The sequence below is a fragment of the Mesorhizobium sp. M4B.F.Ca.ET.143.01.1.1 genome (assembly GCF_004792275.1).
Classification (GTDB): Bacteria; Pseudomonadota; Alphaproteobacteria; order Rhizobiales; family Rhizobiaceae; genus Mesorhizobium; species Mesorhizobium abyssinicae.
Genome location: NZ_SRSR01000003.1, coordinates 271,898 through 385,217, shown reverse-complemented (window position 1 = coordinate 385,217; position 113,320 = coordinate 271,898). Strand labels below are relative to the sequence as shown.

The window sequence follows — 113,320 nt, the reverse complement described above, 5'->3', positions numbered from 1 at the left end:
TCCATTTCAGAACGCTTTATCGCGGCTACGCCTGGCTTGGGGTGATAGGCGCAGCCAAGTAGTCAGTGCAGCGCCTTGACCAGCGCTCCCAGCATCGCCTGCGGTCGATAGCCAAGCTTGGCCGGCGTCAGGCCAAGCCGCACCACCACCAACTGCTCCGACGGGATGATGGCGACCGTCTGTCCGTCATGCCCCTCCATCCAATAGGTGTCCTTGGGCAGGCCGGCCGCAGCGCCGGCTCCGGGGTTCTCCTCATCGCCCGGCCCTTCGATCCATACCTGGCCCTTGCCGTAGACCTTCGAGGCCGCCGCCGGCTCCCGCATCCAGTCGACGAAGCCGGCGGGCAGGAGCTGATTGCCGTTCCAGACCCCGCCCTGCAGCAGGAACTGGCCGAAGCGCGCCCAGTCATGCGCCGTCGCGTAGAGATAGGACGAGCCGACAAAGCTGCCCTGCTCGTCGGTCTCGAGCACGGCGCTGTGCATGCCGAGCGGCTCGAACAGCGCCTTCCGCGGCCAGGTTAGCGCCTTCGCCTTGTCGCCGACGGCGTCCTGCCACAGCCGCGACAGCATCACCGCCGTGCCGCTCGAATAGGAAAACACCTTGCCCACCTCGCCGGTCAGCGGCTTGGCTTCGGCGAAACCGGCCATGTCGGGTTCGAGATAGAGCATGCGCGTCACATCGGCGACGTCGCCGTAATCCTCGTTGAACTCCAGCCCGCTCGACATCGCCATCAGGTCGGCGAGGCTGATGGCGGCGCGGCCGTCCGCCTTCCACGGCGCGAACAGGCCCTTGTTGTCGATCGCCATCTTGCCGTCCTTGACCAGCGTGCCGACGATTGCGGCATTGACCGTCTTGGTCATCGACCAGCCGAGCAGCGGCGTCTTTGCCGAAAAGCCCTCGCCATAGCGCTCGGCGACGATATGGCCGTTCTTCACCACGACCACGGCGCGCATGCCGGCGCCGGCCATGGCCGCGTCGTCGACGATTTTCGCGATTTCTGGATTCTGCGGGGCGTCCACCCGCTCGCCCTCCGGCCACAGCGCATCCTGCCTGGTGGCGGCCGGCTCGGCGTAGATCGCCGTCTGCCTCGCCTTGCCGGTGTTGCCGTCCGGGACCGCGGCGCAGCCCAGTCCGTCGCGCGCGACGGCCACACTTTTGCCGAGCGCGCCGAACAGGCCTGCCGACACCATGCCGCGTTCCTTGTCGACCGACACCATCATCAGCCTGAGCAGCGGATGACCCGGCGCCTGGACGTCGACGGCGAGCACCTCGTTGGCGTCGCGCCCGGCGATGAAAACGTTCGAGCACACGATCTTGGCCGAATAGCCGGAACCGACGCGGATCAATTCGGGCGGCGCGACATAGAGCCAGGCGACCAGCGCGACTATCGCCAGAACGATCAGGCCGAGCAGCCATTTGACGATCTTGAAGACGATCCGCATCTCACCCCCTGCGTGTGGCGCCCGATTTATGCCATCGATTTGCCGCCATTGCTGCCTCAAAATCGCGGCTGTTGTCGAGCGCCGTCAACCGAATATCAACCATGATCGGCGATCAACGGAGAGGGCTGGACGATCCTGTGGGGCGATCGTCCGGCGGGCCTGACAAAGGGGGCCATCTGCAACGACCCATCAGCGGCCGGCTGAACCCGGCTCAGGAGTAGCGATGCGCCGTCTTGCGGCTCTCATCATGCTGACGCTGCTGGGCGCCTGCTCGACCGTCGACGACCTCACGCCGGTGATGTCCTCGAGCAGTCCGATGGTTGCGGTGCGCGCGCCGCGGTTCGAGGACTCCAAGCCGCACGAGTGGGACAGCGGCGCGCCGTGGAACTACGCCATCCACGGCACCGATGTTTCCAAATACCAGACATCCGTGGACTGGCCGGCGGCCAAGGCGAGCGGCATTTCCTTCGCGTTCATCAAGGCGACCGAAGGCGGCGACCGCTTCGACGAGTATTTCAACGAGCATTGGGCGCGCACCAAGGCCTCGGCGATTCCGCGCGCCGCCTATCATTTCTTCTATTTCTGCACGCCCGCCGCCACCCAGGCGCGCTGGTTCATCGCCAATGTCCCGAAAGACCGTTCGGCGATGCCGCCGGTGCTGGACATGGAATGGAACCCGAAATCGCCGACCTGCCGGCTGCGTCCCGACCCGGCCACCGTGCGCGCGGAAATGACGACTTTCCTCGAAATGGTCGAGCGGCACTACGGCAAGAAGCCGATCATCTACACCTCGATCGACTTCTTCGACGACAACGGCCTGGCGAACTTCCGCGGCTATCCCTACTGGCTGCGCTCGGTCGCCGGCCACCCGCGCCAGAAGTACGGCAGCCACCCCTTCACCTTCTGGCAATATACCGGAACCGGCATCGTTCCGGGCATGACCGGCAAATCCGATATCAACGTTTTCAACGGCTCGGAAGCCGCCTGGAACAGGTGGCTGCGGCAGAACACCCGTTGACATAAGCCGTCCTGCCTGCTTTTCGACACGACCAGCGGCGATGTATTGAGCTGCTGGCAGTCCGGAGCGGCGTACCAGGCGGGTGCCCGAGGACGCTCCTGAGCTTTGAATTCACGCATGGTCCTGGCCAGAACCGGTTCGGGTTCGGCGGGGCGTGCGCCGGTTTCGAAAGGGAAGCGATGCGATTGCGTGTTGAAATCTTGGCGGCGCTGTTTGTCGGCGCTCTTGCCTGGCCGGCCGCGGCGCAGGAGTGCGGGGACGATTTCAACACCTGGAAACAGGGCGTGGCGGCGGAAGCCAAGGCGGCCGGCGTCGGCGCCGTCGGCCTGAGCGCGCTGGAACAGGCGAGCCTCGACGACAAGGTCCTGGCGCGCGACCGCGCCCAGGGCGTCTTCACCCAGACCTTCACCGAATTCTCCAACCGCATGATCTCGACCTACCGCCTGAAGCAGGGCGCGGCCAATCTGAAGAAATACGCCGACGTCTTCGCGCGCGCCGACCAGGAATTCGGCGTCCAGGCGCCCGTCATCGCCGCCTTCTGGGCGCTCGAGACCGACTTCGGCGCCGTCCAGGGCGATTTCCACACGCTGAGCGCGCTGGTGACGCTCTCGCATGACTGCCGCCGGCCGCAGCTTTTCCGCCCCCAGCTCGTGCCTTTGCTGACGCTGATCGATCGCGGCGTGCTGCCGGCCGACGTGACCGGCGCCTGGGCCGGCGAGATCGGCCAGACGCAGATCCTGCCGACCGACTACCTTGCCCGCGGTGTCGACGGCGACGGCGACGGCATCGTCGACCTGCGTCACAGCGTGCCGGACGTGATCATGACCACGGCCAACAAGGTGCTGTCGCGCGGCTGGAAGCGCGACCAGCCCTGGATCGAGGAAGTCCGGGCGCCCGACGACATGCCGTGGGACCAGACCGGCCGCACCAACAAGCTGCCTTTATCGCAATGGACGCAATGGGGCGTCACCAACCCGGACGGCTCCCCGCTTGTCGACAACGGCCTTAAGGCCGGGCTGGCCCTGCCGATGGGCCGCAAGGGACCGGCCTTCCTCACCTACGACAATTTCGATGTCTATCTCGAATGGAACCAGTCCTTCACCTACGCGCTGACCGCGGCCAACCTCGCCGCCCGGCTGGCGGGCGCCCCGCAGCTCAATCCACGCAATCCCGAACCCGGCCTCAGCGGCGATCAGATGAAGGCGCTGCAGACGAAGCTTGAAGCCAAGGGCTATGACGTCGGCACCGTCGACGGCATCCTCGGCACCAACACCCGCGAGGCAATCCGCAAGGAACAGATGCGGCTTGGCCTGCCGGTGGACGGCTGGCCGACGCCGGAGCTTCTGGCGAGACTGTAAGATGAGGGATTAGGCAGTAGGCAATAGGCAATAGGAACTGAAGCAGAGACTGGAGAACCTCCTACTGCCTACTGCCTACTGCCTACCGCCTAACTCGCCATCGTCTCCAAACTCGCAAATCCCTGCGGCGCGTCGCCCTCGTCGAACGGTGTCGTCACCTCGACGAAAGTGTCGGGGAAGAAGCCGTTGAAGCGGGTCCTCAGCGACAGCGAGTAGGCGCCGATATGGCCGATCTCGATCCAGTCGCCGGTGTCGACCGTCTCAGGCAGCCAGAACGGCCTGGACAGAATATCGACGGAATCGCAGGTCGCGCCGCAGACCTTGAACGGCACGATGTTCTTCTCCTCGCCATTGCGCGAACGGATCGCGGGGTCCGGAATGAAACGCGCCGGCAGCGTGATCTTGCCGGTCCATGAATCCGACAGCGACGCCCAGATGCCGTCATTGATGTAGAGCCGCTTGCCCTTGCGCAAGAGCACGCGCACGATCAGCGACAGGCAGCGCGCCACGATCACCCGTCCCGGCTCCGCCACCAGCGGCATCTGGTCGAACTGGTATTCCTTGATGTCGCCCGACAGCCGCGACATGATCTGGCCGAGCGATGGCATTTCGACCTGCTTGCGGTTGGGATCATGGCCATACTCGGCCGGAAAGCCGCCACCGACATCGAGCCCGGCAATGTCGAAGGTCAGCCGGTTGCGCACCCAGTCGGCCGAGGCCAGCGCCCGCTCATAGGTGTCGGGATCCTCGATCTGGCTGCCGACATGGAAGCAGAGGCCGACCTTGTAGCCGGTGCGGTTGAGCCTCTCGGCGAGTTCCACCGCATAGGCCGGACCGGCGCCGAACTTCTTCGACAGTTCGTAGGCCGCCGACCCCTTCGTCTGGATGCGCACGAAGACGGTGATTGCGCCGGGATCGATGTCGAGCGCGCGCACCACCCTGGTCAGCTTGGTGATCTCGTCCTCATGGTCGAGCGAGATGACGCGAATGCCGTATTTCTCCAGCGCCAGCTTGATGTCCGACTGCGCCTTGATCGGATGCATGTAGAGCATCTCGGCATCGGGCGAGACGGCGCGCACGGCGGCGAACTCGCCGGGCGAAGCCACGTCGAAAGCGGTGACGCCGGCCTCGACCAGCGCCTTCAGCACGATCTGCTCGCCATTGGTCTTGACCGCATAGGCCGTCTTGCCGGGAAACATGCCCATGAACTGCAGCGCGTCGGCCTTCAACACCTGAGGGCGAAAGCAATAGACCGGATCGTCCGGACGAAGCGCCAACGCCGCCTCGCGGGCATTCTCGAATCGCTGCATGGACGAATCCTTCGAACTAGGCTGCGCACAATTAATCCAAGCTAGCGGCTAAAGAAAACAATTCTGTGTCTCGGCTTGTTACCGCTGCCGGGTTACGCCTGTTGCGGGAGGAGCTAGGCCAGCCGTCAGGTTTCGGGTGGCCCTTGCTTCGGAACCGCATATGGCTTGAAGGACATTCGACAGGACCGGCATTCCGACGGTCCGGGAGGGCAGGCATATGGCAACAGCAGCAGCAGCCACCGCCACGGCACGCGGTCCGATGACGCTCGCTGACTGGGGACAGTTGCTTTTGCTCGGCGCGATCTGGGGCGGTTCGTTCTTCTTCGCCCGCATTGCCGTCTCGGAGCTTTCGCCCCTTGTTCTGGTGCTGTTTCGCGTCGCCATCGCGGCGACAGCGCTCCAGCTCTATCTCGCCGTGCGCGGCCCTTCGTTCCGCCTCGCCTTCCCGCATGCAGGCCTGTTCTTCCTGCTGGCGCTCGCCAACAACGTCGTCCCCTTCTCGCTGATCTTCGCCGGCCAGACAGAACTTGGCGCCGGTATCGCCTCGGTGCTCAACGCCACCACGCCGTTCTGGACCCTGGTCCTCGCCAATGCGCTGACATCGGACGAGAAACTGTCCTGGAACAAGCTTGCCGGCATTGCGCTCGGCATTGCCGGCACGGCAGTGATGATCGGTCCCGGCCTGCTCGCCGGGCTTGGCGGTCCGGTCTGGGCGAAGTTCGCGCTGATCGGCGCCTCGCTTTCCTACGCCGTCGCGCTGATGATTGCCCGTCGCTTCAAGGGCGTGCCCTCGCCGGTGATCGCCACCGGACAATTGACCGCCTCAACCATCATCATGATCCCGGTCGTGCTCATCGCCCATGGCCCTGCCGGTCTGTTCTCGGCCTCGCCGCCAGTCTGGGCGGCGGTGCTGGGGCTGGCTCTGCTCTCAACCGCCTTCGCCTACATTCTCTATTTCAACCTCGTCGCCTCGGCCGGCGCCACCAACGCCTCGCTGGTCACGCTCATCGTGCCGGTCAGCGCCATGCTGCTCGGCTTCCTGTTCCTTGGCGAGCGACTCGAACTGTTCGAAATGGGCGGCATGGCATTGATCGGACTTGGCCTGATCACCATAGACGGGCGCTTGTTCGGCCAACGCTGAGGGCGCGTTGTTCGGTAGAACGAAACGGCGATCTAGATCCTTTGATTGACTCCCGCATCGCGCATTCCTACCGGACGTCGATGCTGCAAGGCCGTCCGAGTCGACCCTGGTAGCGCTGCCATGCCTAGCTTCCGCCGCAGGGCCGCCATAATTTATTCACAAGCCCTGAGCTCGCTTTTGCCGAAGAGTTTCAATGCCTAACGGCAAAAGCCAGGTCGCAAATTCCACATTCACGTCGCATTGCAGCACATTTTCCGCTTGCCTGTGGCACAAATGACCCTAGACTCCTGCCATAGCTCTTAAGAGGAGGCTATGACATGGGACTGACGAGGCCAATCAACGCATTGATGATTTGTGCAGCGTTCGCATTCATCGGCGCCCTAATCATAGGCGTTCTTCCGTAACCGCCAGAGCGGAAGAAATCAGCAGCTGACAGTCAATCCATTTCGAAAGGCCGGGTTTTCACCCGGCCTTTTGCGTTTCACGTCACGACGACAGATCAGGCCGCGGCAGAGCCCGCCGCTTCCGTTTCATGCGAGCGGATGCCGATCATGTGGCAGATGGCAAAGACCAGGTCGGCGCGGTTCATCGTGTAGAAGTGGAAGTCGCTAACGCCACGTTCGACGAGGTCGAGCACCTGCTCGGCCGCCACCGCCGAGGCCACCAGCGCATGCGTCTGCGGGTCGTTCTGAAGCCCCTCGAAACGCTCGGCCAGCCATGCCGGCACCAGCGCGCCGCAGCGCGCCGAGAAATTGGCGACCTGGGTGAAATTGTGCACCGGCAGGATGCCCGGCACGATCGGAATATAGATGCCTGCCCGCCGCGCCCGCTCGACATAGCGCTCGTAGAGATCGTTGTCGAAGAAGAACTGGGTGATGGCGCGGGTCGCGCCATTGTCGGCCTTGCGCTTCAGCATGTCGAAGTCGGTGGCGAAGTCGGGGCTTTCCGGGTGCTTTTCCGGGTAGGCGGAGACGGAGATGTCGAAATCGCCGGCGCTCTTCATCGCGCCGACCAGTTCGGCGCCATTGGCATAGCCGTCCGGATGCGGCCTGTAGGCGGTGCCGACGCCCGCCGCCGGATCGCCGCGCAGCGCGACGAAGCGGGTGACGCCCATATCGGCGAATTCGCGCACCACGGCGTCGACCTGATCGCGCGCGGCGTCGACGCAGGTCATGTGCGCCGCCGGCGTCAGCGTCGTCTCATTGAGGATGCGCTTGACGGTGCGGGCGGTGCGTTCGCGCGTCGAGCCGCCGGCGCCATAGGTCACCGAGACGAATTTCGGCTTGAGCGGCTCCAGCCGGGTGACGGTGTCCCAAAGCCTGGCTTCCATCTCGTCGGTCTTCGGCGGGAAGAACTCGAACGAAACCCGGACCTTGTCGCCAATGTCGGGGCGGCGGGAAAAGCGGAACTGGTTCATCAGGCGGTTTCCCTTGCCGGAAGAGTGTCATTGGAAGGATCGGCGATCAGCATGCGGCGGTCGCGGCCGAGCCACAGCTTGACGGTCAGCCGGGCCTCGGCCTGGCCGCGCGGCTCGAACTCCTGGCTGTCTTCGAGCGCGAGGCCCGCCTCGGCGAACCACTCGGCGATCTGCCGGTCGGAAAAGCCGAGCCGCATATGCGCGTGCTGGTCGCGCAGAAACTCCAGCGCATGCGGCGCGAAATCGACGATCACCAGCCGGCCCGCGGGGCGCAGCAGCCGCGCCGCCTCGCGGATGGCGCGGGCGGGATCGTCGAGATAGTGCAGCACCTGGTGGATGGTGACGAGATCGAAGGCGTCGCGCTCGACCGGCGGCGCGAAGATGTCGCCCTGCCGCACCTGCGCGTTGGCGATGCCCGCCTTGTCCAGATTGGCGCGCGCCACCGTCAGCATCTCGCGCGACATGTCGATGCCGACGCCGCGCCGGTAGAGCGGCGAAAAGATCTCGAGCAGCCGCCCGGTGCCGGTGCCGAGGTCGAGCATCGACTGGAACGGCCGCTTGCCGACGAGCTTGAGCAGAGCGGCCTCGACGGCGCGGTCCGGCACATGCAGCGAGCGGATGTGATCCCAGCTCGCGGCATTCTCGGAGAAATATTCGGCGGCGCGGTCCTGCCGCTTGCGCTTGACCGCCGCCAGCCGCTCCAGGTCGCGCTCCACCTGCGGGTCGGCGCCGCGGATGCCGGAAACGAGCCTGAGGACAAAATCGCGCGCGGCGTCCGTGTCGGAAAGCCGGAAGAACGCCCACGACCCCTCCTGGTAGCGCCCGATCAGCCCCGCCTCCAGCAGCAGCTTGAGGTGGCGCGACACGCGTGGCTGCGACTGGCCGAGAATTTCGGTAAGATCGGAAACGGTAAGGTCGCCGCGCGACAGGAGCGCAAGGATGCGCAGCCGGCTGGATTCGGCCGCTGCCTTCAATGTATCCACCATCGTATCGAGTGCTACGTGCATGGAGTGTTTCTCTTTGAAAAAGATATAAACATATGTTTATGTCGATTTTGACAACCATGCAAGGCCAATGTCGCTTCCTGACAAGAAAATGACGCATGCATGATCCACGGGCGGAAACCGGTTTTCGGATGAGCGAGGCCAGAGCCATGTTCGAGACACGCGAGGGCGAAAGGCAACTGGAAGCCGATCCAGCCGCCATGTCGTCGGACGGCCATGTCGTCTTCATCGGCCGCATCGCCTCGCCATGGACGAGCCGCGAGACCTGCCCGAAGAACATGCGGGCCGCGCGGGAGGCGGGACAGCCCGCCGTGCTGACGATCGGCCCGGCCTATCGCGAGGGCCTTGCCGGGCTGGATCGCGCCAGCCATGTCATCATCCTGTCCTGGTTCGATCAGGCGCCACGGAATCTGATTGTGCAGAAACCTCGCCATGCGGCTGAGCCGAAAGGCGTTTTTTCGCTGCGCTCCCCTGCCCGGCCGAATCCGATCGGGCTGCATGTGGCGAAGCTCGTCGCTCTCGACATCGAAGCCGGACGTCTCGATCTCGATGCCATCGACGTGCTCGACGGCACGCCGGTCATCGACGTCAAACCCTATTTCGCCTCGACCGATGCATTTGCCGAGGCGGTCATTGCCGGACGCGACGAGCGATGAAAGCGCCGACCAATCGCCGCCGCGCCATCGCCAAGGCGCTGACCACACTGTTGCCGCTGGCGCCCTACGCCGACATCGAGAAGATCCGCGCCGACGCCGGCTCGGCCCGTCTGCACAATCTGCCGGCGTCGATCTCCGTCTGGCTGGCGACGATCGCCCATATCCGCCACGTCCACACCGACTACGAGAAGCTCTTGGCCGAGGGCTATGACCGCGACTCCGCGCGCTTCTTCGTCATCGAACAGACCAACATCGTGCTGACCCGCTGGCGTGCCACGCGCCTGATGGAATCCGACGAGGAGGAGGACTGAGGCACGACCATCCCGAGTGGACGCGAGGCCAAACAGGCGCGGCGGGCTGGCTCTACTGCATATGGGACGGCGCGCTAGCTTGTCTTTTCACATCGATCAGGGACGATCGCGATGAGCCAGAACGCTGCTGTTACCACGCCCACCGGGCCTGTTCTCTCCGATCGTCACGTCGATCCGCATGCCTATCCCCAGGGCGTTGCCTTCCTCGACGGCCAATACCTGCCGATGTCGCAGGCCAAGATCTCGGTGCTCGACTGGGGCTTCCTGCATTCCGACGCCACTTACGACACCGTTCATGTCTGGGATGGCAGCTTCTTCCGGCTGGACCTGCATCTCGACCGCTTTTTCGGCGGACTGGAGAAGCTGCGCATGACGATCCCGTTCGACCGCGACGGTGTCACCGAGATCCTGCACAATTGCGTCGCGCTGTCCGGCCACCGCGCCGCCTATGTCGAGATGCTGTGCACGCGCGGCGCCTCGCCGACCTTCAGCCGCGACCCGCGCCAGGCGGTGAACCGCTTCATGGCTTTCGCCGTGCCGTTCGGCTCGGTCGCCAATGCCGAACAGTTGCGCCGCGGCCTGCATGTGGCGATCAGCGACAAGGTGCGCATCCCGCCGGCCTCTATCGACCCGTCGATCAAGAACTACCATTGGCTCGACCTGGTGCGTGGCCTCTACGACGCCTATGACCGCGGCGCCGAGACCGCCCTGATCCTCGATTTCAACGGCAATGTCGCCGAAGGCCCGGGCTTCAACGTGTTCCTGGTCAAGGACGGCAAATTGTCGACGCCGGCGGTCGGCGTGCTGCCCGGCATCACCCGCCGCACCGTCTTCGACCTCTGCGCCGAGGCCGCCCTTTCCGCTGCAGCGGTCGATGTCGGCGTCGCCGCCCTGAAAGGAGCTGACGAGGTTTTCATCACCTCGACCGCTGGCGGCGTCATGCCGGTGACGGTGATCGACGACGCCCCGGTCGCCGACGGCAAGGTCGGCCCGATCACCAGCCGGCTGATGGGGCTCTACTGGAAGAAGCACCAGGACCCGGCCTGGTCGAGCCCGGTGCGATATCGCTAGCTCGCCGCCCAAGGTGCGCAGCGATTCAGGTCAGGCTGGCCTCACTGAGTCTCAGCGGATGCTAGGCTCGATAGATCCACTGCTCCGGCACCCGCACCGATATCTCCTCGCCGGTCCTGATCGTGCCCGGCTTCTCGACCCAGGCGACGATGCCACGCAGCCGCTTCGCCGCTTTCGGGAACAACAGCGCGCCGGCCTCGTGGTCGGCCATGCCGGCATTCTCGGCGACCGACCGTCCGGCAATGCGGCATGGCCCGTTCTGGGCGTCGACCTTGATCGTGACGCCGCCCTTGAAGAACAGCAGCGTGCCGGACGGCAGCATGGAGAGATGCGGCAGCCCTTCGATAAGCAGATTGGCGCCGATCCATTCCGCCTTGATCTCGGCCAGGCCCATCCGCTCCGCGACGATGGCCAATTCGTCCGCCGCCACGATCGACAACTGCCGCTCGTTGCGCATCTCGGTGCCGCGCGGATACCAGGGCTCGCGGCCGCCGGAGCGGCGCGTGGCGCCGGCATGAAAGTCGCCGTCTATGCCGTCGAAGCCGAGCCGCAGCTCCTCAACCGCCCGCGTCTCGAAATGATCGAACGGCGCGACGTAAAGTGCCGAAACCTTCGCCGCGAGCTTGCGCGCAGGGACGATCTCGGCAGGGGTCTCCGCCGCGGGGAACAGATCCAGTGTGCTTGCCGTCTCTTGCATGCCCTGGCTTAGCCGATATCGCCGGACAGGGTCCAGTCGAAAGCACTGATGATCCAATCAAGCGCCTTTATGCCGATCGTGCCGATCACGATCTTCTTACCCCGATTTTCGCCTTGCGCCGCATTGCCGCCGCGCCATGAGGCTCCGATAGTGATGTCACGGAGGAGGCTACCATGCATCCCGCACCCGCAATCGCGGCGCTCTGGCTGTTCTGGGTCGTGTCATGGCTGGCGGCCGCCTTCTGGGCCGACCCGGCGGCAAAACGCGCCGGCTTTCGGGAGGAAGCGCGCTACCGCGCCCTGTGGACGATCGGCGCGATCCTGCTGTTCGTGCCGGCGCATGGTTATGTCGGCAGGCTTCGGCTCTGGATGCCGACCGTCGCCGAAGCCTGGATCTGCGTCGGCCTGGTCGCGGTCGGCCTCGCCTTCTCCTGGTGGGCGAGGCTGCATCTCGGCCGGCTGTGGTCGGGCACCGTCACCGCCAAGGCCGATCACCGCGTCGTCGATTCCGGCCCCTATGGGCTGGTCCGGCATCCGATCTACACCGGCCTGCTTGTGGCGATACTCGCCACCATGGCGGCGAAGGGCACGGTCTGGGGCGTGGCCGGCGCCGTCTTCCTCATCGTGGGCATCGTCGTGAAGGCCAGGCTTGAGGAGAGCTTCCTGCGCGGCGAGCTCGGTACGGCCTATGACGACTATGCCAGGCGCGTGCCGATGCTGGTGCCGTTTGCACCAAACTAGTCGCCAAAGTGTGTTTGAAGCCGCCGTTTGCAGGCCGGCCTCACCTCAGAGCATTTTGAGCAAGGCGCCGCCGATCGAATAGCCGGCGCCGAAAGCGCAGATCAGGCCGAAATCGCCGGCCTTCATGTCGGCATGGTTTTCCGACAGCGCGACGATGGCGCCGGCGCCGGCGGTGTTGCCGAGCCGCTCCAGCACCATCGGCGCACGGTCGTGGTCGACCTCATGGCCGAAGGCGAGCTTGAGGATCATGGCGTTCATGCGCGCATTGGCCTGATGCAGCCAGAAGCGCCGGATCGCCTGCGGCGTCAGCCCATGCTCGGCCAGGAACTCGACGATGAATTTGTGGCCGGCGACGGTGACTTCCTTGAACACCTTGTTGCCGACCTGCTTGATCAGATTGCCTTCGAGATCGATCCTGTAGGGATCGTCCTGGGCGGTGCGGGTGTGGTAGCCGAGATTGGTGCGGATGTTGTTCGACATCTGCGTCCAGGTGCGGGTGTCCAGCACCTCGAAGCGCCCCGGCCGCTTCTCGCCCTGCTCCAGTCCCTCGACGATCATGGCGACCGAGGCATCGCCGAAGATGAAATGCGTCTGCCGGTCGCGGAAGTTGAGATGGCCGGTGATGATCTCCGGCGTCGAGACCAGCACCCGCTTGTGCGCGCCCGCCCGCACGAGGTTGGCCGCTATGTGCAGCGCGGCCGCGGCGGAAGAGCAGCCGAGCCCCATGTCGAAGCCGGCGCCCTTCGTGCCCAGCGCCTGCTGCATCTCGATGGCGATCGCCGGATAGGGCCGCTGCTGGTGCGAGGCCGAGCAGATGACAAGGTCGATGTCGGATGGTTGCAGGCCGGCATGATCCAACGCCTTCCTCGCCGAGGCGATGCCGAACTCGGCCTGCAGCGACAGCGCATCGTCCGCCCGCGCCGGAATGCGCGGCGCCATGCGCGTCGGGTCGAGAATGCCTTCGCGCTCGACCACATGACGGGTCCGGACGCCCGAGGCATGGACGATGAAGTCGCTGTCCGACTTCTGCAGCAGCGCCTCGCCGGTTACCTCGCGGCGCGCATTCTCCGTGTCGACCCAGGCGTTGAAGCTGGCGACCAGATCTTCATTGGTGATGACAGGTTCAGGGATTTCAGCGCCGATGCCGCTGATGATGACGCGATGCATTTCCAATCCGTCCCCTGCGCGGGCGTTGCGGCTTGATGTGAGCGCCAGGGCTCCCGGCGCAACACTTGTCGCATTTGGCCGGTTTATGCCAGCTTAAATCGAATGCTTTGAATTACCAGGCGCAGAGCTTGGTGTTGGTCTGCGGATTGTTCCAGCAGGCGCCGTCGTCGCGGCTGCGCACGAACTGGCCAGGCAGCGATACATTGCGGCGGCCGAAATTGACATAGCCGTAGGCAAAGCCCGGGCCGTCGATTTCAAGCACATAGGTCGGATAGCCGGGCGCCGAGATGCGGAAGCTGCCGTCGCTGGCGATCGCCCTGTAATAGCAGGAGAAATAGCCGTCATCCGTGGTGAAGCAGCGCGCCCGTTTGGCCTCTGCCGACATCGAAAAGGCAAGCAGCGCGATCACGCCCACGCAACCGCCCAGAACCATCTTCCCCAGCGCCATAGTCTACCCCCTGCCACCTGGACCACCGATCACGATCCAGGCTGAAAGACTGCGCATGGCGGCGAAATCCGGTCAAGCACTCGTGATGAGCGCGGACGCAGTGTGGCTAACGCTTCTTAACCGGGACGGCGCGCGGCGATGAAGATGCGGGGAAAGCGCAGCAGCACCTTGCCGTTCGCCGTCTTCGGATAGGCTTTCGCGATCCTTGCCGTGTAGCGGTCGAGGAACAGCTTGCGCTCGTCGGCGTCGAGCGGCTCGAGAAACGGCTTCAGCCCCGTCGACTTCACCCATTCGACGATCGCCTCGGCATCGGCGAGCGGGTGGTTGTAGACAGTGTGCCAGATGTCGAGCCGGTCGGAGTAGGGCGACAGGAGATCGTAGTAGAACGACACCGGCGGCAGCGGCTCGCGCGCGGCACATTTCAGCTTTTCGGCGAACGGCATCTCGGCCGCCGTCTCGCGCATTAACCGGTGCGACGGCTCGCCGAGATTGTCGGGCATCTGCACGGCCAGCGTGCCGTGCGGGCTCAAGAACCCCATCAGCCGCTGGAACACGGCGGGATGTTCCGGCAGCCATTGGAACACCGCATTGGCGAAGATGACGTCGACCGGCTTCTCCGGCTGCCAGGCGGAAGCGTCGGCGAGCCCGAAGGTCACGTTCGGCAGCCGCGCCCTCGCCTTCTCGATCATGTCGGGCGAAGTGTCGAAGCCGCTCACCTCGGCATCCGGCCAGCGCTGGACCAGAAGCTCGGTCGAGTTGCCCGGCCCGCAGCCGATGTCGACGACGCGGCGCGGGAAGTCCACCGGCACCTGCGCGACGAGATCACGCGCGGGCCGCGTGCGCTCGTCCTCGAATTTCAGATATTGGGCGGCGGACCAGTCGGCCATTTCGGAACCTCTTCGTTCGCCGCCCTCGGCCAATATCACCGCGTCAGCCGCTTGTGCGTCATGCGGTGCGGGGTTGCCGCTTCGGCGCCGAGGCGACGCAGCTTGTCCTTCTCATATTCCTCGAAGTTGCCCTCGAACCATTCGACATGCGCATCGCCCTCGAAGGCGAGCATGTGCGTCGCCATGCGGTCGAGGAACATGCGGTCGTGGCTGATGATGACGGCGCAGCCGGCATAGGCTTCCAGCGCGTCTTCCAGCGCGGCCAGCGTTTCGGTGTCGAGGTCGTTGGTCGGTTCGTCGAGCAGAAGCACGTTGCCGCCGCCCTTCAGCATCTTGGCCAGATGCACGCGGTTGCGCTGGCCGCCCGAAAGGTTGCCGACCTTCTGCTGCTGGTCACCGCCGCGGAAGTTGAAGGACGAGCAGTAAGCGCGGCTGTTGACCTCGTGCTTGCCGAGCTTGATCACCTCGGCGCCGCCGGAGATTTCTTCCCACACCGTCTTGTTCCCATCGAGCGCATCGCGGCTCTGGTCGACATAGCCGAGCTTGACCGTCTCGCCGATGCGGACCGTACCCGCATCCGGTTTTTCCTGGCCGGTGAAGGTCTTGAACAGCGTTGTCTTGCCGGCGCCGTTCGGGCCGATGACGCCGACGATGCCGCCCGGCGGCAGCCTGAACGACAGGTTCTCGATCAAAAGCTCGTCGCCAAAGCCCTTGTTCAGCCCTTCGACCTCGATGACCACATTGCCGAGCCGCTCGCTCGACGGAATGACGATCTGGGTGTCGGTCGGCTTGCGGTTCTGCGACTGCTCGACCAGTTCCTCATAGGCCTTGATACGCGCCTTCGACTTGGTCTGGCGCGCCTTGGGCGAGGACTGGATCCACTCGCGTTCGCGCCAGATCGACTTCTGACGCGCGTCGTCTTCGCGGCCTTCCTGGATCAGGCGCTTGGCCTTGGCGTCGAGATATTTGGTGTAGTTGCCCTCGTAGGGAATGCCGCGGCCGCGATCGAGCTCCAGGATCCAGCCAGTGACGTTGTCGAGGAAGTAGCGGTCGTGGGTGATGATCAGCACCGAGCCCGGATAGTCGCGCAGATGCTTTTCCAGCCATTGCGTGGTCTCGGCGTCGAGGTGGTTGGTCGGCTCGTCGAGCAGCAGCAGGTCGGGCTGCTCCAGCAGCAGCCGGCACAGCGCCACGCGGCGGCGCTCGCCGCCCGACAGGTTGGTCACCTCGGAATCGGCCGGCGGGCACTGCAGCGCGTCCATCGCCATCTCGACCTGCTGCTCGAGGTCCCACAGGTTCAGCCTGTCCATCTCGTCCTGGAGCTTGGCGGACTCGTCCGCCGTCTCGTCGGAATAGTTCATCATCAGCTCGTTGTAGCGCTCGATGATGGCGGTCTTCCTGGCGACGCCGTCCATGACGTTTTCACGCACGGTCTTGCTGTTGTCGAGGTGCGGCTCCTGCGCGAGGTAGCCGACGGTCGCGCCTTCGGCCAGCCACGCTTCGCCCTGGAACTCCTTGTCGAGCCCGGCCATGATGCGCAGGATGGTCGACTTGCCCGAGCCGTTGGGCCCGAGAATGCCGATCTTGGCGTCCGGGTAGAAGGACAGATGAACGTTATCGAGCACCTTCTTGGTGCCATAGGCCTTCGACAGGCCGGACATGTGATAGATGAACTGGCGAGCCACGCGCGCTTTCCCTGAGAGTTGCTGGATGTCGGAATGAATGGGATTGCGCGCTATGTAGGCGATGCCGTGCCGATCGGCAATCGCTTTCGGCGCCGCGGCCCGATCAGGAAACGCTCGTCTGCCTGCAAGCATTCGGTTGCCATCGCCCTTTTTCGGCGCGCCAAGCGTCGATGCGCAAGCACCGATTAATCATTTCCCGGCAAAACGGAGGTGGATGACAATCGCCGGTTGCTGGCGATTTCAGCGAAAAGGACGGATCGACGGCGTGTTGAACGGTTTCCTGCTCCTTGCCGAAGCGGTTCTCTATTTCGGCGTCATGGTCACGCTGTTCCGCTTCAGGGCGCGCATCGGGCTCGGCGTCTTCGTCTGCGCGCTCGGCGTCATGCATTTCCTGGAAACCTATCTTGCCAGCGTCTTCTATGTCGCCCTGCCCTTCGGCATGGTCTCGCCGGGCTCGGCGGTGCTGTTCTCGGGCAAGCTGGTGATGCTGCTCCTGCTTTACATCAAGGAAGACGCGGCGACGGTGCGCCAGCCGATCTATGGCCTGCTGCTCGGCAATGCCCTGATGATCGGTCTGGTGCTGATCCTGCGCTTGCATTCGATCTCACCGCTTCCCGACGGCAAGCTTCCCGACATCGGTTTCATCGACCAGATGGGCTGGCTAATGGTGTGGGGGACGTCGCTGCTGTTCATCGACGCCATTCTGATCATCCTGCTCTACGAAAAGCTCGGCCGCTATCTTCGCGCTCGACCCTTCGCCCGCATCCTGGTGTCTGTCGCCTGCGTCCTGACCTTCGATCAGGCCGGCTTCTTTACCGCACTCCATTTCGTCGCCGGCGCGCCGATCGAGGTCTTCTTCGGCGGCTGGTTCGCCAAGATGGCGGCGGCGCTGGCCTATAGCGGCATGCTCGTCGCCTATCTCAGATGGGTCGAGGACCACGACATTGCGCTGCCGCGCGGCCTCTCGGACATTTTCGACACGCTGACCTATCGTGAGCGTTACGAAGCGCTGGTCAAGCATGTGGGACGCGACGGCCTGACCGGCCTGCTGCATCGCGGCAGCTTCGAGACCGACGGCCAAACCGCGGTCGCCCGCAGCCGGAGCACCTTAAGGCCGCTCAGCTTGCTGATCGTCGACGTCGACCATTTCAAATCGATCAACGATCGCTTCGGCCATGCCGAGGGCGACAAGGTGCTTAAGTCGATCGCCACCGTGCTGACCGAGGTCGCCGGCGCCGAGCAAAAGGTATTCCGGATAGGCGGCGAGGAATTCGCCATCCTGACCGAGCAGCCGCACGCCGTCGCAAGGCTGCTCGGTGAAAGCATCAGGCACGCGGTCAAGGCATCCGCCAGCACCAGCAGGTTCGAGCTGACCGTCAGCGTCGGCGTTTGCACCCTTGGCGATGCCAGTAACTCCCTGGCCGATATCTTCGCGCTGGCCGACGAACGTCTCTACAAGGCCAAATCGGCGGGGCGCGACCGCGTCATCGGCGAACTGGGCGACGACGAGGCCGAAAATCCCGGCATCTGGACGAGATCGGCGTAAGGCGCCGGTGGCGGAGCGAAGCGTCCCCGCCAGGCTTACTGGAAACCGGTCGGGTCGACTGTGCCCTTCGGGCAGCCCGCCTTGGAGGTCGGCGCGGCAGCCAGCATCAGGCTGCCCAGCGTGCTGTCGGGGCCGATAGTGCCCGACAGCCCGAGCGTCAGCTCGCCGATCATGCGCCTCCCGCTCGAGGGGTCGACCAGGCAGGAGACGCGGACCCGGTTGCCGGCGCCGGCGCCGAAGGCGCTGTCGAAAGCATTGCGGATCTGATCCGACGTCAGCTGCTTGCCGATATGCTTGGTGAAGAGATCGCGCACCGGCGACGCGTTCACCGCCCGCATCAGGTTCAACGCATCCGAAAAGTACTCTTGCTGGCTCTTGCCGTAGCAGGTGCCGTGCTTGATCCATTCATGGCGCTCCAACTTGGAGGCGGTGCCCGGCATCACCTGATCGAGCTCGGCGCGGGTGCTCGCATCGAGCTCGACCTTCGGCAGGTCCTGCCAATGAGCGGGATTGTCGTTGGCCTTGTCGCTTGCCGACACCTGGCAATAGAAGTTGCCGTTCGGCTGCGGCCACAGCCCATGCAAGGCGAAATGCGTGGCGTCGAAACCGGCCTTCGACTGCGCCTGGCATTCGGGCTTGCTGGACTTGGTCTCGCAGAAGGCCGGTTGCCAGCTCAGCGCGAAGACATATTCCGGCTTGCCGGAGCCAGGCTGCGCCGGCTTGTTCTGCTCGACGGGCGCCGGCGTCGCCGCAGCACTGGCGCCGGTGACATGGCCGCAGCCGATCTTCACCCAGCGGCGATCCGGATCGGCGCCCGGCACGAGGATGAGGTAATGCGTCGGCTCGTCCTTGTTGCCCGCTAGCAGCTGGTAGCTTTGCCCGGCCGCGGTCGATACGTTCCCGGGGTTCTTGCCGCTCTTGATCGCCTGCGTCGCCGGACAGGCGGCATCGGCCACGAAGCTACCGCTCATCTTCACATCGGCCCGCGCTGCTCCGGCGAGCGCCGTGACGGCGGCAGCCAACAAAAAAGCAAAACCTGTCCGCATTCCCCGCACCTCGGCTCAAAATGTCGCGGCACACACTGCCGCTGTCTCCGTGTCAGAATTGCGATGGCCCGCGCCGCAGGAGAAGAAGCCCACAGCGCAAAATCAGCCGGGCCGCATTGACCTAAAACCGGCGCCAGCGCAAACAAAACTCTCGTGAGCACGAGAAGGGCGTCGGGGGGACGAAGCGAAATGCCATTCAGCCAGCAGCGCATGGTCAAGTCGCCGACCGGCGCCGACCTCAACCTCTATGTGAAGCAGGCGAGCGGCCACCCGCGCGCCGTCGTCCAGATCAACCACGGACTGGCCGAGCACGCGGCGCGCTATGCCCGCTTCGCCGATTTCCTCGCCGAGCGCGGCTTTCATGTCTACGTGCATGACCACCGTGGCCATGGCGCGACCAGAGCGCCCGACGCACCGCTCGGCAAGTTCGCCGATGCGGATGGCGGCGCCAAGGTCATCGCCGATGTCACCGCCATTCATGACCTGATCGCCGGCGAGCAGCCGGGCCTGCCGGTCATCCTCTTCGGCCATTCGATGGGCGCGTCGGTGGCATTGAACTTCCTTCTGCGTCATTCGGCGCGCGTCCATGCCGCCGCGATCTGGAACGGCAATTTCTCGCAGGGCCTGCTTGGGCAGCTGGCGCTCGCCATCCTCGGCTGGGAAAGGATGCGGCTGGGCTCCGACGTGCCGTCAAGGCTGCTGCCGAGGCTGACCTTCCAGGCCTGGGGCAAGGCCGTGCCCAACCACAAGACGATGTTCGACTGGCTGTCGCGCGACGAGGACGAGGTCGCGAAATACGTCGCCGATCTGCTCTGCGGCTGGGATGCCTCGGTGTCGATGTGGCGGGACGTCGTCAAGATGGCGATCTACGGCGGCAGCGACGGCAATTTTTCCGGCGTGCGCCGCACCCTTCCCATCAATCTGCTCGGCGGCGAGAAAGATCCCGCCTCGGATTACGGCAAGGCGGTCAACCACCTCGCCGGGCGCATGCGGGGGATGGGCTTTTCGAATCTGGTTTCAAAGGTTTACCCGGAGACCCGCCACGAAAGCCTGAACGAGGTGAACCGGGACATCGTCATGGCCGATTTTGCCGCATGGGCGGACAAAGTTCTCAATGCGTGAGGCGGTTGGCCCATCGCAAGGGCCGTGACAGCAGCGGCGGGGATTGATAGAGGCTGCGCTTTCGACCCAACACGGTGATCCATGGCCGAGCCTCCGCTGAAAGGCATACGCGTTATCGAACTCGCCCGCATCCTCGCCGGGCCCTGGGCGGGGCAGTTGCTCGCCGATCTGGGCGCCGATGTCATCAAGGTCGAGAGCCCGGACGGCGGCGATGACACCCGCAAATGGGGCCCTCCCTTCGTCATGAGCCATGACGGCGAGAACCTGTCGGCCGCCTATTATCACTCCTGCAATCGCGGCAAACGCTCCATCGCCATCGACTTCTCCAAGCCCGAGGGCGCCGATACGCTGCGCCGATTGGTCGCCAATGCCGACGTGCTGATCGAGAACTTCAAGCTCGGCGGGCTGAAGAAATACGGGCTCGACTACGAGAGCCTGAAGAAGATCAACCCGCGTCTCGTCTATTGCTCGATCACTGGTTTCGGCCAGGACGGACCATACGCGCCACGCGCAGGCTATGATTTCATCATCCAGGCCATGGCCGGCATGATGTCGATCACCGGCGAGGCCGGCCGCGAGCCGCAAAAGGCCGGGGTCGCCATTTCCGACCTGTTCACCGGCCTCTATTCGGTGATCGCCATCCAGGCCGCACTTCGCCATGCCGAGAAGACCGGCGAGGGCCAGCACATCGACATGGCGCTGTTCGACAGCCAGATCTCGGCGCTCGGCAACCAGAACCTCAACTATCTGGCCTCCGGCAAGTCTCCGGTGCAGATGGGCAACGCGCATATGAACATCGCGCCCTACGAGGTGCTGCCGGTGAAAGACGGTCACATCATCCTGGCCGTCGGCAATGACGGCCAGTTCGGCAAGTTCTGCGCAGCGGTCGGCCTCGACGATCTGCCGTCGAACCCGGATTTCGCCACCAATCCTGCCCGCGTCGCCAACCGCGCGAGCCTGCGCGAGCGCATCATCGAGGCGCTCAAGATCTTTGATCGCGATCCGCTGCTGGCGAAGCTCGAAGCGGCAAGCGTGCCGGCGAGCCCGATCAATACGATCGGCCAGATGTTCGACGATCCGCAGACCATCGCGCGCGGCATGCGGCTCGACCTCGACGATGGCCATGGCAATCGCCTGCCCTCGGTGCGCGCGCCGATGGTGATGTCCGGCACGCCGCTGGTCTACGAGCGCCCCTCGCCGCGTCTTGGCGAACACACCGAGGAAATCCTGGCCGAACTGGAGAGATCAGCGAAATGAAAACCGGCGGACAACTGATCGTCGAGGCGCTTGAAGCCAACGGCACCGACCGCATCTTCTGCGTGCCCGGCGAATCCTATCTCGCGGTGCTCGACGCGCTGCATGACTCGCCGATCCGCACCATCGTCTGCCGCCAGGAAGGCGGCGCCGCGATGATGGCCGACTGCCAGGGCCGGCTGACCGGCAAACCCGGCATCTGCTTCGTCACCCGCGGCCCCGGCGCCACCAACGCCTCGGCCGGCATCCACATCGCCATGCAGGATTCGGTCCCGGTGATCCTGTTCATCGGCCAGGTCGCCAGCCACGCCAAGGAGCGCGAGGCCTTCCAGGAGGTCGATTACAAGCGCTTCTTCGGCGACATCGCCAAATGGGTGGTCGAGATCGACGATGCCTCGCGCATTCCCGAATTCGTCACCCGCGCCTTTGCCGTCGCGACCTCCGGCCGCCCCGGCCCGGTCGTCATCTCGCTGCCCGAGGACATGCTGACCAGCGTCGTCGAGGCGCCTGAAGCACTGCCGCACACGCCGGTCGAGACACGCCCCGGCGAGGCTGAGCTCGACGCGCTGGAAAAGCTTCTCGCCGGCGCCAAGCGCCCGTTCGTCATCCTCGGCGGCACGCGCTGGGACGAGCAAGCGGTGGCGCGGATGCACGCCATCGCCGAGGCATGGTCATTGCCCGTAGGATGCTCCTTCCGCCGCCAGATGCTGTTCGATCATTTGCATCCGAACTACGCCGGCGATGTCGGGATCGGCATCAACCCGAAGCTGGCGGCGCAGATCAAGGCAGCCGATGTCGTGCTCATGCTTGGCGGCCGCCTGGGTGAGATGCCGTCTTCCGACTACACGTTGCTGAAAAGCCCCTACCCCGACCAGGCGCTGGTGCACGTCCACGCCGATGCCGGCGAGCTCGGCCGCGTCTACCGGCCGACTATAGCCATCAACGCTTCGCCCGCCGCCTTCGTCGAGGCTTTCGCCAGGCGCAAGCCTTCGGCCAAGCCCTCCTGGGCGGCCGAGACGGAAAAGGCGCATGCCGCCTATCTCGAATGGTCGACGCCGCCGCAGACCGGCCCGGGCTCAGTTCAGATGGGGCCGATCATCGAGCATCTCGGAAAGGTCTTGCCGGAAGACGCCATCCTCACCAACGGCGCCGGCAACTACGCCACCTGGGTGCATCGCTTCTACCGCTCCCGCCGCTTCGGCACGCAGGCGGCGCCCACCTCAGGTTCGATGGGCTACGGCACGCCGGCGGCGGTCGCCGCCAAGGCGCTGCACCCGGAGCGCGAAGTCATCGCCTTCGCCGGCGACGGCTGCTTCCTGATGAACGGGCAGGAGTTCGCCACCGCAGTCCAGTACGATCTGCCGATCATCGTCATCGTCGTCAACAACGGCATTTACGGCACGATCCGCATGCATCAGGAGCGCGAATATCCGAGCCGCGTCGTCGCCACCAGTCTGAAAAACCCGGACTTCGCCGCCCTTGCCCGTTCCTATGGCGGCCATGGCGAGACCGTCGAGAAGACCGCCGACTTCGCGCCGGCCTTCGAGCGCGCGCGCGCCAGCGGCAAGCCGGCGATCGTCGAGATCAGGCTCGATCCCGAGGCAATCACGCCGACCCGCACGCTGGCGCAGATCCGCGACAAGAGCTAAGGCGAAAGGCAGCCCCCTGCCTTTCTGCCCGCTGCACTGCGAAAGGGCGGCAAACCGCCCTTTCCGTCGGCTGGCGACAAAGGGGCGATGAACCGCCCCTTTGCGTCTTACATCGCCTTCTCGATCTGGCCGCGGATCTCGCCGTCCTTGTTGGCGGCGGTGTGGACGTTGACATAGTATTTGCCGGCCTCCAGATCGGCCGCCTGCGCATCGGTCAGCGTCGCCGATCCCTTGATCGGGCTCTTGAGCTTCTTGAACGGGATGACGGGTCCGGCATTCGCGCCCATCGCAGCCGGGCCGTGGATGTGGGCCGCAATCGCCGGTCCGCTGAGGCCGGAATATTTGACGTTCCAGCTCAGCTTCTTCTTGGCGGTGTCGAAGGTGAATGTGGCGGTTCCCTTGCCCTTGGTGGTGACAGGCGGGCTCTGCTGGCTGCCATCGAGCGTCGCCGTGTATTTCACCGTTTCGGCCAAGGCAGGAAAGGCAAGCAAGACCGACGCGGAAATGGCCAGCGCCGAGAACATCGGCGCGAGGGGTTGAATGCGCATGGAAACCTCCGTTGTGACATCCCGAAATGGATGCACCGCCACAACGGCTTGAGGAGCCGATGTTTCCGCCCGGTAACGCCGATTTGACATCGCGGCAAAAAGGGGCGGTTGCCCGCCCCTTTTTGGAGTCCACGAAGGCGGTGATCAGACGGCTGCCAACGCCTGCGTCAGATCGGCGATCAGGTCGTCCGGATGCTCGACGCCGATCGACAGCCTCACCGTGGTTTCGAGCACGCCGATGCGCTGGCGCACTTCGAAGGGGATACCCGAATGGGTCATGGCCGCCGGGTGGCTGGCGAGCGATTCCGTTCCGCCGAGGCTTACCGCCAGCTTGAAGATCTGCAGGGCGTTGAGAAAGGCGAACGCCGCCTTCTGCCCGCCGCGAATGTCGAAGGAGAAGGTCGAGCCGGCGCCACTGCACTGCGCGCGATAGGTGCGGCCCGAAGGCGTGTCCTCGCCCAGGAACGGCAGATAATGCACCTTCTCGACCTTGGCATGGTCGCGCAGGAATTCGGCGACCAGGCGCGCATTGTCGTTTGCGCGTTCCATGCGGATCGACAGCGTCTCCAGCGAGCGGCCGAGCATCCAGCAGGAATGCGGGTCGAGCTGCGTGCCGATCGCGCCGCGCAGCGCCTTGATCGGCTTGGTGACCGCCTTGCTGCCCATCGCGGCGCCGGCGATCAGATCGGAATGGCCGCCGACATATTTGGTCAGCGAATAGACGGAGACATCGGCGCCGTGTTCGATCGGCCGCTGGAACACCGGACCCAGCAGCGTGTTGTCGCAGACGATGATCGGCTTCGTCCCTTGCCTGGCGCCGATTTCGTCGGCGATCCTGCGCATCAGCGCGATGTCGACAAGGCTGTTGGTCGGATTTGACGGCGTCTCGATCAGGATGACCGACACCCGGCCCTTGGCCGTGGCTGTATCGGCAGCCGCGCGAACCGCCGCCTCGTCGACGCCGTCCGCGAAGCCGACAGCCTCTATGCCGAAGCCGGCGAGCGTGCGCGTCAGGAGCGTCTCGGTGCCGCCATAGAGCGGCTGCGAATGCAGGATGACGTCACCCGGGCGGGCATAGGCGAGAAGTGTAGTCGCGATCGCCGACATGCCGGACGAGAACAGGATGCAGGCGTCCGTGCCCTCGTAGACCGCCAGCCGGTCCTCGACGATCTCGCTGTTGGGATGGTTGAAGCGCGAATAGACCAGACCCGAAGCCGTGCCGCTCGGAGGTTCCTTGCGACCGGAGGTGTAGTCGAAGAAGTCGCGCCCCTCTTCCGCCGACTTGAACACGAAGGTCGAGGTGAGGAACACCGGCGGCTTGACGGCGCCCTCCGAGAGCTGCGGATCGAAGCCATAGCTCAGCATCAGCGTCTCCGGATGGAGCTTGTGGTTGCCGATGTGGGTTTTCGACGGGCGCGGCGCGGTCATGGCTATTTCCTGCTTTTCGAGGAGTGTTGCCTCGCAATTTATGCCATCCCCATCATGCAGTCCTTGCTATTTTTGGGCTCCCATGGCTGCGTTGTCGCAATGAATTGCCTGGAGAGCCAAAAAGTGCAGCAGAAGATAGCCGACGATTTCGACCGCAAGATCCTGCGTGAACTGCAAGCCGACGCCCGCATCACCAACAACGAGCTTGCCGAGCGGATCGGGTTGTCGCCGTCGCCCTGCCTGAGGCGCGTGCGGCGTCTGGAGGAAGCCGGCGTCATCAGAGGCTATACCGCCCTGGTCGATCCGGCCGCCTTCGGCTGGGGCATGGTCGCCATCGCCACCATCCGGCTCAGCCGCCAGAACGAGGACGAGATCGTCATGTTCGAGGAAGCGATCCGCGGCTGGGAAGAGGTGCTTGAATGCCACCTCGTCACCGGTTCGCGCGACTATGTGCTGAAGGTGGTGGCAGGAAGCCTCGAGCAGTACGAGCGCTTCATCAAGGAAAAGATCGCGCGGCTGAAATGCGTCGCCTCGATCGAGACCAGCTTCGTCATGAACACCATAAAGGAACGGCGCCTCTGAGGCGCCGTTCTCGAGATCGGGATGTTACCGTTCAGCCGACCTACTTGATCGCCTTGTCGGTGATCGCCGTGGTGTACGCGCCTTCCGGCTGCTTGGTGATGATCTTCTGGTCGAGCAGCGCCTTGGCGGTGCGCTCATAGGCTTCCGGAATCAGCTTGCCATCGGCATTGTCGATCAGCTTGGCGACTTCGCCCATCATCCGCTTCTGGTGGTTCTCGTCCTGGCCGCCATTGTCCATGACGATGCCGGCTGCCTCGTCGGAGTTGTCCACGGCATATTTCCAGCCCTTCATCGAAGCGCGCACGAAACGCACCATCTTGTCCTCGAAGGCCGGATCCTTGAGCTTGTCTCCCAACGCATAGAGCCCGTCTTCGAGCAAATCGTTGCCCATGGCCGAGTAGTTGAACACGGTGAGCTGTTCCGGCTTGTAGCCGGCGTCGATCAGCTGCCAGTATTCGTTATAGGTCATGACCGAGATGCAGTCCGCCTGCTTCTGGATCAGCGGCTGCACGTCGAAGCTCTGCTTCAGCACGGTGACGCCGTCCGGGCCGCCCTCAGTCTTGAGGCCGAGCTTGTTCATCCAGGCGTAGAACGGATACTCGTTGCCGAAGAACCAGACGCCGAGCGTGTGGCCCTTGAAGTCGGCTTCGGTCTTGATCGGGCCATCCTTCGGGCAGACCAGCTCCATGCCGGCCTTCTTGAACGGCTGGGCGATGTTGACCAGCGGCACGCCCTTCTCGCGCGCGGCAAGCGCGCCGCCCATCCAGTCGACGATGACGTCGGCGCCGCCGCCGGCGATCACCTGCTCGGGAGCGATATCGGGGCCGCCGGGCTTGATGTCGACGTCGAGGCCCTCGGCTTCGTAGAAGCCCTTGGCCTTGGCGACATAGTAGCCGGCGAACTGGGCCTGCGTGACCCACTTCAGCTGCAGCGTCACCTTGTCGGCGGCCATCGCCTGGAAAGCGGCCAGCGACATCGCGCCGGCCAGGACAGGAATAATCAGTCTTTTCATGTTTTTACCCTCTGAAGTTAGCACCCTTAAACCCACCGCCCCTATCCACCACGGACAGAGGGATGCCAAAACGTGACGGCTCTTTCGACAAGAGCGACCACGCCATAAAAGACCGAACCCGCCAGTGCTGCAACTGCGATTTCGGCCCAGACCATGTCGATGTTCATCCGCCCGACCTCGGTCGAAATGCGGAATCCCATGCCGACGACGGGCGTGCCGAAGAACTCCGCGACGATGGCGCCGATCAGCGCCAGCGTCGAGTTGATCTTCAGCGCGTTGAAGATGAAGGGAGCGGCGGCCGGCAACCTGAGCTTGATGAGCGTCGGCCAATAGCCCGACGCATAGGTGCGCATCAGGTCGCGCTCCATGTGGCCGGAAGCGGCAAGCCCGGCGACCGTGTTCACCAGCATCGGGAAGAAGGTCATGATGATGACGACCGCCGCCTTTGACTGCCAGTCGAAGCCGAACCACATCACCATGATCGGCGCCACGCCGATGATCGGCAGCGCCGAGACCATGTTGCCGATCGGCAAGAGCCCGCGCCTGAGGAACGGCACGCGGTCGGCCGCGATCGCCGCGAGGAAGCCGGCGCCGCTGCCGACGACATAGCCGAAGATCACCGCCTTGAAGATGGTCTGCCGGACATCGGCGCCGAGTACCGGCAGCGAACCGGCGATGCGCGCGCCGATGGCGCTTGGCGGCGGCAACAGGATGAAGGGAATGCCGGCTCCCCGGGTCACCGCTTCCCAGATGATCAGGATCCAGGCGCCGAAGATCGCCGGGATAATCAGCCGCAGGGCGGTCCGCACCCAGTTCGCCACCGGGCGCAGCGAAGACAGCACCGCCACGCAGCGCCATCCCAGCAGCCAGGCCGCGGCGAGCAGCAGGAAGAATGGCGCCAGCGCCGTGCCTTCATAGCCGTTTATGCCCGTGATCAGCAGCCAGGCGGCGAGATGCGCGCCGATGAAAAGCACCAGGGCTTCGACGATCGTGGTCAGCCTGGCCATCGAGGCAAGAGCTGCCAGCAGCAGCAGGCCGAACATCAGCCCCTTCGTCGCAAGGTAGGGATAGTCGAAAGACGCTTCAGGTTGCGCCAGCGCCGCCGCTTCCGGCTTCGACATCGCGCCGAGGGCCAAGGCGATCAGGCATAGCAGGATCGCCAGCAGCCCTTGCCAGGATGGTTTGAGCCAACTCATGCCGGCCTCCCGCCCATGGCGCGGTCGACGAGGCGGCCGGCAACGCCGACCACCATCACCAGAAGTGCTGCCACGACCGAGCCGGCGACCAGCGCCGACCAGATGTCGATGGACTGGCTGTAGTAGGCGCCGGAAAGCAGCTTGGCGCCGATGCCGGCGACAGCGCCGGTCGGCAGCTCGCCGACGATGGCGCCGACCAGGCTTGCCGCCACCGCGACTTTCATCGAGGTGAACAGGAACGGCACCGATGCCGGCACCCTCAGCTTCCAGAAGGTCTGCGCGCGGCTGGCATTGTAGGTATGCATCAGGTCGAGATGCATGAGCTCCGGCGAGCGCAGCCCCTTCACCATGCCCACGGTCACCGGGAAGAAAGACAGGTAGGTCGAGATCAGCGCTTTGGGGATCAGCCCAGTGATGCCGACCGCCGCCAGCACCACGATGATCATCGGCGCAACGGCCAGGATCGGAATCGTCTGCGAGGCAATGACCCACGGCATCAGGCTGCGATCGAGCGTCGCCACATGCACGATGCCGACGGCAATGACGATGCCGAGCGCGGTGCCGAAGGCAAAGCCGAGCAGCGTCGAGGACAGCGTCACCCAGGCGTTGTAGACCAGGCTGCGGTTCGAGGTGATTGACCGCAGGAAGGTGTTCTCGAAGAAATTCATCGCCACCTGATGCGGCGCCGGCAGCGTCGGCTTCGGCTGCGACAGCGTCTTGCCGATGAATTCGGCGGTGCCGGGCGTCTCGTTGGCGCGTTGGTCGAGATCGCGCTGGAACGGCGCGTTGAGGACGACGGCGAAGACGTACCAGGCGACCACCACGGCCGCGAGGATGGTTGTGACGGGGATGATTTTCGAGCGGAAGGAGTCCATCAGCGCTGCCCCTCTCCTCTCCCCACCAGGGAGAGGGTGGCCGGAGCGAAGCGAAGGCCGGGTGCCTTCCTCTTCGCGTGGTTGGCCGCTCCCTTCACGCACGCCGCATCGCGGGCGCTCCGCCCTGGGATGACGAAGGCGCGGGCAGGCGCTCGCTCCTGACGGCGGTCAATCATCATAGCTGTGCCCTGCCCGGAGGCCGTCGCGCACGCGCGCGGCGATCGCCAGGAATTCCGGCGTCTCGCGGATGTCGAGCGGCCGCTTTCGCGGCAGGGTCGATTCGATGACGTCGCTGACGCGGCCCGGCCGCGGCGACATGACGACGATGCGGGTCGACAGATAGACCGCCTCGGGGATCGAATGGGTGACGAAGCAGATCGTCTTGTTGGTCCGCTCCCACAATTCCAGAAGCTGTTCGTTCAAATGGTCGCGCACGATCTCGTCGAGCGCGCCGAACGGTTCGTCCATCAGGAGCAAATCGGCGTCGAAAGCGAGCGCACGGGCGATCGAGGCGCGCTGCTGCATGCCGCCGGAAAGCTGCCAGGGATATTTCTTCTCGAAGCCGGCGAGGTTGACCAGTTCCAGCGTGCGCTTGATGCGCTCCGCCTGCTCTGCCTTGGACAGGCCGATGATCTCCAGCGGCAGCGCCACATTGCGCTCGATCGTGCGCCACGGGAAAAGGGCGGCTGCCTGGAAGACATAGCCATAGGCGCGTTTCTCGCGCGCCTGCTCCGGCGTCATGCCGTTGACCGAGATCGCTCCCGAGGTTGGCTTCTCCAGGTCGGCGATGACCCTGAGCAAGGTCGTCTTGCCGCAGCCGGACGGGCCGATGAAGGAGACGAATTCGCCCTTGCCGATGGTGAGGTCGACATTGGACAGCGCCTGCACCGGACCGTCATTGGTCTGGAAGGTGAGGCCAAGCTTGCTTGCCGAAACGACGGCTGGCGACTGTCCGGTCATTGGCTGGCGCCTGCCCGTTCCCGTGCCTGCGGCGCCGGCTGGATTCCGATTGCTTTTATCGCGACGTTGTTTTCCACTCACCCTGCCCCATTGGCCTTGTCCCGCCAGCCCGACGCCCGGAGTTTCCCCGATGTCGCTCAAACCGACTTGTCATCTTATCCGCCCCGAAAGCACTTATGAAGGCAAGCAGGGTTTGACCTATTTCGCCGGCATTGCCACCGAGTCGGTCGGCTCGTCCGGCATCTGCATGCACGTGCTCACCATGCCGCCTGGCGCCCGCGCCAAGGCGCATATGCATGAGAACCATGAGACGGCGATCTACGTGCTCACCGGCGAGGTCCACACCTGGTATGGCGACCGCCTCGAGCACCACATCGTCGTCAAGGCCGGCGACCTGTTCTATATCCCCGCCGGCGTGCCGCACCTGCCCGCCAATCTGAGCGGCGCGCCCTCTTCGGCGGTCATCGCCCGCACCGACCCCAACGAGCAGGAAAGCGTCGTCCTGCTGCCGGAACTGGATGCGCTGGTTGCCTAAGGCATTTTGCAGCCAAGCGGGATCGCTTGGCGTCGCACAAATGCTGTCTTGCTTCGGAACCGAAGGAAAAACTCCAAGCGTCATTTGCACCGGGAGACTTCTCCCATGACATTGCCGTCCTCGTCGGCGATCACCAGCTTTTTGGCGTTCTTGGCGCTGCGCTTGATGGTGAACTGGGCGGGTGACTCACCCTCCTCGCCTTCCGCCTGGCATTGCGCCTTGACCAGCAGCGAGCCGTCGGCCTGTGCCTTCTTTTCGGTAAAGGTGCAGGCACTCGCCACCGTGACGAATGCCTCGTCGGTCAACAGCAGCATGTCCTCGGCATAGATTTCCTGGCCGTTCTTGTTGATGCAGCCGGATTTGTTGCCATAGGGTTTCGACAGGTCGATCGCAGCCGCGGAAGCCTGACCGGCGACGAGCAGCGCTGCGGCCGCAAACGCAAAATGAGAAACGCGCACGCTCAGACCCCGGTCGCCGGAATGCCGGTGCGTTCCACCTTGCGCGGCGCGCTGATCTCCTTCCAGGTCGACAGCGCCCGGTTGACCGCGGCGTTCGGCTCGCGGGCGACGAATTCGCCATGGCCGACCTTGGCCTTGACCTCCGCCTCCTCGATCGACAATTCGCCGCGCGAGAAGACGAAGCGCGGCAGGCCGGTCACCTCGAAGCCTTCGAACACATTGTAGTCGATCACCGACTGCTGCTTCTTCGAGGTGATCGTCTTCTTGCGCTTCGGATCCCAGACCAGGATGTCGGCGTCCGCGCCTTCGACGATGGCGCCCTTCTTCGGATACATGTTGAGGATCTTGGCAATGTTGGTCGAGGTCACCGCGACGAACTCGTTCATCGTCAGCCGGCCGGTGTTGACGCCGGTGGTCCACAGCACCGGCAGCCGGTCCTCGAGCCCGCCCGTGCCGTTCGGAATCTTGGTGAAGTCGCCGACGCCGTTGCGCTTTTGCTGCGTGGTGAACGAGCAATGGTCGGTCGCCACCACTTGCAGCGATCCGGCCTGCAGGCCGGCCCACAGCGAGTCCTGGTGCAGCTTGTTGCGGAAGGGCGGGCTCATCACGCGGCGCGCGGCGTGGTCCCAGTCCTTGTTGAAATATTCGCTCTCGTCGAGCGTCAGGTGCTGGATCAGCGGCTCGCCGAACACCCGCATCCCCTTCTGGCGCGCCCGGCGGATGGCCTCATGCGCCTGCTCGCAGGAGACATGCACGACATAGAGCGGCACGCCGGCCATGTCGGCGATCATGATGGCGCGGTTGGTCGCCTCGCCTTCCACTTCCGGCGGCCGCGAATAGGCATGCCCCTCGGGGCCGTTGTTGCCGGCGGCGAGCAGCTTCTGCGAAAGGGCTGCAACCACGTCGCCATTCTCGGCATGCACCAGCGGCAGCGCGCCGAGATCGGCGCAGCGCTGGAACGACGCGTACATCTCGTCGTCGTCGACCATCAGCGCGCCCTTGTAGGCCATGAAGTGCTTGAACGAGGTGATGCCCCTGTCGACGACGGTCGCCATCTCGTCGAACACCTGCTTTCCCCACCAGGTGACCGCCATGTGGAATGAATAGTCGCAGGCCGCCTTCGAGGTCTTGTTGTCCCACATCTGCAACGCTTCGAGCAGCGACTGTTTCGGCGCCGGCAGGCAGAAATCGACCACCATCGTCGTTCCGCCGGAAAGTGCCGCGCGGGTGCCGGATTCGAAATCGTCGGCCGAATAGGTGCCCATGAACGGCATTTCGAGATGGGTGTGCGGATCGATGCCGCCCGGCATGACGTAGCAGCCGGTGGCGTCGAACTCATGGTCGCCGTGCAGGTTGGAGCCGATGGCGACGATCTTGCCGTACTGCATCAGCACGTCGGCCTTCCACGTGCGGTCGGCCGTGACGATGGTGCCGTTCCTGATGACTTTGGTCATTTTCATGTTCCCCTTGCTCTGGTGCCAGGGCGCCAGCTCTTTCCGGCGGCTGCCCCAAGACCACTACATTGCTAAATAGCAACCAACTGGATCGCCTCGCACACCAATGGTTGCGTATCCTTCTCCAGTCCGGCCAACCAACAAAAACTCGCGCCGTTGCGGCTGGTAAGCCAACAGGTAGCCGTCTCTATCGTCGGTCACCACTGCGCATCTTTCAACAATAGGCGTTTCGTTGTTCAGATCTTCGATCGTGTCGCGGCGAACAACATCGATCCAGTAAGGCGTCACCAATGCCAAACGAAATCGCGCCAAGTCAGCATCAATACGCTCCTGCGGCACTGGGATACCTACTCGATCTGTTCGATCTCGTACCAGTGCCTGGTAATCGTATGAGTCGATCTCCTTTCGGATGAGAGTTAGCAAGGCGCCGAAATTCACATCGTCCGGGTCGCCCATGGCTCACTCGACAATCCCTGCAGTCTCCACCACCGCATGGAACAAAACGTCGGCGCCGGCGCCGGCCCATTCCTTGGATATCTCCTCAGCCTCGTTGTGGCTGAGCCCGTCGACGCATGGGCACATCACCATGGCGGTCGGGGCAACGCGGTTGATCCAGCAGGCGTCGTGGCCGGCGCCAGAGACGATGTTGCGATGCGAATAGCCCAACCGTTCGGCGGCATCGCGGATCGCCTTGACGCAGTTCTTGTCGAAGGTCACCGGATCGAAATGGCCGACCTGCTCGATCTGGTATTTGATGTCGAGCGCATCGCAGATCGTGTCGATGCCTTCGCGCACGCGCGCGTCCATGGCGTCGAGCACCTCCTTTTCCGGCGAGCGGATGTCGATGGTGAAGACGGTGCGCCCGGCAATGATGTTGCGCGAGTTCGGATAGGCCTGCATGTGGCCGACCGCGCCGACCGCGTCCGGCTGGTAGTCCATGGCGATCTCGTGCACCAGCTCGATCACCCGCGCCATGCCGAGGCCGGCATTGCGTCGCTTCGGCATTGGCGTCGAGCCGGTATGCGCCTCCTTGCCGGTCAGCGTCACCTGCAGCCATTTCAGGCCCTGGCCGTGGGTGACGACCCCGATGTCGATGCCTTCATCTTCAAGAATGGGCCCCTGCTCGATATGCAGTTCGAAGAAGGCGTGGATCTTGCGCTCGCCGACCTTCTCGGCGCCTTTCCAGCCGATGCGCTCCAATTCCTCGCCGAACTTCTTGCCGTCCTTGTCGACATGTTCGTAGACATCGGCCTGGTCGAGCACGCCGGCAAAGACGCCGGACGCCATCATCGCCGGCGCGAAGCGCGCGCCTTCCTCGTTCGTCCAGTTGGTGACGACGATCGGGTGTTTGGTCTTGATGCCGAGATCGTTGAGCGAGCGCACGACTTCCAGCCCGCCGAGCACGCCGAGCACGCCGTCATACTTGCCGCCGGTCGGCTGGGTGTCGAGATGGCTGCCCACATAGACCGGCGGCAGACTGGGATCGGTGCCCTCGCGGCGGGCAAACATGGTGCCCATCTCGTCGAGCCCCATTTCGAGGCCGGCGGCCTCGCACCAGCGCTTGAATAGATGCCGGCCCTCGCCATCCTCGTCGGTCACGGTCTGGCGATTGTTGCCGCCGGCAATGCCGGGGCCAATCTTCGCCATCTCCATGATGGAATCCCACAAACGGTCTGAATTGATTCGCAGATTCTCGCCGGGGGCGGCCATTCAAAGTCCTCTCATTTCAGTACCCGATGGGGCGGCGGTTCCCGACGCCGCCCCACCGGACAAAGCAGGTCTAGTCGATCGACCTCAGCACATCCCGCAGATGGTCGATCAATTCGTTGATCTGGCCCTTGGTGATGATCAGCGGCGGCGACAGTGCGATGATGTCGCCTGTGGTGCGGATCAGCAAGCCGTGCTCGAACGCCTTGACGAAGGCCGAGAAGGCCCGCTTCGTCGGCTGCCCGGCGATCGGCGCCAGTTCGATCGCGCCGATCAGGCCGATGTTCCTGACATCGATGACGTTCGGTTCGCCCTTCAGCGAATGCAGCGCATCTTCCCAGTAGGGCGCCAGTTCTTCGCCGCGGGTCAACAGGCCCTCTTCCTTGTAGGTGTCGAGCGTGCCGAGCGCGGCGGCACAGGCGATCGGATTGCCCGAATAGGTGTAGCCGTGGAAGAACTCGATCATGTGATCGGGTCCGGTCATGAAGGCGTCGTGGATCTCCTTCGTCACGAATACCGCGCCCATCGGGATGACGCCGTTGGAGACGCCCTTGGCGGTCGTCATGATATCAGGCGTCACACCGAAATAGTCGGCGGCGAACGGCGTGCCGAGGCGTCCGAAGCCGGTGATGACCTCGTCGAAGATCAACAGGATGCCGTGCTTGGTGCAGATCTCGCGCAGCTTCTGCAAATAGCCCTTCGGCGGCAGGATGACGCCGGTCGAGCCGGCCACCGGCTCGACGATGACGGCCGCGATGGTCGAGGCGTCGTGCAGCGCGACGATGCGCTCCAGCTCGTTGGCGAGTTCCGCGCCGTGTTCCGGCACGCCCTTCGAGAAGGCGTTCTTTTCCGGCAGATGCGTGTGCGGCATATGGTCGACGCCGCCGAGCAGCGTGCCGAACATCTTGCGGTTGTTGACGATGCCGCCGACCGAGATGCCGCCGAAATTGACGCCGTGATAGCCGCGCTCGCGGCCGATCAGGCGGGTGCGCGAGCCTTCGCCCCTGGCGCGGTGATAGGCGATCGCCATCTTCAGCGCGGTATCGACCGATTCCGAACCCGAATTGGTGAAGAAGACATGGTCCATGCCCTTCGGCGCGATGTCGACCAGGCGGTTCGCCAGCTCGAACACGATCGGGTGGCCCATCTGGAAGGCCGGCGCATAGTCGAGCTCGGCCGCCTGGTGCTGGATCGCCTCGGTGATCTTCGGCCGGCAGTGGCCGGCATTGACGCACCAGAGACCGGCGGTGCCGTCGAGTACCTTGCGGCCGTCGCTGGTCGTGTAATGCATGTCCTTGGCGGACACGAACATGCGAGGCGCTTGCTTGAACTGCCGGTTCGCCGTGAACGGCATCCAGAATGCGCTGAGATCGTTCGGCGTGACTTTCAGCCGGTTGGACATGACCAAGACTTCCCCTTGTAACCTGTTTCGGTGCGGCTAACGCTTGGTCTTCCCAGCACTTGGTCTCAGCTGCGTTTTCGTGCTACGCAAATTTTGACCGATTGGACAAACGTTAGCACCGCCATGTCGGCGGTCAAGGGATTACTAACGGAAATGCCGCATCCGAAGCGCGCTCCACAGGCCAAGGAAAAACTGGTCCAGAGAATTGGTCCAGATGGCGCTCGCGGCGAAGGTTTGCAGGGGTGACGGCCGCCATGGAAGGTTCCGCTCCCCGGCGCACCCGCATCCAGCAGGAAAAGCGCGAGCTGATCCTGGAAGCAGCGCTCGAGGTCTTCTCCACCAACGGTTTTCGCGGCTCGACCATCGACCAGATCGCCGAAGCGGCCGGCATGTCGAAGCCGAACCTGCTCTACTACTTCCGCCGCAAGGAAGACATTCACGAAACGCTGATGGAGCGGCTGCTCGAGACCTGGCTGGCGCCGCTCAGGGAACTCGACGACATCGGCGACCCTCTCACCGAGCTGCGCAGCTACATCAGGCGCAAGCTCGAAATGGCGCGCGATTTCCCGCGCGAAAGCCGGCTCTTCGCCAACGAGATCCTGCAGGGCGCGCCGCGCATCATGCCCCTGCTGGAAGGCGAGCTGAAAACGCTGGTCGACGAGAAGGCCGCCGTCATCAAGGGCTGGATGCGCGCCGGCAAGATCGCCCGCACCGACCCCTGGCACCTGATCTTCTCGATCTGGGCGACGACGCAGCACTATGCCGATTTCGACGTCCAGGTGCGCGCCGTGCTCGGCCCCGACCGCGGCGGCGACGGCCGCTTCGAGGATGCCGCCCGGTTCCTCGAGCAATTGTTCATCGATGGGCTGAAGCCGAAGGGCTGAACGTCGGATGGCGTCAGGCGCTGCGCCGTTCAGGGGGCAGCGCATCGAGCAGCTTTTGCAGCTTGGCGATCGAATTCTGCTCGGCAAGCGGCGTGTAGACGATCAGCCGTATGTCGGAACCGTCATCGATCGACAGGCTCATATGCTCGAACACCATCGCGCCCGCGGTCGGATGCCGGACGTGCTTCACGCCGGTCAGCTTTCGCGCCACGTCGCGCCGCGGCCACCAGTCGCGGAACTCGGGGCTTGAGCGCATCATCAACGCGATCAGCCGGTCGAAATCCGGATCGCCGACATATTTGGCGCTCTCCGCCCGAAACGAAGCCAGCACCACGCGCGCGAGTTCCTCCCAGTCGACCAGCAGGCGCCGATGGTGCGGGCTGGTGAACACCATGTGGACGATGTTGCGGGCGTCGCCCTCCAGCAACCCATAATCGCCGAACACGGCCACCGCCGCCGGATTCCAGGCCAGCACGTCCCAGCGCCGGCCGACGACATAGGCCGGCTGCAGGACGAGACTTTGCAGCATGTGCAACAGCGGATCGTCGACCTTTTCCGGCACCACAATGCGCCGCTCCGGCTGCTGGCGGCCGGCAAGGATGAACAGATGACGCTTCTCGACTGCATCGAGGCGCAACGCCTCCGACAGCGCCGTCAGCACTTCCACCGAGGGACGGACGTCCCTGCCCTGTTCAAGCCAGGTGTACCAGGTCGTGCCGACGCCCGCGATCATCGCTACCTCCTCGCGCCGCAGCCCCGGCGTGCGCCGGCGCGCGCCGCAGGCGATGCCGGCGGTCCCGGGTGAAAGCCTTTCACGGCGCGAGCGCAGGAAGGCGCCAAGCTCACGCCGGCGGCTGTCTTCCGGCGAATGGGAGATCGTATCCATGGGGCTTATTATAGCAGTATTGATACCAGGATAAAGTTTGAACTGTTTGGGATGCGCACCTCGCCCCATCTTGCGTTCAGAGCAAAACATGGAGGCTCTGAACATGGATTTGAAAGACAAGACCGTCCTCATCACCGGATCGACCGACGGCGTCGGCCGCGTCGTCGCGGAGAGGCTCGGCGCAAGCGGCGCCCGCGTGCTGGTGCACGGCCGCGATGAAGGCCGAGGCAAGGCAGTCGCTTCCGCCATCGAGGCCGCGGGCGGCAAGGCCGAGCTTGTCGTCGCCGATCTCTCGTCGCTTGCCGAGGTCAGGCGCCTCGCCGAAGCCGTGCGCGCCAGAACAAACCGGCTCGACATTTTGATCAACAATGCCGGTATCGGCACTGCCGGCGAAGCGTCGAAAAGGCAGGTCAGCGCCGACTGCTACGAGCTGCGCTTCGCCGTCAATTATCTCGCCGGCTTCCTGCTGACCTCGGAGCTGCTGCCGCTGCTCAGGGCGAGCGCGCCGGCGCGCATCGTCAATGTCGCCTCGGCCGGCCAGCAGGCGATCGATTTCGACGACGTCATGCTGACCCAAGGCTACAGCGGCGTGCGCGCCTACTGCCAGAGCAAGCTGGCGCAGATCCTGTTCACCGTCGATCTGGCCGGAGAGCTGAAAGGCAGCGGCGTCACCGTCAACGCGCTGCATCCGGCAAGCTACATGGACACGACCATGGTCCGGCAGGCGGGCGTCACGCCGTGGAGCTCGGTCGAGACCGGCGCCGACGCCATCCTCAACCTTGCGACGTCGCCGGCGATCGAGGGCCGCAGCGGCCTCTATTTCGACGGCCAGCGCGAATCCCGCGCCGACGCCCAGGCCTACGACGAAAAGGCCCGCCGGCAGTTGCACTCATTGAGCCTCGAACTGATCGAGCGCGCCTCAGCCACAACCAGGGAAAAACAGTCATGAGTGAGAAAATCGAGCATTGCGTCATTATCGGCGGCTCATCCGGCATCGGCCTGGCCACGGCAAGGCGGCTGGTCGGTCCCGCCATGAAAGTGACGATCACCGGCCGCAACGAGGACAAGCTCAAGGACGCCTGGAGGACCCTTGGCGGCAGCGTCGGCAAGGCCGCCTTCGACGCGACCAGGCCGGATGAAGTCCGGCATTTCTTCGACGGCCTCGGGCATTTCGATCACCTCGTCCTGGCCGCCAGCGGCGGCAAGGGGCTTGGGCCGTTCGCGACCCTCGACCTCGCCGACATCGGCGGCGGCGTCGACGAAAAGATCCGGCCGCAGCTCTCCTGCCTGCAGGCGGCCCTGCCGACGTTGAGCAAACATGGATCAGCGACCTTCATTTCGGCCGTTTCGGCGCAGCTCGCCGCGCCCGGCATCGCCGGCATCGGCGCCATCAACGGCATGCTTCTGACCGTGGCGCCGATCCTCGCCGTGGAGTTGAAGCCGCTGCGCGTCAATGTCGTCGCTCCGGGTGTCATCGACACGCCGTGGTGGGATTTTCTGCCGGACGACCAGCGGCAAGCGGTCTTTGCCGAATATGCCGGCAAGACGCCCGTCGGCCGTATCGGCCGCGCCGAGGACGTCGCCGACGCGATCGCTTTCCTGGTCTCCAACGGCTTCATGACCGGCCAGGTGCTGACCTGCGACGGTGGCCTGCGATACGCCGCGTGACGGAGACAATCGCAGCCGCGCTCAAAGCGGCTGCGCCATCAGCGCCAGGAACCCTCCGGCCAGCGCAACATTGGCGACAAAGCCGTTGATCCGCGCCGCTCGCTCAGGGCCCTGATGATCCCAGAAATTGTCGAACATGATCGTTGCGACGACCAGAAACAGGATAAGGCAAGCAGCCCCAAGTGTCGCCCAGACGCCCGCCACGATCAGGCCGCCGGCGACGACCTGCAGGAGGATGCCGAGCCACAGCGCCAGCCCCGCCTGCGGCACGCCGCGTTCGGTCATCAATTTGGTCAGGAACGCCCTGTTCTGGATGTTGCGCAAGCCGGCAAAGACAAAGGCGCCGCCAAGCAGCAGTCGCGCGGCAAGCAGAATCTCGTTCTGAAAATTTGCAAACATGTCATTGATCTCGCGATAAAAAGGCGCGGGGCCGATCTCCCGGCCCGCGCGCTGGCTCGATGGCTCAGGCAGCTTTCGCCGCCTGCGTCGGATGAATGGCCTGGAACGGGACGCAAAGCCGGTTCCAGGTGTTGATCATGCCGATCGCGACCGACAGCTTGACCAATTCCTCTTCCGAAAAATGCGTGAGCGTACGGGCATAGAGCTCGTCCGAGACGCCGTTCTCGGAAATCTTCGTCACCGCTTCGGTCCAGGCGAGCGCGGCACGCTCGCGTTCGGAAAACAGCGGCGATTCCTTCCAGGCGGCGACAAGATAGAGCCGCTGCTCGCTCTCGCCGTCCTGCCGCGCTTCGCGGCTGTGCATGTCGACGCAGAAGGAGCAGCCGTTGATCTGCGAGGCCCTGAGCTTGATCAGATGCAGCAGGCTCACCTCCAGCCCGCATTCGTCGACCGCCTTGTTGAGCGCCGACACCGCCTTCATGATCTCGGGCGCCTTGGCGAAGAATTGCAGCCTCTGTTTCATGGTTCTTACCTTTCACTCTTGCTTGGGGGAACTTGGTTTGGATGAACCTTCTGCGGCCGCTGATAACGGGCAACGAAGGCGCATCCCGCCGCGACCGAGCGCGGATCGGCCTCGCTGACGTAGTCAGCCACGATCGCCGACAGCCTGACCTCGGCGAGCGCCGCCCGGTAGGCGCGCTCGGCCTTGAGCATCGCGGCATTGATGCCGCATGGCTTCACATAGGCCGAAGCATCGAGCCGCACAGGGCCCCGCTGGCGGATCTCGCCGCAGCGGAAGGCAGGTTCCCTGCCCTCGACGGCGAGCACGATGTCGAGCAGCGTGATGCGCTCGGACGGCTTCGCCAGACGGTAGCCGCCGGCCGGTCCCGGCACCGATTCCAGAATGCCCGCGGCCGTCAGCATGTTGAGATGCTTGAGCAGATAGCTCGGCGACACACCGAAGGCCTCCGCCAAGGCGGCGCCCGGCATCGTCGCGGCGCCATCCACCCCGGCGAGCATCGCGGCGCAGTGGATCGCCGCCTCGACGCCTTCTCCCAGTTTCATGATGCCACGCTCCAGTTCATGGATATCTTTTATCGTGGATATTTTTAATCTGCAATAGGACTTTTCAACCCGCTATGGGTCCGTAGATGAAGTGGAATTTCTACGAAGGCCGCCGCCGCCCCTCACCTGCCTGCCGGCATCCTCTCCCCGTACAGGGACGGGGAGAGGGGCGCTCTCGTCGCCGGTTTCGCCAAACACCGGCATTGCAGGAAAAGCGCCGAGGTTGCGGCTAGCTCCTTCTCCCCGTCACTATACGGGGAGAAGGTGCCCGAAGGGCGGATGAGGGGCAGCGCTGACTTCGACAGTTGACGGTCGTGCGTAAAGAATGACGACCGTGCACACAAAAATCGCCCCGCGCGAGCACGGGGCGATTTGGCCAAGCCGATAAGGAAGAAGCCTATTCCGCCGCTGCCTTGGCCATCGGATTGTTCGGGTGCGTCGTCCAGTTGGCATAGACCGGCGACACCGGCTTGCCGGTGCGCTCGTCCATCGCGCCGACGGCCAGCGGCTCCATGGTGATGCAGCCCTCGACCGGGCAGACATTGACGCAGAGATTGCAGCCGACGCACTCGGCCTCGATCACCTCGAAATGCCTTGCGCCATTGACCATGTTGGTGATCGCCTGGTGCGAGGTGTCCTCGCAGGCGATGTGGCAGCGGCCGCATTTGATGCAGGCATCCTGGTCGATACGCGCCTTGGCGACATAGTTGAGGTTGAGATACTGCCAGTCGGTGACGTTGGGCGTGGCGCGGCCGACGATGTCGGCGAGCGAGGCGTGGCCCTTCTCGTCCATCCAGTTCTCGAGGCCCGCGATCATCTCCTGTACGATCTTGAAGCCGTAGGTCATCGCCGCCGTGCAGACCTGCACATTGGCGGCGCCGAGCGCCATGAATTCCGCCGCGTCGCGCCATGTGGTGATGCCGCCGATGCCGGAGATCGGCAGGCCGCGGGTCTCGGCATCGCGCGCGATCTCGGCCACCATGTTCATGGCGATCGGCTTCACCGCCGGGCCGCAATAGCCGCCATGCGAGCCCTTGCCGTCGATGGTCGGCTGCGGCGCGAAACTGTCGAGATCGACGCCTGTGATCGAATTGATGGTGTTGATCAGCGACACCGCGTCGGTGCCGCCGGCATGTGCCGCGCGAGCCGGCTTGCGGATGTCGGTGATGTTGGGCGTCAGCTTGGTGATGACCGGCATGCGGGTGTTTGCCTTGCACCAGCGCACCACCATTTCGATATATTCCGGCACCTGGCCGACCGCCGAGCCCATGCCGCGTTCCGACATACCGTGCGGGCAGCCGAAATTGAGCTCGATACCGTCGGCTCCGGTCTCCTCGACCACCGGCAGGATCGCCTTCCAGCTTTCCTCGACGCAGGGCACCATCAGCGAGACGACGACGGCGCGGTCCGGCCAGTCCTGCTTGACCTGCTTGATCTCGCGCAGATTGGTCTGCAGCTCGCGGTCGGTGATCAGCTCGATGTTGTTGAGGCCGAGCAGGCGGCGGTCGGCGCCCCAGATCGCGCCGTAGCGCGGGCCGTTGACGTTGACCACCGGCGGCCCCTCCTCGCCGAGCGTCTTCCAGACCACGCCGCCCCAGCCCGCCTGGAAGGCGCGGATGACATTGTAGGCCTTGTCGGTCGGCGGCGCCGAGGCCAGCCAGAACGGATTGGGCGACTTGATGCCGACGAAATTGTTCCTGATATCTGCCATGCTCATGCCCTCCCGTTAGAGGTCAGTGCCCGGTTGATGCTTTCGGCCGCGTCGCGGCCTTGCGCCACCGCCGAAACGGTGAGGTCGTCGCCGCCGAAGATGCAGTCGCCGCCGGCCCAAACCTTGGCCAGCGAGGTGCGGCCCTCGGCATCGACCTTGATGCGGCCGCCTTCCAGCTCGATCTCGGCGCCGCTGCCGTTCAGCGCGGCCGGGACAAAGCTCTGGCCGATCGCCTTGAACACCTGGTCGGCCGCGAGCGTGAGCCGCTCGCCGGTGCCGGCCAGCTTGTCACCGTCCATCGCCGTATATTCGAGCTCGATCGCCGACACCTTGCCGTTCTCGGCGATGACGCGCTTGGGCTGCAGCCAGTGGCGGATGGTGACGCCATTGGCAGCGGCCAGATCCTGCTCGAAGCCGGAGGCATTCATGTGCGCCTGGCCGCGCCGGTAGCAGATCGTCACCTCCTCGGCGCCGAGCAGCTTCGACTGCACCGCGGCGTCGATCGCCGTCATGCCGCCGCCGATGACGACGACGCGCCGGCCGACCGGCAGGCCGGAAAGATCGCTGGCCTGACGCAGTTCGGCGATGAACTCCACCGCGTTGGTGACCCCATCGCTGCCCTCGCCGTCGGTGCGCAGCGCGTTGACGCCGCCAAGCCCCATGCCGAGGAACACGGCATCGTAGTTCCGGATCAGGTCGGAGAGCTGGTAGTCGCGGCCGAGCGCCTTGCCGTTCTGGATGTCGATGCCGCCGATCGCGGTGACGTAGTCGACCTCGGCCTGGGCGAAATTGTCGACGCTCTTGTAGGCGGCGATGCCGTATTCGTTGAGGCCCCCGGCCTTCGGCCGCGCCTCAAGGATGGTCACGTCATGGCCATGGCGCGCGAGCCTGTGCGCGGCGGCAAGCCCGGCCGGCCCGGCGCCGACGACGGCGACAGATTTTCCGGTCGGTTCGGCGCGCGCATAGAACTGCCTGTCCTCGCTCATTGCGACATCGGTGGCGTAGCGCTGCAGCCGGCCGATCTGCACCGGCTTGCCCTCGGCCACCTCGCGCACGCAGACTTCCTCGCAAAGCGTCTCGGTCGGGCAGACGCGGGCGCACATGCCGCCAAGGATGTTCTGGTCGAAGATGGTCTTGGCCGAGCCGAGCGGATTGCCGGTCGAGATCTGGCGGATGAACAGCGGAATGTCGATCGAGGTCGGGCACGCATTCATGCACGGCGCATCGTAGCAGAAATAGCAGCGATCGCTTTCGACCAGCGCCTCGTGATGGTCGAGCGGCGGATGCAGGTCGGAAAAATTGTCGGCATACTGTTCGGACGACAGCCGGCCGCCGGCTATGCCCTCTTTGAAATGACCAGTCGCCATTCCGGTTCCCCTTGTTTTGTTTTGGGGAAGGCTAGCACGTTTTATTTTTTTATCAATTGGTCAATTTTCGGCCAAGTCGCTGAAAAGGCTCTATAAAAACATGATAATTATACTCATGTTATGGCAAGCACGGAGGGCTCGAATGACCCGGCGCTTTCGCTGCCCGGGCCATGGATCGACCTGATCTCGTCCGCGACCAGTTCCTGGAGCCGCCACAGATTGCGGTCGTGGATGCCGAACGTCTCGAGGTGACTGACGGTGTTGTAGAGATATTCGGCGCCGGAGCCGACATGGCCGCAGGCACGGGCCAGCACATGCGCCACCGTCTCCAGCGGCTGCCCGAGCGAGGTACCCCTGCCGGTCACCCCGACCCAAAAGCCCAGCGCCTTGCGCGGCCCCTGCGCGGTGCGCACCGGAACCCAGCGGACCGAGGCGACGCTTTCGTGATCATCGATCTCGCGCCGCAGCAGCCTTTCGATCTGGGCCGGCTTGTCACCGTCCGGCAGGCGATAGATGACGCCGTCGCAGCGGCCACCCCGTTCCAGCGCCATCATCAGCCCGGGCTGCGCGGCGCTGCCGCGCCAGCGAACCATGTCGAGGCAGAACGACCGATGCCAGCCATGGGCCGAGGCGCGCTGCTGCTCGACGGAATCGAAGGCCGGCTTCCAGATCAGCGAGCCATAGGCGAACACCCACAGCGGCCCTTCGTCGGCTTCGCCTGACAGACGCTCGGCAAGCGCGCGGAAATCATCGTCGTTCAATTGCGTCCAGCTGCCGTCCGGACCTGGATCGGCTTCCTCCCGATGACAGAGCGCCACAAGCTCCGGCGTGAGCGACATCTGCCGCATGGATCGTGATCCCCTCATTGACGGACAAGCAAAGGCGAAAACCGCATGGCGCGCAAGATTGCAGGCACAGTGCCTTGCCGCCGTCGATTTCCGGCCCATGTCGGATTCCTGTCGCCGGGATCGTCCTAAGATCGGTCACGAGACGATCAACCGAGGAAACCGAAGGAGCATGACGATGCCGAAATCCCCGATGCCGTTCTTCTGGTACGAGTTGATGACCACCGACCTCGACGCCGCCGAGGCCTTCTACACAGCCGTTGTCGGCTGGAAGGGGCAACCCTTCGATACCTCGCCCGGCATGCCGCGCTACATCGTCATGAATGTCGGCGAGCGCGGCGTCGCGGGCTTGATGACGCTGCCCGAGGATGCCGCCAAGATGGGCATGCCGCCCGCCTGGCTCGGCTATATCCATAGCAAGGATGCCGACGGCGCGACCGCGTCGCTCAAGGACGCGGGCGGCACCGTGCACCGCGCACCCGACGACATTCCGGGCGTCGGGCGCTTCGCCGTCGTTGCCGATCCGCAAGGCGCGACCTTCATGTTCCTGCAGCCGAACCAGCCCGATCAGCCGCCGGTGCCGGCGCGAACGCCAGGCCACATCGGCTGGCATGAGCTCTACACGACGGACTGGACGGCAGCCTTCGATTTCTATGCCGAGCAGTTCGGCTGGACAAAGGCCGGCGACTTCGACATGGGCCCGGCGATGGGCACCTACCAGGTCTTCGCTTTTGGCGGCGAGCCCGTCGGCGGCATGATGAATAAGCCCGAACAGATCCCTGTGCCGGTCTGGCAGTTCTACTTCAACGTCGCCGCCATCGACGCCGCGGCCAAGCGCGTGACCGACAATGGCGGCAAGGTTATCATGGGCCCAATGGAGGTGCCCGGCGGCGATTGGATCGTGCAATGCACGGATCCGCAAGGCGCGCATTTCGCGCTCATCGCGCCGATGCGGTAAAACCACCGCATTGCGATTGGTGAAAGCGGCAGCAACAGCCGATCTCCCGCTTGGGCGGATTGTCCGGCCCTCCTCCGCAACTACTGCGGAGGACGGGCAAGACAGAGAGGGCGCCGTCCCGCCGACCTCACCCTAGTGCGTTACTCCGGCGTCAGAACGGCGACTTTGAGGTCGGCCTTCTTGCTGCCGCTGAGCTGGACGGTGGCCGGGCCGGCCGACAGCTTGAAGCGCACGCTCTTGCGAATGCCCGGGCAGGTCTTCACACCGCTGAACCCAGCCGACTTCACGGCATGGCCGTCCTGCACGATATCGATCCAGGCCTCATCCGACAGGCTAACCTGCAGCTCTCCTTCAGGCGGCACGACGATGCTTGCGGTCGCGCCGAACGTGCCGGCTGCCGGCGCACGGTCCGGTGGCACTTCAAAACTGACCGTGTCGACCGCTGCGAGCGTGAAATCCATCGCCTGGCCGACCGTCAGGGCAGCGCCGGACTGCGCGGCCGGCGCTGCCGCAAACAGTGCCTGCTCGCGTGCCACCAGCCATTTGAAGGCATCACAGCCGCTGTCGGCAGCCATGGCGAAGCTGGTGCCTGCAAGGATTGCGAACAGGCTGATGACGATTGTTTTCATGGCGAAGGGAACTCGGATGGTTGGCATACCGGCATCAATACAACCATAGCGATAATTATGCAACCATGAAGGGAAATATTTTTGGGAGATGAAACCATTTTCACTCACCGATTGTTGAAGGCAGGGCATCGGAAGTGAGTGGTCCATTGCCGGGCGATATTTTATGGCCAGGCGGGGAGGCAAAATGGAGTTTTAGATGAAGCTTTTCGAAGGTCTTTCCCAGTACCGGCCACAGGCGCTCGGCGTGCTGCGCATCGTGACTGCGCTGCAATTCATCGAGCATGGCACCCAGAAACTGTTCAATTTCCCTGTCGGCGAGCACGCTGGTGCCTTGAGCGGGTTGCCTCTGGCTGCCGGCATCCTTGAATTCGCCGGCGGCATCCTTCTGGCCCTGGGGTTGTTCACCAGGCCGGTGGCGTTCCTTCTGGCTGGCGAGATGGCGATCGCCTATTTCATGGCGCATGCGCCGCGCGACTTCTTCCCGGTCAACAATGGCGGCGACTCGGCGATCTCGTTCTGCTTCATCTTCCTCTATCTGGTGTTTGCCGGCGCCGGCGCCTTCGCGCTGGACAACCGCCGCAACGCGTGACCTGCGAAACGGATGCGCGCCTGGTTTCAGGCGCGCATCCGCTCGAAATTGGCGTCGAACAGCGGCGCCGATTGGATGCGCGCGCCATGGCGCTTGCCCAGAATCTCGATCTCGAAGCCGTCGGCCTCGTCGGCGATCTCCTTCGGCACATAGCCCATGGCGACCGACCTTTTCGCGTGATGCGCGTAGCCGCCCGAGGTGACCCAGCCGCGCACGGTGCCGTCGAACCAGATCGGCTCGTCGCCGATGACGTCGGCATCATCCGCCTCGACGATGAAGGCGCGCAGCCGGAGCTTGCCGCCCTGCTTGCGTTCGGCCAGTGCCGCCGCCTTGCCGATGAAGTCCGCCTCCTTGCCGTAGGCCACGAAGCGGTCGAGGCCGGCCTCCAGCGGCCCGTAGATCGGCCGGTACTCGCGCGCCCATGAGCCATTGTTTTTCTCCAGCCGCAGCGCATTGAGCGCGCGCGACCCGAACAGGCCGATGCCGAATTCCTCGCCCGCCGCCATCAACGCCCCGAAGGCGGCGCGCTGATACTCCGGCGCCACCCAGATCTCGTAGCCGAGATCGCCGGTATAGCTGACGCGGCCGACCAGGCACGGCGCCATGCCGATGTCCATCCTGGCCACCACCATGAAGGGGAATGCGGCGTTGGCGACATCCGCGCGCGTCACTTTCGCCAGAACATCCCGCGCCTTCGGTCCGGCGATGGCCAGCCCGGTCAACTTCTGTCCCAGCGCCTCGATGCGCACCGAACCGTTCTTCGGCAGATGCGCCTCGAACCAGCGCATATGGTATTGCTCGGCGATGCCGGAGCCGGCGATGAACCACTCGCCGTCGTCGATGTTGGCCAGCGTGAAATCGCCGATCAGCCTGCCGTCATTCTTCAGCATCGGCGCCAGCGTCATGCGGCCGCGCTTCGGCAGCTTGCAGGCCAGCATGCGGTCGAGCCAGGCGGCTGCGCCCTCGCCGGTCACCGCGTATTTGGCGAAGTTGGAAATCTCCGCCAGGCCGACGCCGCCGCGCACCGCCGCCACTTCCTTCGCGACATGGTCGAAATCGCTCGAGCGCCGCCAAGAGAACTCGTCCCTGACGCCGTCAGGGGCATACCAGAGCGGCACCTCCAGCCCGTAGGACACGCCCCATTGCGCGCCCTTGGCCGAGAGGGCGTCATAGACCGGCGTCGTCTTCAGCGGCCGTCCGGCCGGCAGTTCCTCGTTGGGGAAGCGGATCGAGAAGCGCCGCGAATAATTTTCGCGCACCTTGGCATTGGTGTAGGCCATTGTCGCCCAGTCGCCGTAGCGCGCGACATCCATGGCCCAGATGTCGGCGCCGGGGTCGCCCTCGATCATCCAGTTGGACAGCGCCAGCCCGACGCCACCACCCTGCGAGAAACCAGCCATGACGCCGCAGGCGACCCAGAAGCCCGGCAGGCCACGCACCGGCCCGACCAGCGGATTGCCATCCGGCGCGAAGGTGAAGGGGCCGTTGATGATCTGCTTGATGCCGGTGTTCTGGAAGGCGGGGAAATGCCGGAAGCCGACTTCCAGCGACGGCGCGATGCGATCGATGTCCGGCTCCAGCAGTTCATGGCCGAAATTCCACGGGGTCTGGAACTCGGACCACGGCTTGTTGGCCTTCTCGTAGGTACCCATCAGCATGCCGCCGCGCTCCTGGCGCAGATAGAGCTCGCCGTCGAAATCGACCGCATGGATGATCTCGGTGCCGGTCCTCTGGTTCCAGGCGGCGACCTCGGGCATGTCCTCGGTGATCAGGTACATGTGCTCCATGGCGAGCACCGGCAGTTCGAGGCCGACCATGCGGCCGACCTCGCGCGCCCACAGGCCGCCGGCATTGACGACATGCTCGGCCACCACCTCGCCCTTGTTGGTGATGACGCGCCATGAGCCGTCGGGCCGGCGCACGATGTCCTCGACCTTGGTGAAGCGCTCGACCTCCGCACCCAGTTTCCGGGCCGCCTTGGCATAGGCATGCGTCACGCCGGACGGATCGAGATGCCCGTCCTCCTTGTTGCGCACGGCGCCGACGAATTGCTTTGGATCGAGCAGCGGCATCAGCTCGGCTGCTTCGTTGGGCGAGATCTCTTCTAGGTCGATGCCGAGATAGCGGCCCTTGGCGACGACACCGCGCAGCCAGTCGAGCCGCGCCTCGGTTGCCGCCAGCAGCACGCCGCCGGTCAGGTGCACGCCGGTCGCCTGGCCGGACAATTCCTCGATCTCCTTGTAGAGCGAGATCGTGTATTTCTGCAGCTTGGCGACGTTGGGGTCGCCATTGATGGTGTGCATGCCGCCGGCCGCGTGCCAGGTCGAGCCCGAGGTCAGTTCGTCGCGCTCCAGCAGTACGACATCGGTCCAGCCGTGGCGAGCCAGATGGAACAGCACCGAGCATCCGACGACACCGCCGCCAATGACCACGACCTTTGCATGCGATTTCATGGGTTTTTTCTCGTTAATTCAGCGGTTTAGGAAGATAAGATGAATCGGAAAGGCAGCGCCTCGCGCCGGCGCTGAAGTCACGGCTCGCCCTGCCCGATCGCTTCCTTGCGGCGCGCCATATAGGCTTCGAGCGCCTCGCGCACGGCAGGATCCATCGCCGGCTCAGCATACTCCTCCAGCGCCTTCTTCCACAGCCGCGTTGCGCGCGCGGTCGCGTCGAGGCCACCGGCTTCCTGCCAGGCTTCGTAATTCTGCCAGTTGGAAAGCATCGGCTGGTAGAAGGCGGTGGCGTAGCGCTCCAGCGTATGCGGCTCGCCGAAGAAATGGCCGCCGGTCGGCACCGCGCCCAATGCCTCGACCGCGAGCTCCCCTTCGTCGACAACGATCGGGCGCAGAAACTCCATCATGTGCTGGATCATCTCGACGTCGATGATGAACTTCTCGAACGATGCCGTCAGCCCGCCCTCCTGCCAGCCGGCGGCGTGGTAGACGAGGTTGCCGTGGCCGAGCACCGCGCCCCATAGCGCCATCAGCGTCTCGTAGGCGCCTTGCGCGTCGGCGGCGTTGGAGGCCGAACCCGGCGTCGTGCGGTACGGCAAATCATAGCGCCGCGCCAGTTGCCCGGAGGCGATATTGGCCTTGGTATTTTCCGGCGTGCCGAAAGCCGGGGCGCCCGACCTCATGTCGACATTGGAAGTGAAGGCGCCATACATGACCGGCGCGCCGGGCCGGACGAGCTGCGTCAGCACGACGCCGAACAGCGCCTCGGCGTTCTGCTGCGCCAGCGCGCCGGCCAGCGTCACCGGGCTCATCGCCCCCATCAGCGTGAACGGCGTCACCGCCACCGACTGGCCGAACTCGGCCATGGTCATCAGACCCTCGGCCATCATCTCGTCAAAACGGCGCGGCGAGTTGACCGAGATGATGGTGGCGATGCCCGGGTCGTCGCGCATCTGATCAAGCGTCAGCCCCCGCGCGATCGCCATCATCTCGATGCCGTCGAGCGCCCTCCCCCGGCCAATCGCCGAGACATGGAAGCATTTGTCGGTCAGCGTCAGGTTGGCGAAGTAGGTGTCGAGATGGCGCGAATTGGCCGGCAGTTCGATCGGCGCGCAAACCTGGTTGCCGAGCATGTGGACGCAGTTGAAATGCTGCGCCAGCCGCACGAGGTCTTGATAGTCGCGCAAATTGCCGGCGCGGCGGCCACGCTCCATGTCGTGCACGTTGGGCGGCCCGGCGACGAGCGTGAAATTGATCGTGTTGCCGCCGAGATGGATGGCGTGGGCCGAGTTGCGTGGGGTAAGCGCGTAGCTGGCACGCGTCGTCTTCAGTGCCTCGGCGACCATGCCGCGATCGATGCGGACATTCATCGATGCGTGATCGACCCTGGCACCCGCCTTTTCGAACAGCGCCAGCGCCCGTGGGCTCATCACCTCGATGCCGAAATTTTCAAGGATGTGCATCGAGGCTTCATGGATCGCCTCGATCTGGTCGGCCGAGAGCAGCGCCATCGGCGGATAGGGGTTGGTCACCCGCCTTGCCGGCAATTGCGGGATCGCGGACGGCCCCCGGTTGCTGGTTCGCTCAGTGCCGCGCTTGCGTCTTGGTTCGATCATGCCGCACATCAGAGCGCCGGCACGAAAGCGCGGCTGTCAGAAATCCGCCATTTGCAGGCGTGATTTTAGCCAAGGCGGCATTTCTGGAATTCCATTGCGACAAAAGCGACATCGAGAGTCGAAATTATAATACCGGCCCGGAGCGGCGACGATGGCTCGCCAGCCGTTAAGAAACGCCGCAAGAATCCCTTTATGTTTTCGGCCTATTCGTCTGCCGATGCGTAGGTCGAGTTTTAGTAAAATTGTAGCCGTCACCGTGCTGCTGGCGTTGGCGCTTTCGGCCTGCGCGACGCCGCCGAGCCATATCAACGACGTCTGCGCCGTCTTCGACCAGAATGACGGCTGGTTCGACAACTGGCAGGCGGCGGCCGAGCGCGCCGAGCAGAAATATGGCGTGCCGTTGCCGGTGCTGATGGCGACGGTGCGCAAGGAATCCGGCTTCAAGAGCAACGCCAGGCCGCCACGCACCAAGCTGCTCGGCTTCATTCCGTGGAAGCACGTCTCGTCGGCCACGGGCTTCTCGCAGGCGCTCGACGGCACCTGGTCGCAGTACCAGAGCGAGACCGGCAATTGGGCGGCGCGCCGCACCCGCTTTGCCGACGCGGTCGACTTCGTCGGCTGGTATCATTCCAAGACCGCCGACACCTACGGCGTCGCCCGCACCGACACCTACAATCTTTATCTCGCCTATTATCTTGGCTGGACGGCGTACGGTCGCGGCAATCGCGGCGATGCCGGCGTGCAGAACTACGCCCGCGCCACCGAGAAGATGGCGCGGGACTATGCGGCGCAGCTACGGCAATGTGGAAACTAGCCCCTTCCGGTATTAGTGCCGCCTTGTCGTATCTTTCGGCTTTTTAGCACCGGTTTCGGAAGTCTCGTCGCGCACTTTGTTGCGACGGGCTCGCATTCCAGCCTGGTCCTGCTCCACGGCCTCGCCGATCTGGTCCGCTTCGGGAGTCGACGATTTGCCACGCGGCCGGTTGGGAGCCGTTCCTGTCAAACCCGGCCCCGCGCCGTGCACATCTTCCGGCACGCCCTCATGCGCGGCGTGCTCCTTGTCGAACTTGATCACCTGATCCATCTTCGCCAGCACGTCATCGGCAAGCCAGCACAGGCTCATATGGCCGTCGCCGAGGTTCTTCACCGGCGGCACCTTGGTCTCGCACAGATTGTCCGGCACCAGCTTCTTGTAGCCGCAGCGCGTCTGGAACGGACATCCGGTCGGCGGGTTCATCGCCGACGGAATGTCGCCCTCGAGCACGATGTGCTTCTTGACCACGCTGGTATCGGCGATCGGGATCGCCGATAGCAGCGCCTCGGTATAGGGATGGTAGGGCGGCGAGAAGATCTGGTCGGTCGTCCCCTGCTCGACGATATAGCCGAGATACATGACGACGACGCGGTCGGCGATGTAGCGCACCACCGACAGATCGTGGCTGATGAACAGCATCGTCGTCTTGTTCTTGCGCTGGATGTCCATCAGCAGCTCGGTCACCGCCGCCTGCACCGAGACGTCGAGCGCCGAAACCGGCTCGTCGGCCACCACCACCTTGGCGTCACCGGCAAAGGCGCGCGCCACGCCGATGCGCTGTTTTTGGCCGCCCGAAAGCTGGCGCGGCTTGCGGGTCTCGAAGGCCCTCGGCAGCTTCACCAGGTCGAGCAGCTCCAGCATTCGCTTGCGGCGCTCGGCCACCGTCTTGCCGACATTGAATTTTTCCAGCGTGCGGATGATCTGCGAGCCGACCGAGTGGCTGGGGTTCAGCGTATCGAACGGGTTCTGGAACACCATCTGGATCGACGACACCGTCTCGACGTTGCGGCTCTCGATGCCGGTCGACTGGATCTCCTTGTTGCCGAGCGTCACGCTGCCGGAGCTCGCGGTCTCCAGCCCGAGCAGCACCTTGGCCAGCGTCGACTTTCCGCAGCCGGATTCGCCGACGATGGCCACCGTCTCGGATTCGCGCGCCTCGAAGGAGATCGTCTCGTTGGCCTTGACGACGCGGCCCTCGCTCGAGCCGAACACTTCGCTGCCGCCGACCCTGTAGTATTTCTTGAGGTCCTGGATCTTGAGCACGGGCGCGCCGGGCTCGACCTTCTCATTGACCTTCTTGGCGCCCGGTGGCAGCGCCTCCCAGTCGATCTCGTTGAAGCGCACGCAGCGCGAGAAATGGCCCTCATGGCCATCGACTGCGATCATCGGGATTTCGGCGGCGTTGCAGACGCCCTCGACGAAATGGTGGCAGCGCGGGCCGAAGTTGCAGCCCTTCGGCCGCTCGTGCGGCAACGGCAACTGGCCGGGGATCGAGATCAGCGGCCGGGAATTCTTGTCGGCGCCGGGCAGCGGGATCGAGCGGAACAGGCCTTGCGTATAGGGGTGGCGCATCCGGTCGAACACGTCCTTGATCTTGCCGGTCTCCACCGCCTCGCCCGAATACATCACCGTGATCTTGTCGCAGGTCTCCAGGATGAGGCCCAGATTGTGCGACACGAAGATCATCGAGGTGCCGAACTTCTCGCCCAGCCCCTTGACCAGGTCGACGATGCCCGCCTCCACCGTCACGTCGAGCGCCGTGGTCGGCTCGTCGAGCAGAAGCAGCGCCGGCTTCGACAACAGCGCCATGGCGATGACGATGCGCTGCTGCTGGCCGCCCGAGAGCTGGTGCGGGTAGGAGCGCATCATGCGCTCGGGATCCGGCAGCTTCACCGCGCGCACCATTTCCAGCGCTCTGCTGTAGGCCTCCTCCTTCGACACCTTGTCGTGGATCAGCGGCACTTCCATCAGCTGCTGGCCGATCTTCATCGCCGGGTTAAGGCTCGCCATCGGCTCCTGGTAGATCATGGCGATCTTGTTGCCGCGGATGGCGCGCAGCTCATCCTCGGACAATTCGCCCATGTCCTTGCCCTGGAACTTGATCTTGCCGCCGACGATCTTTCCGATATTGGAAAGGTCGCGCATGATGCCGAGCGACACGGTCGACTTGCCGCAGCCGGACTCGCCGACGATGCCCATCGCCTCGCCAGGCATGACCGTGCAGGAAAAGTCCATGACGGCCGGTATCTCGCCCTTGCGCGTGAAGAATGAGATCGACAGGTTCTCGATCTCGATGATCGGCCCAGGGGTCGGCTTGCCGGGATTTCGAACTGCCTCGTTCATGGGTCGCTCCAATCCTTGGTCTCTAGTTGAGCATGATCATATCCGAAAACCGGGTACCACTTTTCGGGATCATGCTTGGGGGCCTTCGACCCCGCCATCAATCCTTCATCGACTGTTCGCGCAGGGAATCGGCCAGAAGGTTCAGCCCCAGCACGAACGACATCAGCGCGATCGTCGGCGGCAGCGCCGGGTGGATGAAGGAGCGCAGCAGCCGGCTGGCGTCCTTGATCGCCGTGCCCCAGTCCGGGCTCTCTGGCGCCAGTCCGAGGCCGAAATAGCCGAGCGTGCCGAGCAGGATCGTGGTGTAGCCGATACGCAGGCAGGCATCGACGATCAGCGGCCCGCGGGCGTTGGGCAGGATCTCCCACAGCATGATGTACCACGGCGATTCACCGCGCGTCTGCGCCGCCGCCACATAGTCGCGCGTCTTGATGTCCATGGTCAGTCCGCGCACGATGCGGAACACGCCGGGGCTGGAAGCGAACACCACCGCCACGAAGATGTTGAGCTGGTTGGGATCGATATGCACGATCTTCAGCGGATCGGCGTCGAAGACAAGGCCGGCATAGATCCAGCCGCCGATGACGAGCGTCAGCCCGAGCAGGATATAGAGGCGGTCGGGGCGGTTCTTGTAGCGGGTCCAGAACAGCACGCTGAAGAAGATGATCGGGAACAGGAAAAACAGCCCGGCCATCGCATAGGGGATCGGCGTGTCCATGATGCCGGGCGTCACCAGCAGGTAGAACAGCAGGATCACTGGGAAGGCGAGCACCAGATTGGCGAGGAAGGACAGGAATGTGTCGATCCTGCCGCCATAGTACCCGGCCGGCAGGCCGAGCGTGATGCCGACCATCAGCGCGAAGCCGGTGGCCGCCGGCGCGATGATCAGCACGATCTGGCTGCCGAACACCATGCGCGAGAACACGTCGCGGGCGAGCTTGTCGCCGCCGAAATAGTAGATGAGCTTCGAGGTCGGCTCGATCGCGCCAGGCAGCGCGTCCTTCATCACCGGCACCTGCGCCAGCGGATCGAAGGGCGAGATGGTCGAAGCGAAGATCGCCGTGAACAGCCAGAACAGGCAGATGCCGACGCCGACGATGCCGACGCCGCTGTCGAAGAGCTGGCCGTAGAGGCCGAGCTTCTTCTTGTAGACGAAGCTCGCCCCCAGGACGATGGCGAGCGCTATCCAGACCGGCCAGAACCGCGAGATGACGCCGAGCACGACATTGAAGGCACTGATATATTCGAGCTGCATCCGCTTCGCCCCCTACTGAACTCTGATGCGCGGATTGAGAAACGCGTAGCCGACATCGGAGATGAGCTGCGTGATCAAGACGATGAACACCGAGACCAGCGAGCAGCCGAGCAGAAGGTCGATGTCGTTGTTGCCGGCAGCCTCCACCAGCGTGTAGCCGAAGCCCTGGTAGCGGAACATCACCTCGACGATGACGACGCCGGTGAGCAGCCAGGGGAATTGCAGCATGATGACGGTGAACGGCGCGATCAGCGCGTTGCGCAGCGCGTGCTTGACTACCACGCTGCCGAAGGAGAGGCCCTTGAGGCGAGCCGTGCGGATATATTGCTGCGTCATCACCTCGACCATCGAGGCGCGGGTCATGCGGGCAATGTAACCGATGCCGTAGATCGCCAGCGTCATCACAGGCAGCGTGAAATTATAGAAGGTGATGCCTTGGCTAGCCGAGGCGGCCGAGCCGTTCAGCCAGCCGAGCCAGGACGCGAAGATGACGGTGAAGATGACGCCGGAAACATATTCCGGCGTCGCCGTCGATGCGATCGAGGCGACCGACAGCGTGCGGTCGGTGCGCGAGCCCTCGCGCATGCCGGCCAGGATGCCGATCAAGAGCGAGATCGGCACCATCACCGCAAGCACGCATAACATCAGGATGCCGGTGGCGCTGAGCGCCGGAAACAGCTTCGAAGCCACGGTCGTCTTGAACTTGGTCGAACAGCCGAAATCGCCCTGCAGCACGCCGGAGAATGTCGGCTCGACCGGATCGTTGCAGAAGGCGAAACGCTGCGTCGGCTTGCCCGTCGCCGGGTCGGTCACCGGCTGCTTGGGCAGCACGCCCAGCCACTGGCCATAGCGGACGAAGAAATTCTGCCGGTAGCCGTGGTTGACCAGCCAGTCCTCGAGCTGCTCGGCAGATGTGTGCATTTCGGTCTGGCTGATCGCCAGCTTCTTCAGGTTCGGGTTGAGATTGATCAGGAAGAAGACGATCAGTGTCAGGCACAGCATCGTCAATGCCATCGTGCCAAGACGCCTGAGGATGAAAGAAAGCATGGCGGCCCCCTGCCGGTCTGGTTGGGGTTGGAGCCTGTCTGCGAACCAGATCGGCCTCTAGCGGCCGGGCTGCCTTTCAAACGGACCCTCGGATGCGATCAACCCTGTTTTTCGTTGCACGCCGTTGCCGGATGAATCCACGCCGTCTCAAGGCGCCGGCTTCCGGTTCCTGCATTGTGCGGGGAGTGAGGGGAAGGGGCAAGCCCCTTCCCCAATCGGTCCGATCACGCCTGGTCGAGCCAGACCTTGCCATAGTCGCGTTCGAAGGTCGGGTGCATCTTGTAGTTCTGCACCGCCTTGACCGAGTGGCTGTAGAGCTTGCGCCAGTAGGGCTGGATGATGACGCCGGAATCCTGCAGGATCTGCTCGATGTCCTTCATCATCTCCTTGCGCTTGGCGGCGTCGGCGACGGCCAGCGCGGCATTGAGCTTGGCATCCCAGTCGGCGTTCGCAAAGGCCGTCTCGTTCCACGCCTCGCCGGAGCGGTAGCCGATCGCGAGCACCTGGACGCCGAGCGGACGCATGTTCCAGTTGGTCATTGACAGCGGATACTTGGTCCAGTCGTTCCAGAAGGTCGAGCCCGGCAGCACCGTGCGCTTCACCTTGATGCCGGCGTCGCGCATCTGCGCGGCGATCGCATCGCCGGTGTTCTTGTGCCAGTCCTCGTCGACCGTGATCAGCTCATGCTCGAAGTCGGCCTGGCCGGCTTCCGCCAGCAGTGCCTTGGCCTTGGCCGGATCGCGCGCCACCTTTGCCAGCTCGAAGTATTCCGGATGGATCTGGCAGACGTGATGGTTCTCGGCGACCGTGCCCGCATTGCCGTAGCCGAGCTGGAGGACGACATTGTTGTCGACCGCGAGCTGCAGCGCGTTGCGGACCTTCTGGTTGTCGTACGGCTTGTTGTTGACGTTGGTGCGGCACACGATCGTCGACGCCGTCACCACTTCCGACTTCACCAGGTCCATGCCGTCGAGGATCGACACATAGTCGGCCGAGGTCTCGAAATTGGTGTGGACTTCGCCCGCCTCGAAGGCGCTGACCATGGCCGCCGGATCGGTGCCGTAGTCGATGAACTCGATGCCGTCGAGGAAGACTTCACCGTCCCACCACTTGTTGTCCTCGCGGCGCTTGTAGACCACCTTCTGGCCGACATCGTAGGACACGAGCTCGAACGGGCCGGTGCCGATCGGGCAGGCTTTGAAATCGCCGCCCTTCTCGTCGAAGGTCTTGTGGACGATCAGGCCCGGATAGTCGCACATGTTCGGGATCAGGGCGATGTCGGGCTTGCCGAGCTTCAGCTTGATCGTCAGGTCGTCGACCTTGGTGACGGCGCTTTCGTCCAGCTTGTCGTCCTTGACCAGGGTGCCGAGACGGCCAGGCATCGAGTTGCCTTCGGCCTTCTTGTCGGCCCAGCGCTTCAGGTTGAAGATGACGTCATCGGCGGTGAAGGCATCGCCGTTCGACCAGGTCACGCCCTTGCGCACATGCAGCGTGTACTCGGTGGCGTCGTCGTTCACGTCCCAGCTTTCCAGCAGATAGGGGCGGAACGTATATTCGGTGGTGTACTTGACCAGCGGCTCGAGCGCCTGGCGCTCGGCATTGGCGATTTCCGACCAGTCGGCCTTGCGCGGATCCTTAGGATCCTTGATCCACTGCGCGACCTTCAGCGTGCCGCCCTTCTTGCCCTGCACGTCCTCGGCCCTTGCCGGGGTCGGATCGGCGAGGCCGAGCATGCCGTAGGCCATCGCCGTGGTGGCGCCGAAGACGCTGGCGAGCGCCAGGAATTCGCGGCGGTCCACCTTGCCTGCCTTGGCTTCTTCGGCCATGGCCAGGATGTGATCCGGAACGCGGTCACCGTTAGATTTGTAGATTGCCATGATTAACTCCCATTGTTGGCTTTCCGCCTTGTAACATTCCGCATCCGGACCGTGATGTCAAAGACGGTCTGGACTGGGAACATGTTGGCGAATGTGCAACTTTGGAAGGAGGGCGGTTCGCGCGATAGCGACAGTCTTGACGCAAATTTGCTACTGCGTCGCAGATTTCATTCGAATATGCGCAAACGAATAAACTGAGACATTCAAGCGGCATAGGACAGCGCCAGCCGCCTGCTGCGATAGCGCCAAAGGCTGCCCTTCCTGCTCCCGCTTCAGTATTCGCGCTCGTAGAAGATGCCGCCCTTGGCTTCGCCGGCATCGGTGGCCTCGCCACGCAGCTTGACGCCGCGCCCGACATTGAGGTCGATCGCCGCCTTGCCGGAACCCGGCTTGTCGCCCTTCTGGATCGTCACATAGGTGCGGTCGTTGAGGTATTTGCCGGCCGAGACGGCGGTGCCGCCCTTCTCGTCGGTGGTCACGTCGAGGTCGTCGACGCCGATCGCGCTGCGCAGGTTCTCGAGCAGCGAGGTCGAGCCGCCGACGCCGGCCAGTTGCGCGGCGGCCTCCGCCAGCTGCGCGATCTGCAGCGGCGACAGGTTCGACATCGAGCGGCCGAAGATCAGCTGCGCCAGCACCTCGTCCTCCGGCAGCGCCGGAACCGAGGAGAAGGTGAATTTCGGGTTAGTCGCCTCGCCCGACACGACGATGGTGACGGTGGCGCTGCTCGTCGTCGTGGTCGCCGTCAGGTTGAGATAAGGCACCAGCGAACCGGAGAAGCCGACCGTGCCTTCGGTGAAGGTCAGCCGCTTGGCGAGGATCGACAGCCGCCCGCGCTGCAGGGTGAAGGTGCCGACCGCATGCGGCGAGGATGCCAGGCCGGTCAGCTTGAGCGAGCCGCCAAGCTCGGCGTCGACGCCCCGCCCCTGGATGAAGATCTGGTTCGGCGCATTGACGGTGACGTCAAGGGCAAGACCGCCGCCGCCGCTGCTGCCGCTGGCTGAAGCCGGGCGCAGCGCCTTGTCCTGTGCGCGCACCGCGGCCGGCGCGCCCTTGTGCTTGACGTTGAGCGCCGCCAGCGAGCCCGGCAGCTTCTCGGGAACGGTGATGACGGTCTTGGCCAGGTTGATGGTGCCCGCGACCACCGGCGCCGAGACGAGCGGCCCCTTGATGGTCAGGTCGCCGCCGAGATTGGCGGTCACCACCCGGCCGTCCGTGTAGCGGCCGTCGGTGAGCTTGACCGAAAGATCGGCCGGGAACCCTTGCGCCGGATTGATGCCGACCGTGCCGCTGGCCGACAGGCTGCCGCGCGTCGACAGCGTGCCGGTCAGGCGATTGATCCTGGCCACGCCGGAGCCGATCGAGACGTCGGCGGCGATATCGTTGACGGCAAGGCCGGAGCGCGCGTCGACCAGCCGGGCGCCCGACGTGTTGACCGTGCCGCCGATGACCGGCGACGTCGCCGGGCCGCGCACCTGGACATTGACGTTGGCGGTGCCGCTCAGCGACAGGCCCTGCGCGGCGAGCTTGGCGGCAAGGAAGGAGAACGGCACCTTGCCGGAGAAGTCGAGCACCAGCGCCGGCGTGCCCGCCGTCGTCACCGAGCCGCCGCCCTTCAGGCCAAGCCCTGCGCCGTCGCTGATGTTGGCGTCGAAGGTGAGTTTCTTGCCGGCGAACGTTCCCGACGAGGAAATGTTCATGCCGCCGAGGCCGGCGCTCCGCGTCTGCGCGGTCTGCACGCCGCCGGCGTCGATCTTGAAGGCAACCGACGGATTGGCCGGCGCGCCGGTCACCTTGACCGTACCGGAGATGGAACCTGCAGCATCGAGGCCGCGCGAAAAACTGTTGGCGAGCGAAGCCGGCACCTTGGCCAGCGCGGCATTGATATCGAGCGCCTGTCCGACCTTGCCGGTCACAGTCGCGGTGCCGCCGCCGAGATTGAGCACCAGCCTGTCCAGGCTCGTCGTGCCGTTGGCGATACTGACCGTCGAGGCCTGCGCGATCGCCGCCTTGATGCCTTGCACGGTCGCCTGACCTGAGGCGAGCTCGATGGTCGTGGTGCCATTCGCCACCCTCACCCGCCCGGCGGCCTTGGCCGGAATATCCTTGACGGTGGCGCCGCCGGAAAAGCCGGTCCAGTCGCCGTCGCGCTTCAGGTCGACATTGATGCCGCTGACCTCGGTGCCGCCCGAAGTGACGCTGTCGGCGCGGACCTTGCCGGAGATCACCGGGGCGGCCAGGTAATTGGCGACCAGCGCGTCAATGGCGACATTCCTGGCCGAGAGGTCGCCACGCGAAATCGCGGCGGTCGTCGCCTTGACGGTGACGTTGGGGCCGTTGGCCGTCTTGGTGAAGGCGATGGTGCCGCGCACGTCGCCTTCGGCCTTTTCCAGCGCCAGCGCCGCCAGCGGGCCGATATCGGGCAGGTCGAGCGCGATGGTGCCGGCCGGCACGAAGGCCTCGTCAAGCGCGAGGTCGCCGGAGATCCTGTTCTTGCCGAGCGAAAGGAGCAGCCCGTTGATCGCGCTCTTGCCATCGGTTGTCGCCAGCACCGCGCTGCCTTGCAGTGCCTGTCCGGCGACATTGCCGGTCAGTTGCACATTCGCGGCCGGGTTGGCGGCATCGGCCTTGCCGGTGGCGGTCAGCTTCAGCCCGGTGATCTCGCGCGCCGCTACCGAAAGCCGGTCGCTGTCCACCGTCAACGACAGGTCCGGCGCCAGGCTTGGCCCTTGCGCATTGAGCGCGAAGGCAATCGCGCCCTTGGCGTCCTTCGACAGCAGCGAGATATCGGCCAGCGCGCCCTTGATGTCGGCGCTGAGCTTGTTGTCGGCGAGGCTGGCTTGCCCGTCGGCCGTCAACGCGCCGGAGGCAAGCTTGACCGGATTGATGGTGACGCCGCCATGGGTATCCCGCTTCAGCGTGGCGCTGAGCTGCGTCCGCTCGGCCAGCACGCCGCGCGCGGCCGCCGGCAAAGCCGCCGAGAGGGCGTCCGCCTTAAGGTTGAGGTCGATGGCGCCATCGGCGAACGACACGCGGCCGTTGAAGGCGCTGTCCAGCGCCGCGCCCTGCACCGAGCCGCTGTCGATCGTGATCGCGTCGGCGGCAAGGGTGCCGGCGACCTTGGCGGTGATCTTGCCCGCGATCAGCGGCGCGACCGTCGGATTGTCGAGCCCGATCGTCTCCACCGTCACTGTGCCGGAAATCGGTCCCGTGCGGCTCTTAACATCGAAGGCATCGGAATGCAGCGCCAGCGTGATGCCTTCCGACTTGGTGAAATTCGTGGTGACCGAAGGCAGCGCGGCCGAGATGTCGAGCTTCGGCTGGGTGCCCTGCCCGGCCGCCTTCACGGACAGCGCCTGCAATCCAAGCTTGATCGGGCTTTCCGCACTGCCGAACGACAGCGGCAGGCTGGGACCCGTCGAGACAAGGTCGAGGGCGAAATCGCTGGCGCCGTTCGGATTGATGGTGCCGGAAGCCTTGCCGGAAATCTTCTCGCCGGAAAGCATCGCCTGATCGAGGACGATACCGCCCGCAGTGGTGAAGCTTCCCATCGCATTGAGGCTGAGCGGCCCAAGCCCCGCCTGGCGGGTCTGGCTGGTCTCGCCGCCGGTCAACTTGGCATTGAAGCGGACGTCCGGATTTGCCGCCGGGCCGGTGACTTCGGCCGTGCCGTCGAGCGTGCCCGCGGCGTCGAGGCCGGGCGAGAAATCGTTGGCAAGGGCGGCCGGCAGCGCCGAGACCGTGGCCGCGAGGTCGAGCGTCTGGCCAGCCTTGCCGGAAAGCGTCACCGAACCGCCGCCAAGATCGAGCACCAGCCTTTCGATGCTGGTCACGCCATTGGCGATGGTGAGGTTCGACGGTCCGGCGATCGCCGCCTTGATGCCGCGAACGGTGGCTTCGCCCGAGGCGATCTCGACATTAGTGGTGCCGTTCGCGATCTTGACCCGGCCGGCGGCGGTGGCCGGAATGCCGGCAATCGTGGCGCCGCCGCTGAAATTGGTCCAGTCGCCGTCGCGCTTCAGGTCGACGCCGATGCCGCTGACGACGGTGGTCCCCGATGTCACGCTGTCGGCCTTGATCGTACCCGAGATCGCCGGGCTCTTGAGATAGTTGGCGATCAGCGCGTTGACCGTAATCGTCTTCGCCGCCACGTCGCCGCGCGCGATCGAGCCACTGGCGGCATTGATGGTGACGGTCGGCGCCTCGCCTTCCTTGGCGAGGACGATGGTGCCATTGATGTCGCCGGTCACCGTTTGACCGCCAAGCGCCGCCAGCGGCGCAATGTCAGGCACCGCCAGCGTCAGCGTTCCTTGCGGCAGCAAATGATCATCCAGCGCAAGGTCGCCGGAGACCTTGTTGTCGCCGAGCGCCAGGCTGAGCCCCTTGATCGAGCGTTTGCCCTCGCTGGTCACCAGCGACGCCCTTATGTCCAGCGCCTGCTCCTCGACGGCGCCGGTAAGTGCGATGTCGGCCTGGGGGCTGGCGATGTCGGCCTTGCCCTTCGCCGAAAGCTTGACGTCCTTCACCGTGCGCCCGGCCGCCGTCAGGCTGGCGCTGTCGGCCGAGACCGAAAAGTCCGGCGCGAAGCGCGGGCCGCTCGCGGTCAGGGTGAAATTGATCCCGCCGGCGAGCGGCGTGCCGGCCAGCGAAGACAGCGCCGAGACGTCGCCCAGCGTTCCCTTGACGTCGGCCTGGATGTCCGAGCCTTGCGCGCTGGCGGTGCCGCTGGCGCTGAGCGAGCCGGAGGTCAGCGACAGCGAATTGGCGGCAAACGCCCCTTGCGGATCGCGGGTGGCGGCCGCCGAGAACGTGACGCGCTCGCCCAGCACCGAGCGGATCTGCGGCGGCAGCGCGCTCGACACCGCGTCGGCATTCATCTTCAGCTTCATCGCCAGGTCGGTGAGCGAAACCGTCGCCGTCAGCGAGGCATTCAGCGCATCGCTGCGTAATGTGCCCTCGTCGAGGGAAATCTCCTGCTTGCTGATCTTGCCGGCGAGATCGGCGACGAGCTTGCCGGTCACCAGCGGCTCCAGTGTCGCCACGTCGGTCTTGAGGCCGCCGGCCGCGAGTTTGATGGATATCGGGCCGCTGCGGTCCTCTATGTCGAAGCCGTCGGAATGGATCGCGGCTGTGAGATCGTTGAGCTGTGTGCCGCCCGCCGCCACCGACACCAGCGAAGCGCCGATATCGACCATCGGCGCCTTGCCGTCGCCGAAGGCGCGGACGGTGGCGTTCCTGACCGCCACCGTGACCGGCTGCGCCTTGGTGCCGACGTCGAGCACCACGGGCTCGCCCTTGGCGGCGAATTCGACCGACAGGTCGCTGGCGCCCTTGGGATCAACGGAACCGGCGGCGGCGCTGTGCACGGAGCCGCTCTCGACCACCGCCCGCTCGATGTCGACGCCGCCGCTGGGGGTCGCGATGCCGGCAAGATCAAAGCTGGTCTTGCCGGCAAACAACGGCTTCAGCTTTTCGGGCAGGAAGCGCTCGAAATCGCCGTCGCCCTTGGCCTCCACCATATGTCCCTTGTCGGTGAGCTGGTGGCGTCCGGTGAGCTGGGTGACGATCTGGCCGTCGACGACGAACGTGCCGATGCCGCTCCAGTTGGCCAGCGGTCCTGTGCCGGAGACGACGATCTCGACCGGCGGTTGGCCCGGCAGCTGGAGCAGATTGGCGATGATACCGCCGGCCGGCTCCGATGCCTTGAGATCGAGGTCGAGCTTGTTGTCGGCGGGAGCGAAATGCAGCTTGGCGTCGACATTGCCTTGCTTGCCGTCGTGGCGGATGACGTTGAGAACCGTATCGACCGAGAGCGGCGCGGCTTCGGCCTTGACGGATCCCTTGGCGGCAAGTTCGGCGATGCCGCTGCCGGCCAGCGCCTCGCCCAGCGCGATCTCCGGCAGGTCTATCTGCTTCACGTCGATCGAAACCGGCAGCGATGTCGTGCCGCTGTCCGCCGGCTGATTGCTTGCCACTGGCAGCCGGGCCAGCTCGATCCGCTCGGCAGCGAGGCGCTCGGCGCTGAAATTCTTCGACAGAAGCGCCAGCGGCGACCAGTCGAGCGCCACCTTGCGCGCCACCAGCCAGGGCCCGCCGCGGTCTTCGACCACGACATGGTCGAGCCTGAGCGCGCCGGACCAGATGCCGTCTATGCCGCTGACGGTGACCTTGCGCTCGTCGCTCGACGCCAGATTCGAGATCATGCCCGCGAGATTGTCGCGCCCGCGCTCGGTCTTGGTCAGCACGACCAGCGCGCCGACCACCGCCGCCACCACGACGAGCAGCGTGTAGAGAACAATGCGAAGGATGCGCCGGAACGTCTTCATCAGAAGGCCTGACCGATGCCGGCATAGATGCCGAAATGCGGGTCGCCCGGACCGCGGTTGAGCGGCACCGCCGCATCGACACGCAGCGGCCCGAACGGTGTAAGATAGCGCACGCCGACGCCGGCGCCGACCTTCATGTCGGAAAAGTCCGGAAACGACTTCGTCGACACGGTACCGGCGTCGACGAACGGCACGATGCCGATCGTGTCGGTGACGGCGATGCGCATCTCGACCGAAGTCTCGAAGAACGACAGCCCGCCGATCGGCTGTCCGTCGATGTCCTTGGGGCCGATGCCCTGATAGGCATAGCCGCGCACCGAGCCGCCGCCGCCGGAATAGAAACGCCGGTCGGCCGGAACGTTTTGCAGCCCGGTGCCGACGATGGAACCGATGGTGGCGCGTTCGGCGAGAACGAATTTGCTCGCCGTGTCGAGCGACTGATAGGCCGACCCTTCGCCCTTCAGTTTGAGGAACGTCGCGCCGTTCAATAGGTCGTAGCTGGGCTCGGCATAGGCCAGCACGCGGAAGCCGCTGGTCGGGTTGAGCCGGTTGTCCCTGCCGTCATAGACATATTGCAGGGGAACGCTGGCGATCAGATAGGTGTGCTTGCCGAAGGTGTCGGTGATCCGTGAATAGTCGAGGGCGAATTCCGCCGAAACCCTCTGCTTCTTGTCCAGATCATAGGAGACGCCCATGTTGCCCTTGACCGAGAAATGGTCGTAGGCGTCGGGATGCTCGAACACCGTCTTCACGCCAGTGAAGAATTTCGATGACGGCCCGAGCACGCCCGGTTTCTCGAACATGATGCCGGCATTGTAGTTGAGCTCGCCGAGATCGTTGCTGCCGATGCCGCTGATGGCGCCCTCGATGCGCAGCTTTTCGGCGCGGCCAAACAGGTTGCGGTGACCCCAATAGCCCTCCAACCCAAGCCCTTCCGTGTTGGAGACGGTGCCGCCAAGCCCGAAATAACGCGGTTTGCGCTCGCTGACCTGGACGTTGATCGGGATATTGCCCTCGGCGTCGAGGCTTTCGCCTTCCTTCATCGTCACGCTGTTGAACACTTCCAGCCCGAGCAGCCGGTCGCGCGCGTCGTCGATCTCGTCGGGCGAATATTGGCGGCCGCGCTTCAGCCCGGTCATGTATTCGGTGAAGTCGCGATCGACCTTCTCGGTGCCCTCGACCGTGGTGTCGCCATAGCCGGCGACCGGGCCGGCCGCGACCGTCAGCGTCACGTCGAGCGTCGAGGTGGCGTGCTCGGCGACGATCTGGCGGTCCGTGATCGTCGCCAGCGGCCGCCCCTCCTGCTTGAGTGCCCGCACGATCAGCGCTTCGGCCTTGAGCACGGCGCCCGACCCGGCATCGCCGCCGGCGATCAGGCCGAAATCGGCGCTGGCGAGCCCCGCGGCGTCACCTTCGAGCCTGATGTTGCCGAGGGTGAATTTCGGCCCGGCGACGATGGAAATGGCCACCGGGATCGGTTGCGGCCCCTTAAACTCGGCGTCGGGCGGCAGGTCGTCGAGCGGCTTGCCTTCGATGGTTATGGTGACGACGCCTTCGTAGCGGGCGTCGGCATAGAGGGCGGCGACCAACCCCTCGCGGTCGGCCCGCGCCTTGGCCAGCAGGCCGAGCGAGCCGGAGACCGGGCGCTCCTCGTCCGCCTTCAGCGTCGAGGCATTTTCCAGATTCTTGACCAGGTCCTTGTCCGCATCGGGCGCCTCGATGGTCACGGAATAGCGCAGCGGATCGACAATATCGGCGTCTTCGTCGCTTGAAGAGCCCCAGAGCTTGATGCCGAATATCTCGAAGGCCGTCGCCGGCCGCGATTCGACAATGAAAACAGCAGAGCAAAGCGCGGCCAGAAGCAGGGCGCGCGGAAGCCCGCGCCCTGGCGCGATCCCCCCTGACATCTGCTTTTCATGCGCCGGCATTAAGACAACCTAGTCGACAAAACTAAAATTGGAATGAAGTTCTGAAACGCTCGTAAAGGGGCCACAATCCAATTGTCTGAAATAGACAGGGCTTGGAATTCACACCTTTTGCGTCTTCGCAAGATTGCGTGATCCCCTGTCCTATGGAGGTTCTGTCGAAATACCGGCCTTTGGCCGGCATGGAAACCGTTGGCGGGTGCGAACCTGCCGAGCTCCGGCGTTGACAAGCTCGACTGAAGCTTGATCATGCCGGAACGCTGGCGATGTCTGGAGGGTGATGTGGCAATGCGCGCGGCTCGTGGTATCTCGTTCCTGGTCCTTCTCTTTTTCGCCTTCAGCGGCGTCGCGCAAGCGGCCGAAGCCCGGCGGATCGTGACGACGGACAATTCCGACTATTTCGGGTTCGACCTCAGGTCCGACCAGAATGTCAGCCTCGACCAATGCAAGACGACATGTCTCGGCGACCCCGCCTGCCGGGCCTTCACCTACAACACCAAGGCCAAATGGTGCTTTCTCAAATCCGACTATAACCAGCTTAAACCCTTCAACGGCGCCATTGCCGGCAAGGTCGCCAATGTCGATGGCGATCCCGATATCGGCGCACCGCCGGAACTGGCTTTTTTCCCCAGCTGGATGGCCGACCAGGCGCAGCAGTACCGCAACAAGCTGACGGATCCGGCCTATGACAAGCCGACCGAAGGGCTGGCGGCGCTGCAGGCCGCAGCCGAGCAGGCGCAGCTTACCGGCGACCATCGCCTGGCCATGCAGAAATACGAGGCCGCGGCTACGGTGCTACCCGATGACGGCCATCTCTGGCTCGAGCTGGCGCGCGAGACGCTTGCCGTGCAGCCGGCCTCCAACACCTCCGAATCGTCGACCTTGCCGACAAACGGCACGTCCGCCGCCTTCAACGCCTACAAGCTGCTGCGCACCACCAAGACGCGCGCCGAAGCGCTCGCACTGCTCGGCGCCGGTCTCGACCGCCGCGATCTCTACCGGCCGTCGCTGCAGGCTTATGAAGCGAGCCTCGCGCTGGTCAGTTCACCTTCGGTGCAGGCCGATTATGCCGACCTCAAGGCCCGCAAGGGCTTCCGCGTCATCGATCACACGGTCGATGCCGACACCAGCGCGCCGCGCATCTGCGCGCAATTCTCCGAGGATCTGGTCAAGACCGGTGTCGACTATTCGCAGTTCGTCACCGTCGACAACGCCGCCCCCAAGGGCGTTGAAGCCAAGGACAAGCAGATCTGCGTCGAAGGGCTGGAGCATGGCCAGCACTATGAGGTGACCTTCCGCGCCGGCCTGCCGGCCGCTATCGGCGAGGTGACCAGCGCGCCTGTGGTGCTGTCGATCTATGTCCAGGATCGCGCGCCTTCCGCCCGCTTCACCGGCGACAGCTTCGTGCTGCCGGCGGGCGCGCGCCGCGGCATACCGGTCGTCACCGTCAACATGAACGCCGCCAAGATGAAGCTTTACCGCATCGGCGACCGTTCGCTGGCGCAGCTTCTGTCCGGCTACCAGTTCCTGAAGCAGCTCGACGGCTACGACCTTTCCAACATTTCCGACCAGATGGGTTCGCCGGTCTGGGAAGGCCAGCTCGACATCGCCAACGACCTCAGCAAGGAGGTCACCACCTCCTTCCCGGTCGACGAAGCGCTGCCGCAGCGCAAGCCCGGCGTCTATGTGCTGACCGCCCAGGCTGTCGACGACCACAGCGACGAGTATGATTCGCGTGCAACGCAGTGGTTCGTCGTCTCCGACATTGGGCTCTCCACCTATACCGGCCAGGACGGGCTGAACGTCTTTGCCCGCTCGCTTGGAAGCGCCAAGCCGATCGCCGGCGCCGAACTGACGCTGCTCGCGCGCAACAACGAGATCCTCGGCACCGCCACCACCGACGCCGAGGGCCGTGCCGTCTTCAACCCCGGCCTGACGCGCGGCGAAGGCGGCATGGTGCCGGCCGTGCTGATGGCCAAGCAGGGCGACAACGACTTCGTCTTCCTCGACATGGGCCGGGCCGGCTTCGACCTGTCCGACCGTGGCGTCACCGGACGTCCGGCGCCCGGCGCGCTCGACGTCTATGCCTGGACCGAGCGCGGCATCTACCGCGTCGGCGAGGACGTGCATGTCGCGGCCCTTGCCCGCGACGGCGCCGCCAAGGCGGTCGAGAACCTGCCGCTGACCTTCATCTTCACCCGCCCCGACGGCGTCGAGGACCGCCGCATCGTCAGCGACGGCGCCTCCGCCGGCGGCCATGCCGTCGACCTGCCGCTCGAGCCAAACGCCATGCGCGGCACCTGGACGGTGTCGATCCATACCGATCCCAAGCAGGCCGCCGTCGCCAGCCAGATGTTCCTGGTCGAAGACTTCGTGCCGGATCGCATCGAGTTCGACCTCTCCGCCGACAAGAAGGAGATCGCGCAGGGCGAAACCGCCAACGTCACCGTCGACGGCCGCTTCCTTTATGGCGCGCCGGCCGCCGGACTGGCGCTCGAAGGCGAATTGACGCTGTCGACGGCCCGCGACTGGGACCGCTTCAAGGGCTATTCCTTCGGCCTCGCCGACGAGCAGTCGGCCGAACCTTCGGTGACGCCGCTCGCCGGCCTGCCGGTGGTCGGCGACGATGGCAAGGCGACCTTCCCGGTCGCCGTCGACCAGTTGCCCTCGACCACCAAGCTGGTCGACGCCAAGGTCACCGTCCGCATGCGCGAAACCGGCGGCCGCGCCGTCGAGCGCTCGCTCAACATCGGCATCCGCCCGCAGGGCCACATGATCGGCATCCGTCCGGATTTCGAGAACGACGAGGTGCCGCAGGGCGGCACGGCGAAGTTCAGCCTGATCGCCGTCGACCCCGACGGCAAGCGCGAGGCGCTGAAGGGCGCGCTGTGGTCGCTTGTAAAGGTCGAGCGCAATTACCAGTGGTACCGCTCAAACAACTCATGGAATTACGAGCCGGTCACCTTCACCAAATCGGTGGCCAACGGTCAGGTCGATCTTGCCGCCGGTGGCGAGGCGACCGTGTCGCTGCCGGTCGACTGGGGCCGCTACCGGCTCGAGGTCGAGACGGCTGATCCCGAGGGTCCGGCGACCAGCTATGAATTCGATGGCGGCTGGTATGTCAGCTCCACCACCACCGAAACCCCCGACGGCCTCGAGGTCGCCCTCGACAAGGACACCTACGCCGCAGGCGAAGTGGCCAAGCTCAAGGTCTCGCCGCATTTTGCCGGCGAACTGCTGGTCACCATCGGCGCCGACAAATTGCTGAAGACCGTTACCGCAAGCGTACCGGCCGGCGGCGGCACCGTCGACATCCCGGTCGGCGACGACTGGGGCGCCGGCGCCTATGTCACGGCGACGCTGTTCCGGCCGGGCGACGCGCAGGAGACGCGCATGCCGGCCCGCGCCATCGGCGTCAAATGGCTGACGGTCGACCCGGGCTCGAAGAAGCTCGCCGTCACCTTGACGCCGCCCGAGAAGGCAATGCCGCGCCAGCAACTGTCGATCCCGGTCGCGGTGGCGGGCGTCCAGCCTGGCAGCAATGCCTATGTGATGGTTGCCGCCGTCGATGTCGGCATCCTCAACCTGACCAACTACAAGGCGCCCGATCCGGAGAACTGGTTCTTCGGCCAGCGCATGCTGGGGCTTGAGATCCGCGACCTCTACGGCCGCCTGATCGACGGCTCGCTCGGCACCACCGGCAAGCTGCGCACCGGCGGCGACGGCGCCGCCTTGCAGGCGCAGGGCAGCCCGCCGACCGAAAAGCTGGTCGCCTTCTTCTCCGGTCCCGTCCAACTCGACGCCGACGGCAAGGCCAGGATCGATTTCGACATCCCGCAGTTCAATGGCACCGTGCGCGTCATGACTGTTGCCTGGACCAGGGAAGCGGTCGGCCACGCTCAGGCCGATGTCATCGTCCGCGATCCGGTGGTCATCACCGCCGGCCTGCCGCGCTTCCTGGCGCCCGGCGACAACGCCGTCATGCGCCTCGACGTCGCCGATACCGACGGCCCGGCCGGCGACTACGCGCTGTCGATCGACACGACAGGCGACCTGTCGACCGGCGACAAGCCGCTGCCGGAGAAACTAACGCTCGCCCAGGGCAAGCGCCAGACGCTGACCGTGCCGCTGGTTGCCAAAACCGCCGGCAACGCCTCGATCACCGTCAAGCTCGCCCATGCCGACGGCACCGAGGTCGAGCAGACGCTCTATGTGCCGGTGCGGCCGGCGCAGCTGCCGGTCACCACCCGGCTGGTGGTCGACCTCAAGCCCAATGTCGGCGCCCTGCGCGTCGACAAGGAACTCCTGGCGGCAAGCCTGCTCGACGGCGCTTCGGTGAGCGTCGGCGTTTCGCAGGCGGCGGCCTTCGACGTGCCGTCGCTGCTTATGACGCTCGACCGCTACCCCTATGGCTGCGCCGAGCAGACCACCAGCCGCGCCCTGCCGCTGCTCTATGTCAATGAGTTGGCTTCGGGCATCGGCATGGCCAGCGATCCGGACCTGCATGGCCGCATCCAGGACGCCATCTACAAGGTGCTGAGCTACCAGGCCTCGGCCGGCAGCTTCGGCCTGTGGGGTCCCGGCTCCGGCGATCTCTGGCTCGACGCCTATGTCAGCGACTTCCTGACCCGGGCGCGCGAGCAGAAATACGACGTGCCGGCGCTGGCGATGAACCAGGCGCTGAGCAACCTGCAGAACTCGCTCGGCTATGACCAGGACGTCCAGGACCGCGGCAGCGAGATCGCCTACGCGCTCTATGTGCTGGCCCGCAACAAGAAGGCTTCGATCGGCGATCTGCGCTATTACGCCGACACCCAGCTCGAAGCCTTCACCAGCCCGATGGCCGTCGCACAGCTTGCGGCGAGCCTTGCGCTCTATGGCGACGCGCAGCGCTCGGAAGCCACCTTCCAGACCGCGCTGCGGCTGGCGAAGGGGGCCACCGAGTACGATTACTACCGCTCCGACTATGGCTCGCCGCTCCGCGACGGCGCGGCGATCCTGGCGCTGGCCGCCGAATCGAAGCCGGTGCCGACCATTGTGCCGGCGTTGATCAAGCTGGTGGCCAGGGCGCGCGCCGATGCCCGCTGGACGAGCACGCAGGACGAGTCCTGGATGCTCCTGGCGGCGCGGGCGCTGAAGGAGGGCAATGATTCCATCACGCTCTCCGTCAACGGCGCGCCGCATGCCGGCGGCTATTCCGACCGCTTCAGCGGCAGCGACATCGCCGACAGCCCGCTCACCATCGCCAACACCGGCAAGACGCCGCTGCAGGCGGTGGTCACCACGGTGGCCTCGCCGGTCGAGACGCTGCCGGCCGACGGCGACGGCTTCACCATCGATCGCACCTACTACAGGCTCGATGGCACCGAGGCCAACGTCACCGAGGTCAAGCAGAACGAACGCTATGTCGTCGTGCTCAAGGTCTACGAGCAGAACAGCTGGCCCTCGCGGCTGCTGATCACCGACCTGCTGCCGGCCGGCTTCGAGATCGACAATCCGGGCCTGGTGTCCAGCGCCCAGCTGTCGAACTTCTCCTGGCTGGCGCAGACCGACGCCGCTCATCTAGAGTTCCGCGACGACCGCTTCGTCGCGGCCTTCAACCCGAACGATGGCGACGGCGACCGCAACATCACGCTGGCCTACGTCGTGCGCGCGGTAACGCCCGGCACCTATGCCCATCCGGCAGCAACGGTGGAGGATATGTACCGGCCGCAATACTCGGCCCGCACCGCCAGCGGCATGATGGAGGTCAAGGCGCCGTAAGCGCCTTGATAGACGTGGCGATGGCGCTGCCCCTCATCCGCCTGCCGGCACCTTCTCCCCGTATAGAGACGGGGAGAAGGTGGCTGTCGCGAATTTCTCCGCCTATTCCGCACCGTTGGCGATTGGCGAAACCAACGGCAACAGCCCCTTTCTCCCCGTTTCTATACGGGGAGAAATGTCCGGCAGGACAATGAGGGGCGGCGCTATGCTTTCCAGAAAATTCCTGCGACGCAGCGCCATAGCCGCAGCTTGTTGCGTCGGCGTTGTTGCCCTTTCCACAGCCACCCTCTGGCAGCTCGACCGCGCCTATCCGCCGCCGCTGCCAGAAAAACTGGCAGTCTCCACCGAGGTGCAGGACCGCGACGGCCAGTTGCTGCGCGCCTTCGCCACGCCCGACGGCTACTGGCGGCTCGAAACCCGTCTCGACCAGGTCGACAAGCAGTTCGTCGACATGCTGGTCGCCTATGAGGACAAGCGCTTCTGGGACCATGACGGTGTCGATGTGCTGGCCCTATGCCGGGCCGCCGGCCAGTTCGTCAGCAACGGCCACATCGTCTCCGGCGGCTCGACCCTGTCGATGCAGCTTGCCCGGCTGATCGAGCCGCGCGACAGCCGCAGCCTCGGCTCCAAGATCAAGCAGATGCTGCGCGCCATCCAGATCGAGCGGCGACTTTCCAAACGCGAGATCCTCGAACGCTATCTGACGCTGGCCCCCTACGGTGGCAATCTCGAAGGCGTTCGCGCCGCCTCTCTCGCCTATTTCGGCAAGGAGCCGAAGCGGCTGACGGTCTCGGAAGCCGCTTTGCTCGTCGCCCTGCCGCAACTGCCGGAGAAGCGGCGGCCCGACCGCAACCTCGACATCGCGCATGCCGCGCGCGACCGCGTGCTGACGCGCATGGTCTCGGCCGGCCTGCTCGGCGACCGGGAAGCCGCGCGCGCTGCGCTGGACGATGTCTCCGGCCTGCGCCGCAAACTGCCGGCGCTGGCCGCGCATGCCGCCTATGCCATGCTGCCCAAGGCCGAGCCGAGCAAGCCGCTGCAACTCACCATCCGCAGGAGCGTCCAGCAAGGACTGGAACAGGTGGCGAAGGAAGCCGCCGCCAGGCTCGGCCCGAAACTTTCCGTCGCCATGGTGCTGGCCGATGCCCGCACCGGCGACATCCTCGGCGAGGTCGGTTCGGCCGATTTCTTCGACGCCAGCCGCTCCGGCTGGATCGACATGACCAGGATCGTCCGCTCGCCGGGGTCGACGCTGAAACCGTTCATCTACGGGCTCGCCTTCGAGCAGGGCCTGGTCGCACAGGAGACCATCATCGAGGACAGCCCGGCGGATTTCGCCGGCTACCGGCCGAAGAATTTCGACATGGGCTATCAGGGCGACGTCAGCATCAGGCAGGCGCTGCAGCTCTCGCTCAACGTGCCGGCGATCCGGGTGCTCGACGCGGTCGGACCGGCCAGGCTGACGGCGCGCTTCCGCCAGGCCGGCGTCAACCCGGTGCTGCCGGTCAACGAGGCGCCGGGCCTGGCGATCGGCCTCGGCGGCGTCGGTGTGACCTTGCGCGATCTCGTCCAGCTCTATACGGGCCTCGCCAATGGCGGCAAGGCGCACACGCTGCATGACGGCACCGAGCCGGCCAACGCCGAACGCACCACCGCCACCATCCTCGACGACCAGGCCAACTGGCAGATCACCGACATATTGTCGGGCGTGAAGCCGCCCGAGGGCGCCTTGCAGCGCGGCATCGCCTACAAGACCGGCACCTCCTATGGCTACCGCGACGCCTGGTCGGTCGGTTTCGACGGCCGCTATGTGCTGGGCGTCTGGGTTGGCCGCGCCGATGCCGGCGCCGTGCCTGGTCTGTCCGGATACGTCTCGGCCGCGCCGATCCTGTTCGAGGGCTTCGTCCGCTCCGGCCTCGCCACCGTTCCGCTTCCCGGCCAGCCGGCCGGCGTCCGCCGCCCGAAACGCGACGAGTTGCCGGTGACGCTGGCGCGCTTCGGCGCCGGATCGGACGGGCTGGTGCAGGCAACGCCGGCCGAGCCCGCGCCGACGATCGTCTTTCCGCCCGACGGCGCGCGCGTCGACCTCGCCGCCAATTCGGCCGACGCCTCGCCGCTGGTGCTGAAGCTGCAGGGCGGCCGCGCGCCCTTCCGCTGGCTGGCCAACGGCAAGCCGCTGTCCGGCATCGACCGGCGCCGCACCGCCACCTGGCTGCCCGACGGCGCCGGCTATTCGACGCTCACCGTGATCGACGCCGCCGGCCGCGCGGCAAGCGTGAAGGTTTTCGTTGAATAGGATGCCGCAACCGATTCAGCGGATTGCGCTTCTTGGCCGGATGTCTGGCGCGAGGCCCCCCTCTCTGGCCTGCCGGCCATCTCCCCCTCAAGGGGGGAGATTATTCGCTTCGCCACCTTCGCCAATTTTCGACCTTAGAAAGGCGGGAGCCGCGCCGAAGCCAATCTCCCCCCTTGAGGGGGAGATGCCCGGCAGGGCAGAGAGGGGGGCCTCGCGCCGACCTCTGTGGGGAGCATTCTTCGCAGCGCTTGCGCTAGCAATCGCGAGCCCTCTCTCGGCTTACGCAGATGCCCCGCCCTTCGGCTTCGTCAGGCTCGCCGATGTCGATGCGACCATTCGCCAGGACATCCGCTATGCCGGGAACAAAAACTTCCTGCGCCGCCAGGTCGACGGCTATGAGGCGCCGGTCTGCATCCTGACTAGGCAGGCGGCAAAGGCGCTTTCAAGCGTCCAGAAAGCGATCGCACAAAAGGGCCTGACTCTGGTGGTCTTCGACTGCTACCGCCCGGCGCGGGCCGTCGCCGACATGGTCGGGTGGACGCGATCGGGCGGGCCTCCGGACCCGCAATGGTACCCCTCAGTGAACCGCGGCGACCTCATCGCCAAGGGGTATATCGGCGAGCTCTCCAACCATTCGCGCGGCTCGACCGTGGATCTCGCCATTGCGCCCGTTGCTGGCGCGGCCGCTCCCCGCCCTGCCTGCGGCGCTCCCGATGCCGAAACGCTCGATTTCGCCACCGGCTTCGACTGTTTCGACCAGGCCAGCGAAACCGCCCACCATCCGCTCCCCGGCAACGCGGCGGCAAACCGCAAGCGACTGGTCGAGGCCATGCGCGGCGCCGGTTTCCGCAACTACGCCCGCGAATGGTGGCACTTCACGCTGACGGACGAGCCGTTCCCGAAGCAACGCTTCGACTTTCCCGTCACCGCGCCTTAGAGGTCCAGCCGCGAAGGCCGACCTGTCGCCGCGCAGCCTTGCCTGAGGGCGGCCCGCTCCTAGATAGCGTCGGCCCGGCGAGGAGGCGGTCTATCTAATATGAGGAAACCATTTCCCCAAGGGGCAGGCGATCGGCGAAAAATTTCTCCGATAGGCCAAAAAAGGCAACATTGAATGCATCTAAATTCTATCAATTCGCTAGAGTTCGGTCGTCATCAACGGAGGCGGAAATGACCAAACCTCATTTCAAGAAATTGCTTGGCGCGCTGGTCGCCTCATCTGTCCAGTTCGGCGCGCTCGGTTTGGCGTTCGCCGATACGACCCTTCTCAACGTGTCCTACGATCCGACGCGTGAACTCTACAAGGCCTATGACGAGGCCTTCGCCGCGCACTGGAAGGCCGAGACCGGCGAGACCGTGACCATCCAGCAGTCGCATGGCGGATCGGGCGCGCAGGCTCGCGCCGTGATCGACGGCCTCGACGCCGATGTCGTGACGCTGGCGCTCGAAGGCGACATCAACGCCATCGTCTCGAAGGCGAAGAAGATCAATCCGGACTGGCGCAAAAAGTTCGAGAACAATTCGGCCCCTTACACCTCGACCATCATCTTCCTGGTCCGCAAGGGCAACCCCAAGGGCATCCATGACTGGAACGACCTGATCAAGGACGGCGTCCAGGTGATCACGCCCAACCCGAAGACCTCCGGCGGCGCGCGCTGGAACTATCTCGCCGCCTGGGCCTATGCCAACGCCAATGACGGCGGCGACGAGGCCAAGACCAAGGAATTCATCGCCAAGCTCTACTCCCAAGTGCCGGTCCTCGACACCGGCGCGCGCGGCTCGACCGTGACCTTCGCGCAAAAGGGCCTGGGCGACGTGCTGCTGGCCTGGGAAAACGAGGCCTATCTCGCGCTCGACGAATTCGGCGCCGACAATTTCGACATCGTCTATCCGCCGACCTCGATCCTGGCCGAACCGCCTGTCGCGGTGGTCGACGCCAATGTCGACGCCAAGGGCACGCGCAAGGTCGCCGAGGCATATCTCGGCTACCTCTACTCCAAGGAGGGCCAGACGCTGATCGCCAAGAACCACTATCGTCCGGCAAAGCCCGATCTGGTGCCCGCCGAGGACCTCGCCAAACTGCCCGAGATCAAGCTGATCACCATCGACGATCCGCTTTTCGGCGGCTGGAAGAAGGCGCAGCCTTATCATTTCGGCGATGGTGGTATATTCGACCAGATTTACAAGCCTGCCCAGTGAGGCGCGACGGCCTCGCGGCCGGGACATTCACCGACGGCAGTCTGGTCTGAATAAGAAGGGACGAACCAGAATTCCATGACCACAGCACCCGCGCCGGCGGGGTGGCGATTCAAGCAGCCGAGTGTCATTCCGGGTTTCGGACTGACGCTCGGCTTCTCGCTTGCCTACCTCACGCTCATCATCCTCATCCCGCTCTCCGGGCTGGTCTGGCGCTCGGCGGCACTCGGCTGGACCGATTTCTGGGCGATCGCTGCCGACCGCCGCACCATCAACGCGCTTGAAATCAGTTTCGGCACCGCCTTCATCGCCGCCGGCGTCAATGTCGTCTTCGGCACCATCGTCGCCTGGGTGCTGGTGCGCTACCGCTTTCCCGGCCGTCGCATCGTCGATGCCATGGTCGACCTGCCTTTCGCGCTCCCGACCGCCGTCGCCGGCATCGCGCTCACCACGCTTTACGCGCCGAACGGCTGGATCGGCAAATTGCTGATGCCGCTGGGCATCAAGGTCGCCTATACGCCGCTCGGCATCGTCATCGCGCTGGTGTTCATCGGCTTGCCCTTCGTCGTGCGCACCGTGCAGCCGATCATGGAAGAGCTCGACAAGGAGGTCGAGGAAGCGGCCGCCACGCTCGGCGCCAACCGTTTCCAGATCATCACCCGCATCCTGTTCCCGGGCCTGGCGCCGGCGATCATCACCGGCTTCTCGCTCGCCTTCGCGCGCGGTGTCGGCGAGTACGGCTCGGTCATCTTCATCGCCGGCAACCTGCCGTTCAAGTCGGAGATCGCACCGCTGCTGATCGTGATCAGGCTGGAGGAGTACAATTATCCGGCCGCCACCGCTATCGCAGCCATCATGCTGGCGCTGTCGTTCCTGATGCTGCTGGTCGTCAACCTGGCACAGTCATGGAGCCGCAAACGCTATGGCTGACCCCGAAATCAAATCCTACGAACCGCATCACGAAAGCCAGTCGGCGGCGGTCACCGAAAGCCGGCCGGTGCGCATCGTGGCGATGGCCGTGGCCTTCGCCTTCCTCGCCGTCTTCCTGCTCATGCCGCTGATCGTCGTCTTCCACGAGGCGCTGGCAAAGGGCGTCGGTGCCTATTCGGAGGCGCTGGCCAGTTCCGACACGCGCTCGGCCATCCGGCTGACACTGCTGGTGGCGGCGATCTCGGTGCCGCTCAACCTCGTCTTCGGCATTTCCGCCGCCTGGGCGATCGCCAAGTTCGAGTTCAAGGGCAAGGCCTTCCTGACCACCCTCATCGACCTGCCGTTCTCGGTCTCGCCCGTGATTTCCGGCCTGGTCTACGTGCTGCTGTTCGGCGCCCAGGGCGTGCTCGGCGCCTGGTTGAAGGCGCATGGCGTCGTCATCCTGTTCGCCGTGCCGGGCATCGTGCTCGCCACCGTCTTCGTCACCTTCCCCTTCGTTGCCCGCGAACTGATCCCGCTGATGCAGGAACAGGGCAATGGCGACGAGGAGGCCGCGCTTTCGCTCGGCGCCAATGGCTGGCAGACCTTCTGGTACGTGACGCTGCCGAACATCAAATGGGGCCTGCTCTACGGCGTCCTGCTCTGCAACGCCCGCGCCATGGGCGAGTTCGGCGCGGTGTCGGTGGTGTCGGGGCACATACGGGGCCTCACCAACACCATGCCGCTGCATGTCGAAATCCTCTACAACGAGTACAATGCCGTCGGCGCCTTCGCCGTCGCTTCGCTGCTTGCCGGCCTGGCGCTGGTGACGTTGGTCTTGAAAACACTTCTCGAGATGCGCTACGGCGCCGAGATCGCCGCCACGCGCGGACACTGAATGCATATCGCCCAAAAGCGCGAACCGGTTTTGGGATAACGGCAGGCACCGACAAAAGGGACGGTTTATGGAAGTTCGCGTTGCCAACGTGCGCAAGGAGTTTGAGCGGTTTCCTGCCCTCCACGACGTCTCGCTCGACATCAAGTCGGGCGAGCTGATCGCGCTGCTGGGCCCGTCCGGCTCCGGCAAGACGACGCTTCTGCGCCTGATCGCCGGGCTGGAGCGGCCGACCAAGGGCACGATCTTCTTCGGCGACGATGACGCCTCGCAGAAGTCGATACAGGAGCGCAATGTCGGCTTTGTCTTCCAGCACTACGCGCTGTTCCGCCACATGACCGTCGCCGACAATATCGGCTTCGGCCTCAAGGTCCGCCACGGCGCGGCACGCCCGCCGGCGCAGGAGATCCGTCGCCGCGCCTCGGAGCTTCTCGACCTCGTCCAGCTTTCGGGCCTGGAGAAGCGCTACCCGGCGCAGCTCTCGGGCGGCCAGCGCCAGCGCGTCGCGCTTGCCCGCGCCATGGCGATCGAACCGAAGGTGCTGTTGCTCGACGAGCCGTTCGGCGCGCTCGACGCCCAGGTGCGCCGTGAGCTTCGCCGCTGGTTGCGCGAGATCCACGACCGCACCGGCCACACCACGGTCTTCGTCACCCACGACCAGGAAGAGGCGCTGGAGCTCGCCGACCGCGTCGTGGTGATGAGCCAGGGCCGCATCGAGCAGGTCGGTTCCGCCGATGAAATCTACGACACCCCGAACTCGCCCTTCGTCTATAGCTTCATCGGCGAATCGAGCTGCCTGCCGGTCAAGGTCGAGAGCGGCGAGGTCTGGATCGCCGACCGGTCGATCGGCCTGTCCGCCCCGCATGCGGCCTCGGGCGACGCGCTGCTGTATTTCCGCCCCCATGACGTCGAACTGCTCGACGGCTGCAGCGGCTGCATCGCCGGCACCGTTGCCGCCAGCCGCCGCGTCGCCGGCACCAGGCGGGTGGAGCTCGAGATCGGCGGCGAGCGCCAGCGGGTCGAGGTCGAGCTGCCCGTCGATCATCCGGCGGCGCAGAAGAGCCGGGTGGCATTCAGGCCGCGGCGCTGGAAACTTTTCCCGGCGTCCGAGCCCGGAAAAGCCAGCTGAATCAGCCTGAAAGAAAATCCTAACAAGCATTTGTTTCGGCGGAATCTTTTCCGACGACGACACGATAGCGCCGGCTCGCATGTCTGGCGCTGGCCGGCCTTGTGCTATTATCCTGCGCCCTTGTTGCAACTCTCAAGGAGCCGGTTTTCATGAAGCGATTTTTGCTTGGCGCGGCGGCACTGGCCACCCTCTTCCTCGCATCCTCCGAGGCCTGGTCGGCCGACAGGTTGCTTAACGCGTCCTACGACGTCGGCCGCGAGCTGTTCGCCGAAGTCAACAAGGCCTTCGTCGCCGAACATCCGGGCGTGACGATCGACCAGTCGCATGCCGGGTCCTCCGCTCAGGCGCGCGCCATCGCCGAAGGGCTCGGCGCCGATGTCGTCACCTTGAACCAGGTCACCGATGTCGATTTCCTGGTCAAGAAGGGGCTCGTTTCCGCCGACTGGCAGAAGGATTTCCCAGACAACGCCTCGCCCTTCTATTCGCTGCCGTCCTTCCTGGTGCGCGCCGGCAACCCCAAGCACATCAAGGACTGGAACGATCTGGTGCGCGACGACGTGCAGGTGATCTTCCCCAACCCCAAGACATCGGGCAATGCGCGCTACACCTATCTCGCCGCCACCGCTTACGCCAAGGAGGCCTTCAAGGGCGACGACGCCAAGGTGAAGGAGTTCATCACCAAGCTGTTCAACAACGTGCCGGTCTTCGACACCGGCGGCCGTGCCGCCACAACGACCTTCGTGCAGCGCGAGATCGGCGACGTGCTGATCACCTTCGAATCGGAGACGCGCGGCATCCGCAAGGAGTATGGCGACGACAAGTTCGAGCAGGTCACGCCCTCGGTCAGCTTGCTGGCGGAATTCCCCGTCGCCATCGTCGGCAAGGTTGCCGACGAGCATGGCACGCGCGATCTCGCCAGGACCTATCTCGACTTCCTCTATACTTCCGAAGGCCAGGACATCCTTGCCCGCAACGGCAACCGCATCCGCGATACGGCGGTCGCGGCGAAGTACAAGGACCAGTTCCCCGATGTCCGCCTGCTGACGGTGGACGACGTCTTCGGCGGCTGGCCCAAGGTGCAGGCCGAGCATTTCGCCGCTGGCGGCCTGCTCGACCAGGCCTATGGCAGCCGCTGACGGCTCCAGCGCCTCGGCGTCGACCTGAACAGGAAAGCCGGCTTCGCCGGCTTTCCTCATTTCATGCGCCAGCAGGCCGATTCCTGGCAAAATCCCGACCTCATCTGTGAGAAACGTTACAAAGAATCAACGCGTTTGTGCCTAACGTGCCGTCGGGCGGCTTGTTTTGCGCGAAACGGCAATACGCGATCCGAGACGTCATGATTTGCACACAAACAACCGCCAGATGCAGGCGGTTGGGGTTTTTCATGAACTGAATCGGGCATGCTTACCAAAAAAGGCAAATACGGCCTCAAGGCCCTCGTGCATCTTTCCGGCCTGCCGGCCGGCCAGCTTGCATTCGTCAACGATATCGCCGTCGCCAACAACATTCCGAAGAAATTCCTCGACGCCATTCTGGGCGAGTTGCGCAATGCCGGCTTCGTCCAGAGCCGCAAGGGCAAGGAAGGCGGCTATCGCCTTGCCCGCCCGGCCTCCGAGATCAAGATCGGCCATGTCGTGCGTGTCCTCGACGGTCCGCTGGCGCCGATCCCCTGCGCCAGCCGCACGCAGTACCAGCGCTGCGAGGATTGCGACGAGGCGACCTGCCAGGTCCGGCACATGATGCTGGAAGTGCGCCAGGCGATCGCCGAAGTGCTCGACAACCGCAGCCTCGCCGCCATGCGCGACGCCGACAATGACGATTTCCCCGTCGAGCTGACGTCGCAGATCTAGAGCAATTCCAGGAAAAGCATGTAACGGTTAGGCTCGGCGACTTCGCCGTAGCCTTCCGTCCGGAATTGCGTAGAAACAAATAATTAGCCCGGACCTGAAGCTCCGCATCAAGGCCTGCGCCCGTCCCCTGGGCGCTCGAATGCTCGTGCCCGATTGCGCAGCGGCCATGGACGCAGTAGAGCGGCCTTTCGGACGCAACCAGGAACAGGCGGGACACCGATCCGATGAGGCTGCCGTGGTTCGGAAAATCCCGCAGGGCCGACCGCAGGAGATCGTCCCCCGTCCATCACACCGAGATCATCGCCGACGTGCCGGTGCCGGAGCGTGGCGAAGCGGTGCGCTTCTTCAGCCGCAGGCTGGTCGGGCCCGGCCGGCTGCGCCGCTTCTCGAACCGCGATCTTCGCGAAAGCCTGCTCTTTTCTTTCCTTCTCGTCGTCGCCGCGACACTGCCGGTCGTCTGGTGGGCGCCGATCTGCGCCTGGAGTTCGAAGCTTCGGCTGAAGCGCCATCTCCGCAAGGATTTTCCACGCTACGCCGCAGCGGTCCGCACCGTCCTTGGCGACCGCGTCGATGCGCAAGCGCTGTTCAGGCAATTGCTTGCCGCTGTTCATCGCCGGCAATTGCTGCTTGCCGCGCACCTCACCGGCCACGGCTGGTCGCCGGAAATCCGGCTGGAAGGGCTTGAGGGCCTGCGCGCGGCGCTGCGGCGCGGCCGCGGCGCCATCATCTGGTGCGATCAGTTCACCGCCCAGACCATCATCGGCAAGCGGGCCCTGCATGCCGCCGGCCTCGAAACGCACCAGGTCAGCGTCAACTTCCACGGCTTTTCAGACTCGGTTTTCGGCCTGCGTTTCCTCAACCGGCCGCTGATCGCGGTGGAGAACCGCTACCTCAAAAGCCGGGTCGTCTTCGAGCGCGGCGATGCCTACCAGGTGACGGTGCGCATGCAACGCATGCTGAGGGAAAACGGCATCGTCCTGATGACCAACACGACCCACGCGGGCACCACCTTCACAGAAGTCGGCATCGGGGAAAGCGGCTGGACCCAACTGGCCTCGGCTCCGGCAAACTTCGCCGCGCGAGGCGGAACGGCGCTGTTTGCCATGTCGACCTTCGAGACCGTGCCCTTTCGCGAATACCGCGCGGTCATCAGCCCCGAACTGGCGCCGCCGGCAAGGCCGGCATCCGCCGCGACAAGGGACATGGCGGCGAAGAACCTCGAAACGCAGGCGCGCTACATCCTGCTCAAGCGCGATCGCCTCCTGGAGGCGATGAAATTGTACCCGGAACAGATGATGGTATGGGCAGGCGCCCAGAGGTTCACCGAGCGGTCGGGCGACACGACGGACGCGGGCGCCGACATATCCTCATGAGGTCTTTGTCCTGAGTTCGTCAAGCACGCCGGCGACGATGTCGGAGATCGGGCCGGTGCCGTCCACGGTCAACGCCGGTTCATCCGCCGTCGGCGCTTCGAGGGTGGCGAACTGGCTGTCGACCAGGCTCGCCGGCATGAAATGCCCCTTGCGGCTGCCGACACGGCGCCTGGCGGTTTCCGCATCGATTTCCAGATAGACGAAGCGCAGCTCCGGGCAAAAGCCGAGCAGTCGCGCGCGGTAGCCGCGCTTCAGCGCCGAGCAGGCGGCGACCACGCTCTGCCCGTCGGCGATCGCGGCCGCGATACGCCCCCCGATCGCATCCAGCCAGCCGGCGCGCAATTCGTCGGTGAGCGGCTCACCGCTTGCCATGCGCGCCACGTTCTCGGGCGGATGCAGCCTGTCGCCCTCGACGAATGCCGCACCCAGCGCCGCCGCCAGCGACTCGCCGACTGCGGACTTGCCACAGCCGGCCACCCCCATCGCCACGATGGCCAGTGGCGGTCGGGCGTCGCTCGTCCGTGCCTCGCTCGGCAGCGGTCCAGCTTTTTCGGTCACGGTCAGCGGCTCGCCGGCGCCCGGCCGTAGAGCAGGAGCATGACGACGATGACCACGCCGTAGACGATCTGCCGCCCTGCCTCCGGCATCTGCATGACCGAGAGGATGGACTGCAGAAGCGTGATCAGGATGACGCCTGCGACGGTGCCCAGATAGGAACCGCGTCCGCCAAGGATCGAGGTGCCGCCGAGCACAACAGCAGCGATCGACGGCAACAGATAGGCATCGCCCATCGACTGCGCCGCCTTCGAAGCGTAACCGGCCAAAAGCACGCCGCCAAAGGCCGAGAGTCCGCCAGAAACCGCGAAGGCGACCATCACCACGCGGCGTGTGTCGATGCCCGAAAGATAGGCGGCGCGCTCCCGGTTACCGATGCCGTAGACGGCGCGGCCGAATCCGGTGCGGGTCAGCAGGAAGACCATGGCCGCTCCGATCAGCGCCCAGATGATGACGGCGTTGGGCACCGCCGGAATGGCAAAGCCGGTCGCCAGATAGCGCATCGCCGGCGTTGCCGAATCCTGCGGCGAGAAGCCTCCCGTGTAGACCACCATCAGCCCTTGCGCGACGGCATTGGTGGCCAGCGTGATGATCATCGAGGGGATGCGCAGGTACGCGACGCCGATGCCGTTGACGACGCCGATCGCGATGCCGCAGACAATGCCGAACGGGATGGCGAGCACCGACCCGAGCGGCCCGTAAGCCGCGGCCGCGCACGCCATCATGGCGCCGACCGCCACCGACCATGGCACCGACAGGTCGATCTGGCCGAGCAGGATGACCAGCATCATGCCGGTGGCGATGACGCCGAGGAACGATGCCACCTTGAGCTGCTGCAGCAGATATTCCGGCGACAGGAAGCTGCGCGAATAGAGGCTGCCGACAAGCAGGAGCAGCACGATGCAGGCGAAGGCGGTGACGACGGCCGGATCGGCGCGGCGAAGGAATTTCGGCATGCGCCCGGCAATGCCGCCGATGAGGGTCGTATCGCTCACAGGAACCACTCCAGCCGGTTGCGGACCCTGAACAGGGCGAAGGCGCCGAGGCTGACCGCGATCAGCAGGATAACGCCCTGGAACAGCGGCTGCCAGAGCGGGTCGAGGTCGAAGACGAAGAGCAGGTCGCCGATGGTGCGGAAGGCCAGCGCGCCGAAGATCGCGCCGAGCGCGCTGCCCTTGCCGCCGAACAGCGAGACGCCGCCGAGCACCACGGCGGCGATCGAAAACAGCGTGTAGGCGTTGCCGCTGGCATAGGCGGCGTCGCCCGTATAGGTGAAGAAGGTCAGGAACAGCCCGCCGATCGCGGCCAGCAGCCCGGCAAGCGTGTAGGCGACGAATTTTCCGCGCCGGATCGGCACGCCCGACATGTAGGCGGCGGTTTCCGAGGAGCCGGCGGCGTAGGCCGCGCGGCCAAGCTCCGAGCGGCTGAACGGCACCCACACGATCAGCACAACGACCGCCAGCGCGACCAGGCTCGCCGGGACCAGGCCGAACAGCCGCCCGGTGAGGGCGTCGGCAAGATCCTCATTGACCGAACCGCCGGGAAACGGCCGCAGCAGCAGCGCGAGGCCGAAATAGACGGCACCGGTGGCGATGGTGGCGACGATCGGCTGCAGCCGTCCATAGATGACGATGGCGCCGTTGATGGCGCCGCAGACGAGCCCGGTGCCGAGCACGGCGATGACGCCGAAGGCGGTCTCGAGGCCGGTGCCGATCACCAGCCAGGAAGCCAGGCAATTGGTCAGCGTGAAGATCATGCCGACCGAAAGGTCGATGCCGGCGGTGATCACCACCAGTGTCTGCGCCATGGCGACGAAGGCAAGCAGCACGCCTTTGTTGGCGGCCGTCTGCACGACATTGGCGGTAAAGCCGGCCGGATGGTTCGCGCTGTAGATCGCGAACATGGCGACGAAGATACCGAGTGCGAGCAACGTTCCGCGTTGCTCGGCCAGCCAGTAACGCCAATCCTTCACGCTACGATCCCCTTCATGCGCCCTCTCCCTGCAGCGGACCGGCGCCCTCGCCGTGGATGTTGAGCGCGCTGGCGATCAGCGCATGCTCGGTGATCTCGGCACCGACCAGCTCGCGCTTGACCGCCCCGTCATAGAGCACCAGCACCCGGTCGCAGCAGCCGATCAGTTCGTCATAGTCGGTCGAATAGAACAGGATCGCGGCCCCGGCGTCGGCGAGCTTGCGCATCAGTTGGTAGAGTTCCTGCTTGGTGCCGACATCGATGCCGCGTGTCGGGTCGTTGAGCAAGACGATGCGCGGCTGCCGCATCAGCCATTTGGCGATGACGACCTTCTGCTGGTTGCCGCCCGACAGCGCGCCGACCGGAATGTCGAGGCCGGCGGTCTTGATCGCGAGCAGCTCCACCATGTCGTCGATCAGCCGCTGCTCGGTCGCGCGGTCGATGACGCCGGCCTTCGACAGCCGGTCGAGCGCCGCGAAGGAAAGGTTCTCGCGCACCGTCATCGGCAGCATGAGCCCCTCGGTCTTGCGGTCCTCGGGGATGAGCGCCATGCCGATGCGGCCGTCGCGCGCGGCTGAGGGACTGGCGATGGAAACCGCCTTGCCATCGACCAGTATCTCGCCGGCAAGGCCGCGCAGCACGCCGAAGAAGGCAAGCAGCAACTCCCGCTGGCCCTGGCCGTCGAGGCCGCCGAGGCCGACGACCTCGCCCGCCCCGACGGTGAGCGAGACATTGTCCAGCCGGTCGGTCCAGCACAGGTTGCGCGCCTCCAGCACCGGGACGGCGGCACCGTGCCGCGCCGGCTTCGGCGGGAAGATGTGGCTGTATTCGCGTCCGATCATCAGTTCGACGACCTCGCTGTCACTCTTCGAGCCGGCCGCGTAGCTGGCGACGTTGCGGCCGTTGCGGAAGACGGTGCACTGGTCGGCAAGCTCGGCGATCTCGTTCATCCGGTGCGAGATGTAGAGCAGCGCCAGCCCCTCTTCCCGCAGCCGCTTCAGCACGCCGAAGATCTTGGCGACGTCGGTCGCGGTCAGCGCCGAGGTCGCCTCGTCGAGGATCAGGATGCGCGGCTTGCGGGCCAACGCCTTGGCGATCTCGACCATCTGCCTTCTTGAAAGTGGAAGGTCCTTCACCAGCGCCAGCGGGTGGATGTCGGAAGCACCGGCGCGGGCGAGCGCCTCTTCGGCGATACGGCGCTGCGCCTTGCGGTCGATCAGGCCGAAACGCTTCGGCGGATCGGAAATGACGATGTTGTCGGCGACGCTGAGCTCGGGGATCAGCGACAGCTCCTGGAAAATGCAGACGATCCCCGCCCGGTTGGCCGCCGCCGGCGAGGCGAAACTCACCTCGCTTCCGTCGAGCAGCATACGGCCCTCATCGGGCGCCACGACGCCGGCCATCACCTTGATCAGTGTCGACTTGCCGGCGCCGTTTTCGCCGAGAATGGCATGGATGCTGCCCGCCGTGACGGACAGCTCCGCCTTTTCCAGAGCCCGCACGCCGCCATAGCGTTTGGATATGCCTTGCATGCTAAAGAGCGGAACCGCGCCGTCCATCAGCCCTCCGAGGCAATTTGCTGTCGACAGGTGGCAAGCAGCCGGAGCCGCGGGAGATGCCCGCCGCTCCGGCCGGTCAGACTACTTGTTTTCCTTGGTCTGGCCCATGATTTCCTGCGCGGTGAAATTGATCCCGCAGGTCGGGAAGGAATTGCCGACGAAGAAATTGTCGGACTGATCGGGGAAGTAGTCCTGGCCTTCCTTGAAGTTCGGATCCTCGACGATCGCCAGCGGCAGTTTCACCGATTGCGGCACGACGTTGCCCTCGAGCGCCGAGATCGCCGTCTTGATCGCGACCGCCACCTGGGCGGGGCCGGTGCCGGCAGACGAGCACTTCAGGCCATCGGCGGCGTGCGCCGCGCAGAACTTGCGGAAGCCATTTTCGGTCTCGCCGCCGAACGGCACGAAAGCATGCTTTGCATCGATCATCGCCTGCACGATGCCGGTGTCGCCGCCCTGGCCGGTGATGCCGACGAACGGACCGTTGGTGGCGATGGCGTCGGCGGTGACCTTCTGCGCTGTCGGATCATCCCATTTGCCGGCGACTTCGGTGACGTCCCACTTCTTGCCCGAAGCGTCCAGGACCTCATGGATGCCATTGTGGCGATCGGTGTCGACCGAGGTACCGGCAACACCGCGTACTTCAAGGATCTTGCCGCCATCGGGTATATGGCTGATCAGCCACTTGGCCCACAGTTCTCCGAGGCCCTTCTGGTCGACATTGACGTTGATGGCATCCTTGGTGTCGAGGATGTTGTCGAAGGCGACAAGGACGACGCCGGCTTCCTTGGCGCGCTTGATCACCGGCCCGAAGGCCGTCGGGTTCTGGGCATTGACGACGATCGCATCAAAGCCGGAATCGATGAAGTTGTTGATCGCCGAAATCTGCGCCGGGACATCCTCGCCGGTCGATACGACCTTGAATTCCTTCAGCTTTGCCGCGACGTCCTTCTGCGCGGCATAGGCCTTGGCCGTCTGGATCATCTGGATGCGCCAGGTGTTGGCGATATAGCCGTTGGCGAGCGCGATGCGGTACGGGCCATCCTTCTTGGGGAATTTGAAGAACTGGGTGTCGGCCGCCCACGGCGCGAAGCAATCCGGCTCGGCTGCCGGCCCCTTGACGACTTCCGGCTCGGCGATCGCCGATGAGCTCAGCATGACGAATGCAGTGGCGGCAACGATGCCACCAACAAGTGACTTGATCATTGATATTCCTCCCGGTTGCAGTTCTGCTTGATGCTGCGTGGTTCTGGCGCCTATCCACATCTGGGAAGGCCCTCCAGCCTTGCCCATGACGCCTTTCAGGGTGGCGGTTTGCCACCCGATGCCCCTCCTCCATCTCCCTCAAGGAGAAAACAAAGCTAGCATATTATATATAATAAACAAGCATGAGCTGTCGCTTATATATAATAAACAGACCTCGATCTTGCTTTGAATTTTCGCGCGAAACAACTGGTAGCGCTACCATTGCGCAGTGTAAACCGGCATTTGCACAGTCGCTTCTGCGTGTTTCACCGTGCTGTGCTCTCGCGCCGCATCAGCTCGAAGCCGAGGTCGACAACACGCTGTCGCGGCCTCTCCCCCGCGATCGCCGCCAGCGCCATGGCGACTGCCTGGCGGCCGATTTCATAGCGATGGGTGCGGATGCTGGTGACCGACGGAAACGCCGCCTGCATCATGTCGAGATCGTTGAAGCCGACGATGCCGATGGTCTTGGGAACTTCGATAGCGGCGCGATGGCATTCGAACAGGACGCCAAGCGCGATATCGTCATTGTTGCAGAAAACCGCGTCGAGCGACGGCATCTTGGCCAACGCATCGCGAAGAAGCTCGCGACCGAGCGTCACGCTGGACAGCAGTGGCGTGGTGGTCACCAGCCGCGGGTCGAACAGGCCCGCCGCTTCCATGGCGGCGCGATAGCCGGCCAGGCGCCGCTGCGAGCGCGGGTCCATGCGGGCGCCGATGAAGCCGACCCGCCGGTAGCCCGCCTCGATCAGGTGCTCGGTCGCCGCCCGGCCGCCGTCGAAATGCGAAAAGCCGACCAGCATGTCGACCGGATCGGGACCGGTCTCCATGACCTGAACCACCGGGCAGCCGGCCGTCTCCAGCAGGCGGCGCGAGGTTGGCGTCTGGTCGATGCCGGCCACGATCAAAGCCGCCGGACGTTGCGGCGCGAACACCTGCAGGAGGCGCTCCTCTTCGAGGCCGGAATAATGGGTGTTGCCGAGCTGGATGCGGAAGGGACTGTCCGACAGGCTGTCATAGATGCCGCGCACGACCTCGGCGAAGACGTTGTTGGTGAGCGACGGCACCAGTACGCCGAACACCTCGGCGCGGGCCGAGGCCAGCGCCCTTGCGTTCGGATCGGGAACGTAGCCGAGCTCGTCGACGGCGGCCTGGATCTGGCGGCGCAGCTCTTCCGAAACCCGCCCCGGTTCGCGCAGCGCCCGCGATACGGTGATCGCGCCGACGCCGGCCTTGCGCGCCACGTCGGCGATGGTCGGACGGCCGCCGCCGCGGCGCGAGCGCGGCTTGGTCACCGCCCTGCCCTCGACGCCCCGCCATCTCCCAGGCTGGGCCGCGAAACGATGGTCTTTGTCGGTATCGCCATGCCAATCCCTCGCCGCGCCATTCTGGCGTCGCGCAGCCTGCCGCCCTTGTCAAGCAGGCGGGACCCCGCGGCCCGCCGTCAGGCCATCGCCATGGCGCTGCGCCGCGCCTTCCACATCAGCAGGAGGATGGCCGCCAGATTCACCAGGTTCCAGGCGATGCCGTTGAGGAAGGCGGCGGCATAGGAGCCGGTGAGATCATAGATCCAGCCCGACATCCAGCCGCCGACCGCCATGCCGAAGATGGTGGCCATCATGACGATGCCGACGCGCTGGCCGGCCTCCCTTGCCGGCATGTAGTCGCGTATGATGATCGCATAGCAGGGCACGATGCCGCCTTGCGACAGGCCGAAGACCAGCGACACGACATAGAGCGAGGCAAGCCCGTCGAAGGGGATGTAGAACAGCAGCGACAGGCATTGCAGCACCGAGCCGATCAGCAGCGTCCTCACCGCGCCGATGCGATCGGCAAGGAAGCCCGAGCCGATGCGGCTGGCGACGCCCGCCGCCAGCATGATCGACAGCATGTCGGCGCCATGCGCCATGCCATAGCCGAGGTCCATGCAATAGGCGACGATGTGCACCTGCGGCATCGACATCGCCATGCAGCAGCCGAAGCCGGCGACGACCAGCAGAAGCTGCAGCGCCGACGGCGAAAGCGAGATCGGCCGCACCGGACGGCCGCCGGCAGTGCCGGCCATCGCTTCATGCGGAGCGCCGCGCCGCAGCATCAGCACCAGCGGCACCATTGTGAGCAGGCAGACGACGCCGATCGCCGCGTAGGTGAAGCGCCAGCCTTCCGCCCGCATGATCGTCGGCATGACGAAGGGCCAGACCGCCCCGGCGAGGTAATTGCCCGATGCCGCCACCGTCACCGCGACGCCGCGGCGTCGGTTGAACCAATGCGAGATGTCGGCGATCAGCGGGCCGAAGATCGCCGACGTCCCGACGCCGATCAGAAGTCCCTGGACCAGGGTGAAGCCGAGGATCGAACTGGTGAGCGAGGCGAGCAGGAAACCGGCGCCGAGCGCCGTCGCGGAAACCAGCGCCGGGATCCAGTAGCCCACCCGGTCGATGGCGCGGCCGACCAGCACATTGCCGGCGGCAAAGCCGACCATGGTCGCGGTATAAGGCATCGAGGCCGCGGCACGATCGACGCCGAACTCCGCCTGCACCGCCGGCAGCACCACGACCACCGCCCACATGCCGACACCGCCGATCGTCGCCAGAACCACCGAGATGGCGAGCCGGATCCAGGCATAGGCGCTGTCGATGCCTGGGCTCTGGGCGCGGCTGGAGAAGGTGGTGGCCAAGGCGTTTCCTGTCCGCGGTGTTTTCGGGATCGAGCGGTTCGGCTCCACTATTCGGCGCATCGGCGGGCATCGAGCAGCGCCACGACAGGCAAATCCGTCGCTCCAGAAGCAAGGATCCCGCGGGAACAGACATCTCCGCGCTGAGTTTCCGTCATGAAAGGAGTGCTGCCATGACCGCGAAACGAAAATGGTCGGCCGAAGTGACCGGGCACAGCAACGCGATGGATCTCGAGGAGCATGTCTTCGAATCCGACGATGCCAGGAAGATCGCCGCCTCGCTCAAGCGATCGGCCGAGCACAGCGACCGGCGCAAGGCCGAGCCGTTCCAGTCCGCCATGTCGATGCTGAACTTCTACATCAACCGTGCCGGCAGCAACCTGCCGGCGGAACGCAAGCGAGTGCTGGAGAAGGCCAAGGACGAGCTGCGCGCCGCTTTCGGCCGCGAGCAAGACGATTGATTTCGCTCGGGTCGCGTCGTCTATCTTGATCTAATGACGTCGTCGGTGTTGGCGAGCAGCTTGCGCACCGCGGCGCGCGCCGCGTCCGGCCGCTGCAGCCGGATGTTCTTCTCGATCGCCTCATGCAGCTTCTGCGCATGCTGCAGGTCGTCGACCTCTCGCGTCGTGTAGCTGAACAGATGGTCGAACGCGGATTCGATCAGCACGCCGAGCGGCACCAGCAAGTCGTTGCCCGATGCCCTGAGAATGGCGAGGTGGAAGCGCGTGTCGGCGCGCGTCCGCTCCTGCAGCGTCGGCGCCTCGCCCATCTCGCGGCAGGCCTGGCTGATCTCGGCCATCTGTTCTTCGGTACGCCGCATCGCGGCGAAAGCCGTCGCCTCCGGCTCGATGATATGGCGGAATTCCTGCACCGTCTTCAGGAAGACCTCGCGGTCGGGCGAGGTCGCGTACCAGGCAAGCACGTCGCGGTCGAGCAGGTTCCAGCGCTCTTTCGGCTCCACCCAGCTGCCGATCTTCGGGCGCGATGCCAAAAGGCTCTTGGCCATCAGCATCTTGATCGCCTCGCGCACGGCCGAACGGCTGACGTCGAAGGTCTCCGACCATTTGGCCTCGTTGGGCAGGATGGTGCCCGGCGGATAGTCGCCGCGCACAATCCGAAGGCCGATCTCGCTGGCCAGCGAAGCATGCACGCTCGATCCCGGAATGCGCGGCGCATCGGCTCGGCGAATGGCGGCCTGGCGCTCGGCGGACGCCGCCTGCTCCGGTGATTTTTCCTTGTTCGGCTTCCCGTTCCGCATCTGCCCCAGAAAGTCCGGATTTCGGACCCTGTCAAGCACGGCAAGGCTGATGGAGCGCAAAGCCGGCGGCTGTGCACAGATCAGCCACGGCTTTGCGCCCCATCAGGCCGTTTTGACGTATTTGCGCCAGCTGTGCTCCGGACGGAAGCCGAGCAGGTCGCGCGCCTTGCGGTTGGAGAGCAGCGTCTCGTATTCGCCGAGCTCCGCCTTGACCGGCACGTTCGGATAGAACCGCTTCAGGAGTTCCGCTGTCGGCAGGTCGGACGAGGTGTCGTCGTTGGCGGCGTTGAACACCTGATAGCCGAGCCCGTCCTTCTCGATGGCGCGGAGCGTGATCTGGCCAAGGTCGCGGGCGTCGACATAGCTCCAGGCGATCCGCTTGCGGAAGCCCGGATCGGCGAACCATTTCGGGAACAGCGAATACTCATGCGGCTCGATGACGTTGCCGATGCGCAAGGCGTAGATGTCGGTGCCGTTGCGCTGCGCGAAGGCGCGCGCCGTCTTTTCGTTGACGATCTTGGACAGCGCGTAGCTGTCCATTGGATCGACGTCGTACTCCTCGTCGAGCGGGAAATATTTGGGATCGCGCGGCTCGTTGGCGAAGACCAGGCCGTAGGTCGTCTCGCTGGACGCAACCACCACCTTGCGGATGCCGAGTTTCACCGCCGCCTCGATGACATTGTAGGTGCCCATCGCGTTGATACGGAACACCTCGTTGTCGGGCGTGATCATGATGCGCGGGATGGCGGCGAAATGCACAACGGCGTCGACCGGCTGCGGACGCAGCGACGGATCGAACTCGTGCAGGCCCATATAGCTCGACAGCGCATTGAACACCTGGCCGCTGTCGGTGATGTCGGTGATCAACGTGCGCACTTTCGGATTGTCGAGCGGCTTGGTGTCGATGTTGAGCACCTGGCAGCCATGATCGACCAGATACTGCACGACGTGCCGCCCTGCCTTGCCGCTGCCGCCGGTGAACATGATCCGCTTCGTCATTTCGCTCTCCACATCGCTCGATATTGCCGTGTATTGTCAGACAATATTGCATTCCGCAACCATATGCGGCAAGAACAACGGCGAAATTATCGATAATCCCCAGACAGGACGGAACGACATGACCACCACCGCTGCGCGCGAAAAAATCGGCTTCATCGGCCTGGGCCTCATGGGGCACGGCATCGCCAAGAACATCGTCGACAAGGGCTATCCGTTGACCTTTCTCGGTCGCAAGAACCGCAAACCGGCGGAGGACCTGGCTGGCCGCGGCGCCACCGAAGCGGCGACGTCACGCGAGGTGGCGACATCATCCGACATCGTCTTCATCTGCGTCACCGGCTCGCGCGAGGTCGAAGCCATCATTCGCGGCCCCGGCGGCCTGAAGGAAGGCCTGAAGCAAGGCGCCGTGGTCGTCGATTGCTCGACCTCCGACCCGGTCTCGACGGTGGCGCTGGCGGCCGAACTCAAGGCGCTTGGCGTCGACTATGTCGACGCGCCGCTCAGCCGCACGCCGAAGGAGGCCTGGGAAGGCACGCTGGATGCCATGGTCGGCGCGCCCGACCCGGTTTTCAACAGGGTGAAGCCGGTGATCGAGACCTGGGCCGGCCGTATCGTCCATATCGGCGACACCGGCGACGGCCACCGCATGAAATTGCTCAACAATTTCATCTCGCTGGGCTACGCCGCGATCTATTCCGAGGCACTGGCGCTGGCCGAGAAGGTCGGCATCTCGCCGTCGCGCTTCGACAGCGTCATCCGCAACGGCCGCATGGACTGCCCCTTCTATCAGACCTTCATGCGCTGGACGCTGGAGGGCGACCGCGACGCGCATAAATTCTCCATCGCCAACGCTTTCAAGGACCTCACCTATCTGGAGTCCATGGCGGGCGCCGCCGGCATCGCCAATCCCCTCGGCAACGCCACCAAAAACTCCTTCGCCGGCGCCTATGCCGCCGGCCCGGCCGAGCAGTTCGTGCCGATGCTGGCGACCCATATCGGCAAGGTCAACGGCGTCGACCTGATGCCGTCGAAGGATGGCGTGAAGCAAAAGATCTGAGCGCGACCCAGGAAAAGCGGTACCGGTCGTCCGTCCGGCCGCGGTAAAACAAATGCTTAGAGCGGGACGCTGATTCTGCAGCTGAACGGCTTCGGGCCATGGAAGACGGACGTCGCGTCACCGCCGCGACCGCTGGATGACCTCGTCGGTGTTGGCGAGCAGCCTGTGCACGGCGTTCCTGGCGGCGGCCGGGCGTTTGAGGCGGATGCTCTTCTCGATCGCCTCGTGCAGCGACTGCGCCCGCCCCTGGTCGCTGTGCTCGCGCGTGACGAAGACGAACAGATGGTCGAGCGCCGATTCGATCAGCACGCCGAGCGGCACCAGAAGCTCGTTGCCGGAGGCGCGCAGGATGGCGAGGTGGAAGCGCGTGTCGGCGCGCGTGCGCTCCTGCAGGTTGGTGGCGGCCCCCATCTCGCGGCAGGCCTGGCTGATCTCCGCCATCTGCTCCTCGCTCCTGCGCATGGCGGCGAAGGCGCTGGCTTCCGGTTCGATGATGTGGCGGAACTCCTGCACCGTCTTCAGGAACAGCTCGCGATCCGGCGCCGTCGCATACCAGGCTAGCACATCGCGATCGAGCAGGTTCCAGCGCTCTTTCGGTTCGACCCAGCTGCCGATCTTGGGGCGCGACGCCAAAAGGCTCTTCGCCATCAGCATCTTGATCGCTTCGCGCACCGCCGAGCGGCTGACGTTGAAGGTCTCCGACCATTTGGCTTCGTTGGGCAGGATGGTGCCGGGCGGATAGTCGCCGCGCACGATCCTGAGGCCGATCTCGCTGGCCAGCGAGGCATGCACGCTGGACCCCGGGGTCCAGGCCATCTCTGGCCGTCGAGCGGTAACGGCAGGGCCGGCTATCGTCCCGGTACTGGCGGCGCGCTTTCTTGATCTGTCGTCCGGCATCGGCGTTCCGGCGTCGGCGCGCTGTCGTTGGGAAACTGTCCGGGATTGTCCGCACCCGCCGATGTCTTCGTCGAAAAACCAATGTCTCGTCGAAAGCAAGACGCATGGGCGCGTCAAAGCCGGAGCCTGCCGCCCCGACAATGCTGCCTGTCCTTGTCCCTGAGGGAAGTGACGGGGCGTCCTCGAAAGGACGCCCCGCTATCGCGGACTACTTCTGGATGCAGGTGTCGACCGTATCCTTGGTGCATTCGTCGAGGCCGGTGAAGACCGGATCGTCGACCTTCTTGCCTTCGATGAGGTCGATCATCACCGACGGCGCCTTGTAGCCCATTTCGAACGGCCGCTGGCCGACCAGCGCGGTCACCAGACCATCCCTGGCGATCGCCACCTCGTCGCCGATCGTGTCGGCGGCGCCGATGACGAAGGCGTTGCTGGCGATCTTGTCGGCCATCGGCTTGAACAGGTCGCGGTAGGGCTGCGGCGCGCCGAACAGCGGCCAGCCGCCCATGATGCCGAAGGCGTCGAGGTCGGGATTTGCGGCGAGGATGTCGGTCATCGCCTGCACGCCCTTGGCGCCGTCGTCATTGGTGAACACCGGGCAGCCGGCGACTTCCGTCCAGCCGCCTTCGCCGGCAAGCGCGGCGAGACCGTCCTTGCCCGACAGCGCGTCGCGCATGCCTTGCGCGCGGCGCAGGATGTTGTCGGCCGCCGGATTGCCCTCGATGGTGCAGATCTTGCCGCCATTGGGCTTGGCCTTCTTGATGTATTCACCGATCTTCTTGCCCATCAGATAGTTGTCGGTGCCGAGATAGGTCTTGCGAAGGCCCGCATCTTCCTTGGCAAGGTCGGCATCGACCGTCATGATCGGGATCGAGGGATTGGCGGTCTTGATCGTCTGCGCGATCAGCGGCGCATTCGAAGGCGAAATCGCCATCGCCACCGTGTCGGGCTTGCTCAGCATGTCCTGCACGATCTGGGCCTCGCCGGCCTCGTCCGAAGTCGATGCCGGGCCGGTGTAGAAGCATTCATATTCTGAGCTGGCGTTTTCCTTGTTCCACTTCTCGCAGCCCTGGTGGATGGCTTCGAAGAATGGGTTGTCGAGCCCCTTCACCACAATGACGAGCTGTTTCTTGGCCAGTGCCGGCCCGGCGCCCAACGCCATGACGGCGGCAGCGGCGAGCAAAAGTGATTTCCTCATATCAGTCCTCCCTTGAAACAGACGGGCACGGCGTGCCCGCCACGCAGATCAACCCGGTGCGCGAAAACAGAGCATCGTTTCACGAGCGCTCGTGCCCCGCCAGTCCAGGTCGATAAGCATTTCCAGATGCAATGCCGAACCGCGCTGACGAGAACTGCCGCCAAGTCCCGGACCGGTATCGCGCCCGCCGATTCCGCCCGCCCAGCCGGGTCGAAAGATCGGCATAATCTTCCTCCGATGCTTAGGTAATATCGGCTTGCGGCCAACGTCAATTGCTATTTGTCCTACAAAACGGATTTTTGCAAAAACATTCCTTCAATTCGTCCGACAATTGATTGACGCCTGCATGAGCATTTGCGTAAATGCGCCAAATCGCCGTTCCCGGGGGGAGCCGGGGAGAGCGGGGCCGCGGCAGAACCGCAGGCCGCAACAGGGAGGCATTAGGCTGGTGGCGGTTCTCGAACTCACCAACATCTCGAAGCATTTCGGCGCCATCCAGGCGGTCAACGACGTGTCATTGTCGATCGAGCCCGGCCAGGTCGTCGGCCTGATGGGCGACAACGGCGCCGGCAAGTCGACGCTGGTCAAGATGATCGCCGGCAATTTCCGCCCGAGCCATGGCAACATGCAGCTGGACGGCAAGGAGCTTGTCCTGCACAAGCCGGCGGAGGCCCGCCAGCACGGCATCGAGATCGTCCATCAGGACCTGGCGCTGTGCAACAACCTGACCGCCGCTGCCAATGTCTATCTCGGCCGTGAGCTGCGCAGGGGTGTCGGTCCGTTCCGCATCCTCGACTATGCCGCCATGTACAAGCGCGCCGGCCAGCTCTTCGCCGAACTGAAGTCCGAGACCCGCCCGCGCGATCTCGTCAAGCAGATGTCGGGCGGCCAGCGCCAGGCGGTGGCGATCGCCCGCACCATGCTGTCGCAGGCCAAGATCGTGCTGATGGACGAGCCGACCGCGGCGATCTCGGTGCGCCAGGTCGCCGAAGTCCTGAACCTGATCCGCCATTTGCGCGACCAGGGCATCGCGGTGGTGCTGATCAGCCACCGCATGCCCGACGTCTTTGACGTCGCCGACCGCGTCATCGTCATGCGGCGCGGCAGGAAAGTGGCCGACAAGACCATCGCGTCCAGCTCGCCCGAGGAGGTAACCGGTCTGATCACCGGCGCCATCGAGCAGGTCGCATGAGCACGGCAACCCTGGAATTTACGGTGCTGGCGCGGCCCGGCAGGAAAGGTCGATAATGGCAGTCACCCTTGACCAGACGATCGCGCAGAAGCAGCACACTTTCATGTCGCGGCTGCTTGGCAGCCAGACTTTCTGGGTGGTGATCGCGGTGATCCTCGCCTGCCTGTTCCTGTCCTTCGCCACCGACGCCTTCGCCACGCAGAAGAACCTCTACAACATCACCCGCAACATCACCTTCGTCGCCATCGTCGCGCTCGGCATGACCTTCGTCATCATCACCGGCGGCATCGACCTGTCGGTCGGCTCGGTGCTTTGCCTGTGCTCGATGGTGCTGGCCGTGACCATGCATGCCGGCTACGGCATCGAAGTCGGCATCCTCGCCACCATCCTGACAGCGCTCGTCATCGGTGCTTTCAACGGCATTCTGATCGCGTATCTCGGCTTTCCGCCGTTCGTGGTGACGCTCGGCATGCTGTCCATCGCGCGCAGCCTCGCCATGGTCGCCTCCAACAACACAGTCGTCTTCCAGTTCGGTCCGGACCACGACAAGCTGCTGGCGCTGGGCGGCGGCGCCTGGGTGTTCGGCATCGCCAATCCGGTGCTCTACATGATCCTTCTGGCGCTGATCACCGGCTTCACGCTGCGCTGGACCAAGTTCGGCCGGCACATCTTCGCCATCGGCGGCAACGAGCACGCGGCGACGCTGACCGGTGTTCCCGTCAAGCAGATCAAGGTCGCGGTCTACATGATCTCGGCGCTCTCCGCCGGCATTGCCGGCATCATCGAGACCGGCTGGCTGGGCGCCGTCACCACCAACATCGGCACCGGCATGGAATTGCAGGTGATTGCCGCCACCGTCATCGGCGGCGCCAACCTCGCGGGCGGCGTCGGCACCGCCTTCGGCGCCATCGTCGGTGCGGCGCTGATCGAGGTAATCCGCAACAGCCTCGGCCTGCTCGGCATCAACGCCTTCTGGCAAGGCACCTTCATCGGCGGCGCCATCCTGCTCGCAGTGCTGTTCGACCGTATCCGCAATTTCCGGCGCAGCGACTAGGCCGGACCGTATCCGGCTCCTATCGCTCAGTCTGAAAATCCGCCCGTGCGGCGAAAGGCGCCTGTGAGGCCTGGCGCACGCGCCTTGACGAGCGCCCGACGCCCGCCGCACAATCCCTGGGCGGGCGAAGGGAGGCCAGTCGCCCGCGGGAGGATATACCCATGACGGAAGCGATCAGGCTCTACTGGGGCCGGTTCGGACATGTTTCTGTCCTGAATGTCGCCAACGACTTCGTCACCCATGCCCATGTCGAGGCTCATCTCATCATCTGGCTGGACGGCACGGCCGGCGAGATGACCATCGGCCGCGAGACGGTGCGGCTCGGACCAGACACCGCCGCCGGCATCAACTCCTTCCAGCCGCACAGCCATGCCTTGTCGCACGATGGCAGGCCGGGCCTGTTCCTCGCCTTTTACATCGATCCCGACTGGGCTCGCCGGCGCCGTGACCTGCCCTCGTCGGCGCCGCTGTTCGCGCAGGCGGCGATCACGCTGGAGCCGTGGCTGCACCAGGCGGCGGCGCACCTGCTTGATCATCTCAGCGACAATGAGAGCATCGACGACATCGCCAATTACGAGATCGAGCGCTTCATCGACAGCGTGCTCGACGCCGCCGACGCCTCGGCGCCGCATGTGGCGCGCGGCCGCGTCAACACCATGCAGGATTTCCGCGTCCGCAAGGCGATCCAGCTGATGAAGGCCAATGTCTGCGAACGCATCTCCTTCGACGACGTGGCCCGCAGCGTCGGCCTGTCGAGGCCGCATTTCTTCGCCCTGTTCAAGGAACAGACCAATCTGACGCCTAACGTCTACTGGAACACGCTGCGGATGGAGGAAGCCGTGCGCCAGCTGCAATGGTCGCAGGAACCGCTGATCTCGGTCGCCTGCAATCTCGGCTTCACCACCCAGGGCAATTTCTCGCGCTTCTTCCGCGACCATGTCGGCGTGCCGCCGACGCTCTATCGCGAGGCCGCGCGAGCGATGGCCTGAGCGGCCCTGGCTGCAGCGGCTCTATTTTCAGACTGATTGATAGGCACTCAAGACGCATTGATAAGCGCCGGCTGCCTGTGCGCCCTACCCTTTCCGCCATACGCATCCGCAAGGGAACGGCTCCATGGCGAAAGTCACCATCTCCAGCGTCATCGACGCGCCGATCGAACAGGTCTGGGCGCGGATACGCGACTTCAACGGCCTGCCGGGCTGGCACCCGCGCATGGTCGAAAGCCATATCGAGGACGGCAAGGACGCAAGCACGGTTGGCTGCGTGCGCAACTTCCAGCTCGTCAGCGGCGCCCGCCTGCGCGAAAAGCTGCTCGACTTCTCCGACGAGAAGTTTCTGGTCAGCTACTCCATCCTCGAGACCCCGCAGCCGATCACCAATCACAAAGCCACGCTGCAGTTGCGGCGTGTCACCGACGGCGACCGCACCTTTGCCGAATGGAGCGCGAGCTTCGACGCCGCTCCCGAGGAAGCCGACAAGCTCGCCAAAGGCATGGGCGCCAATGTCTTCCAGGGCGGCTTCAACGCGCTGAAGAGCCATTTCGCCGGCCAAAGCTGAGCCAAGGAGCGTGCCATGGCGCTTGCCCTCCAGACATTCCCGACGGTGAAGGACGCGAACGCGGCACTGCAGGCCGCCGGCACGCGCTATCTCGGCGGCGGCACGTTGGTCGTGCGCGCCGCCAATGAAGGCGATGTCTCTGTCTCCGGCCTCGTCCGCGCCACCGAACCGTCACTGTCGGCGATCGCCGTTTCCGGCGGCAAGGTTCGCCTCGGCGCCTCCGTCACCATGGCTGCGATCGCCCGCCACCCGGAGCTCGCATGGCTCGCGCCCGCCGCGCGCGCCGTCGGCGGCCCGGCGATCCGCAACATGGCAAGCGTCGGCGGCAATCTCTTTGCGCCTGCGCCCTACGGCGACTTCGCCGTCGCGCTGCTTGCGCTGGACGCGAGCGTCGCCGCCGAGGATGGCGAAGTGCCGATCGAGACCTTCCTGGCCGGACGCGACGCCAGCCGTTCCATCGTCACCTCCGTCACCTTCGCCTTGCCCCGCCCGGAGAGCTTCCGCTTTCTCAAAGTGTCGCGGATCAAGCCCAAGGGCATTTCGGTGCTCAGCATCGCCGCGTTGCTGGAACGGGCCGACGACGGCACGATCACTTCCGCGCGCATTGGGCTTGGCTGCATGGCCGACCGGCCGATGCGCGCCCGGGCGGCCGAGAAGGCGCTGCTCGGCTGCCGGCTGACGCGCGGGGAGATCGCGCCGGCGCTGGCCGTGGCAAACGAGGGCATAGCGCCGATCACCGATCCGGTCGCCAGCGCCTGGTATCGCGCCGAAGTGCTGCCGGTTCATCTCGGTCGGCTGCTGCTCGCATGATGCCTGTCGCCCAAAAGCGCTTAGCGGTTTTGGAATTGCGACAGGCAGGAAGTCTCACACGTCGGGGGCGCGCGTCTGTCCGGATATCCGGGCAGGCGCGCTGGGAGGAAAGACATGGCGAAGGTCCCGGTCCTGTTCACGCTCAACGGCTCGGAAAAAGCCGAGTTCATCGACAGCGGCACGACGCTGCTCCACGCGCTCCGCGACAAGATCGGCGATACCTCGCCGAAAGGCGGCTGCCACCAGGGCACCTGCGGCGCCTGCTCGGTCATCGTCGATGGTGAGCTGAGGCTCTCCTGCCTGACGCTGGCCGAGACCTGCAACGGCGCCGTCATCGGGACCACGGCAGGTCTCGCCGAGGGCGGCGTGCTGCATCCGCTGCAGCGCGCCTTCCTCGATGCCTTCGCCACCCAATGCGGCTTCTGCACGCCGGGCATGATCATGGCCGCCAAGGTGTTGCTCGACCGCACGCCCAGTCCCAGCCGCGAAGAGGTGGTCGAGGCGCTGTCCGGCAACATCTGCCGCTGCACCGGCTATGAGCCGATCATCCAGGCCGTGCTCACCGCCGCGCGCGCCAATTCGCAGAACGCGGCCTGAGGGGACCAAGAGAATGGAACTGCGCAAGAGCTATTTCGCCGATCAGCGCAAGGACGGCCTCAACGAGATCGGACAGCCGAGGCCGCGGCTCGATTCGCCCGGCCATGTCACCGGCAAGACCGTCTATTTCGCCGACCGCAATTTTCCGGGCATGCTGCATTTGAAGATGGTGCGCAGCCCGCACCATCACGCCCGCATCCGCGCGATCGACACCTCGGAAGCCGAGAAGCACCCGGGCGTGGTGAAGGTGCTGACGGCCAAGGACGTGCCGCACAATGTCTACACCATCCTGATCCTGATCCAGATCGGGCCGGAGGACGAAACCGTGCTCGCCGACGGCAAGGTTCGCTGGAAGGGCGAGGCGGTGGTTGCGGTGCTGGCCGAGACCGAACGTGCGGCGCAGGAGGCGGCGGCCAAGGTCAAGGTCGACTACGAGGTGCTGCCCGCCGTCTTCGACATGGAGGAAGCGCTGAAGCCCGGCGCGCCGCTCGTCAACGAATACCACGGCCAGAACCACTACCTGTATGACAGCGGCGAGTGCCGCAAGGTGCGCTTCGGCGATGTCGAGGCGGGCTTTGCCGAGGCCGACCACATCCTCGAGCAGACCTACCAGTCCTCGCCGATCGAGCATGCGCCGACCGAGACGACCGGCTGTGTCGTGGCGCCCGAGGGCAACGACCGCTTCACTTGCTACACCAACACGCAGGCGATGTTCTTCACCCTCGACAACGCCTCGATCATCCTGCAAATGCCGGGCTCGAAACTGCATTTCGTCGGCGGCACGGTCGGCGGCGGTTTCGGCGGCAAGGTCGACGTCATCGTCGAACCGATTGCCATCCTCGGCGCAAAATTAACCGGGCGACCGGTCTGTTTCATCTACAGCCGCGAGGAGGAGATGCAGATTTCGTCGCCCCGCGCGGCCGAAAAGATCGTGATCAAGGACGGCGTCATGAAGGACGGCCGCATCGTCGCCCGCAAGGTGACCGGCTACACCGACGCCGGCGCCTATTCGCGCCATTCGCCCTATGGCGCGCAGAAGGGTGCGGCGCACTATCCCGGTCCCTACACGATCCCCAATGTCTGGATCGACACTTATTGCGTCTACACCAACCGCACCCCCTCCTCCGCCATGCGCGGCTTCGGCGTCACCATCGGCGACTTCGCGCTTGAGGTGCAGATGGACAAGCTGGCGCGGCTGATCGCCATGGACCCGCTCGAGTTCCGCTTCATCAACGCCTACCGCGACGGCGACATGAAGGCGCATCGCCAGCCGACCGAGGGCGCAGCGCTGATCGAGTGCATGCAGGAAGCCTCGCGCGCCGCCAACTGGCCGGTGGCGGAGAAATTCATGGCGATGTCGTCCTACAGGAAGGGAGGCTGAGATGGCGATCCGGCGCGGACGCGGCGTCGCCGCGATCAACTATCCGACCGGCATGAACCTCGGTGGCGACCCCACCCAGGCGCTGGTCCATTCGACCCCGACCGGCAATTTCATGGTCACGCTCTCCAGCGTCGACCTCGGCCAGGGCATGAAGCAGATCATGGCGCAGATCTGCGCCGAGACCATCGGCGTACCGACCGACCGCGTCATCATCGACACCGCCGACACCGACACCGGGCCGCACTGCATGGGCACCTTCGCCTCGCGCGGCACGCACCGCGCCGGCAACGCCGTCATTCAGGCGGCCAGGGAAGCCCGCCAGGTGATGCTGGAAGTGGCGGCGGAAGAGCTGGAAGTCAACGCCTCGGACCTCGAGACCGACGGCCAGGGCAACATATTGGTGAAGGGCGCGCCGCAGAAATCGATCTCGATCTTCGACGTCGCGCTGTCGGCGCATTTCAAGCGCGGCCGCTCGATCTCCGGCCGCGGCATGTTTTTGATCCCGCGCTCCTATCCGGAGAAGGAGACCGGCGCGATGAAGCCGTCGACCTGCTACGCGCATGCCTGTACGGTGGCCGAGGTCGAGGTCGACGACGAAACCGGCGAGGTGACGGTGCTCAACGTCAAGAACGTCTTCGAGATCGGCCGCGCGCTGAACCCCAAAATGGTCGAGCAGCAGCTCGTCGGCGGTTCCTGGATGGGCATCAGCCACGCGCTCTACGAGACGACCGAGCCCTACTATCCGAACCGCGACCATGGCGGCACCGACTTCAACCAATATCTGATGCCGGGTCCCGGCGATCTCGCCGAGACCGAGATCATCGTGCTGGAACGGCCGTCAGCGGACGGTCCCTTCGGCGCCAAGGGGCCGGGCGAGATGTGCGCCAACCCGCAGATCCCGGCGGTCGCCAATGCCGTCTTCGACGCCGTTGGCGTGCGCATCGACACTTTGCCGATCACGCCCGAGCGCATCCTGCGCGCGCTGAAGGCGCAGGCCGCGGGCTGAGCGGACAATGACCCGCGCCGACGCCGAACAGATCGCGGCTTCGCCGGAAGCGGTGGCGGCGCGCCTTGCCGCCTCGCGCTATCTCGCCGACGACAGCCTTGCGACCGCAATCTTCCTGGCGATCCGGCTGGGAAAACCGCTGCTGCTCGAAGGCGCGCCGGGCGTCGGCAAGACCGAAGCCGCCAAGGCGTTGGCCGAATTGCTCGGCCGTGAGCTGGTGCGCCTGCAATGCTACGAGGGCATCGACGCCGCGCATGCGCTCTATGAATGGAACTACCAGCGCCAGCTGCTCGCCATCCGCCATGCCGGCGAGCACGAGATCGACATCTATGACGATCGCTTCCTGATCGCGCGGCCGCTGCTGCAGGTCCTGCGCGCGCCGGAGCAGCGTGTGCTTCTGGTCGACGAGATCGACCGCTCCGATCACGAATTCGAAGCCCTGCTGCTGGAATTTCTCTCCGATTTCCAGATCAGCATCCCGGAACGCGGCACGATCCGCGCCGCAACGCTGCCGATTGCCATCCTGACCTCCAACCGCACCCGCGAGCTGGCCGAGGCGCTGCGCCGGCGCTGCGTCTACCACTGGATCGGCTACCCCGACGCCGCGCGCGAAGCCGAGATCATCATGCTGCGCGCGGGCGATGTCGCCGAGGCGACGGCGCGTGCGGTGGCCAATGCCGTGCAGCAGATCCGCGCCCGCCCGCTGGCCAAGCCGCCCGGCATTGCCGAGGCGGTGGAATGGGCGAATGCCGCCACCATTCTCGAAAAGGGCGGCAACCAGTGGCCGGAAGCCTTTCGCCGCGCCATCGGCTTGCTGATCAAGGACGAGGAGGATCTGTCCGTGATCGCGCCGGAACTTGGGAGGATCGTCGAGGAGTCACTGGCGTGAGCCGCGACCTCAACAATCCCTTCTCCCCGTTCACGGGGAGAAGGTGCCCCGAAGGGGCGGATGAGGGGCGGCGCCAACATGGGCAGACGATGGCGCTGCCCCTCACCTGCCTGCCGGCATCCTCTCCCCGTGAACGGGGCGAGGAAAGCTTGCCCCGCGCCGCCGCGCCCTTCCTTGGCTTTGCCCGCCTGTTGCGCCGCCACGCCTTCGCCGTCGCGCCGGAACAAGCCAGCAGCTTCATGCAGGCGGTGACACTGCTTGGGCCGCGCTCGATGAACGACATCCGCGAGGCCGCACTTGCCACGCTCGCGCCTTCGCCCGACCGTCGCATCGAATTCGACGCACATTTCCGCAGCCACTTCTATGGCGACGTAGAACCGTCGATCGAGGGCGAAGAGGATGAAACCCGCATCAAGGACGATCGTGGCACGCGCGAGGAAGAAAGCCAGGCCGCTCGCCAGGAGAAAGGCGGCGAGCTGTCCTCGGCGCGCGAGCAGTTGAGCAGCCGCGATTTCCAGCGCGACGCCGACGGTCTTGGCGCATTCCGCCGCGGGCTCGCCTCCGCCCTGCCCGCCCGTCGCTCCTTCCGCACCATCCGCACCCGCTCGCGCGGCACGCTCGATCTCAGGCGTTCGCTCAGCGAAATCGTCAGCGCCGACGGCGATATTCCTTCGCCGCAGCTCCGCCGCCGTCAGACCGTGCCGCGCAAGCTGCTCCTGCTCATCGACGTCTCCGGCTCGATGAAGCTCCACACCACCGATTACCTGAAGTTGGCGCACGCCGCCGTGCAGGGCGCCGACCGTGCAGAAGTCTTCACCTTCGGCACTCGGCTCACGCGCATCACCTCGGCGCTGCGGGTCCGCGATCGCGACCAGGCGCTCGCCCGGGCGGCGGCTTTGGTCGACGACTGGGACGGCGGCACTCGCATGGGGCCGACGCTGCTCGCCTTCCTTTCGGTGCCACGGTTTTCCGCCTTCGCCCGCGGCGCGGCGGTGGTCATCCTTTCGGATGCGCTGGAGCGCGGCGACCACGCCGATCTCGAGACCGCGATGCGTCGCCTGAGCGCCCGCGCCTTCCGATTGTCGCTGGCGACGCCGCTCGCCGGCGATCCGCGTTTCCGGCCGGCGACGGCGGCGCTGCGCGCCATCCTGCCGGTGCTCGACGATTTGGTCGACGGCTCGTCGCTGAAGAGCCTCACGGATTTCATCCTGTCGCTCGCCCGGCCCGCTCCGTCGGCCGAGGCCATCTGGAAAAGGGTATCGTGATGCAGAAGGCGATCGACTCGCATTTCCACATCTGGCGCCAGAAGGACCAGCCCTGGCTGGTGGGACCGATGGTGCCGCGCATCTTCGGCCCCTACGAGCCGATCCGCCGCGACTATCCAATCGAGGAATTCCTCGAAGACCAGAGGGGGTCTGGCGTCGAAAAGACCGTCTATGTCCAGACCAACTGGGCCAAGGAGGATTTCGAGAAGGAAGTCGCCTTCCTACAGAAGACCGCCGACGAAACGGGCTGGCCGCACGCCATCGTCGGCTTTGCCGACATGACCGTCGACGATGTCCGGCCGCAGATCGACCGGCTGATGAAATACAAGCTGCTGCGCGGCGTGCGCATGCAGTTGCACTGGCACGAGACGCCGGCTTTCCGCTTCGCCGCCTCGGCAGACCAGGTCATCGATCCCACAGTGCGGAAGAATGTGGCGCGGCTGAAGGACTACGGCCTGTCCTTCGACCTCCAGCTTTTCCCGGCGCAGATGAAGGACGGCCTGACGCTGGTCGGCGAGAACCCTCAGACCAACTTCATCCTCACCCATGCCGGCATGCTGACCGGCATGGAACCGGAAACCACCGAGGCATGGAAGACCGGCCTGCGCACGCTCTCCGCCGCGCCCAATGTCTACGCCAAGCTGTCCGGCCTCGGCACCTTCGTCCACCGCAACGATCCGGCGCTGATCGCCTACATCGTCGACAACGCGATCGATATCCTCGGCTCGGACCATCTGATGTTCGGCTCGAATTTCCCGATCGAGAAGCTGTGGACCAGCCACGCCGAGCTGATCAAGGCGCACCGCGCGGCGGTGGCCAGGCACGGCGCGGCGGCAGAAGCGGATATCTTCTGGATCACTGCGGAAAGGGTTTATCGACCGGCATGAGAGCCTGCACCCCTGTGGGAGACGGTGGATCGGCGCGCGGCCCGAGACGGATGAGGGCGCGACCAAAGGCGGAGCGAAGTTTATCTCGGCGATCGGCCCAAAATCCGGATGTCAATTCCGCGGCGAATGGCCTGAAACCTCGGCGCCCGCCGCCGGCGGCAGCACCAGGAAGCGGAAGGCGGCCGCAAGGCCGATTCCGCCGACCACCAGGAAGGCGATGCGGAAATCGACGAGATCGAGTGCTGCCCCGCCCCTCGCGATCTGCGACAGATTGAGGACCGCCGCCGCGACCGCCACGCCGAACAGCATCGATATCTGCTGCAGCATGCTGGACAGCGTCGCCGCCGAACTGCGCTGCGCGCCCGAGATATCGGCGAAAGCCAGCGTGTTGAGCGCGGTGAACTGCATCGAACGCGACAGGCCGGCGACCAGCATCAGCGCCACCACCAGCGCCTGCGGCGTTTCAGGCGAGATCGCCGCGCAGGCCATCACCGCGAGCGAGGCGATCAGGCCGTTGACGACCAGCACGCGACGGAAGCCGAAACGCCTCAGCGTCGGCGTCGTCACCGCCTTCATGCCGAGATTGCCGAGGAAATAGGCCAGGACGAGCAAGCCGGCATCGACCGGCCGCAAGCCGAAGCCGACCTGGAACAGCAGCGGCAGCAGGAACGGGGTGGCATTGATCGACACCCGGAAAATCGTTCCGGCCGACAGCGTCGAGATGGCGAAGGTCAGGACCTTGAATGCCTTGAGGTCGAGCAGCGGATGCGGCGTGCGCGCGAGGTGCCGCACCGCCAGCCAGCCGACCAGCACGCCGGCGGCAATCAGCGCCACGGTCGGCAAGACGCCGTCCTCAGGATGCGCGATGCGCTCCAGCCCGTAGAGCATCGCGGCGAGCCCGAGCGAGGTGAGCACGAACCCCGGCCAGTCGAGCGGCCTGGTCTCGGCTTCGCGGTCGCCCGGAACGAAGCGGGCGACCAGCAGCAGGCCGGCCAGGCCGAGCGGGATGTTGATGAAGAAATTCCAGTGCCAGGAGAGATAGGTGGTGATGAAGCCGCCAAGCACCGGTCCGACCACCGGCGCGAACAGCGCCGGCCAGGTGATCAGCGCGGTGGCGGCGATCAGCTCCGACTTCGACGCATTGCGCAGCACCAGGATGCGGCCAACCGGCGTCATCAGCGCGCTGCCAAGACCCTGCACGACGCGGGCGGCGACAAATTGCGAAAGGTTATGTGAGAAGCCGCAGGCGATCGAGGCCAGGGTGAACAGGGCGATGGCGACCAGGAAGACGTTGCGCGCGCCGAAACGGTCGGCAAGCCAGCCGGACAGCGGCACGAACACGGCCATGGCCAGCATGTAAACGGTGATGCCGATGCTCATCGCCACCGCCGGCACGCCGAAGGACTGGCCCATTTGCGGCAGCGACGTCGAGATGATCGTCGAATCCAAGAGCTGCATGAAGAAGGCGACGGCGACGATCAGCGCCACGCGCCGTGCCTGGCGCGCCGGCATGGCTGTCGACGGCTGGGACAACATCGGATTGTCGGGGATGCTGCTCATGACGGACCTGGTTTGAACAGCATTGGACCAGCCTAGTCCAGTGGTTATCCAACAAACTTTTGTGGTGCCTCGCCGCCTGTTATGGGAAAGTGGGCCTAAGAGGGGAAATGGGATGAAGCCCATCTATATCGACTATCTCAACGCTCTCGATATCGAAGCGCTGGCGATGACCGATGCCGAGATCATCGGCGCGGTCGAGGCCGGCCTTGTCGCGCAAGGCAAGGGCCAGACGGTGATCGAACCGCGCGTCCATCTCGAGCCGGACCCGTCATTCCACGGCCATTTCAATGTCTTGCGCGGCTACGTGGCGCCGCTCGACGCCGCCGGCGTCAAGATCGTCGGCGACTACGTCGACAACTATCTGCACGGCCTGCCTTCGGAATTCGGCATCCTCAATTTGTTCGATCCACGCACCGGCACGCCGCGCGCCATCCTCGACGCCACCGTCATCACCGACATGCGCACCGGCGCCGTCACCGCCATCGGCGCCAAGCACCTGGCGAAGAAGACATCCAAGGTGCTCGGCCATATCGGCGCGCGCGGCACCGCCTACTGGAACGTCCGCCTGCTCGACCATCTCTTCGACTTCGACGAGATCCGCGTCCATTCGCGCCGGCCGGAAAGCCGCGATGCTTTCGCGGCGAAACTGTCGGCCGACCTCGGCAAGAAAGTCACCGCGGTCGGCGACTGGAAAAGCTGCGTCGACGGAGCCGACATCGTCGTCGAGGCCTCGCGGCTCAACGAACCGCAGCCACTGCTCAAGACCGAATGGATCAAGCCGGGCGCGCTTGTAGTGCCCTATGGCACGATGAGCGCGGTGGAGCTGTCCTTGACCGATATCATGGGCAAGATCGTCGTCGACGATTGGGGCCAGTGCAAGAGCGGCAAGTTCGGCTCGCTGCGCGCCCATGTCGAGACCGGGCGGCTGAGCGAGGCGACGTTGCATGCCGAACTCGGCCAGATCGCCGCCGGCCTGAAGCCTGGCCGCCAGGGCGACCACGAGACCATCCTGTTCTGGCATCGCGGCCTGTCGCTCTCAGACATCGCGCTCGGCAAGGCGATGCTGGCCAAGGCCGGCACGCAAGGCGTCGGCCAGAGGCTGCGTTTCGCATGACCCCGCTCGTCCTCACCGGCGCCGGCGTCAGCATCGAGGATGTCGCCGCTGCCGCGCGCAATGCGGCCAAGGTGGAGGTCACGCCCTCCGTCATGGAACACCTGGCCAAGGCGCGCAAAGTCCTCGATGAAGCTGCCGCCGCCGGCCAGCAGATCTACGGCCTGAACACCGGGCTCGGCGCCAATCTCGGCACCGCAGTCGAGGGCGACGCCAGCGCCTTCCAGCGCCAGCTTCTCGATGGGCGCGGCGCCGCGGTGGGTGACGCGTTGCCCATCCAGCTCGTGCGGGCAGCGATGTTTGCCCGCATCGCCATGCTTTCAGCCGGCGGCTCCGGCCTGTCGCCGCATGTGTTCAGCGCGCTGGTCGAAATGCTGAACGCAGGCGTGCATCCGGTGATGCCGGCGCTCGGCTCGATCGGCGCCGGCGACCTGGTGATGATGACGGCGATCGCCCACACGCTGATCGGCGAAGGCGACGCCGACTACCAAAGCCGGCGCATGCCTTCGGCCAAGGCGCTTATGATGGCGCGCCTCCCACCGGTCAGCCTGGCGCCGAAGGACGGCTTGTCGCTGATCAATGCTTCGGCGGTCTCCACCGGCGCCGGCGCACTGGCACTTGTCGACGCGCTGTCGGCGATGGAACAGCAGCAGCAGGCCGGCGCGCTGACCATGGAAGCGCTTGCGGCCAACCGCACCATTCTCGATCCGCGCCTGCATGTCGCGCGGCCCGCGGCCTGCCAATTGCTGGCGGCAAGGACGCTGCGCGACCTGCTGGCGCGCGATCATGAAACGACGCAGACGAGCTTGCAGGATCCGCTGTCGATCCGCTGCATGCCCTCGATCCACGGGGCGCTGATCCAGGCGATCGATCATGCCAGGCTGGCGGTAGAGATCGAGCTCAACGCCGCCGCCGACAATCCGCTGGTGCTGGTCGAAGACGCGTTGGTGCTGTCGACCGGCAACTTTCACACCGCGTCACTCGCGCTCGCCTTCGAGACGCTTGGCCTGGCAATCGCGCAATGCGCGGGGGCGTGCGCCGCTCGCTTCATCCAGCTCACCGGCTCGGGCCGCAACAGCCTGCCCAAATACCTGTCGCCGCTCGGCGGCGCCTCCGCCGGCTTCGTGCCTCTGCAGAAGACCGTTACGGCGATCCTGGCCGCGATCCGCCATAAGGCCAACCCCGTGATGCTCGATTACCTGCCGGTCTCGGAAGGCGTGGAGGATCACGCAACGCAAACGCTTCTGGCGGTTTCGAAATGCGCCGACATGATCGTACTGTGGCGACGCCTGATCGCCATGGAACTGATGGCGGCGGCCCAGGCCGTCGACCTGCGTGAAGGGATCACGCTGGCGCCGGCAACCGCTGTCATCCACGCTTCTGTCCGCACGCATGTCCCGGCGCTCAAGGAGGACAGGCCGCTCGGGGCCAACGCCAACGTGCTCTACGCCGCGCTCGCCGACGGCTCTTGGCGAGCCTGAAAAACAAAGAGTTAGCCGCGTTTCTTGAATCGGCGTCAGCGCGACACGCTTCAGATGACCGCCCGACGGCGTCGATTAGCCCGCCGCGATCAGCACAGTACTGTCCGGCGACCAGCTGAGCACCACCGGCTGACCTTCAGCCAACCTTTCGGCGCCGGTGTTCTGCACGATCACCTTCAGCGTCTGGCCGTCGCGGTCGACAAAATAGGTGCTGTTGTTGCCGGCGAAGATACGCTTGGACACCTGTCCCTTGAGCGTATTGGCATTGTCCGCATCGGGCTTCGCCGCGCCGGTCGAGATCTGGATCCGCTCCGGCCGCACCGCGCAGCTCGCCCTGGCGCCGGCTGCCAGCGAAGGCCCAGAGGCAGCGGCGATCGTCGTGCCGTCGGGCAGCCTGATCCCATTGCCGGTTGCGTCGCCACGAAAGATGTTGGCGTCGCCGAGGAAGGTCGCGGCGAACTCGCTTTGCGGCCGGTCGTAGATCTCCTCCGGCGGCCCCTCCTGCACCAGCCTGCCATCGCGCAGGATGCCGATGCGGTCGCTCATCGTCAGCGCCTCTTCCTGGTCGTGCGTGACGAAGATGGTGGTGATGCCGATCTCGCGCTGAATGCGCTTCAACTCGATCTGCATGTCGACGCGCAGCGCCTTGTCGAGCGCGCCGAGCGGCTCGTCGAGCAACAGCACGCGCGGCTTGGTGACGATGGCGCGCGCCAACGCCACGCGCTGGCGCTGGCCGCCGGAGAGCTGGTGCGGCCGGCGGCCGCCGAGCTTGCCGAGCTGCACGAGGTCGAGCGCGCGCTGCACTTCGGCAGCGATCGACGCCTTCGGCTCGCCGCGCACCGACAGGCCGAAGGCGACGTTGTCGGCGACGCTCATATTGGGAAACAGCGCATAATTCTGGAACACCATGCCGATCCGCCGCTTCTCGACCGGCACGCGCTCGACGCTTTCGCCGCCGATGGCGATGCGGCCGGTGTCGGGAAAATCGAAACCGGCGATCTGCCGCAACAGGGTGGTCTTGCCGCTGCCCGACGGCCCGAGCAGCGCATAGAAGCCGCCATCGGCAAAATCGATTGAGACATTATCGAGCGCCCTGTGCGCGCCGAAACTGCGGAAGACATTCGCTACCTGGACGCCTGCCATTATTTCTCTCCGCCGAATTTGAAGAAGCGCGCCGTGAGCAGCATCAGCGCCATCGACACCACGATGATGATGGTGGAAACCGCGTTGATCTCGGGCGTGAAGCCCTTGCGGATCGCGGCGTAGATCTCGACCGGCAGCGTCGTCTGGCCGGGGGTCGACAGGAAGTAGGAGACGACGAACTGGTCGAACGACACGGCGAAGGCGAACAGCCCGCCGGCGATGACGCCGGGCATGATCCACGGCAAGGTGACGCGGTTCGTCACTTGCCACTGATTGGCGCCGAGCGAGCGCGCCGCCTCCTCCAGCTCGGGCGCGAAGGTCTGCAGCCGGGCCGACACGACCACGATGACGTAAGGCAGCGCCAGCGCGACATGGCCGAGCAGGATCGCCACCAGCCCGCGGCCGATGCCGATGCCGAAGAAGAAGATCAGCATCGCCGTGCCGGTGATCAGCCACGGAATGGCGATCGGCGGGAAGAGCAGCGCCTGCAGGACTTTCTTGCCCGGGAAGTCGCAGCGGTAGAGCGCCAGCGAGGCGGCCGAGCCGAGCACGGTCGCGATGACGGTGGTGATCACCGCGATCTCGATGCTGTTCCAGGTCGCCGCAATCAGCTGGTCGTTCTGCCAGAGCGAGGCATACCAGTCCGTCGTCCACTCGAGCGGCAATTGGTAGAAGGGCGAGGCGTTGAACGACATCAGCGCCATGATGATGATCGGCAGATAGAGGAAGCCGAGCAGCAGCACGATGTAGCAGCGCCCAAGCCATTCGAGGATGCGCGTCGTCGCCATCAGGCGGCCCTTTTCAGCATCGGCGACGCCACCGCCAGGATCACCAGCACGACGGCGAGCAGGATGAAGGACAGCGCCGCGCCCAGCGGCCAGTTGAAGACCGCGACGAACTGGTCCTCGATGACGGTGCCGTAGAAGGTACCGGTGCGGCCGCCGAGGATGCGCGGCTCCATGAAGGAGCCGACGACGGGCACGAAGATCAGCGCTGCCCCGGCGATCAGGCCAGGCATCGACAGCGGGATGATCACGCGCCAAAGAACCTGCCGCCGCGACGCGCCGAGCGAGCGGCCGGCCTCGATCAGCGAATCGTCGATCGCCTGCAGCGTCAGGTAGCAGGTCAGCACCATGTAGGGCACATAGGAGTGCACCAGGCCGATGATGACGGCCGGATAGGAATACATCAGATCGATGTTGATCTTGAACGGCAGCACGGCGTTGAGCGCCGTGTCGAGGATGCCGCCCTCGCGCAGCACCATCGCCCAGGAGAAGATGCGCACCAGCCCGTTCGACCAGAACGGCAGGATGACGAGCAGGAAGATCGCCTCGCGGCTGCGTCCCTTCAGCACCTTGGCCAGCACATAGGCTGCCGGATAACCGATCACCACGCACCAAAGGGTGACCTCGAGGCCGAGCCGCAGCGAGGCAAGCAGAAGCGTCAGATAGAGGCTCTGCGAGAAGAAGGCCGCGTAATTGTCGAGTGTGAACGCCCATTCCCTCCCGGCCAGCGGCAGGTCGGTCATGAACGAGAAGAAGACCATGGCCGACAGCGGCAGGAAGATCGCCACCGTCAGCCACAGATAGGCCGGAAGGAGAAGCGGCAGGGCCGGCTTCAGCCCGCGCCGCGAACCGATCGCATGCTGGTCAGCCATGGATGCCTCTCCTCCCCGAAAGACGCCGACTACTTCACGTTGACCTTCAGTTCCTGCCAGAGCGCCAGGTACTTCTCGCGCTGCTCGTCGGTGACCGGCGCCTGGAACTGGATGCGCTTGGCGACCTCC

At 65.0% G+C, this 113,320-nt stretch carries 100 protein-coding genes (2 of these 100 cut by a window edge); 45 read left to right on the top strand and 55 right to left on the bottom strand.

Going from position 1 to position 113,320, the window contains the following annotated elements; translation table 11 throughout:
* Positions 1-62, top strand: partial view of a class I SAM-dependent methyltransferase gene (locus EN786_RS09190; protein ID WP_127309668.1) — the 3' end only. Its footprint begins 604 nt before the window's first position; the window shows 62 of its 666 coding nt (coding positions 605-666); its start codon lies beyond the left edge, outside the window; it ends in the stop codon at positions 60-62.
* Here the strand turns inward: EN786_RS09190 and EN786_RS09185 are convergent, their stop codons facing one another.
* Positions 63-1,442 (bottom strand): serine hydrolase, encoded by a 1,380-nt coding sequence (locus tag EN786_RS09185; protein WP_135908243.1) that lies wholly within the window; start codon positions 1,440-1,442, stop codon positions 63-65. It lies immediately after the preceding gene.
* A 223-nt stretch (positions 1,443-1,665) separates the two neighbouring features.
* Here EN786_RS09185 and EN786_RS09180 point away from each other — a divergent pair, with 223 nt between their 5' ends.
* Positions 1,666-2,460 carry a GH25 family lysozyme gene (locus tag EN786_RS09180; protein WP_127285026.1) on the top strand — a complete coding sequence of 265 codons (795 nt, stop codon included), beginning with the start codon at positions 1,666-1,668 and terminating at the stop codon, positions 2,458-2,460.
* 179 nt (positions 2,461-2,639) lie between these two features.
* On the top strand, positions 2,640-3,818 hold the full coding sequence (locus EN786_RS09175) for a lytic murein transglycosylase (RefSeq protein ID WP_127309669.1): 1,179 nt from the start codon (positions 2,640-2,642) through the stop codon (positions 3,816-3,818).
* A gap of 89 nt (positions 3,819-3,907) precedes the next feature.
* Here EN786_RS09175 and EN786_RS09170 read toward each other — a convergent pair whose 3' ends face one another.
* Positions 3,908-5,128 (bottom strand): alanine racemase, encoded by a 1,221-nt coding sequence (locus EN786_RS09170; RefSeq protein ID WP_127309670.1) that lies wholly within the window; start codon positions 5,126-5,128, stop codon positions 3,908-3,910.
* Positions 5,129-5,345: 217 nt separating this feature from the next.
* Here EN786_RS09170 and EN786_RS09165 point away from each other — a divergent pair, with 217 nt between their 5' ends.
* Positions 5,346-6,269, top strand: coding sequence for a DMT family transporter (locus EN786_RS09165; protein ID WP_127309671.1), 924 nt, complete (start codon positions 5,346-5,348; stop codon positions 6,267-6,269).
* A 499-nt stretch (positions 6,270-6,768) separates the two neighbouring features.
* Here EN786_RS09165 and metF read toward each other — a convergent pair whose 3' ends face one another.
* A complete protein-coding gene (metF, locus tag EN786_RS09160) occupies positions 6,769-7,686 on the bottom strand; it encodes a methylenetetrahydrofolate reductase [NAD(P)H] (RefSeq protein ID WP_127283286.1) in 918 nt (305 codons plus the stop codon).
* Positions 7,686-8,693 carry a metalloregulator ArsR/SmtB family transcription factor gene (locus EN786_RS09155; RefSeq protein ID WP_127283285.1) on the bottom strand — a complete coding sequence of 336 codons (1,008 nt, stop codon included), beginning with the start codon at positions 8,691-8,693 and terminating at the stop codon, positions 7,686-7,688. The genes metF and EN786_RS09155 overlap by 1 nt, the downstream gene beginning before the upstream one ends.
* A 128-nt stretch (positions 8,694-8,821) precedes the next feature.
* Between EN786_RS09155 and tsaA the strand changes: the two genes are divergently transcribed.
* The 3 genes from tsaA (at position 8,822) to EN786_RS09140 (ending at position 10,728) form a co-directional block, all read left to right on the top strand.
* The gene (gene tsaA, locus EN786_RS09150) at positions 8,822-9,346 is read left to right on the top strand and encodes a tRNA (N6-threonylcarbamoyladenosine(37)-N6)-methyltransferase TrmO (protein ID WP_127283284.1); all 525 of its coding nucleotides are present in this window, start codon (positions 8,822-8,824) and stop codon (positions 9,344-9,346) included.
* On the top strand, positions 9,343-9,657 hold the full coding sequence (locus EN786_RS09145) for a DUF2293 domain-containing protein (protein WP_127283283.1): 315 nt from the start codon (positions 9,343-9,345) through the stop codon (positions 9,655-9,657). The genes tsaA and EN786_RS09145 overlap by 4 nt, the downstream gene beginning before the upstream one ends.
* A gap of 111 nt (positions 9,658-9,768) precedes the next feature.
* Positions 9,769-10,728 (top strand): aminotransferase class IV, encoded by a 960-nt coding sequence (locus EN786_RS09140; protein ID WP_127309672.1) that lies wholly within the window; start codon positions 9,769-9,771, stop codon positions 10,726-10,728.
* Between the two features lie 61 nt (positions 10,729-10,789).
* Here the strand turns inward: EN786_RS09140 and EN786_RS09135 are convergent, their stop codons facing one another.
* Complete coding sequence (locus tag EN786_RS09135; RefSeq protein WP_127283281.1) at positions 10,790-11,425, bottom strand: MOSC domain-containing protein; 636 nt, start codon at positions 11,423-11,425, stop codon at positions 10,790-10,792.
* An 8-nt stretch (positions 11,426-11,433) separates the two neighbouring features.
* Entirely contained in the window at positions 11,434-11,604 is a 171-nt protein-coding gene (locus tag EN786_RS37645) for a hypothetical protein (protein WP_189340371.1), read from the bottom strand.
* Between EN786_RS37645 and EN786_RS09130 the strand changes: the two genes are divergently transcribed.
* Positions 11,599-12,165 carry an isoprenylcysteine carboxylmethyltransferase family protein gene (locus tag EN786_RS09130; RefSeq protein WP_127309673.1) on the top strand — a complete coding sequence of 189 codons (567 nt, stop codon included), beginning with the start codon at positions 11,599-11,601 and terminating at the stop codon, positions 12,163-12,165. The two genes, EN786_RS37645 and EN786_RS09130, sit on opposite strands and share 6 nt — an antisense overlap.
* A 45-nt stretch (positions 12,166-12,210) precedes the next feature.
* Here the strand turns inward: EN786_RS09130 and EN786_RS09125 are convergent, their stop codons facing one another.
* The 4 genes from EN786_RS09125 to ettA all read right to left on the bottom strand — a co-directional run bounded on the left by EN786_RS09125 (position 12,211) and on the right by ettA (position 16,352).
* A complete protein-coding gene (locus EN786_RS09125; protein WP_127309674.1) occupies positions 12,211-13,332 on the bottom strand; it encodes a beta-ketoacyl-ACP synthase III in 1,122 nt (373 codons plus the stop codon).
* 112 nt (positions 13,333-13,444) lie between these two features.
* On the bottom strand, positions 13,445-13,780 hold the full coding sequence (locus tag EN786_RS09120; RefSeq protein WP_127309675.1) for a hypothetical protein: 336 nt from the start codon (positions 13,778-13,780) through the stop codon (positions 13,445-13,447).
* 116 nt (positions 13,781-13,896) lie between these two features.
* Positions 13,897-14,667, bottom strand: a complete 771-nt coding sequence (tam, locus tag EN786_RS09115) for a trans-aconitate 2-methyltransferase (RefSeq protein ID WP_127309676.1) — start codon at positions 14,665-14,667, stop codon at positions 13,897-13,899.
* A gap of 35 nt (positions 14,668-14,702) precedes the next feature.
* On the bottom strand, positions 14,703-16,352 hold the full coding sequence (gene ettA / locus EN786_RS09110) for an energy-dependent translational throttle protein EttA (RefSeq protein ID WP_127309677.1): 1,650 nt from the start codon (positions 16,350-16,352) through the stop codon (positions 14,703-14,705).
* Positions 16,353-16,617: 265 nt separating this feature from the next.
* Between ettA and EN786_RS09105 the strand changes: the two genes are divergently transcribed.
* Positions 16,618-17,898 carry a GGDEF domain-containing protein gene (locus EN786_RS09105; protein ID WP_245478199.1) on the top strand — a complete coding sequence of 427 codons (1,281 nt, stop codon included), beginning with the start codon at positions 16,618-16,620 and terminating at the stop codon, positions 17,896-17,898.
* Between the two features lie 35 nt (positions 17,899-17,933).
* Here EN786_RS09105 and EN786_RS09100 read toward each other — a convergent pair whose 3' ends face one another.
* A complete protein-coding gene (locus tag EN786_RS09100; RefSeq protein WP_135908241.1) occupies positions 17,934-18,944 on the bottom strand; it encodes a ribonuclease in 1,011 nt (336 codons plus the stop codon).
* A gap of 189 nt (positions 18,945-19,133) precedes the next feature.
* Here EN786_RS09100 and EN786_RS09095 point away from each other — a divergent pair, with 189 nt between their 5' ends.
* From EN786_RS09095 to EN786_RS09085, 3 genes are all read left to right on the top strand, one after another.
* On the top strand, positions 19,134-20,066 hold the full coding sequence (locus EN786_RS09095; RefSeq protein ID WP_127311043.1) for an alpha/beta hydrolase: 933 nt from the start codon (positions 19,134-19,136) through the stop codon (positions 20,064-20,066).
* Between the two features lie 81 nt (positions 20,067-20,147).
* A complete protein-coding gene (locus tag EN786_RS09090) occupies positions 20,148-21,323 on the top strand; it encodes a CaiB/BaiF CoA-transferase family protein (RefSeq protein ID WP_127311042.1) in 1,176 nt (391 codons plus the stop codon).
* Positions 21,320-22,969, top strand: a complete 1,650-nt coding sequence (locus EN786_RS09085; protein WP_127311041.1) for a thiamine pyrophosphate-binding protein — start codon at positions 21,320-21,322, stop codon at positions 22,967-22,969. Before EN786_RS09090 ends, EN786_RS09085 begins: the two co-directional genes overlap by 4 nt.
* 107 nt (positions 22,970-23,076) lie before the next feature.
* Here EN786_RS09085 and EN786_RS09080 read toward each other — a convergent pair whose 3' ends face one another.
* Together EN786_RS09080 and EN786_RS09075 are read right to left on the bottom strand one after the other, a co-directional pair.
* Positions 23,077-23,517, bottom strand: a complete 441-nt coding sequence (locus tag EN786_RS09080; RefSeq protein ID WP_127311040.1) for a CHRD domain-containing protein — start codon at positions 23,515-23,517, stop codon at positions 23,077-23,079.
* Positions 23,518-23,661: 144 nt separating this feature from the next.
* Positions 23,662-24,945 (bottom strand): cystathionine gamma-synthase family protein, encoded by a 1,284-nt coding sequence (locus EN786_RS09075; RefSeq protein ID WP_127311039.1) that lies wholly within the window; start codon positions 24,943-24,945, stop codon positions 23,662-23,664.
* Positions 24,946-25,068: 123 nt separating this feature from the next.
* On the opposite strand from EN786_RS09075, the gene EN786_RS09070 reads away from it, so the two are divergent.
* Entirely contained in the window at positions 25,069-25,527 is a 459-nt protein-coding gene (locus EN786_RS09070) for an Lrp/AsnC family transcriptional regulator (protein ID WP_126093047.1), read from the top strand.
* 40 nt (positions 25,528-25,567) lie between these two features.
* Here EN786_RS09070 and EN786_RS09065 read toward each other — a convergent pair whose 3' ends face one another.
* The 4 genes from EN786_RS09065 to EN786_RS09050 form a co-directional block, all read right to left on the bottom strand.
* Positions 25,568-26,539 (bottom strand): ABC transporter substrate-binding protein, encoded by a 972-nt coding sequence (locus EN786_RS09065; protein WP_126053856.1) that lies wholly within the window; start codon positions 26,537-26,539, stop codon positions 25,568-25,570.
* A 41-nt stretch (positions 26,540-26,580) separates the two neighbouring features.
* Positions 26,581-27,735 carry an ABC transporter permease gene (locus EN786_RS09060; RefSeq protein ID WP_127283269.1) on the bottom strand — a complete coding sequence of 385 codons (1,155 nt, stop codon included), beginning with the start codon at positions 27,733-27,735 and terminating at the stop codon, positions 26,581-26,583.
* Positions 27,732-28,610 carry an ABC transporter permease gene (locus tag EN786_RS09055; protein WP_127311869.1) on the bottom strand — a complete coding sequence of 293 codons (879 nt, stop codon included), beginning with the start codon at positions 28,608-28,610 and terminating at the stop codon, positions 27,732-27,734. Before EN786_RS09055 ends, EN786_RS09060 begins: the two co-directional genes overlap by 4 nt.
* A 168-nt stretch (positions 28,611-28,778) precedes the next feature.
* Positions 28,779-29,570, bottom strand: coding sequence for an ABC transporter ATP-binding protein (locus tag EN786_RS09050; protein WP_127311868.1), 792 nt, complete (start codon positions 29,568-29,570; stop codon positions 28,779-28,781).
* 130 nt (positions 29,571-29,700) lie between these two features.
* Here EN786_RS09050 and EN786_RS09045 point away from each other — a divergent pair, with 130 nt between their 5' ends.
* A complete protein-coding gene (locus EN786_RS09045; protein ID WP_127311867.1) occupies positions 29,701-30,105 on the top strand; it encodes a cupin domain-containing protein in 405 nt (134 codons plus the stop codon).
* An 80-nt stretch (positions 30,106-30,185) separates the two neighbouring features.
* Here EN786_RS09045 and EN786_RS09040 read toward each other — a convergent pair whose 3' ends face one another.
* The 5 genes from EN786_RS09040 to EN786_RS09020 form a co-directional block, all read right to left on the bottom strand.
* The gene (locus EN786_RS09040; RefSeq protein ID WP_189340688.1) at positions 30,186-30,563 is read right to left on the bottom strand and encodes a hypothetical protein; all 378 of its coding nucleotides are present in this window, start codon (positions 30,561-30,563) and stop codon (positions 30,186-30,188) included.
* A 2-nt stretch (positions 30,564-30,565) separates the two neighbouring features.
* Positions 30,566-32,017, bottom strand: coding sequence for a dihydropyrimidinase (hydA, locus tag EN786_RS09035; protein WP_135908239.1), 1,452 nt, complete (start codon positions 32,015-32,017; stop codon positions 30,566-30,568).
* A 63-nt stretch (positions 32,018-32,080) separates the two neighbouring features.
* Complete coding sequence (locus EN786_RS09030; RefSeq protein ID WP_127311436.1) at positions 32,081-32,473, bottom strand: hypothetical protein; 393 nt, start codon at positions 32,471-32,473, stop codon at positions 32,081-32,083.
* Positions 32,474-32,476: 3 nt separating this feature from the next.
* Complete coding sequence (locus EN786_RS09025; RefSeq protein ID WP_127311435.1) at positions 32,477-33,727, bottom strand: Zn-dependent hydrolase; 1,251 nt, start codon at positions 33,725-33,727, stop codon at positions 32,477-32,479.
* Between the two features lie 70 nt (positions 33,728-33,797).
* The gene (locus EN786_RS09020) at positions 33,798-35,126 is read right to left on the bottom strand and encodes an aspartate aminotransferase family protein (RefSeq protein ID WP_127283263.1); all 1,329 of its coding nucleotides are present in this window, start codon (positions 35,124-35,126) and stop codon (positions 33,798-33,800) included.
* Positions 35,127-35,380: 254 nt separating this feature from the next.
* Between EN786_RS09020 and EN786_RS09015 the strand changes: the two genes are divergently transcribed.
* Entirely contained in the window at positions 35,381-36,010 is a 630-nt protein-coding gene (locus EN786_RS09015) for a TetR family transcriptional regulator C-terminal domain-containing protein (RefSeq protein ID WP_127311434.1), read from the top strand.
* A 13-nt stretch (positions 36,011-36,023) separates the two neighbouring features.
* Here the strand turns inward: EN786_RS09015 and EN786_RS09010 are convergent, their stop codons facing one another.
* Positions 36,024-36,896 carry a helix-turn-helix transcriptional regulator gene (locus EN786_RS09010; RefSeq protein WP_127311433.1) on the bottom strand — a complete coding sequence of 291 codons (873 nt, stop codon included), beginning with the start codon at positions 36,894-36,896 and terminating at the stop codon, positions 36,024-36,026.
* A 103-nt stretch (positions 36,897-36,999) separates the two neighbouring features.
* On the opposite strand from EN786_RS09010, the gene EN786_RS09005 reads away from it, so the two are divergent.
* Together EN786_RS09005 and EN786_RS09000 are read left to right on the top strand one after the other, a co-directional pair.
* Positions 37,000-37,845 carry an SDR family NAD(P)-dependent oxidoreductase gene (locus tag EN786_RS09005; RefSeq protein WP_135908237.1) on the top strand — a complete coding sequence of 282 codons (846 nt, stop codon included), beginning with the start codon at positions 37,000-37,002 and terminating at the stop codon, positions 37,843-37,845.
* Positions 37,842-38,564 carry an SDR family oxidoreductase gene (locus EN786_RS09000; RefSeq protein ID WP_135908234.1) on the top strand — a complete coding sequence of 241 codons (723 nt, stop codon included), beginning with the start codon at positions 37,842-37,844 and terminating at the stop codon, positions 38,562-38,564. Before EN786_RS09005 ends, EN786_RS09000 begins: the two co-directional genes overlap by 4 nt.
* A 21-nt stretch (positions 38,565-38,585) precedes the next feature.
* Here the strand turns inward: EN786_RS09000 and EN786_RS08995 are convergent, their stop codons facing one another.
* From EN786_RS08995 to EN786_RS08970, 6 genes are all read right to left on the bottom strand, one after another.
* The gene (locus EN786_RS08995; RefSeq protein WP_127312123.1) at positions 38,586-38,963 is read right to left on the bottom strand and encodes a DoxX family protein; all 378 of its coding nucleotides are present in this window, start codon (positions 38,961-38,963) and stop codon (positions 38,586-38,588) included.
* A gap of 64 nt (positions 38,964-39,027) precedes the next feature.
* Positions 39,028-39,486 carry a carboxymuconolactone decarboxylase family protein gene (locus EN786_RS08990; protein ID WP_127312122.1) on the bottom strand — a complete coding sequence of 153 codons (459 nt, stop codon included), beginning with the start codon at positions 39,484-39,486 and terminating at the stop codon, positions 39,028-39,030.
* A gap of 5 nt (positions 39,487-39,491) precedes the next feature.
* Positions 39,492-40,028 carry an Rrf2 family transcriptional regulator gene (locus tag EN786_RS08985; protein ID WP_127312121.1) on the bottom strand — a complete coding sequence of 179 codons (537 nt, stop codon included), beginning with the start codon at positions 40,026-40,028 and terminating at the stop codon, positions 39,492-39,494.
* Between the two features lie 397 nt (positions 40,029-40,425).
* The gene (gene preA, locus EN786_RS08980; protein ID WP_135908232.1) at positions 40,426-41,739 is read right to left on the bottom strand and encodes an NAD-dependent dihydropyrimidine dehydrogenase subunit PreA; all 1,314 of its coding nucleotides are present in this window, start codon (positions 41,737-41,739) and stop codon (positions 40,426-40,428) included.
* Positions 41,740-41,741: 2 nt separating this feature from the next.
* Positions 41,742-43,106, bottom strand: coding sequence for an NAD(P)-dependent oxidoreductase (locus tag EN786_RS08975; RefSeq protein WP_127391213.1), 1,365 nt, complete (start codon positions 43,104-43,106; stop codon positions 41,742-41,744).
* A gap of 113 nt (positions 43,107-43,219) precedes the next feature.
* Positions 43,220-43,954 carry a gamma-glutamylcyclotransferase gene (locus tag EN786_RS08970; RefSeq protein WP_127311137.1) on the bottom strand — a complete coding sequence of 245 codons (735 nt, stop codon included), beginning with the start codon at positions 43,952-43,954 and terminating at the stop codon, positions 43,220-43,222.
* A gap of 175 nt (positions 43,955-44,129) precedes the next feature.
* Here EN786_RS08970 and EN786_RS08965 point away from each other — a divergent pair, with 175 nt between their 5' ends.
* Positions 44,130-44,909 carry a VOC family protein gene (locus EN786_RS08965; RefSeq protein ID WP_127311136.1) on the top strand — a complete coding sequence of 260 codons (780 nt, stop codon included), beginning with the start codon at positions 44,130-44,132 and terminating at the stop codon, positions 44,907-44,909.
* Positions 44,910-45,049: 140 nt separating this feature from the next.
* Here the strand turns inward: EN786_RS08965 and EN786_RS08960 are convergent, their stop codons facing one another.
* A complete protein-coding gene (locus EN786_RS08960) occupies positions 45,050-45,538 on the bottom strand; it encodes a hypothetical protein (protein ID WP_127311138.1) in 489 nt (162 codons plus the stop codon).
* Positions 45,539-45,734: 196 nt separating this feature from the next.
* Here EN786_RS08960 and EN786_RS08955 point away from each other — a divergent pair, with 196 nt between their 5' ends.
* On the top strand, positions 45,735-46,127 hold the full coding sequence (locus tag EN786_RS08955) for a DoxX family protein (RefSeq protein ID WP_127311135.1): 393 nt from the start codon (positions 45,735-45,737) through the stop codon (positions 46,125-46,127).
* 26 nt (positions 46,128-46,153) lie between these two features.
* Here EN786_RS08955 and EN786_RS08950 read toward each other — a convergent pair whose 3' ends face one another.
* Positions 46,154-48,580: an FAD-dependent oxidoreductase gene (locus EN786_RS08950; RefSeq protein ID WP_127284825.1), complete on the bottom strand. Its 2,427-nt coding sequence runs from the start codon at positions 48,578-48,580 to the stop codon at positions 46,154-46,156.
* 77 nt (positions 48,581-48,657) lie between these two features.
* Positions 48,658-50,196 carry a trimethylamine methyltransferase family protein gene (locus EN786_RS08945; RefSeq protein WP_145972924.1) on the bottom strand — a complete coding sequence of 513 codons (1,539 nt, stop codon included), beginning with the start codon at positions 50,194-50,196 and terminating at the stop codon, positions 48,658-48,660.
* Between the two features lie 217 nt (positions 50,197-50,413).
* Between EN786_RS08945 and EN786_RS08940 the strand changes: the two genes are divergently transcribed.
* The gene (locus tag EN786_RS08940; protein ID WP_127284823.1) at positions 50,414-51,010 is read left to right on the top strand and encodes a transglycosylase SLT domain-containing protein; all 597 of its coding nucleotides are present in this window, start codon (positions 50,414-50,416) and stop codon (positions 51,008-51,010) included.
* 12 nt (positions 51,011-51,022) lie between these two features.
* Here the strand turns inward: EN786_RS08940 and EN786_RS08935 are convergent, their stop codons facing one another.
* The 6 genes from EN786_RS08935 to EN786_RS08910 form a co-directional block, all read right to left on the bottom strand.
* The gene (locus EN786_RS08935; RefSeq protein WP_127391207.1) at positions 51,023-53,353 is read right to left on the bottom strand and encodes an ABC transporter ATP-binding protein; all 2,331 of its coding nucleotides are present in this window, start codon (positions 53,351-53,353) and stop codon (positions 51,023-51,025) included.
* A 97-nt stretch (positions 53,354-53,450) separates the two neighbouring features.
* A complete protein-coding gene (locus EN786_RS08930) occupies positions 53,451-54,608 on the bottom strand; it encodes an ABC transporter permease (RefSeq protein WP_127284821.1) in 1,158 nt (385 codons plus the stop codon).
* A gap of 12 nt (positions 54,609-54,620) precedes the next feature.
* Positions 54,621-55,655: an ABC transporter permease gene (locus EN786_RS08925; protein ID WP_127311412.1), complete on the bottom strand. Its 1,035-nt coding sequence runs from the start codon at positions 55,653-55,655 to the stop codon at positions 54,621-54,623.
* A gap of 224 nt (positions 55,656-55,879) precedes the next feature.
* Positions 55,880-57,532 carry an ABC transporter substrate-binding protein gene (locus EN786_RS08920; RefSeq protein WP_127286725.1) on the bottom strand — a complete coding sequence of 551 codons (1,653 nt, stop codon included), beginning with the start codon at positions 57,530-57,532 and terminating at the stop codon, positions 55,880-55,882.
* A gap of 272 nt (positions 57,533-57,804) precedes the next feature.
* Positions 57,805-63,855 (bottom strand): translocation/assembly module TamB domain-containing protein, encoded by a 6,051-nt coding sequence (locus tag EN786_RS08915; protein WP_135908228.1) that lies wholly within the window; start codon positions 63,853-63,855, stop codon positions 57,805-57,807.
* The gene (locus tag EN786_RS08910) at positions 63,855-65,783 is read right to left on the bottom strand and encodes an autotransporter assembly complex family protein (RefSeq protein ID WP_135908226.1); all 1,929 of its coding nucleotides are present in this window, start codon (positions 65,781-65,783) and stop codon (positions 63,855-63,857) included. Before EN786_RS08910 ends, EN786_RS08915 begins: the two co-directional genes overlap by 1 nt.
* A gap of 279 nt (positions 65,784-66,062) precedes the next feature.
* On the opposite strand from EN786_RS08910, the gene EN786_RS08905 reads away from it, so the two are divergent.
* The 10 genes from EN786_RS08905 (at position 66,063) to EN786_RS08855 (ending at position 82,188) form a co-directional block, all read left to right on the top strand.
* On the top strand, positions 66,063-71,543 hold the full coding sequence (locus tag EN786_RS08905; protein ID WP_135908223.1) for an alpha-2-macroglobulin family protein: 5,481 nt from the start codon (positions 66,063-66,065) through the stop codon (positions 71,541-71,543).
* Positions 71,544-71,748: 205 nt separating this feature from the next.
* On the top strand, positions 71,749-73,839 hold the full coding sequence (gene pbpC, locus EN786_RS08895; protein WP_245494830.1) for a penicillin-binding protein 1C: 2,091 nt from the start codon (positions 71,749-71,751) through the stop codon (positions 73,837-73,839).
* A gap of 184 nt (positions 73,840-74,023) precedes the next feature.
* Positions 74,024-74,776, top strand: a complete 753-nt coding sequence (locus EN786_RS08890; RefSeq protein WP_127286393.1) for a M15 family metallopeptidase — start codon at positions 74,024-74,026, stop codon at positions 74,774-74,776.
* 230 nt (positions 74,777-75,006) lie between these two features.
* Complete coding sequence (locus EN786_RS08885; protein WP_127286392.1) at positions 75,007-76,035, top strand: sulfate ABC transporter substrate-binding protein; 1,029 nt, start codon at positions 75,007-75,009, stop codon at positions 76,033-76,035.
* A 75-nt stretch (positions 76,036-76,110) separates the two neighbouring features.
* On the top strand, positions 76,111-76,962 hold the full coding sequence (gene cysT, locus EN786_RS08880) for a sulfate ABC transporter permease subunit CysT (RefSeq protein ID WP_127311280.1): 852 nt from the start codon (positions 76,111-76,113) through the stop codon (positions 76,960-76,962).
* Positions 76,955-77,839, top strand: coding sequence for a sulfate ABC transporter permease subunit CysW (cysW, locus tag EN786_RS08875; RefSeq protein WP_127286390.1), 885 nt, complete (start codon positions 76,955-76,957; stop codon positions 77,837-77,839). The genes cysT and cysW overlap by 8 nt, the downstream gene beginning before the upstream one ends.
* Positions 77,840-77,906: 67 nt before the next feature.
* Positions 77,907-78,965, top strand: a complete 1,059-nt coding sequence (locus tag EN786_RS08870) for a sulfate/molybdate ABC transporter ATP-binding protein (protein ID WP_127286389.1) — start codon at positions 77,907-77,909, stop codon at positions 78,963-78,965.
* Positions 78,966-79,114: 149 nt separating this feature from the next.
* A complete protein-coding gene (locus tag EN786_RS08865) occupies positions 79,115-80,101 on the top strand; it encodes a sulfate ABC transporter substrate-binding protein (protein WP_127286388.1) in 987 nt (328 codons plus the stop codon).
* Between the two features lie 264 nt (positions 80,102-80,365).
* A complete protein-coding gene (locus tag EN786_RS08860; protein WP_013530871.1) occupies positions 80,366-80,815 on the top strand; it encodes an Rrf2 family transcriptional regulator in 450 nt (149 codons plus the stop codon).
* A gap of 224 nt (positions 80,816-81,039) precedes the next feature.
* Positions 81,040-82,188 (top strand): hypothetical protein, encoded by a 1,149-nt coding sequence (locus tag EN786_RS08855; protein WP_127311279.1) that lies wholly within the window; start codon positions 81,040-81,042, stop codon positions 82,186-82,188.
* On the opposite strand, the gene EN786_RS08850 is transcribed toward EN786_RS08855, so the two are convergent.
* From EN786_RS08850 to EN786_RS08820, 7 genes are all read right to left on the bottom strand, one after another.
* Positions 82,183-82,671 carry a gluconokinase gene (locus tag EN786_RS08850; RefSeq protein ID WP_135908304.1) on the bottom strand — a complete coding sequence of 163 codons (489 nt, stop codon included), beginning with the start codon at positions 82,669-82,671 and terminating at the stop codon, positions 82,183-82,185. The genes EN786_RS08855 and EN786_RS08850 overlap by 6 nt on opposite strands.
* Positions 82,672-82,748: 77 nt before the next feature.
* Positions 82,749-83,738: an ABC transporter permease gene (locus EN786_RS08845; RefSeq protein ID WP_127285456.1), complete on the bottom strand. Its 990-nt coding sequence runs from the start codon at positions 83,736-83,738 to the stop codon at positions 82,749-82,751.
* A complete protein-coding gene (locus tag EN786_RS08840) occupies positions 83,735-84,715 on the bottom strand; it encodes an ABC transporter permease (RefSeq protein ID WP_127285457.1) in 981 nt (326 codons plus the stop codon). Before EN786_RS08840 ends, EN786_RS08845 begins: the two co-directional genes overlap by 4 nt.
* A 13-nt stretch (positions 84,716-84,728) precedes the next feature.
* Complete coding sequence (locus EN786_RS08835; protein ID WP_127285458.1) at positions 84,729-86,273, bottom strand: sugar ABC transporter ATP-binding protein; 1,545 nt, start codon at positions 86,271-86,273, stop codon at positions 84,729-84,731.
* A gap of 81 nt (positions 86,274-86,354) precedes the next feature.
* Positions 86,355-87,479 carry a sugar ABC transporter substrate-binding protein gene (locus tag EN786_RS08830; RefSeq protein WP_127285459.1) on the bottom strand — a complete coding sequence of 375 codons (1,125 nt, stop codon included), beginning with the start codon at positions 87,477-87,479 and terminating at the stop codon, positions 86,355-86,357.
* 305 nt (positions 87,480-87,784) lie between these two features.
* Complete coding sequence (locus tag EN786_RS08825) at positions 87,785-88,813, bottom strand: LacI family DNA-binding transcriptional regulator (RefSeq protein WP_127285460.1); 1,029 nt, start codon at positions 88,811-88,813, stop codon at positions 87,785-87,787.
* Positions 88,814-88,962: 149 nt separating this feature from the next.
* Positions 88,963-90,195, bottom strand: coding sequence for an MFS transporter (locus EN786_RS08820; protein ID WP_127285461.1), 1,233 nt, complete (start codon positions 90,193-90,195; stop codon positions 88,963-88,965).
* Positions 90,196-90,365: 170 nt separating this feature from the next.
* Here EN786_RS08820 and EN786_RS08815 point away from each other — a divergent pair, with 170 nt between their 5' ends.
* A complete protein-coding gene (locus EN786_RS08815; RefSeq protein ID WP_127285462.1) occupies positions 90,366-90,653 on the top strand; it encodes a DUF3175 domain-containing protein in 288 nt (95 codons plus the stop codon).
* A 20-nt stretch (positions 90,654-90,673) separates the two neighbouring features.
* On the opposite strand, the gene EN786_RS08810 is transcribed toward EN786_RS08815, so the two are convergent.
* Together EN786_RS08810 and EN786_RS08805 are read right to left on the bottom strand one after the other, a co-directional pair.
* Entirely contained in the window at positions 90,674-91,450 is a 777-nt protein-coding gene (locus tag EN786_RS08810; RefSeq protein ID WP_127285463.1) for a FadR/GntR family transcriptional regulator, read from the bottom strand.
* Between the two features lie 102 nt (positions 91,451-91,552).
* Positions 91,553-92,449, bottom strand: a complete 897-nt coding sequence (locus EN786_RS08805) for an NAD(P)-dependent oxidoreductase (protein ID WP_127310859.1) — start codon at positions 92,447-92,449, stop codon at positions 91,553-91,555.
* A 118-nt stretch (positions 92,450-92,567) separates the two neighbouring features.
* Between EN786_RS08805 and EN786_RS08800 the strand changes: the two genes are divergently transcribed.
* Positions 92,568-93,506 carry an NAD(P)-dependent oxidoreductase gene (locus EN786_RS08800; protein WP_127310860.1) on the top strand — a complete coding sequence of 313 codons (939 nt, stop codon included), beginning with the start codon at positions 92,568-92,570 and terminating at the stop codon, positions 93,504-93,506.
* Positions 93,507-93,623: 117 nt separating this feature from the next.
* On the opposite strand, the gene EN786_RS08795 is transcribed toward EN786_RS08800, so the two are convergent.
* The 3 genes from EN786_RS08795 to EN786_RS38255 form a co-directional block, all read right to left on the bottom strand.
* On the bottom strand, positions 93,624-94,403 hold the full coding sequence (locus EN786_RS08795) for a FadR/GntR family transcriptional regulator (protein WP_127310861.1): 780 nt from the start codon (positions 94,401-94,403) through the stop codon (positions 93,624-93,626).
* 208 nt (positions 94,404-94,611) lie between these two features.
* Positions 94,612-95,601 (bottom strand): sugar-binding protein, encoded by a 990-nt coding sequence (locus EN786_RS08790; RefSeq protein WP_126059019.1) that lies wholly within the window; start codon positions 95,599-95,601, stop codon positions 94,612-94,614.
* Positions 95,602-95,649: 48 nt separating this feature from the next.
* Positions 95,650-95,826 carry a hypothetical protein gene (locus EN786_RS38255; RefSeq protein WP_210238899.1) on the bottom strand — a complete coding sequence of 59 codons (177 nt, stop codon included), beginning with the start codon at positions 95,824-95,826 and terminating at the stop codon, positions 95,650-95,652.
* 223 nt (positions 95,827-96,049) lie between these two features.
* Between EN786_RS38255 and EN786_RS08785 the strand changes: the two genes are divergently transcribed.
* From EN786_RS08785 to EN786_RS08735, 11 genes are all read left to right on the top strand, one after another.
* The gene (locus EN786_RS08785; RefSeq protein WP_126059018.1) at positions 96,050-96,793 is read left to right on the top strand and encodes an ATP-binding cassette domain-containing protein; all 744 of its coding nucleotides are present in this window, start codon (positions 96,050-96,052) and stop codon (positions 96,791-96,793) included.
* Positions 96,794-96,848: 55 nt separating this feature from the next.
* Positions 96,849-97,847 (top strand): ABC transporter permease, encoded by a 999-nt coding sequence (locus EN786_RS08780; protein WP_127286805.1) that lies wholly within the window; start codon positions 96,849-96,851, stop codon positions 97,845-97,847.
* Between the two features lie 161 nt (positions 97,848-98,008).
* Entirely contained in the window at positions 98,009-98,836 is an 828-nt protein-coding gene (locus tag EN786_RS08775; protein ID WP_127286804.1) for an AraC family transcriptional regulator, read from the top strand.
* A gap of 124 nt (positions 98,837-98,960) precedes the next feature.
* Positions 98,961-99,404 carry an SRPBCC family protein gene (locus EN786_RS08770; protein WP_135908219.1) on the top strand — a complete coding sequence of 148 codons (444 nt, stop codon included), beginning with the start codon at positions 98,961-98,963 and terminating at the stop codon, positions 99,402-99,404.
* Between the two features lie 15 nt (positions 99,405-99,419).
* Entirely contained in the window at positions 99,420-100,214 is a 795-nt protein-coding gene (locus EN786_RS08765; RefSeq protein ID WP_127310207.1) for an FAD binding domain-containing protein, read from the top strand.
* A gap of 114 nt (positions 100,215-100,328) precedes the next feature.
* Positions 100,329-100,811: a (2Fe-2S)-binding protein gene (locus EN786_RS08760; protein WP_127310208.1), complete on the top strand. Its 483-nt coding sequence runs from the start codon at positions 100,329-100,331 to the stop codon at positions 100,809-100,811.
* Between the two features lie 13 nt (positions 100,812-100,824).
* Complete coding sequence (locus EN786_RS39260) at positions 100,825-102,192, top strand: xanthine dehydrogenase family protein molybdopterin-binding subunit (protein WP_135908217.1); 1,368 nt, start codon at positions 100,825-100,827, stop codon at positions 102,190-102,192.
* A gap of 1 nt (position 102,193) precedes the next feature.
* Positions 102,194-103,198: a molybdopterin cofactor-binding domain-containing protein gene (locus EN786_RS39255; protein ID WP_127310210.1), complete on the top strand. Its 1,005-nt coding sequence runs from the start codon at positions 102,194-102,196 to the stop codon at positions 103,196-103,198.
* Positions 103,199-103,205: 7 nt separating this feature from the next.
* Complete coding sequence (locus tag EN786_RS08745; protein WP_127310211.1) at positions 103,206-104,087, top strand: MoxR family ATPase; 882 nt, start codon at positions 103,206-103,208, stop codon at positions 104,085-104,087.
* An 89-nt stretch (positions 104,088-104,176) separates the two neighbouring features.
* Positions 104,177-105,352: a VWA domain-containing protein gene (locus EN786_RS08740; RefSeq protein ID WP_127310216.1), complete on the top strand. Its 1,176-nt coding sequence runs from the start codon at positions 104,177-104,179 to the stop codon at positions 105,350-105,352.
* Positions 105,352-106,239, top strand: coding sequence for an amidohydrolase (locus EN786_RS08735; protein WP_189340479.1), 888 nt, complete (start codon positions 105,352-105,354; stop codon positions 106,237-106,239). Before EN786_RS08740 ends, EN786_RS08735 begins: the two co-directional genes overlap by 1 nt.
* A gap of 111 nt (positions 106,240-106,350) precedes the next feature.
* Here EN786_RS08735 and EN786_RS08730 read toward each other — a convergent pair whose 3' ends face one another.
* Positions 106,351-107,799 (bottom strand): DHA2 family efflux MFS transporter permease subunit, encoded by a 1,449-nt coding sequence (locus tag EN786_RS08730; protein ID WP_127310213.1) that lies wholly within the window; start codon positions 107,797-107,799, stop codon positions 106,351-106,353.
* Positions 107,800-107,911: 112 nt separating this feature from the next.
* Between EN786_RS08730 and EN786_RS08725 the strand changes: the two genes are divergently transcribed.
* A complete protein-coding gene (locus EN786_RS08725) occupies positions 107,912-108,913 on the top strand; it encodes an ornithine cyclodeaminase family protein (RefSeq protein ID WP_127310214.1) in 1,002 nt (333 codons plus the stop codon).
* Positions 108,910-110,391, top strand: coding sequence for a histidine ammonia-lyase (hutH, locus tag EN786_RS08720; RefSeq protein ID WP_127310215.1), 1,482 nt, complete (start codon positions 108,910-108,912; stop codon positions 110,389-110,391). The genes EN786_RS08725 and hutH overlap by 4 nt, the downstream gene beginning before the upstream one ends.
* Before the next feature lie 75 nt (positions 110,392-110,466).
* On the opposite strand, the gene EN786_RS08715 is transcribed toward hutH, so the two are convergent.
* The 4 genes in view from EN786_RS08715 to EN786_RS08700 are tightly spaced (at most 29 nt apart) and all read right to left on the bottom strand, a layout consistent with a single transcriptional unit that may run on beyond the window.
* Positions 110,467-111,534, bottom strand: coding sequence for an ABC transporter ATP-binding protein (locus EN786_RS08715; protein WP_135908186.1), 1,068 nt, complete (start codon positions 111,532-111,534; stop codon positions 110,467-110,469).
* Positions 111,534-112,322, bottom strand: coding sequence for an ABC transporter permease (locus EN786_RS08710; protein ID WP_127310478.1), 789 nt, complete (start codon positions 112,320-112,322; stop codon positions 111,534-111,536). Before EN786_RS08710 ends, EN786_RS08715 begins: the two co-directional genes overlap by 1 nt.
* Complete coding sequence (locus EN786_RS08705; RefSeq protein ID WP_127310479.1) at positions 112,322-113,191, bottom strand: ABC transporter permease; 870 nt, start codon at positions 113,189-113,191, stop codon at positions 112,322-112,324. Before EN786_RS08705 ends, EN786_RS08710 begins: the two co-directional genes overlap by 1 nt.
* Before the next feature lie 29 nt (positions 113,192-113,220).
* On the bottom strand, positions 113,221-113,320 hold the end of the coding sequence (locus EN786_RS08700; RefSeq protein ID WP_127310480.1) for an ABC transporter substrate-binding protein. It continues 962 nt past the right edge of the window; 100 of the gene's 1,062 nt are visible here — the last part of the coding sequence; its start codon lies off the right edge, out of view — the gene reads right to left on this strand; it ends in the stop codon at positions 113,221-113,223.

What these genes read in the sequence shown, in the direction of transcription:
- EN786_RS09185 (WP_135908243.1), bottom strand. Translation starts at nt 1,442, where the DNA reads ATGCGGATCGTCTTCAAGATCGTCAAATGGCTGCTCGGCCTGATCGTT.
- EN786_RS09180 (WP_127285026.1), top strand. Translation starts at nt 1,666, where the DNA reads ATGCGCCGTCTTGCGGCTCTCATCATGCTGACGCTGCTGGGCGCCTGC.
- EN786_RS09175 (WP_127309669.1), top strand. Translation starts at nt 2,640, where the DNA reads ATGCGATTGCGTGTTGAAATCTTGGCGGCGCTGTTTGTCGGCGCTCTT.
- EN786_RS09170 (WP_127309670.1), bottom strand. Translation starts at nt 5,128, where the DNA reads ATGCAGCGATTCGAGAATGCCCGCGAGGCGGCGTTGGCGCTTCGTCCG.
- EN786_RS09165 (WP_127309671.1), top strand. Translation starts at nt 5,346, where the DNA reads ATGGCAACAGCAGCAGCAGCCACCGCCACGGCACGCGGTCCGATGACG.
- metF (WP_127283286.1), bottom strand. Translation starts at nt 7,686, where the DNA reads ATGAACCAGTTCCGCTTTTCCCGCCGCCCCGACATTGGCGACAAGGTC.
- EN786_RS09155 (WP_127283285.1), bottom strand. Translation starts at nt 8,693, where the DNA reads ATGCACGTAGCACTCGATACGATGGTGGATACATTGAAGGCAGCGGCC.
- tsaA (WP_127283284.1), top strand. Translation starts at nt 8,822, where the DNA reads ATGAGCGAGGCCAGAGCCATGTTCGAGACACGCGAGGGCGAAAGGCAA.
- EN786_RS09145 (WP_127283283.1), top strand. Translation starts at nt 9,343, where the DNA reads ATGAAAGCGCCGACCAATCGCCGCCGCGCCATCGCCAAGGCGCTGACC.
- EN786_RS09140 (WP_127309672.1), top strand. Translation starts at nt 9,769, where the DNA reads ATGAGCCAGAACGCTGCTGTTACCACGCCCACCGGGCCTGTTCTCTCC.
- EN786_RS09135 (WP_127283281.1), bottom strand. Translation starts at nt 11,425, where the DNA reads ATGCAAGAGACGGCAAGCACACTGGATCTGTTCCCCGCGGCGGAGACC.
- EN786_RS09130 (WP_127309673.1), top strand. Translation starts at nt 11,599, where the DNA reads ATGCATCCCGCACCCGCAATCGCGGCGCTCTGGCTGTTCTGGGTCGTG.
- EN786_RS37645 (WP_189340371.1), bottom strand. Translation starts at nt 11,604, where the DNA reads ATGCATGGTAGCCTCCTCCGTGACATCACTATCGGAGCCTCATGGCGC.
- EN786_RS09125 (WP_127309674.1), bottom strand. Translation starts at nt 13,332, where the DNA reads ATGCATCGCGTCATCATCAGCGGCATCGGCGCTGAAATCCCTGAACCT.
- EN786_RS09120 (WP_127309675.1), bottom strand. Translation starts at nt 13,780, where the DNA reads ATGGCGCTGGGGAAGATGGTTCTGGGCGGTTGCGTGGGCGTGATCGCG.
- tam (WP_127309676.1), bottom strand. Translation starts at nt 14,667, where the DNA reads ATGGCCGACTGGTCCGCCGCCCAATATCTGAAATTCGAGGACGAGCGC.
- EN786_RS09100 (WP_135908241.1), bottom strand. Translation starts at nt 18,944, where the DNA reads ATGCGGACAGGTTTTGCTTTTTTGTTGGCTGCCGCCGTCACGGCGCTC.
- EN786_RS09095 (WP_127311043.1), top strand. Translation starts at nt 19,134, where the DNA reads ATGCCATTCAGCCAGCAGCGCATGGTCAAGTCGCCGACCGGCGCCGAC.
- EN786_RS09090 (WP_127311042.1), top strand. Translation starts at nt 20,148, where the DNA reads ATGGCCGAGCCTCCGCTGAAAGGCATACGCGTTATCGAACTCGCCCGC.
- EN786_RS09085 (WP_127311041.1), top strand. Translation starts at nt 21,320, where the DNA reads ATGAAAACCGGCGGACAACTGATCGTCGAGGCGCTTGAAGCCAACGGC.
- EN786_RS09080 (WP_127311040.1), bottom strand. Translation starts at nt 23,517, where the DNA reads ATGCGCATTCAACCCCTCGCGCCGATGTTCTCGGCGCTGGCCATTTCC.
- EN786_RS09075 (WP_127311039.1), bottom strand. Translation starts at nt 24,945, where the DNA reads ATGACCGCGCCGCGCCCGTCGAAAACCCACATCGGCAACCACAAGCTC.
- EN786_RS09065 (WP_126053856.1), bottom strand. Translation starts at nt 26,539, where the DNA reads ATGAAAAGACTGATTATTCCTGTCCTGGCCGGCGCGATGTCGCTGGCC.
- EN786_RS09060 (WP_127283269.1), bottom strand. Translation starts at nt 27,735, where the DNA reads ATGAGTTGGCTCAAACCATCCTGGCAAGGGCTGCTGGCGATCCTGCTA.
- EN786_RS09055 (WP_127311869.1), bottom strand. Translation starts at nt 28,610, where the DNA reads ATGGACTCCTTCCGCTCGAAAATCATCCCCGTCACAACCATCCTCGCG.
- EN786_RS09050 (WP_127311868.1), bottom strand. Translation starts at nt 29,570, where the DNA reads ATGACCGGACAGTCGCCAGCCGTCGTTTCGGCAAGCAAGCTTGGCCTC.
- EN786_RS09045 (WP_127311867.1), top strand. Translation starts at nt 29,701, where the DNA reads ATGTCGCTCAAACCGACTTGTCATCTTATCCGCCCCGAAAGCACTTAT.
- hydA (WP_135908239.1), bottom strand. Translation starts at nt 32,017, where the DNA reads ATGACCAAAGTCATCAGGAACGGCACCATCGTCACGGCCGACCGCACG.
- EN786_RS09030 (WP_127311436.1), bottom strand. Translation starts at nt 32,473, where the DNA reads ATGGGCGACCCGGACGATGTGAATTTCGGCGCCTTGCTAACTCTCATC.
- EN786_RS09025 (WP_127311435.1), bottom strand. Translation starts at nt 33,727, where the DNA reads ATGGCCGCCCCCGGCGAGAATCTGCGAATCAATTCAGACCGTTTGTGG.
- EN786_RS09020 (WP_127283263.1), bottom strand. Translation starts at nt 35,126, where the DNA reads ATGTCCAACCGGCTGAAAGTCACGCCGAACGATCTCAGCGCATTCTGG.
- EN786_RS09015 (WP_127311434.1), top strand. Translation starts at nt 35,381, where the DNA reads ATGGAAGGTTCCGCTCCCCGGCGCACCCGCATCCAGCAGGAAAAGCGC.
- EN786_RS09010 (WP_127311433.1), bottom strand. Translation starts at nt 36,896, where the DNA reads ATGGATACGATCTCCCATTCGCCGGAAGACAGCCGCCGGCGTGAGCTT.
- EN786_RS09005 (WP_135908237.1), top strand. Translation starts at nt 37,000, where the DNA reads ATGGATTTGAAAGACAAGACCGTCCTCATCACCGGATCGACCGACGGC.
- EN786_RS09000 (WP_135908234.1), top strand. Translation starts at nt 37,842, where the DNA reads ATGAGTGAGAAAATCGAGCATTGCGTCATTATCGGCGGCTCATCCGGC.
- EN786_RS08995 (WP_127312123.1), bottom strand. Translation starts at nt 38,963, where the DNA reads ATGTTTGCAAATTTTCAGAACGAGATTCTGCTTGCCGCGCGACTGCTG.
- EN786_RS08990 (WP_127312122.1), bottom strand. Translation starts at nt 39,486, where the DNA reads ATGAAACAGAGGCTGCAATTCTTCGCCAAGGCGCCCGAGATCATGAAG.
- EN786_RS08985 (WP_127312121.1), bottom strand. Translation starts at nt 40,028, where the DNA reads ATGAAACTGGGAGAAGGCGTCGAGGCGGCGATCCACTGCGCCGCGATG.
- preA (WP_135908232.1), bottom strand. Translation starts at nt 41,739, where the DNA reads ATGGCAGATATCAGGAACAATTTCGTCGGCATCAAGTCGCCCAATCCG.
- EN786_RS08975 (WP_127391213.1), bottom strand. Translation starts at nt 43,106, where the DNA reads ATGGCGACTGGTCATTTCAAAGAGGGCATAGCCGGCGGCCGGCTGTCG.
- EN786_RS08970 (WP_127311137.1), bottom strand. Translation starts at nt 43,954, where the DNA reads ATGCGGCAGATGTCGCTCACGCCGGAGCTTGTGGCGCTCTGTCATCGG.
- EN786_RS08965 (WP_127311136.1), top strand. Translation starts at nt 44,130, where the DNA reads ATGCCGAAATCCCCGATGCCGTTCTTCTGGTACGAGTTGATGACCACC.
- EN786_RS08960 (WP_127311138.1), bottom strand. Translation starts at nt 45,538, where the DNA reads ATGAAAACAATCGTCATCAGCCTGTTCGCAATCCTTGCAGGCACCAGC.
- EN786_RS08955 (WP_127311135.1), top strand. Translation starts at nt 45,735, where the DNA reads ATGAAGCTTTTCGAAGGTCTTTCCCAGTACCGGCCACAGGCGCTCGGC.
- EN786_RS08950 (WP_127284825.1), bottom strand. Translation starts at nt 48,580, where the DNA reads ATGAAATCGCATGCAAAGGTCGTGGTCATTGGCGGCGGTGTCGTCGGA.
- EN786_RS08945 (WP_145972924.1), bottom strand. Translation starts at nt 50,196, where the DNA reads ATGATCGAACCAAGACGCAAGCGCGGCACTGAGCGAACCAGCAACCGG.
- EN786_RS08940 (WP_127284823.1), top strand. Translation starts at nt 50,414, where the DNA reads ATGCGTAGGTCGAGTTTTAGTAAAATTGTAGCCGTCACCGTGCTGCTG.
- EN786_RS08935 (WP_127391207.1), bottom strand. Translation starts at nt 53,353, where the DNA reads ATGAACGAGGCAGTTCGAAATCCCGGCAAGCCGACCCCTGGGCCGATC.
- EN786_RS08930 (WP_127284821.1), bottom strand. Translation starts at nt 54,608, where the DNA reads ATGCAGCTCGAATATATCAGTGCCTTCAATGTCGTGCTCGGCGTCATC.
- EN786_RS08925 (WP_127311412.1), bottom strand. Translation starts at nt 55,655, where the DNA reads ATGCTTTCTTTCATCCTCAGGCGTCTTGGCACGATGGCATTGACGATG.
- EN786_RS08920 (WP_127286725.1), bottom strand. Translation starts at nt 57,532, where the DNA reads ATGGCAATCTACAAATCTAACGGTGACCGCGTTCCGGATCACATCCTG.
- EN786_RS08915 (WP_135908228.1), bottom strand. Translation starts at nt 63,855, where the DNA reads ATGAAGACGTTCCGGCGCATCCTTCGCATTGTTCTCTACACGCTGCTC.
- EN786_RS08910 (WP_135908226.1), bottom strand. Translation starts at nt 65,783, where the DNA reads ATGCCGGCGCATGAAAAGCAGATGTCAGGGGGGATCGCGCCAGGGCGC.
- pbpC (WP_245494830.1), top strand. Translation starts at nt 71,749, where the DNA reads ATGCTTTCCAGAAAATTCCTGCGACGCAGCGCCATAGCCGCAGCTTGT.
- EN786_RS08890 (WP_127286393.1), top strand. Translation starts at nt 74,024, where the DNA reads ATGCCCGGCAGGGCAGAGAGGGGGGCCTCGCGCCGACCTCTGTGGGGA.
- EN786_RS08885 (WP_127286392.1), top strand. Translation starts at nt 75,007, where the DNA reads ATGACCAAACCTCATTTCAAGAAATTGCTTGGCGCGCTGGTCGCCTCA.
- cysT (WP_127311280.1), top strand. Translation starts at nt 76,111, where the DNA reads ATGACCACAGCACCCGCGCCGGCGGGGTGGCGATTCAAGCAGCCGAGT.
- cysW (WP_127286390.1), top strand. Translation starts at nt 76,955, where the DNA reads ATGGCTGACCCCGAAATCAAATCCTACGAACCGCATCACGAAAGCCAG.
- EN786_RS08870 (WP_127286389.1), top strand. Translation starts at nt 77,907, where the DNA reads ATGGAAGTTCGCGTTGCCAACGTGCGCAAGGAGTTTGAGCGGTTTCCT.
- EN786_RS08865 (WP_127286388.1), top strand. Translation starts at nt 79,115, where the DNA reads ATGAAGCGATTTTTGCTTGGCGCGGCGGCACTGGCCACCCTCTTCCTC.
- EN786_RS08860 (WP_013530871.1), top strand. Translation starts at nt 80,366, where the DNA reads ATGCTTACCAAAAAAGGCAAATACGGCCTCAAGGCCCTCGTGCATCTT.
- EN786_RS08855 (WP_127311279.1), top strand. Translation starts at nt 81,040, where the DNA reads ATGAGGCTGCCGTGGTTCGGAAAATCCCGCAGGGCCGACCGCAGGAGA.
- EN786_RS08850 (WP_135908304.1), bottom strand. Translation starts at nt 82,671, where the DNA reads ATGGGGGTGGCCGGCTGTGGCAAGTCCGCAGTCGGCGAGTCGCTGGCG.
- EN786_RS08835 (WP_127285458.1), bottom strand. Translation starts at nt 86,273, where the DNA reads ATGGACGGCGCGGTTCCGCTCTTTAGCATGCAAGGCATATCCAAACGC.
- EN786_RS08830 (WP_127285459.1), bottom strand. Translation starts at nt 87,479, where the DNA reads ATGATCAAGTCACTTGTTGGTGGCATCGTTGCCGCCACTGCATTCGTC.
- EN786_RS08815 (WP_127285462.1), top strand. Translation starts at nt 90,366, where the DNA reads ATGACCGCGAAACGAAAATGGTCGGCCGAAGTGACCGGGCACAGCAAC.
- EN786_RS08810 (WP_127285463.1), bottom strand. Translation starts at nt 91,450, where the DNA reads ATGCGGAACGGGAAGCCGAACAAGGAAAAATCACCGGAGCAGGCGGCG.
- EN786_RS08805 (WP_127310859.1), bottom strand. Translation starts at nt 92,449, where the DNA reads ATGACGAAGCGGATCATGTTCACCGGCGGCAGCGGCAAGGCAGGGCGG.
- EN786_RS08800 (WP_127310860.1), top strand. Translation starts at nt 92,568, where the DNA reads ATGACCACCACCGCTGCGCGCGAAAAAATCGGCTTCATCGGCCTGGGC.
- EN786_RS08795 (WP_127310861.1), bottom strand. Translation starts at nt 94,403, where the DNA reads ATGCCGGACGACAGATCAAGAAAGCGCGCCGCCAGTACCGGGACGATA.
- EN786_RS08790 (WP_126059019.1), bottom strand. Translation starts at nt 95,601, where the DNA reads ATGAGGAAATCACTTTTGCTCGCCGCTGCCGCCGTCATGGCGTTGGGC.
- EN786_RS38255 (WP_210238899.1), bottom strand. Translation starts at nt 95,826, where the DNA reads ATGCCGATCTTTCGACCCGGCTGGGCGGGCGGAATCGGCGGGCGCGAT.
- EN786_RS08780 (WP_127286805.1), top strand. Translation starts at nt 96,849, where the DNA reads ATGGCAGTCACCCTTGACCAGACGATCGCGCAGAAGCAGCACACTTTC.
- EN786_RS08775 (WP_127286804.1), top strand. Translation starts at nt 98,009, where the DNA reads ATGACGGAAGCGATCAGGCTCTACTGGGGCCGGTTCGGACATGTTTCT.
- EN786_RS08770 (WP_135908219.1), top strand. Translation starts at nt 98,961, where the DNA reads ATGGCGAAAGTCACCATCTCCAGCGTCATCGACGCGCCGATCGAACAG.
- EN786_RS08765 (WP_127310207.1), top strand. Translation starts at nt 99,420, where the DNA reads ATGGCGCTTGCCCTCCAGACATTCCCGACGGTGAAGGACGCGAACGCG.
- EN786_RS08760 (WP_127310208.1), top strand. Translation starts at nt 100,329, where the DNA reads ATGGCGAAGGTCCCGGTCCTGTTCACGCTCAACGGCTCGGAAAAAGCC.
- EN786_RS39260 (WP_135908217.1), top strand. Translation starts at nt 100,825, where the DNA reads ATGGAACTGCGCAAGAGCTATTTCGCCGATCAGCGCAAGGACGGCCTC.
- EN786_RS39255 (WP_127310210.1), top strand. Translation starts at nt 102,194, where the DNA reads ATGGCGATCCGGCGCGGACGCGGCGTCGCCGCGATCAACTATCCGACC.
- EN786_RS08745 (WP_127310211.1), top strand. Translation starts at nt 103,206, where the DNA reads ATGACCCGCGCCGACGCCGAACAGATCGCGGCTTCGCCGGAAGCGGTG.
- EN786_RS08740 (WP_127310216.1), top strand. Translation starts at nt 104,177, where the DNA reads ATGGCGCTGCCCCTCACCTGCCTGCCGGCATCCTCTCCCCGTGAACGG.
- EN786_RS08735 (WP_189340479.1), top strand. Translation starts at nt 105,352, where the DNA reads ATGCAGAAGGCGATCGACTCGCATTTCCACATCTGGCGCCAGAAGGAC.
- EN786_RS08730 (WP_127310213.1), bottom strand. Translation starts at nt 107,799, where the DNA reads ATGAGCAGCATCCCCGACAATCCGATGTTGTCCCAGCCGTCGACAGCC.
- EN786_RS08725 (WP_127310214.1), top strand. Translation starts at nt 107,912, where the DNA reads ATGAAGCCCATCTATATCGACTATCTCAACGCTCTCGATATCGAAGCG.
- hutH (WP_127310215.1), top strand. Translation starts at nt 108,910, where the DNA reads ATGACCCCGCTCGTCCTCACCGGCGCCGGCGTCAGCATCGAGGATGTC.
- EN786_RS08715 (WP_135908186.1), bottom strand. Translation starts at nt 111,534, where the DNA reads ATGGCAGGCGTCCAGGTAGCGAATGTCTTCCGCAGTTTCGGCGCGCAC.
- EN786_RS08710 (WP_127310478.1), bottom strand. Translation starts at nt 112,322, where the DNA reads ATGGCGACGACGCGCATCCTCGAATGGCTTGGGCGCTGCTACATCGTG.
- EN786_RS08705 (WP_127310479.1), bottom strand. Translation starts at nt 113,191, where the DNA reads ATGGCTGACCAGCATGCGATCGGTTCGCGGCGCGGGCTGAAGCCGGCC.